Origin of the sequence: Pseudomonas paraveronii, assembly GCF_963681955.1 — a bacterium.
In the GTDB taxonomy this organism is placed as follows: domain Bacteria; phylum Pseudomonadota; class Gammaproteobacteria; order Pseudomonadales; family Pseudomonadaceae; genus Aquipseudomonas; species Aquipseudomonas paraveronii.
Genome location: NZ_OY817130.1, coordinates 3,198,903 through 3,313,443, shown reverse-complemented (window position 1 = coordinate 3,313,443; position 114,541 = coordinate 3,198,903). Strand labels below are relative to the sequence as shown.

The 114,541-nt window shown below is 60.2% G+C and carries 100 protein-coding genes, 1 tRNA gene and 4 pseudogenes (1 of these 105 running past the window's edge); 39 read left to right on the top strand and 66 right to left on the bottom strand.

The features are described 5' to 3' along the window. Nucleotides 1-1,543: 1,543 nt before the first annotated feature. A complete protein-coding gene (locus U5A08_RS15055) occupies nt 1,544-2,476 on the bottom strand; it encodes a cation diffusion facilitator family transporter (RefSeq protein WP_253396041.1) in 933 nt (310 codons plus the stop codon). Nucleotides 2,477-3,262: 786 nt separating this feature from the next. Here U5A08_RS15055 and U5A08_RS15050 point away from each other — a divergent pair. Together U5A08_RS15050 and U5A08_RS15045 are read left to right on the top strand one after the other, a co-directional pair. After that, entirely contained in the window at nt 3,263-3,454 is a 192-nt protein-coding gene (locus tag U5A08_RS15050) for a hypothetical protein (RefSeq protein ID WP_253396039.1), read from the top strand. 153 nt (nt 3,455-3,607) lie between these two features. Then, nucleotides 3,608-3,847: pseudogene (locus U5A08_RS15045) on the top strand (alpha/beta fold hydrolase); the annotation flags it as partial. A 110-nt stretch (nt 3,848-3,957) separates the two neighbouring features. Here the strand turns inward: U5A08_RS15045 and U5A08_RS15040 are convergent. Together U5A08_RS15040 and U5A08_RS15035 are read right to left on the bottom strand one after the other, a co-directional pair. After that, nucleotides 3,958-4,044, bottom strand: a tRNA-Leu gene (locus tag U5A08_RS15040). Nucleotides 4,045-4,356: 312 nt separating this feature from the next. Then, nucleotides 4,357-4,638, bottom strand: coding sequence for a hypothetical protein (locus U5A08_RS15035; RefSeq protein ID WP_253396036.1), 282 nt, complete (start codon nt 4,636-4,638; stop codon nt 4,357-4,359). Between the two features lie 199 nt (nt 4,639-4,837). On the opposite strand from U5A08_RS15035, the gene U5A08_RS15030 reads away from it, so the two are divergent. Beyond that, nucleotides 4,838-5,296: a GFA family protein gene (locus U5A08_RS15030; RefSeq protein ID WP_247400661.1), complete on the top strand. Its 459-nt coding sequence runs from the start codon at nt 4,838-4,840 to the stop codon at nt 5,294-5,296. Nucleotides 5,297-5,298: 2 nt separating this feature from the next. Here U5A08_RS15030 and U5A08_RS15025 read toward each other — a convergent pair whose 3' ends face one another. The 11 genes from U5A08_RS15025 to U5A08_RS14975 form a co-directional block, all read right to left on the bottom strand. Continuing rightward, nucleotides 5,299-5,826, bottom strand: coding sequence for a DinB family protein (locus U5A08_RS15025; RefSeq protein ID WP_253396035.1), 528 nt, complete (start codon nt 5,824-5,826; stop codon nt 5,299-5,301). 112 nt (nt 5,827-5,938) lie between these two features. Further along, nucleotides 5,939-6,730: a PA4824 family protein gene (locus tag U5A08_RS15020; protein ID WP_253396033.1), complete on the bottom strand. Its 792-nt coding sequence runs from the start codon at nt 6,728-6,730 to the stop codon at nt 5,939-5,941. An 18-nt stretch (nt 6,731-6,748) separates the two neighbouring features. Beyond that, the gene (locus tag U5A08_RS15015; RefSeq protein ID WP_253396031.1) at nt 6,749-7,096 is read right to left on the bottom strand and encodes a DUF2493 domain-containing protein; all 348 of its coding nucleotides are present in this window, start codon (nt 7,094-7,096) and stop codon (nt 6,749-6,751) included. Between the two features lie 65 nt (nt 7,097-7,161). After that, nucleotides 7,162-9,876: a magnesium-translocating P-type ATPase gene (mgtA, locus tag U5A08_RS15010; RefSeq protein WP_321847266.1), complete on the bottom strand. Its 2,715-nt coding sequence runs from the start codon at nt 9,874-9,876 to the stop codon at nt 7,162-7,164. Nucleotides 9,877-10,100: 224 nt separating this feature from the next. Further along, nucleotides 10,101-10,403: a hypothetical protein gene (locus U5A08_RS15005; protein ID WP_253396027.1), complete on the bottom strand. Its 303-nt coding sequence runs from the start codon at nt 10,401-10,403 to the stop codon at nt 10,101-10,103. Between the two features lie 320 nt (nt 10,404-10,723). Then, complete coding sequence (locus U5A08_RS15000) at nt 10,724-11,335, bottom strand: LysE family transporter (protein ID WP_321847265.1); 612 nt, start codon at nt 11,333-11,335, stop codon at nt 10,724-10,726. A gap of 74 nt (nt 11,336-11,409) precedes the next feature. Beyond that, nucleotides 11,410-12,201 (bottom strand): AraC family transcriptional regulator, encoded by a 792-nt coding sequence (locus tag U5A08_RS14995; RefSeq protein WP_321847264.1) that lies wholly within the window; start codon nt 12,199-12,201, stop codon nt 11,410-11,412. 50 nt (nt 12,202-12,251) lie between these two features. Next, nucleotides 12,252-12,938 carry an arsenical resistance protein ArsH gene (arsH, locus tag U5A08_RS14990; protein ID WP_321847263.1) on the bottom strand — a complete coding sequence of 229 codons (687 nt, stop codon included), beginning with the start codon at nt 12,936-12,938 and terminating at the stop codon, nt 12,252-12,254. Then, a complete protein-coding gene (locus U5A08_RS14985) occupies nt 12,935-13,420 on the bottom strand; it encodes an arsenate reductase ArsC (protein WP_321847262.1) in 486 nt (161 codons plus the stop codon). Before U5A08_RS14985 ends, arsH begins: the two co-directional genes overlap by 4 nt. Before the next feature lie 13 nt (nt 13,421-13,433). Further along, a complete protein-coding gene (locus tag U5A08_RS14980) occupies nt 13,434-14,717 on the bottom strand; it encodes an arsenic transporter (protein ID WP_321847261.1) in 1,284 nt (427 codons plus the stop codon). Between the two features lie 19 nt (nt 14,718-14,736). After that, on the bottom strand, nt 14,737-15,093 hold the full coding sequence (locus U5A08_RS14975) for a metalloregulator ArsR/SmtB family transcription factor (protein WP_247405356.1): 357 nt from the start codon (nt 15,091-15,093) through the stop codon (nt 14,737-14,739). Nucleotides 15,094-15,270: 177 nt separating this feature from the next. Here U5A08_RS14975 and U5A08_RS14970 point away from each other — a divergent pair, with 177 nt between their 5' ends. The 3 genes from U5A08_RS14970 (at nt 15,271) to U5A08_RS14960 (ending at nt 16,561) form a co-directional block, all read left to right on the top strand. Then, nucleotides 15,271-15,486 carry a hypothetical protein gene (locus U5A08_RS14970; RefSeq protein WP_003191339.1) on the top strand — a complete coding sequence of 72 codons (216 nt, stop codon included), beginning with the start codon at nt 15,271-15,273 and terminating at the stop codon, nt 15,484-15,486. 71 nt (nt 15,487-15,557) lie between these two features. Continuing rightward, nucleotides 15,558-16,253, top strand: coding sequence for an AzlC family ABC transporter permease (locus tag U5A08_RS14965; protein ID WP_253396016.1), 696 nt, complete (start codon nt 15,558-15,560; stop codon nt 16,251-16,253). Continuing rightward, nucleotides 16,250-16,561, top strand: coding sequence for an AzlD domain-containing protein (locus U5A08_RS14960; protein WP_247405361.1), 312 nt, complete (start codon nt 16,250-16,252; stop codon nt 16,559-16,561). The genes U5A08_RS14965 and U5A08_RS14960 overlap by 4 nt, the downstream gene beginning before the upstream one ends. Before the next feature lie 106 nt (nt 16,562-16,667). Here U5A08_RS14960 and U5A08_RS14955 read toward each other — a convergent pair whose 3' ends face one another. Further along, on the bottom strand, nt 16,668-16,925 hold the full coding sequence (locus tag U5A08_RS14955) for a hypothetical protein (RefSeq protein ID WP_253396014.1): 258 nt from the start codon (nt 16,923-16,925) through the stop codon (nt 16,668-16,670). Between the two features lie 109 nt (nt 16,926-17,034). On the opposite strand from U5A08_RS14955, the gene U5A08_RS14950 reads away from it, so the two are divergent. Further along, the gene (locus U5A08_RS14950) at nt 17,035-17,388 is read left to right on the top strand and encodes a hypothetical protein (protein ID WP_247405367.1); all 354 of its coding nucleotides are present in this window, start codon (nt 17,035-17,037) and stop codon (nt 17,386-17,388) included. Between the two features lie 143 nt (nt 17,389-17,531). Here U5A08_RS14950 and U5A08_RS14945 read toward each other — a convergent pair whose 3' ends face one another. The 10 genes from U5A08_RS14945 to U5A08_RS14900 form a co-directional block, all read right to left on the bottom strand. After that, nucleotides 17,532-18,236, bottom strand: coding sequence for a YoaK family protein (locus U5A08_RS14945; RefSeq protein WP_253396012.1), 705 nt, complete (start codon nt 18,234-18,236; stop codon nt 17,532-17,534). Nucleotides 18,237-18,305: 69 nt separating this feature from the next. Further along, on the bottom strand, nt 18,306-19,928 hold the full coding sequence (locus tag U5A08_RS14940; RefSeq protein WP_321847260.1) for an ABC-F family ATP-binding cassette domain-containing protein: 1,623 nt from the start codon (nt 19,926-19,928) through the stop codon (nt 18,306-18,308). Nucleotides 19,929-20,171: 243 nt separating this feature from the next. Further along, on the bottom strand, nt 20,172-21,251 hold the full coding sequence (gene modC / locus U5A08_RS14935; protein WP_253396007.1) for a molybdenum ABC transporter ATP-binding protein: 1,080 nt from the start codon (nt 21,249-21,251) through the stop codon (nt 20,172-20,174). A gap of 5 nt (nt 21,252-21,256) precedes the next feature. Continuing rightward, entirely contained in the window at nt 21,257-21,937 is a 681-nt protein-coding gene (gene modB, locus U5A08_RS14930; protein WP_017846319.1) for a molybdate ABC transporter permease subunit, read from the bottom strand. Continuing rightward, nucleotides 21,938-22,705, bottom strand: a complete 768-nt coding sequence (modA, locus tag U5A08_RS14925; RefSeq protein ID WP_321847259.1) for a molybdate ABC transporter substrate-binding protein — start codon at nt 22,703-22,705, stop codon at nt 21,938-21,940. Between the two features lie 119 nt (nt 22,706-22,824). After that, nucleotides 22,825-23,883 carry an NAD(P)H-dependent flavin oxidoreductase gene (locus tag U5A08_RS14920; RefSeq protein WP_321847258.1) on the bottom strand — a complete coding sequence of 353 codons (1,059 nt, stop codon included), beginning with the start codon at nt 23,881-23,883 and terminating at the stop codon, nt 22,825-22,827. A 118-nt stretch (nt 23,884-24,001) separates the two neighbouring features. After that, nucleotides 24,002-25,048, bottom strand: a complete 1,047-nt coding sequence (gene ada / locus U5A08_RS14915; RefSeq protein WP_321847257.1) for a bifunctional DNA-binding transcriptional regulator/O6-methylguanine-DNA methyltransferase Ada — start codon at nt 25,046-25,048, stop codon at nt 24,002-24,004. 75 nt (nt 25,049-25,123) lie between these two features. Further along, on the bottom strand, nt 25,124-25,789 hold the full coding sequence (alkB, locus tag U5A08_RS14910) for a DNA oxidative demethylase AlkB (RefSeq protein WP_321847256.1): 666 nt from the start codon (nt 25,787-25,789) through the stop codon (nt 25,124-25,126). A gap of 4 nt (nt 25,790-25,793) precedes the next feature. Next, on the bottom strand, nt 25,794-25,958 hold the full coding sequence (locus U5A08_RS14905; RefSeq protein WP_247402393.1) for a hypothetical protein: 165 nt from the start codon (nt 25,956-25,958) through the stop codon (nt 25,794-25,796). Nucleotides 25,959-25,984: 26 nt separating this feature from the next. Next, nucleotides 25,985-26,287 carry a DUF1883 domain-containing protein gene (locus U5A08_RS14900; protein ID WP_017846312.1) on the bottom strand — a complete coding sequence of 101 codons (303 nt, stop codon included), beginning with the start codon at nt 26,285-26,287 and terminating at the stop codon, nt 25,985-25,987. 213 nt (nt 26,288-26,500) lie between these two features. Here U5A08_RS14900 and U5A08_RS14895 point away from each other — a divergent pair, with 213 nt between their 5' ends. Further along, the gene (locus U5A08_RS14895; RefSeq protein ID WP_247402399.1) at nt 26,501-26,851 is read left to right on the top strand and encodes a hypothetical protein; all 351 of its coding nucleotides are present in this window, start codon (nt 26,501-26,503) and stop codon (nt 26,849-26,851) included. Between the two features lie 252 nt (nt 26,852-27,103). Beyond that, a complete protein-coding gene (locus U5A08_RS14890; protein WP_253395997.1) occupies nt 27,104-27,334 on the top strand; it encodes a hypothetical protein in 231 nt (76 codons plus the stop codon). 12 nt (nt 27,335-27,346) lie between these two features. On the opposite strand, the gene U5A08_RS14885 is transcribed toward U5A08_RS14890, so the two are convergent. Both U5A08_RS14885 and U5A08_RS14880 read right to left on the bottom strand, forming a co-directional pair. Beyond that, nucleotides 27,347-27,628 (bottom strand): YgdI/YgdR family lipoprotein, encoded by a 282-nt coding sequence (locus tag U5A08_RS14885; RefSeq protein ID WP_247402404.1) that lies wholly within the window; start codon nt 27,626-27,628, stop codon nt 27,347-27,349. Between the two features lie 145 nt (nt 27,629-27,773). Then, nucleotides 27,774-27,959 carry a hypothetical protein gene (locus U5A08_RS14880; RefSeq protein ID WP_253395995.1) on the bottom strand — a complete coding sequence of 62 codons (186 nt, stop codon included), beginning with the start codon at nt 27,957-27,959 and terminating at the stop codon, nt 27,774-27,776. Between the two features lie 310 nt (nt 27,960-28,269). Between U5A08_RS14880 and galU the strand changes: the two genes are divergently transcribed. Further along, on the top strand, nt 28,270-29,109 hold the full coding sequence (gene galU / locus U5A08_RS14875) for a UTP--glucose-1-phosphate uridylyltransferase GalU (protein ID WP_003212579.1): 840 nt from the start codon (nt 28,270-28,272) through the stop codon (nt 29,107-29,109). Between the two features lie 105 nt (nt 29,110-29,214). Beyond that, nucleotides 29,215-30,573, top strand: a complete 1,359-nt coding sequence (gorA, locus tag U5A08_RS14870; protein ID WP_321847255.1) for a glutathione-disulfide reductase — start codon at nt 29,215-29,217, stop codon at nt 30,571-30,573. Here gorA and U5A08_RS14865 read toward each other — a convergent pair whose 3' ends face one another. Beyond that, a complete protein-coding gene (locus tag U5A08_RS14865; RefSeq protein WP_321847254.1) occupies nt 30,574-31,581 on the bottom strand; it encodes a DNA-binding protein in 1,008 nt (335 codons plus the stop codon). 170 nt (nt 31,582-31,751) lie between these two features. Between U5A08_RS14865 and U5A08_RS14860 the strand changes: the two genes are divergently transcribed. From U5A08_RS14860 to ahpF, 3 genes are all read left to right on the top strand, one after another. Beyond that, nucleotides 31,752-32,684 carry a site-specific integrase gene (locus U5A08_RS14860; RefSeq protein WP_321847253.1) on the top strand — a complete coding sequence of 311 codons (933 nt, stop codon included), beginning with the start codon at nt 31,752-31,754 and terminating at the stop codon, nt 32,682-32,684. Nucleotides 32,685-32,817: 133 nt separating this feature from the next. Next, nucleotides 32,818-33,381 carry an alkyl hydroperoxide reductase subunit C gene (gene ahpC / locus U5A08_RS14855; protein ID WP_010210361.1) on the top strand — a complete coding sequence of 188 codons (564 nt, stop codon included), beginning with the start codon at nt 32,818-32,820 and terminating at the stop codon, nt 33,379-33,381. A gap of 118 nt (nt 33,382-33,499) precedes the next feature. Then, nucleotides 33,500-35,065: an alkyl hydroperoxide reductase subunit F gene (gene ahpF / locus U5A08_RS14850; protein ID WP_321847252.1), complete on the top strand. Its 1,566-nt coding sequence runs from the start codon at nt 33,500-33,502 to the stop codon at nt 35,063-35,065. 62 nt (nt 35,066-35,127) lie between these two features. On the opposite strand, the gene gloA is transcribed toward ahpF, so the two are convergent. Further along, a complete protein-coding gene (gene gloA / locus U5A08_RS14845; protein ID WP_253395990.1) occupies nt 35,128-35,649 on the bottom strand; it encodes a lactoylglutathione lyase in 522 nt (173 codons plus the stop codon). A 197-nt stretch (nt 35,650-35,846) separates the two neighbouring features. Here gloA and U5A08_RS14840 point away from each other — a divergent pair, with 197 nt between their 5' ends. Then, complete coding sequence (locus U5A08_RS14840) at nt 35,847-36,383, top strand: DUF4946 domain-containing protein (protein WP_321847251.1); 537 nt, start codon at nt 35,847-35,849, stop codon at nt 36,381-36,383. 111 nt (nt 36,384-36,494) lie between these two features. Here U5A08_RS14840 and U5A08_RS14835 read toward each other — a convergent pair whose 3' ends face one another. The 3 genes and pseudogenes from U5A08_RS14835 to U5A08_RS14825 form a co-directional block, all read right to left on the bottom strand. Continuing rightward, nucleotides 36,495-36,857 carry a histone-like nucleoid-structuring protein, MvaT/MvaU family gene (locus U5A08_RS14835; RefSeq protein WP_253395987.1) on the bottom strand — a complete coding sequence of 121 codons (363 nt, stop codon included), beginning with the start codon at nt 36,855-36,857 and terminating at the stop codon, nt 36,495-36,497. A 196-nt stretch (nt 36,858-37,053) separates the two neighbouring features. Then, nucleotides 37,054-38,595, bottom strand: a complete 1,542-nt coding sequence (locus tag U5A08_RS14830) for an EAL domain-containing protein (protein WP_321847250.1) — start codon at nt 38,593-38,595, stop codon at nt 37,054-37,056. Nucleotides 38,596-38,642: 47 nt separating this feature from the next. After that, nucleotides 38,643-39,557 (bottom strand): annotated as a pseudogene (locus U5A08_RS14825) (LysR family transcriptional regulator). Nucleotides 39,558-39,635: 78 nt separating this feature from the next. Between U5A08_RS14825 and U5A08_RS14820 the strand changes: the two are divergent. The 3 genes from U5A08_RS14820 (at nt 39,636) to U5A08_RS14810 (ending at nt 43,272) form a co-directional block, all read left to right on the top strand. Then, nucleotides 39,636-40,559: a DMT family transporter gene (locus U5A08_RS14820; protein WP_321847249.1), complete on the top strand. Its 924-nt coding sequence runs from the start codon at nt 39,636-39,638 to the stop codon at nt 40,557-40,559. Between the two features lie 245 nt (nt 40,560-40,804). Continuing rightward, nucleotides 40,805-41,881: a 4-hydroxyphenylpyruvate dioxygenase gene (gene hppD, locus U5A08_RS14815; protein ID WP_253395983.1), complete on the top strand. Its 1,077-nt coding sequence runs from the start codon at nt 40,805-40,807 to the stop codon at nt 41,879-41,881. Between the two features lie 140 nt (nt 41,882-42,021). Further along, a complete protein-coding gene (locus U5A08_RS14810) occupies nt 42,022-43,272 on the top strand; it encodes a dermonecrotic toxin domain-containing protein (protein WP_321847248.1) in 1,251 nt (416 codons plus the stop codon). Nucleotides 43,273-43,333: 61 nt separating this feature from the next. Here U5A08_RS14810 and rarD read toward each other — a convergent pair whose 3' ends face one another. From rarD to U5A08_RS14795, 3 genes and pseudogenes are all read right to left on the bottom strand, one after another. After that, the gene (gene rarD / locus U5A08_RS14805; protein WP_321847247.1) at nt 43,334-44,215 is read right to left on the bottom strand and encodes an EamA family transporter RarD; all 882 of its coding nucleotides are present in this window, start codon (nt 44,213-44,215) and stop codon (nt 43,334-43,336) included. Between the two features lie 164 nt (nt 44,216-44,379). Next, a pseudogene (locus U5A08_RS14800) lies at nt 44,380-45,384 on the bottom strand (aldo/keto reductase); the annotation flags it as partial. 81 nt (nt 45,385-45,465) lie between these two features. Beyond that, complete coding sequence (locus U5A08_RS14795; protein WP_321847246.1) at nt 45,466-46,368, bottom strand: LysR family transcriptional regulator; 903 nt, start codon at nt 46,366-46,368, stop codon at nt 45,466-45,468. 101 nt (nt 46,369-46,469) lie between these two features. Here U5A08_RS14795 and U5A08_RS14790 point away from each other — a divergent pair, with 101 nt between their 5' ends. After that, on the top strand, nt 46,470-47,174 hold the full coding sequence (locus U5A08_RS14790) for an SDR family oxidoreductase (protein ID WP_321847245.1): 705 nt from the start codon (nt 46,470-46,472) through the stop codon (nt 47,172-47,174). A 47-nt stretch (nt 47,175-47,221) separates the two neighbouring features. Here the strand turns inward: U5A08_RS14790 and U5A08_RS14785 are convergent, their stop codons facing one another. Continuing rightward, nucleotides 47,222-48,532: an MFS transporter gene (locus U5A08_RS14785; protein WP_253395976.1), complete on the bottom strand. Its 1,311-nt coding sequence runs from the start codon at nt 48,530-48,532 to the stop codon at nt 47,222-47,224. A gap of 161 nt (nt 48,533-48,693) precedes the next feature. Here U5A08_RS14785 and U5A08_RS14780 point away from each other — a divergent pair, with 161 nt between their 5' ends. Then, on the top strand, nt 48,694-49,800 hold the full coding sequence (locus tag U5A08_RS14780) for a sugar diacid recognition domain-containing protein (RefSeq protein ID WP_321847244.1): 1,107 nt from the start codon (nt 48,694-48,696) through the stop codon (nt 49,798-49,800). 91 nt (nt 49,801-49,891) lie between these two features. Further along, nucleotides 49,892-51,043 carry a glycerate kinase gene (locus U5A08_RS14775; RefSeq protein WP_321847243.1) on the top strand — a complete coding sequence of 384 codons (1,152 nt, stop codon included), beginning with the start codon at nt 49,892-49,894 and terminating at the stop codon, nt 51,041-51,043. On the opposite strand, the gene U5A08_RS14770 is transcribed toward U5A08_RS14775, so the two are convergent. From U5A08_RS14770 to ccoN, 3 genes are all read right to left on the bottom strand, one after another. After that, nucleotides 51,040-51,732 carry an aspartate/glutamate racemase family protein gene (locus U5A08_RS14770; protein WP_253395970.1) on the bottom strand — a complete coding sequence of 231 codons (693 nt, stop codon included), beginning with the start codon at nt 51,730-51,732 and terminating at the stop codon, nt 51,040-51,042. The two genes, U5A08_RS14775 and U5A08_RS14770, sit on opposite strands and share 4 nt — an antisense overlap. Nucleotides 51,733-51,822: 90 nt before the next feature. Beyond that, entirely contained in the window at nt 51,823-52,032 is a 210-nt protein-coding gene (locus U5A08_RS14765) for a cbb3-type cytochrome c oxidase subunit 3 (RefSeq protein WP_247403285.1), read from the bottom strand. After that, nucleotides 52,032-53,459, bottom strand: a complete 1,428-nt coding sequence (gene ccoN / locus U5A08_RS14760) for a cytochrome-c oxidase, cbb3-type subunit I (protein WP_253395968.1) — start codon at nt 53,457-53,459, stop codon at nt 52,032-52,034. The genes U5A08_RS14765 and ccoN overlap by 1 nt, the downstream gene beginning before the upstream one ends. A 240-nt stretch (nt 53,460-53,699) precedes the next feature. On the opposite strand from ccoN, the gene U5A08_RS14755 reads away from it, so the two are divergent. From U5A08_RS14755 to U5A08_RS14740, 4 genes are all read left to right on the top strand, one after another. Further along, complete coding sequence (locus U5A08_RS14755) at nt 53,700-55,364, top strand: nitrite reductase NirA (protein ID WP_276192924.1); 1,665 nt, start codon at nt 53,700-53,702, stop codon at nt 55,362-55,364. Then, complete coding sequence (locus U5A08_RS14750; protein WP_253395964.1) at nt 55,361-55,825, top strand: DUF934 domain-containing protein; 465 nt, start codon at nt 55,361-55,363, stop codon at nt 55,823-55,825. The genes U5A08_RS14755 and U5A08_RS14750 overlap by 4 nt, the downstream gene beginning before the upstream one ends. 68 nt (nt 55,826-55,893) lie before the next feature. Further along, entirely contained in the window at nt 55,894-56,388 is a 495-nt protein-coding gene (locus tag U5A08_RS14745; RefSeq protein WP_321847242.1) for a hypothetical protein, read from the top strand. A 77-nt stretch (nt 56,389-56,465) separates the two neighbouring features. After that, on the top strand, nt 56,466-57,137 hold the full coding sequence (locus U5A08_RS14740; protein ID WP_253395962.1) for a DUF3313 domain-containing protein: 672 nt from the start codon (nt 56,466-56,468) through the stop codon (nt 57,135-57,137). An 18-nt stretch (nt 57,138-57,155) separates the two neighbouring features. Here the strand turns inward: U5A08_RS14740 and U5A08_RS14735 are convergent, their stop codons facing one another. From U5A08_RS14735 to U5A08_RS14725, 3 genes are all read right to left on the bottom strand, one after another. Continuing rightward, nucleotides 57,156-58,556: a DUF1254 domain-containing protein gene (locus tag U5A08_RS14735; protein ID WP_253395960.1), complete on the bottom strand. Its 1,401-nt coding sequence runs from the start codon at nt 58,554-58,556 to the stop codon at nt 57,156-57,158. A 165-nt stretch (nt 58,557-58,721) separates the two neighbouring features. Then, complete coding sequence (locus tag U5A08_RS14730; protein WP_321847241.1) at nt 58,722-59,087, bottom strand: response regulator; 366 nt, start codon at nt 59,085-59,087, stop codon at nt 58,722-58,724. Between the two features lie 149 nt (nt 59,088-59,236). Continuing rightward, entirely contained in the window at nt 59,237-62,770 is a 3,534-nt protein-coding gene (locus tag U5A08_RS14725; RefSeq protein ID WP_321847240.1) for an Mcf1 protease effector domain-containing protein, read from the bottom strand. Between the two features lie 366 nt (nt 62,771-63,136). Between U5A08_RS14725 and U5A08_RS14720 the strand changes: the two genes are divergently transcribed. From U5A08_RS14720 to U5A08_RS14700, 5 genes are all read left to right on the top strand, one after another. Continuing rightward, nucleotides 63,137-66,634: a response regulator gene (locus U5A08_RS14720; protein ID WP_321847239.1), complete on the top strand. Its 3,498-nt coding sequence runs from the start codon at nt 63,137-63,139 to the stop codon at nt 66,632-66,634. Further along, on the top strand, nt 66,635-67,465 hold the full coding sequence (locus U5A08_RS14715) for a CheR family methyltransferase (RefSeq protein WP_373423750.1): 831 nt from the start codon (nt 66,635-66,637) through the stop codon (nt 67,463-67,465). Next, on the top strand, nt 67,462-68,061 hold the full coding sequence (locus U5A08_RS14710) for a chemotaxis protein CheB (protein ID WP_253395950.1): 600 nt from the start codon (nt 67,462-67,464) through the stop codon (nt 68,059-68,061). The genes U5A08_RS14715 and U5A08_RS14710 overlap by 4 nt, the downstream gene beginning before the upstream one ends. Then, nucleotides 68,055-69,248 carry a hybrid sensor histidine kinase/response regulator gene (locus U5A08_RS14705; protein ID WP_321847238.1) on the top strand — a complete coding sequence of 398 codons (1,194 nt, stop codon included), beginning with the start codon at nt 68,055-68,057 and terminating at the stop codon, nt 69,246-69,248. Before U5A08_RS14710 ends, U5A08_RS14705 begins: the two co-directional genes overlap by 7 nt. A gap of 78 nt (nt 69,249-69,326) precedes the next feature. Next, nucleotides 69,327-69,704 carry a response regulator gene (locus tag U5A08_RS14700; RefSeq protein ID WP_253395946.1) on the top strand — a complete coding sequence of 126 codons (378 nt, stop codon included), beginning with the start codon at nt 69,327-69,329 and terminating at the stop codon, nt 69,702-69,704. Between the two features lie 55 nt (nt 69,705-69,759). On the opposite strand, the gene U5A08_RS14695 is transcribed toward U5A08_RS14700, so the two are convergent. The 5 genes from U5A08_RS14695 to U5A08_RS14675 form a co-directional block, all read right to left on the bottom strand. Next, complete coding sequence (locus U5A08_RS14695; RefSeq protein ID WP_321847237.1) at nt 69,760-74,520, bottom strand: Mcf1 protease effector domain-containing protein; 4,761 nt, start codon at nt 74,518-74,520, stop codon at nt 69,760-69,762. Between the two features lie 113 nt (nt 74,521-74,633). Continuing rightward, on the bottom strand, nt 74,634-76,343 hold the full coding sequence (locus tag U5A08_RS14690) for an ATP-binding protein (protein WP_321847236.1): 1,710 nt from the start codon (nt 76,341-76,343) through the stop codon (nt 74,634-74,636). After that, nucleotides 76,343-77,842, bottom strand: coding sequence for an ATPase domain-containing protein (locus tag U5A08_RS14685; protein ID WP_253395942.1), 1,500 nt, complete (start codon nt 77,840-77,842; stop codon nt 76,343-76,345). Before U5A08_RS14685 ends, U5A08_RS14690 begins: the two co-directional genes overlap by 1 nt. Nucleotides 77,843-77,983: 141 nt before the next feature. Further along, entirely contained in the window at nt 77,984-79,042 is a 1,059-nt protein-coding gene (locus tag U5A08_RS14680) for a tetratricopeptide repeat protein (RefSeq protein ID WP_253395941.1), read from the bottom strand. A gap of 76 nt (nt 79,043-79,118) precedes the next feature. After that, nucleotides 79,119-80,012: a bestrophin family protein gene (locus U5A08_RS14675; protein WP_321847235.1), complete on the bottom strand. Its 894-nt coding sequence runs from the start codon at nt 80,010-80,012 to the stop codon at nt 79,119-79,121. 236 nt (nt 80,013-80,248) lie between these two features. On the opposite strand from U5A08_RS14675, the gene U5A08_RS14670 reads away from it, so the two are divergent. From U5A08_RS14670 to U5A08_RS14650, 5 genes are read left to right on the top strand one after another with little or no spacing between them, the layout of a single operon-like run. Further along, a complete protein-coding gene (locus U5A08_RS14670; RefSeq protein ID WP_321847234.1) occupies nt 80,249-81,898 on the top strand; it encodes an AMP-binding protein in 1,650 nt (549 codons plus the stop codon). Nucleotides 81,899-81,920: 22 nt separating this feature from the next. Next, a complete protein-coding gene (locus U5A08_RS14665) occupies nt 81,921-82,688 on the top strand; it encodes an SDR family NAD(P)-dependent oxidoreductase (RefSeq protein WP_253395936.1) in 768 nt (255 codons plus the stop codon). A 13-nt stretch (nt 82,689-82,701) separates the two neighbouring features. Continuing rightward, complete coding sequence (locus U5A08_RS14660; RefSeq protein ID WP_321847233.1) at nt 82,702-83,886, top strand: acetyl-CoA C-acyltransferase; 1,185 nt, start codon at nt 82,702-82,704, stop codon at nt 83,884-83,886. Nucleotides 83,887-83,895: 9 nt separating this feature from the next. Next, on the top strand, nt 83,896-85,023 hold the full coding sequence (locus U5A08_RS14655) for an acyl-CoA dehydrogenase (protein WP_321847232.1): 1,128 nt from the start codon (nt 83,896-83,898) through the stop codon (nt 85,021-85,023). A 14-nt stretch (nt 85,024-85,037) separates the two neighbouring features. Beyond that, the gene (locus tag U5A08_RS14650; protein WP_321847231.1) at nt 85,038-85,811 is read left to right on the top strand and encodes an enoyl-CoA hydratase; all 774 of its coding nucleotides are present in this window, start codon (nt 85,038-85,040) and stop codon (nt 85,809-85,811) included. A gap of 63 nt (nt 85,812-85,874) precedes the next feature. Here U5A08_RS14650 and U5A08_RS14645 read toward each other — a convergent pair whose 3' ends face one another. The 14 genes from U5A08_RS14645 to arnC form a co-directional block, all read right to left on the bottom strand. Then, entirely contained in the window at nt 85,875-87,026 is a 1,152-nt protein-coding gene (locus tag U5A08_RS14645) for an acyl-CoA dehydrogenase family protein (RefSeq protein ID WP_253395930.1), read from the bottom strand. A 3-nt stretch (nt 87,027-87,029) separates the two neighbouring features. After that, nucleotides 87,030-88,133, bottom strand: coding sequence for an enoyl-CoA hydratase/isomerase family protein (locus tag U5A08_RS14640; RefSeq protein ID WP_321847230.1), 1,104 nt, complete (start codon nt 88,131-88,133; stop codon nt 87,030-87,032). Between the two features lie 135 nt (nt 88,134-88,268). Then, a complete protein-coding gene (locus U5A08_RS14635; protein ID WP_321847229.1) occupies nt 88,269-89,114 on the bottom strand; it encodes an alpha/beta hydrolase in 846 nt (281 codons plus the stop codon). Further along, nucleotides 89,111-90,730, bottom strand: a complete 1,620-nt coding sequence (locus U5A08_RS14630) for a cytochrome P450 (protein WP_321847228.1) — start codon at nt 90,728-90,730, stop codon at nt 89,111-89,113. Before U5A08_RS14630 ends, U5A08_RS14635 begins: the two co-directional genes overlap by 4 nt. A 2-nt stretch (nt 90,731-90,732) precedes the next feature. Further along, the gene (locus U5A08_RS14625; RefSeq protein ID WP_321847227.1) at nt 90,733-92,250 is read right to left on the bottom strand and encodes an acyl-CoA dehydrogenase family protein; all 1,518 of its coding nucleotides are present in this window, start codon (nt 92,248-92,250) and stop codon (nt 90,733-90,735) included. Between the two features lie 354 nt (nt 92,251-92,604). Further along, entirely contained in the window at nt 92,605-93,315 is a 711-nt protein-coding gene (locus tag U5A08_RS14620) for an HPP family protein (protein ID WP_253395919.1), read from the bottom strand. A gap of 187 nt (nt 93,316-93,502) precedes the next feature. Beyond that, entirely contained in the window at nt 93,503-95,101 is a 1,599-nt protein-coding gene (locus tag U5A08_RS14615; RefSeq protein ID WP_321852226.1) for an ArnT family glycosyltransferase, read from the bottom strand. A 30-nt stretch (nt 95,102-95,131) separates the two neighbouring features. Continuing rightward, a complete protein-coding gene (locus tag U5A08_RS14610) occupies nt 95,132-96,511 on the bottom strand; it encodes a UDP-glucose dehydrogenase family protein (protein ID WP_247402738.1) in 1,380 nt (459 codons plus the stop codon). After that, nucleotides 96,508-96,921, bottom strand: a complete 414-nt coding sequence (gene arnF / locus U5A08_RS14605; RefSeq protein ID WP_253395917.1) for a 4-amino-4-deoxy-L-arabinose-phosphoundecaprenol flippase subunit ArnF — start codon at nt 96,919-96,921, stop codon at nt 96,508-96,510. Before arnF ends, U5A08_RS14610 begins: the two co-directional genes overlap by 4 nt. Continuing rightward, complete coding sequence (arnE, locus tag U5A08_RS14600; RefSeq protein WP_253395914.1) at nt 96,918-97,265, bottom strand: 4-amino-4-deoxy-L-arabinose-phosphoundecaprenol flippase subunit ArnE; 348 nt, start codon at nt 97,263-97,265, stop codon at nt 96,918-96,920. The genes arnF and arnE overlap by 4 nt, the downstream gene beginning before the upstream one ends. Next, nucleotides 97,262-98,917, bottom strand: coding sequence for a lipid IV(A) 4-amino-4-deoxy-L-arabinosyltransferase (gene arnT, locus U5A08_RS14595; RefSeq protein ID WP_253395911.1), 1,656 nt, complete (start codon nt 98,915-98,917; stop codon nt 97,262-97,264). Before arnT ends, arnE begins: the two co-directional genes overlap by 4 nt. Continuing rightward, nucleotides 98,914-99,798, bottom strand: coding sequence for a 4-deoxy-4-formamido-L-arabinose-phosphoundecaprenol deformylase (arnD, locus tag U5A08_RS14590; RefSeq protein ID WP_253395909.1), 885 nt, complete (start codon nt 99,796-99,798; stop codon nt 98,914-98,916). The genes arnT and arnD overlap by 4 nt, the downstream gene beginning before the upstream one ends. Then, nucleotides 99,798-101,789, bottom strand: coding sequence for a bifunctional UDP-4-amino-4-deoxy-L-arabinose formyltransferase/UDP-glucuronic acid oxidase ArnA (gene arnA, locus U5A08_RS14585; RefSeq protein ID WP_321847226.1), 1,992 nt, complete (start codon nt 101,787-101,789; stop codon nt 99,798-99,800). Before arnA ends, arnD begins: the two co-directional genes overlap by 1 nt. Continuing rightward, nucleotides 101,786-102,823, bottom strand: coding sequence for an undecaprenyl-phosphate 4-deoxy-4-formamido-L-arabinose transferase (gene arnC / locus U5A08_RS14580; RefSeq protein WP_247402749.1), 1,038 nt, complete (start codon nt 102,821-102,823; stop codon nt 101,786-101,788). Before arnC ends, arnA begins: the two co-directional genes overlap by 4 nt. 512 nt (nt 102,824-103,335) lie before the next feature. On the opposite strand from arnC, the gene U5A08_RS14575 reads away from it, so the two are divergent. Both U5A08_RS14575 and U5A08_RS14570 read left to right on the top strand, forming a co-directional pair. Continuing rightward, nucleotides 103,336-104,148 carry a M949_RS01915 family surface polysaccharide biosynthesis protein gene (locus U5A08_RS14575; RefSeq protein WP_321847225.1) on the top strand — a complete coding sequence of 271 codons (813 nt, stop codon included), beginning with the start codon at nt 103,336-103,338 and terminating at the stop codon, nt 104,146-104,148. Nucleotides 104,149-104,256: 108 nt separating this feature from the next. Beyond that, a complete protein-coding gene (locus U5A08_RS14570) occupies nt 104,257-105,171 on the top strand; it encodes a site-specific integrase (protein ID WP_253395903.1) in 915 nt (304 codons plus the stop codon). A 45-nt stretch (nt 105,172-105,216) separates the two neighbouring features. Here the strand turns inward: U5A08_RS14570 and U5A08_RS14565 are convergent, their stop codons facing one another. Continuing rightward, nucleotides 105,217-106,428: a multidrug effflux MFS transporter gene (locus U5A08_RS14565; RefSeq protein ID WP_321847224.1), complete on the bottom strand. Its 1,212-nt coding sequence runs from the start codon at nt 106,426-106,428 to the stop codon at nt 105,217-105,219. 184 nt (nt 106,429-106,612) lie between these two features. Between U5A08_RS14565 and U5A08_RS29925 the strand changes: the two are divergent. Together U5A08_RS29925 and U5A08_RS29920 are read left to right on the top strand one after the other, a co-directional pair. Then, nucleotides 106,613-107,383: pseudogene (locus tag U5A08_RS29925) on the top strand (MCP four helix bundle domain-containing protein); the annotation flags it as partial. Then, nucleotides 107,378-108,241 (top strand): methyl-accepting chemotaxis protein, encoded by an 864-nt coding sequence (locus tag U5A08_RS29920; protein ID WP_373423758.1) that lies wholly within the window; start codon nt 107,378-107,380, stop codon nt 108,239-108,241. The pseudogene U5A08_RS29925 and the gene U5A08_RS29920, both read left to right, overlap by 6 nt. A gap of 61 nt (nt 108,242-108,302) precedes the next feature. On the opposite strand, the gene U5A08_RS14555 is transcribed toward U5A08_RS29920, so the two are convergent. From U5A08_RS14555 to U5A08_RS14540, 4 genes are all read right to left on the bottom strand, one after another. Further along, nucleotides 108,303-108,920, bottom strand: a complete 618-nt coding sequence (locus U5A08_RS14555) for a CatB-related O-acetyltransferase (RefSeq protein ID WP_247397554.1) — start codon at nt 108,918-108,920, stop codon at nt 108,303-108,305. A gap of 355 nt (nt 108,921-109,275) precedes the next feature. Beyond that, on the bottom strand, nt 109,276-110,415 hold the full coding sequence (locus U5A08_RS14550; protein ID WP_321852149.1) for a hypothetical protein: 1,140 nt from the start codon (nt 110,413-110,415) through the stop codon (nt 109,276-109,278). Nucleotides 110,416-110,579: 164 nt separating this feature from the next. Continuing rightward, the gene (gene mgtA, locus U5A08_RS14545; protein ID WP_321852146.1) at nt 110,580-114,167 is read right to left on the bottom strand and encodes a magnesium-translocating P-type ATPase; all 3,588 of its coding nucleotides are present in this window, start codon (nt 114,165-114,167) and stop codon (nt 110,580-110,582) included. A 297-nt stretch (nt 114,168-114,464) separates the two neighbouring features. Further along, on the bottom strand, nt 114,465-114,541 hold the end of the coding sequence (locus U5A08_RS14540) for an NAD(P)H-hydrate epimerase (RefSeq protein ID WP_321852145.1). Its footprint extends 1,069 nt past the window's final position; the window shows 77 of its 1,146 coding nt (coding positions 1,070-1,146); the start codon falls outside the window, past its right edge; its stop codon occupies nt 114,465-114,467.

The window sequence follows — 114,541 nt, the reverse complement described above, 5'->3', positions numbered from 1 at the left end:
AAACAGTTTCATTTTTTCAGTGTCCCAACGATGCAAACGATTTACGTCTTCAGTCGGAGTACATATGGCCGAAGGCTCTACGAGGCGCGGGAGGGTGGTTTGCTTGGACCCTGTGGATTGGCGCTTCGTCGCTTTGTTTGGAAGCTGGGTCTAGTTTATGCCGTTGGCGATTTTGATAAATCCCAAAGCCTGGAAATCATTGTTGTCGAAAAGGTAATAATGCTGCGTGGCACCAGGGAAGCATCCCTGTCAAAGACGTTCGGGCTTTGCTTCTGCGGGCAGGTAACGCGAACTTGCGGTTGTTTAGTGCCGGGAGAAAAGCATGGGGTTGGTCGGCTGGATGCCGTGGCTGGGGCGGTGCGGAGCAAGGTTAGAAATGGTGGTCCAGAAAAGATAAGGGCTGCATCAGATTCTCCGGCAAGCTCTTGATCTCTACGGTGCGAATGGAGAGGGCTAGCTTTTTGATAGCAGACTCACTCCCGCAAGACTCACTTTGCAGGCATGACCAGGTAACGGCTTGCCGAGCCAACTCACGCAGAACTCATCCACTTCCACCCATGTGTCCGCAGGCGATTGTTGGCATCGAATGAGCTCTGAGCAGACGCCGTTTTGATCAACTCTGACGAAGCTGCGGAATTTAGAGGGCGTGACGAAAAATAGCTTAAGCCACAGCATGATGATCTCCTTATTGTTATTGGTAGCTATCTAGGTATCGCTTTATTTCAGGCCGAGGCCATTGGATTCTGGGGTTTTTGCTGCACATTTCGTTTTGATGTTCCTGGTATTTCGGGCGCTGTTAGGCGCGCCTTATGTTGGCCCGGTCACGTCGAATGTTGGTCTCAAAACTGTATTGCAGTTCCTTAAAAATGACAGGCTTTATGGGCAAACGACCCGATCGCAAGCTCGATGCACTCATGGCGAGTCACTGTGCCGGTCATTGCGGCGATCTGCTCGAATATGAGCAGCGAGGGGCCCGTGATTAGTCCAGCCATTAGGTCCATTTGAGGGTCTAGAAAGCGTAGCAGTGGCCAACTAAACGGCCCGCGCACGGGCCTAATGGACATCCTTCAAAGACGCAGAGGGGATTGGTTTCCCCCTCCTATCTCTGCTGAGCGTTACGCCGTCGTGTTGACTCGCGTGCCTATTGATCCTGAGGTTGCTTTGGTCTGTTCGACTTCGCCCGGAGTGCTACCGTCATGATCGCCGTCGCTGTCTGCCTGCACGGCTGGCCGGACTTGGGGTTTGAATGCTGCAGGTTGCGGTTGTGTGATGTGTGTCGAACCAGTAATTGCCGATGTCATGTGAATCCCCTCAAGAGCCGGTTGTTTGAGTTAATACTATCGGCATATTGTTTCAATGTTTAGACGCTTTAGTTAAGCGTCTCATGAATAAAAATAATTGAGAGTGTTTCCTAGTCTTAAGTTTGGTTCGGCACGTTAGTGCTCAAGTTGTACGTGAAAAATGTGTGATAATTTTGTGATGGTTTACACGTTGTTTTTGCACTATCTATCTTGGCGCGTCGTGTTACAGGCGCCGCGCCGGGTTAATGATCAAGGTCAGGTCGGTGCCAGGGATCTACGTGCGTCATAAGATTCAAAACGCGATGTATCCGCATCACTTCTTCCCTTGCTGAAACTGCAATAGCATGACCTTGCGCAACGGTAATTGAAGCATCTACTTCGATATGAGCATCGACGATGATCATGTCACCCATTTTTCGAGTTCGTAGATCATGCACACCTTTAACTCCAGGTATGTTTTGGAGCGTGTTGCGAATGGTTTGTACTTCCTGCTCATCGGCAGAGCGGTCCATCAGGTCATGTAATGAATCCCAAGTGAAGGTCCAACCCATCTTGGCGATCATGCCTCCGACAACAAGCGCAGCAATGGGGTCAAGAATCGGGTAGCCGGCCAGATTACCAACGATGCCTATACCGACAACCAAGGAGGACGCCGCGTCGGATCTTGCGTGCCAGGCATTGGCAACCAACAAACTAGACTTAACTTTTTTGGCGACCCTCAGCATAAAGCGAAACAACAGCTCCTTGGCTACCAGCGCCGCGATGGCAACCCACAAGGCAGCAACGTGTACCGTTGGAATCGACTCAGGGGTTTGAAGCTTGAACACCGCAGATCCGATCATGCCGACACCCACGATCAACAAGAGTATTCCCAATACCATGGATGCGGCGGTCTCGAAACGCAGATGCCCATAAGGATGACCTTCGTCAGCATCCTCTTTGCTTTTGTGGCTGGCGAATAGCACTACGAAATCAGCGATCAAGTCTGATAGCGAGTGAATACCATCGGCTACAAGCCCCTGGGATTTTGACATCACGCCTACTGCAATTTGTGTAAGTGAGAGCGCAATATTGACGATGACGCTCATCCATGTGCATCGGGAGGCTGCCGATGCGCGGGCGGCTTGACTATATCCCTCGTCTTCAGAGTCTTCAGCTATTTGTTCATGATTCATATTTGTTTCTCTAATTGAAATTGATACTCGTCTCGCGCTGCGAGCAAGGTCAGTACTCAGTAATAGCTGAGTTTTTTATCGGGCGTGAAGGGTAAGGGGTGTGCCTCAATTAAAGCAAGTAGTCGTGCATTCTAAAAGTGTGTAAGTGCCGATTTTAGGGTTGCCTGGAATGATGTAAATACTAATGTTTCGCGTAACTAAGATTTCAGGTTGGCTACAGAGTTAGTGAGTCAAAGCGGGATGCTTCTCAACTGGAATAAAGGAAAGGTCGACGGCCACAGAGGCATGGGGTCTATATCAAAGACTCAAACGGTCATGCGCAAATACATTCACAAAAATTAATGTTGCTGTACTTAAACATTGACGTGTGAGTACTGTATTTGTGGGCCAGTTATAAGCCTTGCGCTACAAACCCCAGGGGTAAACTGGTTAGCGTCGCTTTTGAGCGAGGGCATCAGGTCTGAGTTCCGCGTCGATGTTCTTCAGAGCGGACCACCGGCGTTCTCCCCGATCACCTCAAGGGCGCCTCGGACGTTTTGGCCGGTATCCGTATGGCCTTGGCATTCGACGAGCAGCGCCAACTCCATCAGCGCAGCCTCTGTAGATCACGACCGGTGGCGCACCCGAGATGAAAATTTTCTAAACGAGTGACGTCGCGCCTCTGAATGATCTCTAATTCGAATGGGTGATGGCATAATGCCACGTGTGCGCTGGTCGAACGTGACGTCGTTGAACGTTTTTTGAGACCTCAGGTTCCATTCCTCCGACATGATCAGGTGATCTGCAATGCGTCGTTCAGCTGTAAAAGCCTGGAGGGACCTTCTATACCAGGTTGTAAACGAACAGGACGTTGAGGACAAATATTTCAAGTTGCTTAGTGGGGCCGACCGCATGAAGAACGCCGGTCTCATCAACGAGGATGAATGGCGGAAGCTTGTTCGTAAGGCGGGCGAATTTCTTGCAAACAATGTTGAATAAGAAATACGGCTGCTGGCAGAAACAATATATCCGGCGCTGGGCCTGGTTATCTGTTGACTCGGGCGAGGGAGTATTTGGGGGAGGGTATTGAGTGGTCTCCGCTAACGCTAAAGAGTATCGAAAGCGTAGTGGCAGGCAAAATTACCGCGTTGGTTTCTCGACGATCGTACCGATCTGACACAGCGGCTGGATGAGATGCACATGCCTGTATTGCTTATCTGGGGGGATTCGGACCCGATTAGTCCACTCGGTGTTGGCCAGCGGCTTAACCAGCTCCTTCTGAATGCCGAAATACACGTGCTCTCCGGCGCTGGTCATGACCTGGGCTTTACCCACCCATTAGAAGTTGCCGGGTTGATTGATAAACACCTGGCTCATGGGCTGGGCAGTTGAAACGTTTTCGATGGCTTGTATTCGATCGGCAGGACGCCGGAGCAATGAAATTGCGGAGCAAAAACAATAAGGGCCTGCATGAAGTTCATCATGCAAGCCCTTGATATCTATGGTGCCCGAAGCCGGAATCGAACCGGCACGCCCTTACGAGCGGGGGATTTTAAGTCCCATGCGTCTACCAGTTTCGCCATTCGGGCGGTAGCGCGGTGCAGCAGGGTTGGGAATATATAGATCCGGGCGCTTGGGCGCAAGGTCGAAGGTGCCTTTGTTGTACAAAGAGGGGGATGAAAAAGCTCGATAGATCAGTGGTCTACATAGGTAGCCGGGGAGAAACCGAAGATTCCGAGGGCTGGGGAACAGGCCTCAAAAATGACAGGTACGCCGATACGCTGTCTCTGCACTTCAGAGTGGATGCTCAGTAGTAAGCAGGCTGGTGTCTGAGTGTAGGACACTCGCACTTGGTCCAGCAGAACAAAGCCCCGGCGCGACCGGGGCTTCTGCATCTTGGCCTATACGAAAGGCTGGCCACTGAAGCCGCGTGGCAGGCGTTGCAACCCGGGCAGGTCGGTCAGGCGTTGTGCCCAAGCGCTGCGCCAGTCGCTGGAGGTGTGGGTCCTGGCTTTGCGCGAAGCACGGCGTGCGGCGTTGCGTTGGGTGCGTCGCGCTTCCTTGTAGGCTTCGGTGTTGCGGCAGGTACGGCATTTGACGCGGTTCAGCTCAGTGCTGGAGGGGAGGTTGCCGCCGTGATGGCCGCAGGCTAAGTGCCCGGCGACCTTGAAGTGAATGACCATGTAAGCGTCTCCTTCTTGGGGGGGGGCGCGCATCGGTAGACCCACAATGCACGCGGGGAGCGCGGGCTGCGATTAATCCCGACACCTTCAATTACGACCCCACGCCGGTCGCAGCGTTCGGTTTGTGCCCTGCAGCCCTGTTCAACCCCTGGGCGCGACGTTACCCTGGCTCGAGCCTAATCATAAAAAGGAGTGAGTGATGAGCGTCGAAAACCTGCCCCATGAAGGCAGTTGCCGTTGTAACCGAGTGCGCTTCAGTGTGAGCCAGGCCCCGGTGATCACCATGGCCTGTCATTGCACCGGTTGTCAGAAGATGACCGCCAGCGCGTTCTCCCTCAGTGCGCTGATTCCCGCCAGTGCGTTCACCGTGACCCAGGGTTGCCCCGTGGTCGGCGGTATGCATGGCGTGGACCGCCATTACTTTTGCCCGCATTGCATGAGCTGGCTGTTTACCCGCCCCCATGGCATAGATGAGTTCGTCAATGTGCGTGCGACGTTGTTGGATAACGCCAAGGATTACCTGCCTTTCATGGAAACCTGGACCTGCGAGAAATTGCCCTGGGCCACGACGCCGGCAGTCGAGCGCTTTGCACAATTGCCCGCACCGGAGGATTTTCCGCGTTTGTTGCAGGCCTACGCCGAGTTCAGCGCCCGCTGAGTTCAGTCGATCAGCGCGAGCAGGTCGGTATCGCCCACATCGTGTCCCGCCTGGGTCAGCAGCGTTGTCACCTGGCCCCGGTGATGGGTCTGATGATTGAAAAAATGCATCAGCAAGCTGAAAAACGGCTTGTCCGCCGCGACGCCGCGCATGTTGCGGTATTGCAGGCGCAGGTCGAGGTCGGGATCGCGCAGGCTCTGCGCCCAGTCGATGATCAGTCGATCCAGCCAGGCGCGGTGCGTGGCCAACTCGCGCAGGTTGGCGAAGGCCAGGTGCTTGAGGTCGGTGGGGGTGGCAATGGCGCTTAACGGTGCCAGCGCCGAATGGCCGGCGGGATGCTGGGCAAAGCGCTTGAGCCACACGGTGTCACCCAGTGTCAGGTGGTTCAGCGTGCCGAGGATCGAACCGAAAAACGCACGGCGATCCATTCGTAATTCGGCGTCCGTCAGCTTGGCCGCCGCGTCATAGACTTTGCGGTTCATCCACTGGTTGTAGGTCGCCATCAGGGCAATCTGTTCGAGACGGTTCACATGCGTGCTCTCTGGCGGTGCGATGGCGCCATCATAAGACGTGTCCGCCCGGTGGTCATCGGGTTCCGGTAGGGGCGGCGCCGCAGGCGCCACCGATGCGAAGGGGGAATCCTTAGAAACGCAGCGTAGCGCCGGTGCTCAACCATTGCGTGCGCTCAGCCACCAGGCTGCGCCCGACCACCACGTCTACGTCGACCAACGGCCCAATGTGGAATCGCGGGCCCGCTTGCCAGGCCTGCTCACTGCCTTTCTGGCCGTAGCGCTCGACTATCAGTGTCAATGAATGCGCCACCTGGTATTCGACGCCGGTGCCCCATGTGAGGCGATGGTTTTGCTCGCCGTTGTCATACGCATGGGTCCATCCGGCATTCAGGTTCAGTCGCAGCGGCTCCAGCGGTTGCCACGTCAACGGTACGTTGAAATCCGCGCCGTCAAACGCGTGCCGCCGGTCGAGGGCAACGTGGGCACCGACGGATACGGCCATCTCCAGGCCCAAGTCCTGGCGTGACATCATCTGTGCCTTCACTTGCGGGCTTACTTGAGTCTCGCGGTTGGCCCGTGACAGTGTCGCGCCCCACTGTATTGCAGGCAGGGCGTTGAAGGTGCAGGCAGGCGACATCGTCTCGTTGTGCGCACTGCTGTTGTGTCGCTCGGCGCTGTACCAGGCGTCGACGTTGCATTCGCCCGGCGCATTGATTGCGCCGTCGTCGACCACGTAGGCGCCCCCCGCTGCGAAGGCCTTCGACAATAGGCTGATGACGAGGATGACGCTGAGCGTCAGCCCGATAAACATCAGGTTACGCCGCAGCGCGCGCCGTTTGGCGGGCGGTAGCAACAAGAGGGTATGGCGAGCGCCGCGATAGCGGGCAACCCTGTCCGAGTGTTGGCGGTGTTTCTTGTACATGGCGTACCTCGCTTGAATTCAGCTTTCTACGGTCAGCACCGAAATGCCGCTGGCTTTGGCCTGGCAGACCAGCTCGGATGTGTCGTCACCGCCTGGCAGGGCGATGACCACATTGGGTCGGCTGTCGGACAGCATGAATTCGTTGCGCTGGCGCTCCGCCTGCTTGCCGTGGCGCTGCCAATTGGGCGGGTAACGCACCACATCGATACCGATTTCCCGCGCCCATTCCTCGATGTCGCTGCCTAGGAATTGGTTGCCGCCGTGGATCAATACCTGCACCGGGCGCAGGCGGTGGTAGGCGTCCAGCACTTGGCGGGACATTTTCGTGTCGGCGTAATGACGACCTGCACAGATCAGCACGCGCATCGTTGAAATCCTTGTAGTACACGGTGGCCGCCGGGCGGCCGCCACCATTTAAACGGAGGGAGTGATCAGTACCACTGCTTGAAGCGGCGGATGTAGATCGTCTTCATCAGTTGGGCCACACAGCAGTAGCTGAGCAAGGTACCCACCAGCCACGGGAAGTACGCCAGCGGTAGCGGTTGCAAGCCCACCAGGGCGCCGAGCGGTGAAAACGGCACGTAGATCCCCAGGGCGATTACCACGCAGGTCATCAGCAATACGGGCCATGCGGCGGTGCTCTGGAAGAACGGGATCTTGCGGGTGCGCAGCATATGCACCACCAGGGTTTGCGAGAGCAGCCCCTCGATGAACCAGCCGGATTGGAACAGCGTCTGCATCTCTACGCTGTTGGCGGCGAACACGTACCACATCAGTGCGAAGGTGGTGATGTCGAAGATCGATGAGGTTGGCCCGATCCACAGCATGAAGCGGCCGATGTTCTTCGCGTCCCACTTGCGCGGCTTGGCCAGGTATTCCTTGTCCATCTTGTCCCACGGCAAGGCCAGTTGGGAGATGTCGTACATCAGGTTCTGCAGCAGCAGGTGGATCGCCAGCATCGGCATGAACGGAATAAACGCACTGGCCACCAGCACCGAGAACACGTTGCCGAAGTTGGAGCTGGCGGTCATGTTCAGGTACTTCATGATATTGCCGAAGGTTTCGCGGCCCTTGAGCACACCTTCCTCCAGCACCATCAGGCTCTTTTCCAGCAGGATAATGTCGGCCGATTCCTTGGCAATGTCGGTGCCGCTGTCCACCGAGATACCCACGTCGGCATCGCGCAGCGCCGGTGCATCGTTGATGCCGTCACCGAGGAAACCGACGGTGTGGCCGTTGGCTTGCAGGGCCTTGAGCACCCGCGACTTTTGCAGCGGTGTCAGCTTGGCGAACACCGTGCGTTCTTCCACGCGGCGCAGCAGGGTTGTGTCGTCCATTGTTTCGATGTCCACACCGAGCAGTGGCTGGCCTGGGTCAAGGCCGACCTGGCGGCAGATCTTGCTGGTGACCACGGCGTTGTCGCCGGTCAGCACTTTCACCGCGACGCCGATCTGTTGCAGCGCCGCAATCGCCGGGCCTGCGGTTTCCTTCGGTGGATCGAGGAAGGTCAGGAACCCCTGGATCACCAGGTTGCGCTCATCGGCGGTGGTGTACTGCCGGCGCGCCACGGCGTTCGGGATGTTGCGGGTGGCGACCACCAGCACGCGGAAGCCGTCCTCGTTGTAGTCATTGGCAATCGCCAGTAACTCCTGGCGACGCCGCTGATCCAGCGGCACGGCGGCGCCGGCTTCGAGCACATGCGTGGAAATGCTCAGCATCTCTTCCACGGCGCCTTTGCACACCAGCAGGTGGTCGTCGGCGGCGTCCTTGACCACAATCGACAGGCGACGGCGTACAAAGTCGAACGGCAATTCATCGATCTTGCTGTAGGCAAACGGCACCTGGAACTTGGGGTTCTGTGCCGAGAATTGCACCACGGCCTGGTCCATCAGGTTCTTCATGCCGCTCTGGTGATAGCTGTTGAGCCAGGCCAGGGACAGCACCGCATCATCACGCTGGCCAAAGGCGTTGACGTGGTGCTCAAGGATGATCTTGTCCTGGGTCAGGGTGCCGGTCTTGTCGGTACACAGCACATCCATCGAACCGAAGTTCTGGATCGCGTTGAGGCGCTTGACCACCACTTTGCACTTGGCCATGGCGGTGGCGCCCTTGGCCAGGTTGGCGCTGACAATCATCGGCAGCATTTCCGGGGTCAGGCCCACGGCGACCGCCAGGGCAAACAGGAAGGCATCGCCCCAGTCCCCCTTGGAGAAACCGTTGAGGAAGAACACGATCGGCACCATCACCAGCATGAAGCGGATCAGTAGCCAACTGACGCTGTTCACGCCGCGATCAAACGCGGTCTGCGCCCGGGAGCCGACAATCGCTTTGGCCAGAGAGCCGAAGTAGGTGCGCGGTCCGGTGGCCACCACCACGGCTTTCGCCCGGCCGCTGACCACATTGGTGCCCATGAAGCAGATGTTCGGCAGGTCCAGCAAGTTACCCTGGTCGGCGGCAAGGGGGCTGGCGGATTTTTGCGTTACGTCCCCCAGCGTGTCGTATTTCTCCACCGGTAAGGCTTCGCCGGTCAGCACTGCCTGGCTGATAAACAGGTCGCGGGATTCGATCAGGCGGATGTCGGCCGGGATCATATCGCCGGCCGATAGCTGCACGATATCGCCAGCCACCAGTTCACGCATCGGCACTTCGCGCAGTGTCGGTTGGCCGCCGACTTGTTCGCGGCGTAACACGGTGGCGGTGGTACGCACCATGGCTTTGAGCGCTTCGGCGGACTTGGCCGAGCGGTGCTCCTGCCAGAATCGCAGCAGGCTGCTGAGCAGAACCATGGTCATGATGATGATGACTTTGGTCAGGTCGACTTCTTCACCGGCCTGTAACGGCAGCCAGTAATCAGTGACGAAGCTGATCGCGCCCAGCGTCAGCAGCACGTAGATAAACGGATTGTTCAGTGCCTGCAGGAACTGGACGATGGCGTGAGGCGGCTTGTCATGGGCCACTTCGTTATGGCCTTGCCGTTGCAGGCGCGCGGCGGCGTCCATCTCGGTCAGGCCATCCTGGGTGGCCCGCACATTGGCCAGGGTGGCCGACAGACCGTTGTGGGCCTCGCGGGCGGCACGCATCGACAGGCGGGTGTCGGCGTCGGTGCGGTTTTTCTTGTGCTGTGGTGGTTTTTTTACGGCGCTCATGGTGTGTACTCCTGTCGCCAATTCTCGACAAAACATACCCGGTACTGACCTGATGACAGGCGAGCGAAAGCATGCCGAGCCGCGGACTTCGCGATCGGTTCAAATAAGGTGTTGAATAACTTTCAAGGGGCCCGCTAATAGCGCGTTAGTTACTACTCGCGCAGCGGGCTACTACTGGACAGGTTCATAAAGAACTCCAGGGTATTAGTCGGGAAGTTGCAGTTTCAGTCGATGTATGCGGCGCGAGTGCTCAGGGATAGATCGAGCATCCGGCGTGCTTCAGCCAGGCTGGAAACGATACGCCTCTGTGGGTCCTGAGGGTCGGTTTGAGCCCAATGCTGTTGCAGTCGGCCGGTCGTTGGGCAGACACGCCAATGCGCCAGCGGATGGGCCGGACGCACTTGAGGGGAGGGTGCGGCAAAGGCCGGGCGGGCAGCAGAAAAGCCTGCGGGCGCGCGGCACAGCTTGGCGCGCAGGGCGGCGGCCAGCATTCGTGGATCATTTACAACAAAGGTTTGGAAGGTCATAACAACACCTCGGGACCGGACGGGCGACCGGCGAGGCAGTTACGATGGAGCACAAGCTCTAGCGCAGCTTACCGGACCGGGGAGGCGAGTCCTGTCATATTCTGGATTTGGCGCCCGATGCCCGCCAACGCGGTGCTCGGACAGCGACTAGATACTGTGTCCATTGGCTTCTTTTGTGAGGTTTAAAAAAGGCCCCAGTTGCGGGCAGGGGCAATCTACTTAGCCCGTTACAGAATGTCAACGCATGATTAATCAAATGGCAAAGTGTTCAGAGTCTATTCAGATAGAACACACTCGCAAGTTGTCGGGCATATATAACTTCATATACCTTGCGCGGCGAGAACGGCGAGATAGATCAAGACCACACCGCACGCTCCATAACTGATGCGCTGCCAGGTCGGCGAGGCGTTCTTGCGCAACAGATTCACCAGTGCGGCAGTCAGAAAACACGACAACACCGAAGCCAGCATGAAACCGGCGAAAAACATCAGCGTCTGCGCATGGCTGGGCGTGGCCCCGACGATGCCCGATAGAGCACTGCCCAGCGCACCCCAGTACACAATGTTTTTCGGGTTGGCCAGCGAAATGGCCGCGCCCACGGCCAGCGCATTCTGACCGGAGCCGGCCGGTGCGCTGTCGGCTTCGGGCAAGCGCCAGGCGTCGCGCAGGCTGCGCACGCCGAGCCAGGCGAGGTACAGCGCGCAGACGAGGGTCAGCGGCACGCGCACGGCGTCATGTTGGATCAGCAGCGCGATGCCGGTCAGGCCGATCACGGCCCACACCGCATCGCCGACCAGCGAACCGACCTGCACCAGCAGCGCGGGAGTAAAACCGTGCAGCAAGCCACGGCGCAGGGTCTCCGCCAGCACAGCGCCGGGGGAGAGGCAAAACACAAAACCGAATACCAGTGCGTAGAAGAAGATCGCCAGCATGCCTGTGCTCCATCCAATGATGGCAGGCAGTGTGCTGGCGCACGCAGAGGTTGTCTTGGACCAGATTGTGCTGTTTAGCGTTTCGCCACACTTTGATATCGGCCGGGCGTGATGCCATAGGCCGCGCGAAAATGCCGGTTGAGGTGGCTTTGGTCGGCAAAACCGAGCTGATGGGCGACCTCGCCGGCCGCCATCCCATTGCGCAATAGGCCTTTGGCGCGGCGCGTGCGCAATTGCATGGCCCACTGACGAGGGCTGAGCCCGGTCTCTTTTTGAAAGGTGCGCAGCAGGTGGAACTTGGACAACCCCAGCTCCTCGCCGAGGTGGTCCAGGGGCAGCGATTGATGCAGTTGTTCGGCAAGCAACTCCTGGGCGCGACCGATCAGGCTTTTACCGGCTGCCGCGCTGGCGGGCACGCGCACGCCGCTGAGGCTGACCACTTCGCCCAGCAATACAACCAAGGCGTCTTCGTTCAACTCACGGACCAGCGCGTCGCCGCTTAAGGCACCCTTCGCCACAACCGCCAGGCGCCGTGCGACATCCGGCTGAAAACACAGCGATCGATCGAACTCTACATGCGCCAGCCCCAGGTCGCAGGCCAATTGGTTCGCGCTGACGTAGAGGCTGACAAACTGCCACGGCGCTCCGTCCGCCGCACCGCCGCCCTGAATCTGCCCTGGGTTATACAGGGTGATGGACCCTGGCCCGGCCTCGAACTCCTGGCGGTCCAGCCACACTTTTTCCTCGCCTACAAGGTTCACGCCGATCACGCATTCGTCATGGCTGTGGCGGGCAAAGGTCAGGCCGGTGCAATGGACGCTGTTGATTTCGTAGTTGCCCAGCCAGGTGTGTTGCAGGGTGCTCATGGGGTCGGCTCAGTCACGGGATGGACGTGAGCATACGCCGTCAGCAGGGCTCAGATCGACCGTTGATTGACCCGTTGCGACAGTTCATCCGCGCTTTCCTTGCGCTCCGAGTAGCGGTCGACCAAGTCCGGGCGATCACGCAGCAGTACGGTGAACTTCACCAGTTCTTCCATCACGTCGACAACGCGATCATAGAGTGCGGAGGGTTTCATGCGGTCCTGATCATCGAACTCCATGAACGCCTTGGGCACCGAGGATTGATTGGGGATGGTGAACATACGCATCCATCGGCCGAGTACGCGCAGTTGGTTGACCGTGTTGAACGACTGGGAACCACCGCACACTTGCATCACCGCCAGGGTCTTGCCCTGGGTCGGGCGGACCGCGCCCAAGGACAGTGGCACCCAGTCGATTTGTGCCTTGAACACCGCCGACATCGAACCGTGTCGTTCAGGGGAGCACCAGACCTGGCCTTCCGACCATTGCATCAGCTCCAACAGTTCCTGCACTTTGGGATGCTCACGCGGAGCAGCATCGGGTAATGGCAAACCGCTCGGGTTAAAGATGCGCGTTTGCGCGCCGAAGTGTTGCAAGAGGCGCGCGGACTCTTCCACCAGCAGGCGGCTGAACGACCGTTCGCGGGTCGATCCATAGAGCAGCAGAATGCGCGGGGGCTGACTCGGTTCGACAGGGTGTGAAGTGATCAACGACGCGTCCAGGTTGGGCAGGGTGGTCATGCTTGCTCCGCCTGCAACAGCGCAATGCGCTCGAGTTCTGCTTTCAGTTCGCCAGGGTCGAGATCGGCAAAGGGCAGGGCGAAAAACGCCCGGCAGCGCGTGGCGATGGTCCGCAACGTGGCGTCGAAGGCGGCTTGGATGCTTGCCTCGTCGCCGTCGACATCCGAAGGATCTTCCAACCCCCAATGCGCCTTCAGCGCCGGGCCGAAATACACGGGGCAGGACTCACCGGCAGCCTTGTCGCACACCGTGATCACCACATCCGGCGGGCTGCCTTCAAAGGCGTCGTTGCCCTTGCTGTACAGGCCCTCGGTGCGGATGCCCGCCGCCTGCAAGGTGCTCAGGCTGCGGGGCAGCACCTGACCCTTGGGGAAGCTGCCGGAGCTGACCGCCTGAAACCCTTCTGGCGCCAGGTGGTTGAACATCGCTTCGGACAAAATGCTCCGGCAGCTGTTGGCGGTACACATGAACAAGACTTTCATTGGCGGATGTCCTTTAGAGGCTAAGGCGCAAGGCGAGGGCGGCGAGCGTGATCAGCAGCACCGGCAAGGTCAATACAATCCCGACCTTGAAGTAGTAACCCCAGGTGATGGTGATGCCTTTGCGCGCCAGGATATGCAGCCATAGCAGGGTCGCCAGGCTGCCGATGGGGGTGATTTTCGGGCCGAGGTCGCTGCCGATCACGTTGGCGTAGATCATCGCGTCCTTGACCACGCCCGCGGCATGGCTGGATTCGATGGACAGCGCACCGATCAACACGGTCGGCAGGTTGTTCATTGCCGAAGACAACAATGCCGTCAGCACCCCGGTGCCCATCGCCGCGCCCCATACGCCATAGGTGGCGAAGGTGTCGAGCCAGGTCGCCAGGTAGGTGGTCAGCCCAGCGTTGCGCAGCCCGTAGACCACCAGGTACATACCCAGGGAAAAGATCACGATCTGCCAGGGCGCGTCCTTGAGCACTTTGCGCGTGGAAATCTTGTGGCCTTTGGCGGCGATCACCAGCAGCAACACCGCGCATGCGGCAGAGATGGCGCTGATGGGAATCCCCAACGGTTCGAGGGCAAAACACCCGACCAGCAGGATGCCCAGCACCCACCAACCGGCGCGAAAGGTGGCGCGGTCGTGAATGGCGCTGGCCGGGTCCGCCAGGTCGGCCGGGTCGTAGGTCTGCGGAATATCGCGGCGGAAAAACCACAACAGCACCGCCAGGGTGGCGGCGACGCTGACGAGGTTCACCGGCACCATCACCGCCGCGTATTCATTGAAGCCGATCTTGAAATAGTCCGCCGAGACAATGTTCACCAGGTTCGACACCACCAGCGGCAGGCTCGCCGTGTCGGCGATAAACCCTGCGCCCATGACGAACGCCAGGGTTGCCGCCGGGGAAAAACGCAGCGCCAGCAACATCGACATCACAATCGGCGTGAGGATCAGTGCCGCGCCGTCATTGGCAAACAGCGCCGACACCAGCGCGCCCAGCAGCACCATATAGGCAAACAACCGCCGGCCGCGCCCACGGCCCCAACGGGCCACATGCAACGCTGCCCAGGCAAAGAATCCGGCCTCATCCAGCAACAGGCTGATGACGATCAGCGCGACAAAGGTGCCGGTGGCATTCCAGATGATGTGCCACACCACCGGGATGTCCGCCAGGCTGATCACGCCACAGGCCAGTGCGAGGATCGCGCCCAGGGTCGCGCTCCAGCCGACGCCCAGGCCTTTGGGCTGCCAGATGACCAGGACGATGGTGAAGATAAAAATCGCAATTGCGACAAGCATGGATAAACGCTCCGGTGGCTCAACAGCAGGTGCTGGCTCGTTGTGGTCTGTCGCCCATTGCATCAAGACGCTGCGCGTCGTTTTGCAACCATGGCTGGTTGGCTTGCAGGGTGGTGTCCAGCACGTGAGTTACCCAGGCGGGCAGTGCCGGATTGATACGGTAGTAGATCCATTGCCCCTGGCGCCGATCCAGCAGTAACCCGCTGCTGCGCAGTTGCGCGAGGTGGCGGGAGATTTTCGGCTGGCTGTCGTCAAGTGCATGGATCAGTTCGCACACGCAAAGTTCGCCTTCGCGCAGGACCAACAGGGTCATTCGCAAACGCGTGGCATCGGCCAGGCATTTGAACAGAGCGGGAGGGGAGAAAGGGTCTGACATGGCCACGGCCTTTGCTTATATGTGTATTCGAATATACGTATTTCCATATATTACAGTCAAATCCTGTTTCAATTGATATGGATCAAATGTCTGGGAACACGCCACAAGTGATTGAAATTAAAATGAAACACAAATGTCCTAAAGTGCCTGCCCATAGCTGATGAAGGAATACCACGCGTGACCCGTGCCACTCGCAACCTGCGCAAGACCCTCGATTCCGTCGCGGAAAATAATGAAACCGCGGCGTTTGATCTGATGCGCGCCGTCGAAAAACTCGGCGATGAAGTGCTGCGCCAGCGCTTGCTCAATACCATCCACCGCCTCAACCAAGATGCCTATGAGCTGCGCGAAGCGCGAGACTCGGTGGAGCAGGTGTCCGTCAAACTGGCCTGAGCAAGATCGTTCAAGACAACCTGCACATGGCGCTGGCATGCTTGGCGACTGTCTGTCGATGAGCGGTTCCCATGCCTACTGCCTTACCTCATTACGCATTCGCCCGTGGCGCGATTGCTGTCATTCCGCTATCCCTGGCGTGCGCGCCCTGGGGCTTGCTGGCCGGGTCAATGGCCATTGATGCGCAGTTTTCCCCGCTCGAAGCCCAAGGCCTTTCCGCCATTGTCTTTGCCGGCGCCGCGCAACTGGTCGCCATCGGCATGGTCAAGAGCGGCGCCAGCCTGATCTCCATCTTGCTCACGACCCTGCTGCTGACCTCGCAACATTTGCTCTACGGCATGCATCTGCGTCCCACCTTGTCGACGTTCAAGCCGCGCTGGCGCATGAGCCTGGGCTTCCTGATGACCGATGAGTTCTTCGCCCTGGTCAGCCAATACGACCGCGAAACCTTCAACCGTTGGTACGCGCTGGGCGTTGGCCTGACGTTCTATATCGCCTGGAACCTGTTTACCCTCGCCGGCATCGTCCTGGGCAAGAGTATTCCAGGGCTCGAACACCTGGGTCTGGAGTTCTCGATCGCCGCGACCTTTATCGCGTTGATCACGCCCGTGGTGCGCGATGTGCCCACCGTGGTCTGCGTGGCGGTGGCGCTGTTGGGCTCGGTGGGCTTGAGCTTCTTGCAATGGGAGTCGGCCGTGGTGGTGTCGGGTGTGTTGGGCATGAGCGCAGGGTTTGCCTGCAAGCGACTGGGAGTAGGGCAGGCATGATCTTCGTGATGATTGTTGCAATGGGACTGATCGTGTTTCTTAACCGCTACCTGTTTATCGAACCGCGCCTGCCCGTGCGGCTCAATCGTGGTGCGCGGGAGTTTCTCGGGTTTGCGGTGCCGGGCATGCTCACGGCAATCTGCGGGCCGATCATTTTTTTCGCCGACCACCAGCTCAACCTGAGCCCGGCCAACCCCTACCTGCTGGCCGGGATCTGTGCGGTGGCGCTGATGTTCTGGACGCGCAATGTGCTGCTCACCGTGCTGTTGAGCATGGCGTTGTTCTACCTGTTTCGCTGGTGGCTTTAAACGCGCAGGCGAAAAAAAGCCCGCGGGAGGGCGGGCTGAAGGGAACTTCTAAAAGTGAGCCAGGCCATTATCCGTGGCGGGTTCTACTGTCACAGTGAAACTAAATTCATTCGGCGGCCGGCGCCGGCTTCTTTTTCGCCTTGGCCTCGGCCGCCAGGCACTCCAGCGCAAACTGCTCGGTGTAGGTCATCTGGATCGGCGTACTTTCGCCTTTCACCGTGCGCTCGCCGTCGAGAATGTAGCGAATCCGCTTATCCGTCACGCCAATGCGCTTGGCGATCCACGTGGGCGTCTGGCCGATGCGGCTGATCAGCTTGTCGGCATAGTCGGTGGATGGGTTGTAGCGTTCGGCATTGGGTGTCATCGGTTTTCCAGGTAGAAGCGAGCTCGCAAGTAGGCGACAGGGTGACGTAATAATCCGTGAGTGTCGCCTGCTAATGGTAGAGTCGCGTTTTTTTCCAAGGAGCGATGGCATGCGGAAACTGGTAATTGGCGCATTGGTACTGGCTGCACTGGGCGGTTGCGCGGGCTCGAAAATGAACGCGGCACGCTCCGGCACGCCCTACAAGACCTTGGCTTCGGACAAGGCTGCGCTGGTGGTTGCCCAATGTATCCAGTTCGGCTGGCAGGACGAGACGGTGTTTGGTGTCGACGCCGGCGGCTTCAAGGAGCCGATCGAGGCGGGTGGTTTCACGGTGTACACCACCGGCGGCGACTACTTTGTCGACGTGCGCAGCGCAGGGGCCGGTTCCTCCGTCCATTACTACGCCGCTGATGACTCTATGGTCGCCAAGCGTCGTTTGGCCGCACTCGCGACTTGTCTGTAATCCGTTGCCTTAGTGGTTTTAGGACATGCCTGGCGGGACAGACGCTGGACATTGTCTTATGATTCACTCGCTCGCTCGACGTGATGGCTCTTTACCAGTACACGGACGTCGAGGCCGTAACGTCGGGCGAGCACCTCTGGTTATCAGCGCGGCATGTACCCCAAGTGCCAGCGCCGGGGGATCTTCAGTGACACCACGCCCAACACTGCAGCCAGCGCCCCGCTGACCAGCAGCGCACTCAAGCCCATCCGATGCTCCAGCAGCGCACCGATCACCGCCCCGATAAACATCCCCGTCCATGGGACCAGTTGCACGCGCCACCCATTGCGACGTTCCCCCAGCAGCCAGCGGCCCAGCCCGCGACCAAAGCGTGATAGCGCTCCGGTGACATAGGTGAGCCCCACCGGCAATCCGTTCACTTCTTCGACGGCGGCATTGAGCATGCCCATCGCCACAATTGCCGCCAGCAAGGCCGGCAGCATATCGTCGAACGGCCACAGCGCGCCGGCGCAGAGCAGCGTCGCAATGCACAGCAGCAAGGGCAGGGCGTGGCGACGGCTGATACGGCTGACCATGACACCCAAGGCGTTGCCGACGATGAAGGTTGCGACCAGCAATAGCAGGCGCCCGGTCAGGCCCAGGTCGCCTTCGCTGATTGCCACCGCCAGGCGCGTGGTGTTGCCGCTCATGAATGAGACAAAGTCGCCGCTGGCCATGAAGCCTATGGCATCGGTCATGCCCGCCAGCACCGACAGGCTGGCCACCAGCAGCATACCGACACGGCCACGCCATCGCTGTTGATGGGCGAGTCCGGCGTTGGCGTAGGACTTTTGGGACGAAGGCAACATGGGGCCGGGTTCCTCGGTGAGATTATTCGGCCACCACCGTAAGGCGCTTTGATGTCCGGCGCAATGATCTCAGACAGCTACCAGCCGCCAACCGGTGCTTTGCCAGACTAAGGTATGAGTCGGCTCGATCGCCTGCACGAACCCCTCGTCATGTGACACCACCACCATTGCGCCGGTAAATCCCTTCAGCGCCTGTTCGAACGCGACGATCGACTCCAGATCCAGGTGATTGGTCGGCTCATCCAACAGCAGCAGTTGCGCCGGCGTCTCGCGCCACAAGGCGATGGCCATCGCGGCTTTCAAACGTTCGCCGCCGCTGAGCCGGCCCGCCGCTTGCGTGACCCGTGCGGCGTCCAACTGCAGCAAGGCCAACCGGGTACGCAACTCAGCCTCGGCCAGTGGCGTGTCGAGCAGGTTGAGCTGCTCGACGATCGAGCGTTGGTTGTCCAGCAGGGCCAGGTGTTGATCGATATAGGCGCTGGGCACGTGCACCGAGCATTCGCCACTGACGGCCTGCGATTGGCCCGCCAACAGCTTGAGCAAGGTCGACTTACCGCAACCATTCGGCCCCCGCACGGCGACGCGCACAGGGCCGATCAGGCTGAGTGTGAGGGTTTGAGCGCCCAGCCACGGTAGCTCGGCATCGATCAGGGTCAGGACCTGTCGACCATTGGGCAGCGCCGAGCCGGGCAAGGCCAGCAGCGTCGGCGTCTGATCCGCCACGCCTTCGTAGGCTTGACGCACTTGCGCATCCAGCCGGGCGTTGTGTTCGCGATGGGCACCGCGCACCGTGCCGACGATTTGCGTGGCGGCGCCTTTCCAGCGGGCCTTGGTGAAACGGTCGACATTCGCGGTTTCAGCGTGCTTGCGTGAACGGGCGGCGCTACGTTGCAGGCTGTCGTGGTCTTGTTGCAGGCGCCGACGCTCGCGGCTGCGCTCCAGGCGGGCGTGCTCCCAGGCGGCGATAGCGGCGTGCTGCTGCGTATCGCGCTGTTGTCGATAGGTTTCGTAGTTGCCGCCATACACCCGGGCGCCAAGGGGCGACAGTTCGATAATGCGCCCCATGGCATTGAGCAGTTGCCGATCATGGCTGACCACCACCAGGCCGCCGCGCCAGTCACCCAGCACCTGCAGCAGCCAATCACGCCCGGCGCTGTCGAGGTGATTGGTCGGCTCATCGAGAATCAGCAACTGAGGACAGGCCAGCAACGCACCTATCAGCGCAACCCTGGCCAACTGACCACCGCTGAGGTGATGGGCCGGGGTGTGCGCATGAAGGGGTTGCAGCCCTGCCACATCCAGCGCGGCGCGCAAGCGCTCGGCCAGGTCCCAGCGATCGTCGATCAGTTCCAGGTCGTCGGCCTGGGCGGCGCCGTGAGCCATACGCTCAAGCGCGGCCAATGCCTGGGCGGTGCCGGTGAGGTGGGCGACGCTGTCGCCAGGCTCGATAGTCAGGGTTTGCGGCACATACGCGACGCTGGCAGAACCCGCGCGGGTGCCGGAAGTGGGCGCCAGCCTCCCGGCAATCAACCGGGCCAGAATACTTTTGCCGCGCCCATTGCGGCCGACAATGCCAGTGGGCGTGTGGTCAATGGACAGGTTCAGGTCGTCCAGCAGGGTTTCGCCATCGGCGAACTGGAAGGACAGGTGTTGCAGGGAAACCAATACGGGTAGCCGGTTGACGTCAGTCATCAGCACCTCCAAAAAAATGTCGAACAGGCCAACAAGCACGCCAGGCGGCTCGTTGCGGATACATTTTGGAAGGCTTAGCGGTTCACGTCGGCGGTCGTCCGGTAAATCAGAAGGGGGGGCAGACGCTAACCCACCTGGTTTTGTTCAGCAAGTCGGCGGGCGATGCAGAATCGGGCATGGCGCGCATTCCTTGGCAACAAATCAGGCCAGCGGGGTGCGCTCGTGCCAAAAGGTTTTCGTGGCTTACGCCAGCACCGCGACTGCCTTGATTTGTGCCCATAGCGTCTGGCCGGGGTGCAGTTGCAATTGGTCACGGGAGAAGCGGGTGATCCGTGCCAGCAGCGGCGTGCCGCCGGCATCCAGGCGCACCAGCACGTGGGCGTTGTTGTCCGCCGCAATCTCCTGGATGACCGTCACCGGCAGGCGATTGAGGATGCTGCTGTGTTCTTCCGCCTGCACATTGAGGCTCACATCCCGCGCCTGCACCTTGATCCGCAAGGCTTTGCCCAAGGCCAGCGGCGCATGGGCGACACGCATGTGCAAGGCGCTGCCGGGCAGTTGCAGGCTGAGCAACTGATAGTGCGCGTCGTAAGCGCTTACCGTGCCACTGATGACCACGCCCGCGTCGTCGCCCAACGCCAAGGGCAAATCCAGCCGCGCCAGGGTTTCACCGATGGGGCCACTGGCGAGGGCCTTGCCCTCGCTGAGCAACACGATGTGATCGGCCAGGCGCGCCACCTCGTCCTGGGCATGGCTGACGTAGAGCACGGGGATGTCCAGTTCGTCGTGCAGGCGTTCCAGATACGGCAGGATTTCGCTCTTGCGTTTACTGTCGAGGGCGGCCAGCGGTTCGTCCATCAACAATAGGCGCGGGCTGGTCAGTAATGCGCGGGCGATGCCGATGCGCTGGCGCTCGCCGCCGGACAAGTGCTGCGGATGCCGCTCAAGCAGGTGACCGATGCCCAGCAGTTCGGTGGCCTGGGTCATGTCGACGCGACGTTGCGCACGCGGGATGCGCTTGAGGCCGAATTCCAGATTGGCCCGCACCGACAGATGGGGGAACAGGCTCGCCTCCTGGAACACATAGCCCAGCGCACGTTTATGCGGCGGCACGAACAGCCCGCTGCGGCTGTCTTGCCAGACTTCATCGTTGACCTGGACAAACCCGTCCGTGGCACGTTCCAGCCCGGCAATGCAGCGCAGGCAGGTGGTCTTGCCGGAGCCGGAATGCCCATACAGCGCGGTGACGCCACGCCCGGGCAGATGCAGGTCCACCTCCAGGGCAAAGGCGGAATACTTAAGGTGCAGGCGTACATCAATCATCGACATCAGCTCCAGCCCATCTTGGTTTTTCGGCTGGAATAGAGCGCCAGCAACACGAGAAACGCGAACACCACCATGGCGCCGGCCAACCAGTGCGCCTGGGCATACTCCATCGCTTCGACATGGTCGTAGATCTGCACCGAGACGACCCGGGTCTTGTCCGGGATATTACCGCCGATCATCAGCACCACGCCGAACTCGCCGACGGTATGCGCAAAACCGAGAATCGACGCGGTGATAAACCCCGGGCGGGCCAGGGGCAGGATCACGCTGAAGAACGTGTCCCAGGGATTGGCGCGCAAGGTCGCGGCCACTTCCAGCGGGCGTGTACCGATGGCGGAGAAGGCGTTTTGCAACGGCTGCACCACGAACGGCATGGAATAGATCACCGAGCCGATCACCAGCCCGGCGAAACTGAAGGTCAGGGTGCCCAGGCCCAGCCATTGGGTGAACTGGCCGAAGTAACCATGCGGCCCCATCGTCAGCAGCAGGTAGAAGCCGATGACCGTGGGCGGCAGCACCAACGGCAGGGCGACCACCGCGCCGATAGGCCCGCGCCACCACGAGCGGGTGCGCGACAGCCACAGGGCAATCGGAGTGCCGATGACCAGTAGGATCACCGTGGTCAGTGACGCCAGTTTGATGGTCAACCAGATCGCGGAAAAATCGGCACTCGATAGCGGCATTTAGAGCTCGTAACCGTAGGACTTGATAACGGCAGCGGCTTTCGGCCCTTTCAGGTACTCGACCAGCGCCTTGGCAGCGGCGTTGTCTTTGCCCTTGTTGAGGATCACCGCGTCCTGTTTGATCGGGTCATGCATGGCGGCCGGGACGATCCATGCCGAACCGCTGGTGACTTTGCCGTCTTTGTAGATCTGCGACAAGGCCACAAACCCCAGCTCGGCATTCCCGGTGGAGACAAACTGATAGGCCTGGGTGATGTTCTGGCCCTCGACGAGCTTGTCCTTGACCTTGTCGGTCAGACCTTCCTTGGCCAGCACCTGGGTGGCGGCCAGCCCGTAGGGCGCGGCTTTCGGGTTGGCGATGGACAGGTGTTTGAACGCGTTCTGCTTCAGCACCTCGCCCTTGGCATCGACATAACCTTCCTTGGCCGACCACAGCGCCAGGGTGCCGACCGCGTAGGTAAAGCGCGACCCCTTGACGGTATCGCCTTCGGTTTCGAGTTTTTGCGGGGTGGTGTCGTCGGCGCTGAGGAACACGTCGAACGGCGCGCCGTTCTTGATCTGGGTATAGAACTGCCCGGTGGCGCCATAGGCGGCGACCAGCATGTGCCCGGTGTCCTTCTGGAAATCGGCGGCAATCGCCTGGATCGGTGCGGTGAAGTTGGCGGCGACGGCCACCTGGACTTCATCGGCGTGGGCCGGACCCAAAGCGCAGGCAGCAATCAGGCTGGCCAGGGCGGTAGGGGCCAGGCGTGAGGCGCGAATCGTCATGAAGCAGCTCCTTAGGAAATGTACGGCTTGTTATAGGTAGAAGGCTCAACCGCTATGTAGGGGAATATATAGCGGTTGGCCATTGCCGGTACAGTGCAAAGTTGCCACAGCGGTTGGGTCTATTTGAGCTTCGCCAGTGCTTGTTTGGCCAGTTCGCGGGTCAGCTCATAGGTGCCTATCTCTTTACCCAGGCGCAACGCCTGGCCTGCCCATAAGTTGCTGAAGCCCGCTTCGTCCTTGGCCTTGAGTGGCAATAACGCACCGCCGGCCCTGGGGAATGCCGGGGCCAATGGGTTGATCGCGCCCAACTCACGCATCACCCGGTTGACGATGCCCCGCGCCGGTCGGCCGGTGAACAGGTTGGTCAGCGCGGTTTCGCTGGCCTGGGCATGGCGCAATGCATGGTGGTGCGAGGGGCTGACCGTGGCTTCGGGGGTGAACAGGTACGCCGTACCCATCTGTACGGCGCAGGCGCCCAAAGCGAAGGCGGCGGCGATCCCGCGCGCGTCAGCGATGCCGCCGGCGGCGATCACCGGCACGCTGACGGCGTCGACGATCTGCGGCACCAGCGCCATCAAGCCGATCTGGCTATTGAGGTCGTCGCTGAGAAACATGCCGCGGTGGCCGCCGGCTTCAAGGCCCATGGCGATGATCGCGTCGCAGCCATGCTGTTCCAGCCAAATCGCCTCTTCGACGGTCGTGGCCGATGACAGCACCTTGGCGCCGGTCGCTTTGACGCGGTCGAGCAGGGACTTTTCCGGCAAGCCAAAATGGAAACTGACCACCTCAGGGCGAAATGCTTCTACGACTTGGCAGGCGTCTTCGTTGAACGGTGCGCGGTTGGTTACTGGCGTTGGAGCATCAACGTCGGCGCCCAGTTCGCGGTAGTAGGGTTGCAGCAGGTCCTTCCAGCGCCGATCACGCGCTTCGTCCGCCTCGGGCGGTTGGTGGCAGAAGAAATTCACATTGATCGGCCGCGTGCTGGCCTTGCGGACAGTGGCCAAAGCCTCGCGCAATTGCTCGATACTCAGCGCCGCTGCCGGCATCGAACCCAGCGCGCCGGCCTCGTTGGCGGCGATGACCATTTGCGCAGAGGTTGCACCGGCCATGGGCGCCTGGATGATCGGCACATCGATGCCCAACAGGTCAAGAATGCGGGTGTCTGGCCAGGTGCTCATGGGATGCGTCTCCAGCGTTAGTAAGAATTTTCGCTGTTTTAGCAGGGCCCTTGGCGCCCGGCCAGTCTGTTTTATTCACTGGACGCAGCCTGAGTTTCGTGCAGTGGCGAGCCGTTGTTTAGATGTCGCGCTCGCGCTCCAGTAACAGGCGCTTGCGTTCCACGCCCCATCGGTAGCCCGACACGTCGCCGTTACTGCGCACTACCCGGTGGCACGGAATGGCGACCGCCAGGCGGTTAGCGCCACAGGCCTGGGCCACAGCACGAAAGGATGTAGGCGCGCCAATCCGTTCGGCGATCTGCGCATAGCTGGCGGTGCTGCCCACCGGGATGTCGCGCAAGGCCTGCCACACCCGTTCCTGAAAGGCCGTGCCGCGCAGATCCAGCGGTAAGTCCAGGCCCAGGGCGGGGGCTTCTATAAACCCCACCACCTGAGCGACCAACTGCTCGAAAGCCGGGTCGGCGCCGAGCAGTTCGGCCCTGGGGAATTGGTCCTGCAGGTCACGCACCAGCGCGTCCGGCTCGTCGCCCAGGAGGATCGCGCACACGCCGCGATGACTTTGCGCCACCAGAATCGCGCCGAGGGAACACTGGCCGACGGCAAAATGGATGTGAGTATTCGTGCCGCCGGCTTTGTAATCGCTTGGCTTCATGCCCAGCAGTTGATCCGCCGATTCATAGAAGCGGCTGTTGGAATTGAAGCCTGCGTCATACAGCGCGTCGGTCACCGTGTTGCGCCCCTTGAGCCCCTCGCGCACTTTGCGTGAGCGCTGGGCGCTGGCATAACCCTTGGGGGTGATACCGGTGACTGACTTGAACACCCGATGGAAATGGAACGGACTCAACCCGGCCTGCAGGGCCAGTTGGTCGAGGCTGGGCGGGGTTTTGGCGTGTTCGATCTGCCGACAGGCGTTGGCTACAAGCTCGGCGTGTCGCGCCGCGCGCTGCGTCTGGTCGCCGGTCGCGCGTTTGCTTGGGCGATAGCCTGCCGTCTCGGCCTCCTGGGGCGTATCAAAGAACTCGACGTTTTCCGGTCGCGGCAAGCGCGAGGCGCTGCTGGGACGGCAATACACGCCGGTGGTTTTCACCCCATAGACAAACAGCGCATCCGCCTGGGGATCGCGGGCGAGGATTGCCGCCCAACGGGGGTCATGTTCGTTATTCATTGCCTGTTCTCATGACGGGTCACGGCCAGATTAGTCGTGTCGCAGTGGCCTGGCACTCTGAAGCTTGCGGTCAAATCAGCCGGCGGTACGAAAGGTCAGGTTGATGCGTTGCGCGCCCATGACCGCATGCGTACCGTCCTTGACCGGCATGACGCCATGAAAGCGCAGGCGATCGACGCCGCCCCACACCACCACATCACCATGGAACAACGAGATTTTTTGCGGCTTGTCACTGCGTGCATGGCCGCCGAACAGGAAGACCGCTGGCAGCCCCAGCGATACGGAAACCACTGGCGCGGTGTAGCAGCGTTCGTTCTTGTCCTGGTGCAACGACATCTTCGCCCCCGGCACATAACGGTTGATCAGGCAGGCATCGGGCACAAAATCACTGAACCCGGCGTCGGCCGCCGCGTGTGCCGCCAGTTGGCGCAAGGTCTCGGGCATGGCTGGCCAGGGTTGACGACTGCGCGGGTCAAGCGCGCTGTAGCGATAGCCGCTGGGATCGGTGGTCCACCCCAGCTCACCGCAACTGCTCAGGGCCGCCGACATGGTGAAACCGCCGGGTGTGACCATTTGCCGAAACGGCGACTGAGCCAGCACGCGCCGCAACGCTGGCAGAAGATGCTCAATGTAGGGCAGGGCATAGCCCCTCAGAACGTGGGACTGTTCGCCAATCTGCTCACGCCCTGCGGGTTGTTGCAGGGCGTCTTCGGCAAACAGGTCGGCGGTCGGGTCGGGCATGGGCTTACAGCGCCTTGCTCACGTTGATGTCAGTGATTTCATCGCTGGTGTCGTGAATCTTCGCCAGGACTTGCTTGGCTTCTTCGACGCTGTTGCTTTGCAGTTGCGCAAACTCAAAGCGGCGTTCGCCGTTGAGTTTGTACTTGATGACGTATTTGGTCGTGGTCACAGCTTTTTTCCTGTCGAGTGTTCGGCTCAGCTCAATTTGCTGTTGGTGCGACGAACGATACGGATCTTGTGGGACAGCGCAGGTTTGCGGGTGACGCTGATGGCGCGGCGCGTCACAACGTCCAGGGTGATGTTCCAGAAACCGGTGCTGGGCGCGGTGATTTTTGCGGGGAACTTGTCGAATGCGCCGCCGTGGTAGGTGTGACGACCGCCATTCTTGAAGCTGCGAAAATTCGCATCGCTCATCAGACGAATATTACAAGTCTGCGAGCATTCGATGACAACAATGTCTCCCTCGTTGAGGTGCTCACGCTGGTGGATGAATTTCATGGGGGGTGTCTCCAGAAGGGCTTTTTCTGAAAAATCAGAACGATACGTAGGTTAAGATAGAGTTTATCAGCCCCAGCGCGTTTATTATCGGGCCGTCGTCGACGACGTCGACAATTTAAAACAGTTATTTGCCGAGTTATCAGAGATAAATCCTACGTGGGCGGGAGAAAATTACCATCCCCGCTGTCGTAGCGTCTTTATCGGAGGTTTTATATGAAGTGGAGTGTGTTGGTTCTGGCCTTGGCGATAGGTGGGTGTGCTTCGGTTGCAGATATCAAGCAGACCCCCCCGACCCTAGCGGTCATTTCAGGGAAAAAACCGCAGGAATATGCCGCCTGTGTGGTGCGTAAATTGTCGACTACCCGCCGGCCGCCGCAGATTGAGCCTCATAAAGACGGTGTGCAGGTGATTGTGCCGCAGAAATTCTCCACTGACCCGTCGGCTATTTTCGAGATTGAAGAACGCTCCAGTGGCAGCAGCATAAAGCTCTACGAGAGCATGTCCAATGTGCCGATCCGTCCTGGCGATGTGAAGAAGGCCGGGGAGGACTGCATTTCCGGCTGAGGCCACGCGTTTTATACAGCACGTTTGAATCCGATAAAGACGCCTGACTTGCCATTGCGGTGTCAGGCCTTTTTTTGTGTGTTGTCCCGTCCTGCATAAGTTCACGCCAATGACGGGGTCAATCTCTATGGTCAAACAGTAGACGGCGTGCTCATCGGGCAGGGTATCCGTTAAACTGTCGGCCATGCACTACAAAAAATGCCGCTCAAACCCTGGGTTTGCGCGGCATTTGTCTTTTTCTGGAACTCTGTCATGAAACGTGAACACGTCAAAGCCCGCCATGCCGAAGGTCAGATCTCGGCCACCCACATCATCCAGAATCCCGCTGATCTGGGGGAGTGGATCGTATTCTTCAAGAAAAGCGGCGGACGCAGCTTTTTCCTGGTGGATGATCAGGATGAAGTGGAGTCGTTCCAGTGCCTGGACGACCTGATCGAGACGGTTCGCGGCCTGGGTATCAAGTTCGCCGAAATCCACATGTAAGCGCAGCAGCGCCTACTTGCAGACCACCACCACGCTGCGGCTCTTGAAGTTGCCCACGTCTTTGCCCAGGGTCTTGTCATCTTCGCTCAGGGCGGGCGTGCCCTCGGTGCCGACGATGCGATAACCGGTGCCGGCGCAGGATGCATCGGCCTTTTCATAGCAACCGGCCCAGGAGTTGGCTTCACCCGAGCAGTCGATCGTCAGGCCCTGTTCACCGTTTTTCAGATAAACGTCAGAGGTGGTGGTGCAGCCGGTGAGCGCCAGTACCGCGGTCAGTGCTAGAATCTTGTTCATGTGGGGTCGTCGTCGAGGATGTTGGAGGGGCGCGCGGACATTGTCGTGGGGCGTTTGCAGAAGATTATAGCGAACGGCCATGTAGGTACATGACCCACACAAAAAAGCCCCGGTCACCGGGGCTTTGTGCGCAGGGCTTGCAGGCTTACTTGCTCTTTGGCCGCTTGCTCGACGCGTGACCCGCTTCATCCACAAACACTTCGGCTACCGCAACAGCTTCGCGTTCGGTCGCGAACGAGCCGGCAACGCTGTCTCCGTGGAAGTTGATCAAGTGCCAACCGTCCGCACGCTGCGTGATCAGGTAGCCGTTTACGCCTTTGGGTTCTGACATCTATTAACAATCTCGTGGTCTGGTTCAAGGGCGTAATGATAGCGCCAATTGTCGCGCCCCCGCCCAAGTTATTCCAGATCAATGTTTGAGGCGCCAAAGCGTGTTAAAAGGGTTGCAGCCCATTTTAAACCAGAGGGCAACGCTGTTTTTGTCGTGCCGTTTGTGCAGCTCTTCGTAGGATTAGCGGAACTTACGCCGACATTTTTTCTCTATGATGACATCGCAACGCCAGCAGGACCCATTGTAAGGTGCCTGCGGCCTGATTAGACTGCGCCGAATTCCGTACGCACAGCCCTTTGTAAGGACCCATATGATCAAGAAATGCTTGTTCCCAGCAGCCGGTTACGGCACTCGCTTCTTGCCAGCGACCAAGGCCATGCCCAAAGAGATGCTGCCGGTGGTGAACAAGCCACTGATTCAGTACGGCGTCGAAGAGGCACTGGATGCCGGCTTGAACGAAATCTCCATCGTCACCGGCCGTGGTAAGCGCGCGCTGGAAGACCACTTCGACATCAGCTACGAGCTGGAAAACCAGATCAAAGGCACCGACAAGGAAAAATACCTGGTCGGCATCCGCAAGCTGCTCGACGAGTGCTCGTTCTCCTACACCCGCCAAACCCAGATGAAAGGCCTCGGCCACGCCATCCTGACCGGCCGCCCGCTGATCGGTGACGAACCGTTCGCCGTAGTACTGGCGGATGACTTGTGTGTGAACCTGGAAGGCGACGGCGTGCTGACCCAGATGGTCAAGCTGTACCAGAAGTACCGTTGCACCATCGTCGCGGTTCAAGAGGTTGATCCTCAAGAAACCAACAAGTACGGCGTTATCGCCGGCGACGATATCGGCGATGGCCTGATCCGCGTGCGCGACATGGTCGAGAAGCCTGCGCCTGAAGATGCCCCGTCGAACCTGGCGATCATCGGTCGTTACATCCTGACCCCGGACATCTTCAAGCTGATCGAAGAAACCGAGCCGGGCAAGGGGGGCGAGATCCAGATTACCGACGCCCTGTTGAAGCAGGCCAAAGACGGTTGCGTGATCGCCTACAAGTTCAAAGGTCGTCGTTTTGACTGCGGTGGCGCCGAAGGCTACATCGAAGCGACCAACTTCTGCTACGAGCACTTCTACAAGACTGGCAAGGCTTACTGATTCACGGTTGCCCGCCTGTTGTAAGAGAAAGCCACCTTCGGGTGGCTTTTTCGTTTTTCGCCCCCAACTAAGTCGGTATGCTGATTGCCTGCCGAGGAGAGTGAAATGGCCTACGATTTTGACCTGTATGTGATTGGCGCCGGTTCCGGCGGTGTTCGTGCTGCGCGCTTTGCCGCCGGTTTTGGCGCCAAAGTGGGCGTGGCGGAAAGCCGCTATCTGGGCGGCACGTGCGTGAACGTCGGCTGCGTGCCGAAGAAGCTGCTGGTCTACGGCGCGCATTTTGCCGAAGACTTCGAGCAGGCCAGCGGTTTTGGCTGGTCTCTGGGTGAAGCGAACTTTGACTGGGCGACCCTGATCGCCAACAAGGACCGCGAGATCAACCGTCTCAACGGCATCTATCGCAACCTGCTGGTCAACAGTGGCGTGACCCTGCATGAAGGGCATGCGCGACTGGTCGATCCGCATCAGGTGGAAATCAATGGCGAGCGCTTTACGGCCAAGCACATCCTGATCGCCACCGGCGGCTGGCCGCAGATTCCGCAGATTCCGGGGCATGAGCACGCGATTGGTTCCAATGAAGCGTTCTTCCTCAAGGCATTGCCCAAGCGCGTGCTGGTGGTGGGCGGCGGCTATATCGCCGTTGAATTCGCCGGAATTTTCCATGGCTTGGGTGCGCAGACGTCTTTGCTGTATCGCGGCGACCTGTTCCTACGCGGTTTTGACGGTGCGGTGCGCAAGCATCTGCAGGAAGAATTGACCAAGCGCGGCCTGGATCTGCAGTTCAATGCCGATATCGAGCGTATCGACAAGCAAGCCGATGGCAGCCTCAAGGCCACCCTCAAAGATGGGCGCGTGCTGGACACGGACTGTGTGTTCTACGCCACCGGCCGGCGGCCGATGCTGGATAACCTGGGCCTGGAAAACACCGGGGTCAAGCTCGATAAGCGCGGTTTTGTCGAGGTGGATGACCTGTACCAGACCGCCGAATCGTCGATCCTGGCGATTGGCGATGTGATCGGTCGCGTGCAACTGACCCCGGTGGCCCTGGCCGAAGGCATGGCCGTGGCGCGTCGCTTGTTCAAGCCGGAGCAGTATCGCCCGGTGGACTACGCGATGATTCCGACGGCGGTGTTCAGCCTGCCGAACATCGGTACGGTCGGTCTGAGCGAGGAAGACGCGAAGATCAGCGGCCATAAGGTGAAGGTCTTCGAAAGCCGTTTCCGGCCGATGAAGCTGACATTGACCGACTGCCAGGAGAAAACCCTGATGAAACTGGTGGTCGATGCCGACACCGACAGGGTCCTGGGTTGCCATATGGTCGGCCCGGACGCCGGGGAAATCGTGCAGGGCTTGGCGATCGCGCTCAAGGCGGGCGCGACCAAGCAGCATTTTGATGAAACCATTGGCGTACACCCGACGGCGGCCGAAGAGTTCGTCACCATGCGCACGCCCGTGGCCGACTGATCAGGTGCTGGGCGTTGCCTCAGCGGTTGCTGCAACGGCGGCCGTCAGACGCAACGTCTCGATGCTGGCCTGGGCCTTGATCAGGTCCAGTTCCAGTGCCTTGTTGGCCTGCTGAAATTCGCTCAGCGCGGCTTGGCGTGACTGACTGTCTTGCACCGCGACCCGCAGGCGCTCCTGGAGCAGGGTGCGTTCGCTGTCGATCTGCTTCAACTGTTCGCTCAGTTTGAGTTGCTGCGCTTGGTCCTTGCGCACTTGCTCGTGCAATGCCGCCAGCTCCTTCACGGTTACTCGATGTTCGATCAGCAAGCGCTCGTTGTCGCGGTGCAACTGGGTGATCTCGTCCTGGCGCACCATTGCGCTCTGCTGGGCCTGGCGCAGTTCCGCCTGGACTTGCTGCACCTGACCTTCGTGGCGGCGCTGTTCCTGTTCGCGCTGCTCTTTGATTGCGTTGCGGTAATGCTCCAGGGCATCCCGAGCGTGCAGGTGCTTGTCTTCCAGCGAGCGAATTTGTTCGTCCTTGTCGCTGATGCGTAGCTCGTAGTCACTGCACGCCTGGCTCAGCCCGGCGTTACGGGTTTGCTCGGTTTGCAGGCTGGTGCTGGCGGTTTGCAGGGCTGCGCTTTCGTCGGCTAGGGCTGCGGCCTGGATATCGAATTGCTGCTGCAGCTGGTTATGGGCTGTTTGCAGCGTTTCGAGTTGGGCGAGCAGGGCGGTTTTCTGTTGCTCAAATTTCGCCACGGCCAGGTCAATCGGTTCTTGGGCTTTCTCTTTCAGGCGTTGGGCAAGCCGCGCCACCAGTTCGCCCAATTCGTCGTCGATGGGCGCTTCGGTGATGGTCTGCCGCGTTTCACTCTCGTCCAGTTCCTTCAAGTAGCGATGAATCGTGGTTTTCGAACCGGTATTACCCATTTCGATGCGTACCGCATCGATGCTGGGGTTTTCGCCGCGGGCGAGAATCGCCAGGCGTGCCGTTTGAACGACTGCTTTGTTTATGCCGCCACGAGCCATGGGGTCTCCGTCGATTTAGTACTGTGGTACATGGTATGTATATACATACTATATCATCAATAATTGTCGGTTAAAATTCATGATTTAACAGATGGGATATTGGCGTATTATCCCGTGTCAGCACGGTTTTCACCGTGAGTGCGCCCTATCAGCAGTACGAAAAGGCTTTCATGAGCGATCTGGATCGTTACCTCAACGCCGCTACCCGCGATAACACGCGCCGCAGTTATCGCGCAGCCATCGAGCACTTCGAGGTGAGCTGGGGCGGATTCCTGCCCGCCACCAGCGACAGCGTGGCGCGTTACCTCGTGGCGCATGCCGGGGTGTTGGCGGTGAATACCCTGAAGCTGCGGCTTTCAGCGTTGGCGCAGTGGCACACGAGCCAGGGCTTTCCCGACCCGACCAAGGCGCCAGTCGTGCGCAAGGTGCTCAAGGGGATTCGCGCCGTGCACCCTGCGCGCGAGAAGCAGGCAGAGCCGTTACAGCTCAAGCACCTGGAGCAGGTGGTGGCATGCCTGGAAGGAGAGGCGCGAGCGGCAAGCGAAGCCCAGGACCCCGCCGGACTGCTGCGCGCCAAACGTGACAGCGCATTGATCCTGCTGGGGTTCTGGCGAGGCTTTCGCAGTGATGAGTTGTGCCGATTGAGCATCGAGCATGTTCAGGCCGTGCCCGGGGCTGGCATCAGCCTGTACCTGCCGCGCAGCAAGAGCGACCGCGACAACGTCGGCAAGACCTACCAAACCCCAGCATTGCTGCGGCTATGCCCGGTGCAGGCCTACAGCGAATGGCTCAGCGCCTCGGCGCTGGTCCGCGGCCCGGTGTTTCGCGGGATTGACCGCTGGGGCAACGTGGGCGAGGCGGGGTTGCACCCCAACAGCGTGATCCCGCTGTTGCGCCAGGCCCTGGAGCGTGCGGGCATCCCGGCCGAGCAATACACCAGCCACTCCCTGCGCCGGGGCTTTGCGACTTGGGCCCAGCGCAGCGGTTGGGATTTGAAGTCGTTGATGAGTTACGTCGGCTGGAGCGACATGAAATCCGCCATGCGCTATGTTGAAGCGACGCCCTTTCTTGGCATGACCCTGGCCACCCAGCCGCTGATTTGAGATTTCTTCTATTAATACTGTCAGTTGATAGGGAAAACCAATCGCGAGCATCAGGTTTGCCAATGAGCCATCGGCCGCAAGAGTGGGTAGGATTCATCTCATCAACTTACTAACCCCTGACGGAGAGTCAACGATGCCTATCATCAACAGCCAAGTAAAACCGTTCAAAGCGACCGCCTACAAAAACGGCAACTTCGTAGACGTGTCTGACGCTGACCTGAAAGGCAAATGGTCCGTAGTGTTCTTCTACCCGGCCGACTTCACCTTCGTTTGCCCAACCGAGCTGGAAGACCTGGCTGACAACTACGCCGAATTCCAGAAGCTGGGCGTCGAAATCTACAGCGTTTCCACCGACACCCACTTTGCCCACGCTGCCTGGCACAACACCTCGCCAGCCATCGGCAAGATCCAGTACACCATGATCGGCGACCCAACCCTGACCATCTCCCGCAACTTCGACGTGCTGATCGAAGAAGCCGGCCTGGCAGATCGCGGTACTTTCGTGATCAACCCGGAAGGTCAGATCAAGATCGTTGAACTGAACGACGGCGGTGTTGGCCGTGACGCTTCCGAGCTGCTGCGCAAAATCAAAGCCGCTCAATACGTTGCTGCCCACCCAGGCGAAGTGTGCCCAGCCAAGTGGAAAGAAGGCGAGGCCACCCTGGCTCCGTCTCTGGACCTGGTCGGCAAGATCTAAGTCTGTGACACATCAAGGGCGGGATTCCGCACCTAAGTAAGCTGCAACCGCCCTCAAAAACGCCCGGGCGAGATTCGCTCGGGCGTTTTTTTTTACCGAATCAAAAGGAATCGCCCGTATGTTGGACGCCAATCTTAAAGCTCAGTTGAAGTCATACCTGGAACGGGTCACCCAGCCGATCGAGATCGTCGCCTCCCTCGATGACGGCGCGAAGTCCCAGGAAATGCTGGCTCTTTTGCAGGACGTAACCAGCCTCACCACGCTGATTACCCTGAAAACCGAGGGTGACGATGCGCGCAAGCCCTCGTTCTCCATCAACCGCCCGGGTGCCGATATCAGCCTGCGTTTTGCCGGCATCCCCATGGGCCATGAATTCACTTCGCTGGTGTTGGCCCTGCTGCAAGTCGGTGGCCACCCGTCGAAGGCCAGTGTCGAAGTGATTGAACAGATTCGTGCCCTCAAAGGCGAGTTCAGCTTCGAGACGTACTTCTCGCTGTCCTGCCAGAACTGCCCGGACGTGGTCCAGGCGCTGAACCTGATGGCCGTGCTGAACCCGAACATCCGCCACGTGGCCATCGATGGCGCGCTGTTCCAGGCCGAAGTCGATGAGCGCCAGGTCATGGCCGTGCCAAGTGTCTACCTCAATGGTGTGAACTTCGGCCAGGGCCGCATGGGCCTGGAAGAAATCCTCGCCAAGCTCGACACCAGCGGCATCGAAAAAGCCGCCGAGAAGATCAGCGCCAAAGCGGCATTCGACGTGCTGGTGGTCGGCGGTGGCCCGGCCGGTTCGGCGGCGGCTATTTATGCTGCGCGCAAAGGTATCCGTACCGGTGTGGCGGCGGAGCGTTTTGGCGGCCAGGTGCTGGACACCATGTCCATCGAGAACTTTATCTCGGTGCAGGAAACCGAAGGGCCGAAGCTGGCCAGCGCGCTTGAAGCCCATGTGCGTCAGTACGACGTGGACATCATGAACCTGCAGCGTGCCAGCAGCCTGGTGCCGGCGAAGAATGCCGGTGACTTGCACGAAATCCGCTTTGAAAGCGGTGCGACGCTTAAGTCGAAAACTGTGATCCTGGCCACCGGCGCCCGCTGGCGTGAAATGGGTGTACCGGGTGAGCAGGAATACAAAGCCAAGGGCGTGTGCTTCTGCCCGCACTGCGACGGCCCGCTGTTCAAGGGCAAACGCGTGGCGGTGATCGGCGGCGGTAACTCCGGCGTTGAAGCCGCTATCGACCTGGCTGGTATCGTCAGCCACGTCACCTTGCTTGAGTTCGACAGCAAGCTGCGCGCCGACGCTGTGTTGCAGCGCAAGCTGTTCAGCCTGCCGAACGTCAACGTGATCACCAGCGCGCTGACCAGTGAGGTTAAAGGCGATGGCCAGAAAGTCACCGGCCTGGTGTACAAGAATCGTGACAGCGGCGAGTTCACGACCATCGACCTGGAAGGCATCTTTGTGCAGATCGGTTTGTTGCCGAACACCGACTGGCTCAAAGGCACGGTCGAACTGTCGCCCCGTGGCGAGATCATTGTCGACGCACGTGGCGAAACCTCACTGCCAGGCGTCTTCGCTGCCGGTGACGTGACCACTGTGCCGTACAAGCAGATCGTGATTGCGGTGGGCGAGGGCGCCAAGGCTTCCCTGAGCGCGTTTGATCACCTGATCCGTAGCTCGGCGCCGGCATAAAATCCAGCCCGGAAATGAAAAACCCCATGTGTAAGCATGGGGTTTTTTATTGCGTGGGATGTTTACAGCGGCGCTGGCTGAATGATCTCAACCCAGTAAGCGTCCGGGTCCTTGATGAACGCCAGGCTTTTCATGCGGCCATCGTTCAGGCGCTTCTGGAAGTCGCAGCCCAGGGCTTCGAAGCGCTCGCACGCAGCCACGATATCCGGCACCGAAATGCAGATATGGCCAAAGCCGCGTGGGTCGGTATTGCCATTGTGATAGGCGAAGTCGGCGTCGTTTTCGGTGCCGTGGTTGTGGGTCAGTTCCAGGATGCCAGGGATCGACTTCATCCACTGGGTACGCTCGGCGGCGTCCGCCGGAATCCGGGCCTTGTCCACCAGCGCCAGGAAGTACAGGCTGAATTCGGCTTCCGGGAAGTCGCGCTTTTCTACCAGCGAGAAACCCAGCACACGGGTGTAGAAATCCAGGGACTTGGTGATGTCCTTGACCCGCAGCATGGTGTGATTGAACACGAAGTTCGACGTGGCGGTGTCAGGTTGGGCGGTGACGCCCGGGAAAGTGTTCAGATCGTGCAGGCTCATGGACCCTCCAGAAAAAATGGGGCAAACGCGGCGTGAGATGAGCGGTGCGTTCCCTTGGCTTGCGGCAAGCATTCGTGCAGCTGGGCCATGATACGCAAGGCCCGCTCACTGCGCCAAATGAAAAAGGTCACGCAGGCCTTGCGACCCGCGGGGGCTGGGCCGCAAACTTTGGCGCTTGAACCTGGGGTGTTTTTGCAATGATCGAATGTCGTACACCGCTGTTGAGCGCGTTGTGTTTGCTGTTGAGTAGCCCCTTGGCGCTCGCGGCCGAACCGGAAATCCACTGGCCCAGTGGCTGGCAAATCGAAGAAGTGGTCACTGATAAAGAGACGCCAGCCAGCACTCTAAACGTGTCTCGGCAGCGGGCAATCAAGAATGATGAAAATGGCGCGACAGTGATGGTCATGGAGTTGACGGGCACGCCGATCGAGGCCGGGCATGCCGTCAATCTTGAGGGCGTGTTACTGGAAATGCGCAAGTCCATCCAGAAAGATTTTGCCCAGGGTGGCTATCAAAGTGTGTGCAGCAAGATGCACCCTACAACATTGAGCCGTCTTGAAGCGCTGGAAACTACTTGCGTGATTACCGAGAACGGCCGGCACGTACTCTCGCAAACATTGGTTGGCGCTGTTGATACCGATAAGGCCTTTGTTTTTTCATACGCGGGCCAGGCGCAAGCATACGAAGCGAGCAAGGATGAAGTCCGTTCGGTGCGCGACAGCCTGAAACTTTGAAAGGCGCTGTCCCCCACATTTTTGAACGAAGTGAAATGTTATTTAAGTTCGCATTCGAACCGTTAAAAAAAAGCCCCGCTATTGCGGGGCTCTTTGTAAGTGCATTTTCGATCAGCCACGAAGCCAGGAATCTACAGTGGCGGCGCCGTACTGTTCTTTCCAGGCTTTCAGGCCGCGGTGGTTGCCGCCTTTAGTCTCGATCAGTTCGCCGGTGTGCGGGTTGTGGTAAACCTTGACCACGCGCGCACGGCGCTGTTTTGGTGCGGTCGCGACCGCTGCGGCCTTGCCTGGGTTGGGATCAAGGATGGAAATGATGTCGCGCAGGCCCTTGCCGTAGCTCTTCATCAACGCTTGCAGTTTTTCTTCGAATTCGATTTCTTTCTTCAGGCCAGCGTCGTTCTTCAGGGATTCCAGCTGGGCAAGCTGCTCTTGAAGGGCTTTTTCTGCTGCGCGAAATTCGGCGAGTCTGGACAAAATATTTACTCCAATAGTGTATTTGGCTGATATCAACTGCAGATAACGCTACAAGCCAAGAGCTTTAAGGCGACTCAAGAAAGAAGCCTTCCTGCGAGTTCTGCACAGGTATGAAAAATTGTAGTAGTTAATCCGCCACGAGTAAATCATGTCTTTAGCTAATTAACACTCTTTCATCGGCGCGGTAGATGGCTATTCAATGGCTGGTCAGGGATTTAATGAACTCGTCGCAGGGTAGCGGGCGCCCGAACAGGTAACCCTGCAGGAAATCCACGCCTTGTGCTGCCAGGTATTCACATTGCTCGATTGTTTCCACGCCTTCGGCAACGATACCCAAGTCGAGCTTGCCGGAGAGCTCTATGATGCTGTCCAGAATATGCCGCGAGAGTGCATCTACCCCGATCATGGCGACAAAGCTCTGGTCGATCTTCAAGTAGTCGACATTGAAGTTACGCAAGTAGGTCAGGCTGGAGTGACCGGTGCCAAAGTCATCAATTGCAATCATCACCCCCAATTCGTGCAGCGCATCGAACAGGCGGCGGGTGGTGTCGGTAGGCTTGATCAGTTCGCGTTCGGTCAACTCCAGCACCAGGATCACCTGGCCAGGCGTGAAGGCGGCGAGAAACTCCCGGCAGTCCTCCACCAAGGCCAGGTCCTGACAATGACGGGCGGTGATATTCACGCCGATATGGAAACCGCGGGTGAAACGCTCGGCATGCGGCGCCAATTGCGCCGCCGTCTGGCGTAGCAGCGCGCGAGTCATGGGCACGATCAGGCCACAGTCCTCAGCCAGTGGAATAAACAGGTCCGGCCGCACCAGGCCTTCCTTGGGGTGGTTCCAGCGCATCAGCACCTCGCAGCCGGCCCACTCGCGCGTATCGCCGCGTACCACCGGCTGGAAATAGGCGATGAACTCATTGGCGCTCAAGGCCCGGTGCAGTTCGTGGGTCGGGGCTGACGAGCGTTTTTGCAACCAATGAGCCGACGCACCCGCCAGTGCGCCAAAGAATCCCACCAGGATGAACAGCGCCGGGTAACGATCCTGCATATAGCGCCAGACTTCCCCGGCCGGCATGCCGGCGTCGACGCTGTAGCCATAGCGCGTGGATGCCAGGTGGTGGTGGGCCACGGCAAACACCGGCTGCGCACTGTCGCGCACCTTGCCGTCAGCGCTCATCCAGTGAGGCCCGACCTGTAGGACGAGCTCTGCGTTGTGGCGGATCAGGCGCAGGGCGTTGCTCAGGTGATAGCCGTCAATCGATGCAAATGCGCCTTTATCGCCGTCGACCAGGCGGTATACCAACAGCGCGGTATCCGGTGTGACCGGGTTGCCATTCATCAACCATAAGCGCCCATTGACATAATCGTCCGGGTTGACCGGTGATTCGTAACCACCGCCGAACAGTGAGCTGCAATAGATGTTTTTCTGCCAGGACAAGGTGGTCGCCCTTACAAACGGCCGGCGCGTGACCTGTTCACGCAGTGCCAGCTTTACCGTGTTGTCACAGGGCTGACCGGCCAGCGGCAGTAACGCCTGGGCGGCGAGGGCGGTGTTGTCGAGCATCAGGTCGAACTGGCGCACCGCTTCCTGGGCCGTCTGCGCGGTACTTTGTTGCAGGGTGTGTTCAGCCTGCCAATGCAGGATGACCACGCCCGCCCCGATCGGCAGCAGCGCGCTGAGCGCGGTGATCAGATAGCGCGTGGCGCGCTTTCGCGGGGCGTTGACGGTCAGGGGCATGGGGCGGACGGTCTGTCGTGGGATGGGGCGTGCCGGGCGGCACACGATTAACTCGATGATAGATGGCCGGGCCCGATTAAGCTCGCCGCCGGTGAGAAATCTACGTTCTGCGCTACATGAATGAAGGCCAGGGTCGCAGGCGTCGACTGGCGTTGATCCAGCACCGCCAGGCCAATTTCGCGGCTGACCGGCGGGGACAGCGGACGCACGGTGTAGCGCGCATCCGGCGTTTCGGGCAACGACGCCTGCGCCACCACGCTGACGCCGTCACCACGGCTTACCGCCTCCAGGGTGCTGAGCAGTTGCGAGCAGCGATAACGCACATTTGGGGTCAGCCGAGCCGTGTCGAACAGTCGCGAGACCAGCTCCAGCGAACCGGCTTCAGTGAGGATGAACGGGTCAGCGCACAGCGCCTTCAACGCCACGCATGAGCGTTCGGCCAAGGGGTGGGCTGCAGGCAAAAGGGCGACCATCTGGTCTTTGAACAGCGCAAACGTATCGAATCGTTCGTGCTCCAACACTACAAACCCTATATCGATACGCCGCTCGTCCAGCCATTGGATCACCTGGCGATCCGGGCCTTCGTCGACATGCACTTCAATGCCCGGATACTGCATCCGGTAGCGCTTTAGAATGCGCGGCAGCAGGCGATTGGATGAGGTGGGGCCGAAAGAGCCGATGCGCAGGGTGCCGCGTTTCATCCCGCGCGCGTCGCAGGCTTCCTGCTGCAAGGTGTCGGCCACGCCGAGCAGTGTGCGGGCGCGCATCAGCAGTTGCCGGCCGATGTCGCTGAGTTCAACTTGGGACTGATGGCGTCGAAATAGCTCGACGCCCAGCTCTTGCTCCAGGGCTTTGATGGCGTGGGACACAGCGGACTAGCTGATCCCCAGGCGATGGGCCGCGCTGGTGAAGCCCTGCAGTTCGGCGACCCGGGAGAATATTTCCAATTGCGTGAGTGTCATGAGTATTTACTCATTTTACGATGATTGATCATTAGTTGGAGGATACGCCAATCCTGCAAGCCACAGAGCAACCCGCCAATGACATCTGCTCCGGACCACTCGACCTACCTGAAGCTCGCCGCTGTGACCATGATCTGGGGCGGGACTTTCGTGGCCGGCCGCTATCTGGCCGCCGACCTAGAACCGCTGCTGGCAGCGACACTGCGTTTTCTATTGGCGAGTGTTGCGCTATTGGCCTTTATGGCCTGCGCACGCGTGCGCCTGAGTCGCCCAGACGCCAGGCAGTTCGTGCGTCTGGCCGTGCTGGGTTGTTTCGGCATCTTTTTCTACAACCTGTGTTTCTTTTACGGGCTGCATTACATCAATGCATCGCGAGCCTCCTTGATTGTCGCCTTGAACCCCGCGGTGATCGGCGTGGCTTCATGGTTGCTGTTCAAGGAGCGCCTGGGTGCAGCCAGGTGGCTGGGGATTGCCTTGTGCCTGGCCGGCGCGGGCACGGTGATTGTCAGTCGCAACCCCCAACTGTTGCAGGCGGTAGACAACGCCTGGCGCGGCGATTTGCTGATCTTCGGCTGCGTGGTGGGGTGGGGCGTGTACTCGTTGTATTCCCGTGAGCTCAACCAACGCCTGGGTCCCTTGCAAACGGTCACCTGGTCGATTCTGCTGGGTACGGGGATGCTGATGATCACCACCCTCATCAGTGGCAGGCTCACTCTGAATGCGCTGGCCGCCGTCCATCTGCCGCAACTGCTCGGCCTGTTGTATCTCGGGGTGGTGGGCTCGGCGGTGGCCTATATCGGCTGGTATGACGGTATTCGCCGAATCGGCGCGACCCGCGCCGGTGTGTTTATCGCCCTGAATCCGCTGACCGCAGTCATTTGCGGCGCGGTGTTGCTGGATGAGCAACTGACCCCACCCATGTTGTTGGGCGGCGCGGTGATCCTGCTTGGCATCTACCTGTGCAACAAACCCCTTGCTCCGGCCGGGCCAATGGGGATTTGATAAGGGAGCGGACAAATACTGTTACGCTGTGTAGAATCGATTTACGCATACAAGAATATGGACTTGCGCTCACGCAAGCCTCAGCCGTCAGAGACTGATGTAACCATGAAGCTACTCGGCTCCCCCCTGATCTTTGGTGACTTCCTCGCCCGTAGCGTGCGAGGTCTTTCGTGTGCGCCTCCCTCCTGCTTCATCCTTGCTGGCAATTGACATCCGTTCATCACAAGAATGAAGAGGCGCCGAACATGGCTGACCAATACGAAAACCCAATGGGCCTGATGGGCTTTGAATTCATCGAGTTCGCATCGCCCACACCCGGCACCCTGGAGCCGATCTTCGAGATCATGGGCTTCAGCAAAGTCGCGACCCACCGCTCCAAGAACGTCGACTTGTATCGCCAGGGTGAGATCAACCTGATTCTCAACAACGAGCCCAACAGCATCGCCTCCTACTTTGCGGCCGAGCACGGCCCATCGGTGTGCGGTATGGCGTTTCGCGTGAAGGATTCGCAAAAGGCCTACAACCGCGCCCTGGAACTGGGCGCCCAGCCGATCCATATCGAAACCGGGCCGATGGAGCTGAACCTGCCGGCGATCAAAGGCATTGGCGGTGCGCCGCTGTACCTGATCGACCGCTTCGGCGAAGGCAGCTCGCTCTACGACATCGATTTCGTCTACCTCGAAGGCGTGGAGCGCAACCCGGTCGGCGCCGGCCTCAAGGTCATCGATCACCTGACCCACAACGTGTATCGCGGGCGCATGGCCTACTGGGCCAACTTCTACGAGAAGCTGTTCAACTTCCGTGAAGCGCGTTATTTCGACATCAAGGGCGAGTACACCGGCCTGACCTCCAAAGCCATGAGCGCCCCGGACGGCATGATCCGCATCCCGCTCAACGAAGAGTCGTCCAAGGGCGCCGGGCAGATCGAAGAGTTCCTGATGCAGTTCAACGGTGAAGGCATCCAGCACGTGGCGTTCCTCACCGACGACCTGATCAAGACCTGGGACGCGTTGAAGAAGATCGGCATGCGCTTCATGACTGCGCCGCCGGATACCTACTATGAAATGCTCGAAGGCCGCCTGCCGAACCATGGCGAGCCGGTGGACCAGTTGCAAGCGCGCGGCATCCTGCTCGACGGCTCGTCCATTGAAGGCGACAAACGCCTGCTGTTGCAGATTTTCTCGGAAACCCTGATGGGCCCGGTGTTCTTCGAGTTCATCCAGCGCAAGGGCGATGATGGCTTTGGCGAGGGCAACTTCAAGGCACTGTTTGAGTCCATCGAGCGTGACCAGGTGCGTCGCGGTGTATTGACCGCCGACTGATTACGTTATCGCCACAACGAGCCCGGTCGAGGTTGCCTCCGCCGGGTTTTTTTGCGCCACAAGATGTGCGGAACCGTATGCCGAGCAGCGGTCACAAAGGTGACAGGGCAGCAGGAAACCTCCTGTGCCTGGATGCAGGGATGCCGAACTTCAGTATTCATGCCGACGAGGTACGCTTTATGATCGATACGTCCTACGCAAACCAACATGCGCTGACACCTTACACGCACAGTGCGCCTGCCACCGCCACTCGCAGCATCCGTTCAATCGACGACTCGGACCCCGTCGAGCTGGCGTTTCACACATACATGGACCGCATGCAGTCCGAGTTCCGGGACGGTTCGCTGAGTGCCGGGGGGCGAGAGTTGGCGAATGCCGCCGTAAGGCCCGGCAAGGCAGGAACCCTTGGGGTACAGGTTTCGACCTTTGCCGTCGATAGTGCGCAAGCCAAAGACATCGTCATGGTCAAGCGCACCCCGGAGACCGCCGAAGGTCCGAATTTTCTAATGTATGTGCCAGAGCAGGAAGGTCATTCGTTTCACGAGTTCAATACCCGTGAAGAAATGACAGCCTCGCTCAAGGCGTCGCTCAGCGATCCGAAGGCGCGGGACAAGTTTGCCGCACATTTCTCCAGTGACGCGGCGCCAAAGCAAGAGGAGCGGGTCCAGCAGGTGCTGGAAAAGTTTGCCGCTGGCGATCAGGCAGTGCTCGGCAGTTACGGGTATGAGAAGGGGGACATCTTTGCGCGTCTGAACCAAGACGTGAGCACCCCGCCGGTGCCGGTCAATGGCCTGACCAATACGCGTCTCAACAGCCTGTCGCCGGATGGCAGGGCCACTTACATCGGGACGCGCGAGGACGGAAATAAGGTAATTTACGCTTACGACGGTTACGGCAACCTGCTAGGCGGAGCTTCGGACGGGTTGTACTTGGTGCGCAACGGGCTGAACAATAACGAACCGCTCGAGCTGAGGACGCCTGAGGAACACGCCAAGTATCACGCCAGTACTCTTTTGGACAATACCGAAGCCAATGATCTGAATGGGCTCTACGACGAATTCCTCAAGCAACTCAGAAATCCCGGCCATGGTCTGGGGACCGTGCTGAAAGAGTTGGGCGTTTCTGAAGACGCGGCTAACTCGATCGAAGAAATCCTCAAGAACCCGGTCACGGGGACGTTGCTCGAGCTGAACCAGGAAAATCGGCTGGGCAATCTGTTTGGCGTCAAGAAAGAAGTAATGGATGAGGCCTTGGAAAAGATCGGCAATGAGGCGCAGAGCCGCATCCCGATTTATGGCTCCAAGAGGCAGCAGCTGGAGGGCGTGGCCGACTTATTGGAAAACCAATTCGGCACGCCCAAGCCACCAACGGTTCAGGTACACGTCGGTTAAGTCGCTACGCAGCCCCAACCCGAAGGGAATGGATGCCCTCACCTAAATCCAGCGCGCGCGCTCATGCCCTGCGCTGACGCACCAGGTGCTTGAAGCCCTCATACACCAGCACCATCACCGCCAGCCAGATCGGAATATACGTCAGCCATTCGCCCGCCTTGATACCTTCCCCCAACAGCAATGCCACCCCCAGCAGCAGGACCGGCTCCACATAACTGAGTAGCCCGAACAGGCTGAATGCGAGCAGGCGGCTGGCAATGATATAGCTCACCAGCGCCGAGGCACTGATGACGCCCAGCATCGGAATCAATACGTACAACTTCGGATGGGCCTGCATCACCGCAAAGCCCTGTTCGCCACTCTGTACAAACCACCACGCCACCGGCAGCATCAGCGCCATGTCCAGCCACAGCCCGCCCAAGTGGTCGGTGGTCAGGTATTTGCGCACCACGAAATAGACCGGGTAGCCGATGATCACCACCAGCGTGGCCCAGGAAAAACCACCGGCCTGGTACAGTTCGTTAAGCACCCCAAGGGCTGCAAAAAACACCGCGATCTGTTGCAGGCGCGACAAGCGTTCGCCATACACCAGGCGCCCGGTCAGCACCATAGTCAGCGGCAGCAGGAAATAACCCACTGACACATCCAGGCTGCGCCCATTCAGCGGCGCCCACATGAACAACCACAATTGCACGCCGAGCAGCGCCGAGGACACCACGATGCCGCCGATCAGTCGCGGCTTGGCCGCCAGCATCCGCAGCACGTCCCATACCCGTCGCCACTCGCCGCTGACGAGCATGAACACCGTCATGCACGGCATGGTGAGTAACATGCGCCAGCCGAAAATCTCCAGGCCACTCAAGGGCGTCAGCAGCGACGTGAAGTAATACATCACGGCAAACAACACCGAAGCCAAGACCGATAACACAACACCTTTAGACACGCTGTCCTCGCGAAAACCGTTGGATACAAAAGAGGGGGGTATTTCAGCAGGGGAATATAGTGCTTTTGGCGTCAGAGGGTGGCTCTGTTTTGGGGCGTTTCATCCAGGTTTGCTCGCTGCCCTCGGCAGGAGGGCAGTGAACTGGGGTTTTCCGGGGGGTACGTGCGTGCCATGCGGCCCGATACAAAGTGACCGACATCATTGAAGCCCGGGGTGGACGAGTGCCCCGGCGTCACCAGCGAGTCGATAAAGGCCTCGTCCTCAGCCGTGAGCTTCACATCCAATGCGCCGGTGTACGCATCCCACTGCGCTTCGGTGCGCGGGCCGACAATCGCAGAGCTGACGGCTGCGTTGTTCAGGACCCAGGCGATTGCGAATTCGACAATCCCCACGCCACGCTCTTGGGCGTATTGCTGGATCTGCTGGGCAATGCGCAGCGACTCCACCCGCCATTCGGTTTCCAGAATGCGCTTGTCCTGCCGCGCGGCACGGCTGCCGGCCTCGGGTGTCACATCGGGTGCGTATTTGCCGCTGAGTACGCCACGGGCCAGTGGGCTGTAAGGCACCACGCCCAAGCCATAGGCGGCTGCGGCAGTGATCTGTTCGACCTCGGCCTGGCGATTGACGATGTTGTACAGCGGCTGGCTGATCACCGGCTTGTCCACGCCCAGGCGCTCGGCCACGCGAATCACTTCGGCAATGCGCCAGCCGCGGTAGTTGGACAGACCCCAGTAACGGATCTTGCCCTGGCGAATCAAGTCGCCGATCGCCGACACGCTGACCTCCAGCGGGGTGTTGTGGTCTTCGCGGTGCAGGTAGTAGATATCCAGGTAATCCGTGTCGAGACGGGTAAGGCTGGCTTCCAGTGCGTTGAAAATACGCTTGCGGCTCAAACCGCTGCGGTTGGGCAAACCGTCTGGCGGGCCAAAGCCGACCTTGGACGCCACTACCCAGTCCTGGCGCTGACGGGCGATGGCTTCACCGACCAGCTCTTCCGAGCGTCCGCCCGTATAAACGTCGGCGGTGTCGATGAAGTTGATGCCCTGGTCCCAGGCCTTGTCGATGATGCGCAGCGAGTCTTCGGCGTTGGTCTGTTCGCCAAACATCATGGTGCCCAAGGTCAAGGCACTGACCTTCAAACCGGACTGGCCCAATGTGCGGTAAATCATGCAAAGCTCCTCAAGGCAGGAAAACGTGTGCCATGCAATACCAGACTCGCAGGCTCTGGGACAAGCCCTGGGCGTGTTTCTTCATACGTTCAGCAGCGCCCTGCAACGAGCCTGGAGGAAGCGATGCAGCACTTTCACCCGTTCCGACACTTGCAGGCGATGGGGGCACATCAGGTTGAAGGGCGTGGGTTCGCCCTGCCAGTCGGTCAACAGCGGCACCAGGCGTCCGGCCTGGATGTCGCTGGCGATATCGAGGTTGGCTTTATAGGCAATGCCATGCCCGGCCAATGCCCAGCGCCGCACGATTTCGCCGTCATCGCTCAAATAGTCGCCCGTCACCTCGACTTCCTGCAGCTCGGCGCCTTGGCGGAAGTACCAGGTGTTGTTGGCCCGTCCCTGGCGCATGTAGCGCAGCGTGTTGTGTTGCGCCAGTTGTGCCGGCGTGCTCGGTGCGCCATGGCGCGCCAGATAGGCGGGGCTGGCGCAGGCGATGCGGCGGTGGCCTGGCACCACCGGCAACGCCACCAGGCTGGAGTCTCGGGGTACGCCGAAGCGCAGGGCGATGTCGACGGTTTCGCGGAACAGGTCGGCGTTACTGTCGTTAAGCAACAATTGAACGCGGATGTTCGGGTGTTCCAGCTTGAACTCATCCAGCCAACCCAACAGCACGTTGCGCCCGAAATCCGAAGGCGCGGCCAATTGCAGCCAACCACTCAGGCTTTGGCCTTGTTGCTTGATCGCCTGCTCACCCTCAGACAAGGCTTCCAGCGCCACGCGCACACTGTCCAGGTAGCGCCGGCCTTCCTCGGTCAGGCGCATGCTGCGGGTGGAGCGGGCCAGCAGCCGTATGCCCAGGCGGGTTTCCAGGCGTTTGAGCGCAATGCTCGCGGCGGCTGGCGTGAGGCTGAGGCTGCGCGCGGCCGCCGACAGGCTGCCGGTGTCGGCGGTGCGCACGAAGACTTCCAGGTCGAGAATCGAGCTCATTTGTAAAAATCCTTTAAATATCTTGTCGTTTTACCGGGATTTTTCGCCGATTGCCAAGCTGGGAAGATGAACCTTCACTTTCTGACCCAGGACATTTTTTCATGACCCATTCTCTCAGCGGCAAAACTGTCGTCGTTATCGGCGGCAGCAGCGGCATTGGCGCAGCGGTGGCCAAGGCGGCAGCCGCGCATGGCGCACAGGTGGTGCTGGCCGGACGGCGTGTGTCCTCCGGCGTCGAGAACGGCGTGCGCAGCGAACCGGTGGATGTCACCGACAGCGCCTCTCTGCAACGCCTGTTCGAAGCCGTGGGGCACTTTGATCATCTGGTCTATACCGCCGGCCCGTCAGTGCGCGCCAAAAACCTGATCGACACCGACCTGGACGAAGCCCAAGACAATTTCAACGTCAAACTCTGGGGCTCATTGCGCGCGATCCAACTGGCGCTGCCGTTCCTCGACGAGCACGGCAGCATCAGCCTGACCTCCGGTCAACTGGGGCGCAAATTGGCGCCCGGTCAGTTCATCAAGACCGGCATCAATGCCGCGACCGAAGCCCTGGGCAAGCAATTGGCCAAGGAGTTGGCACCGCGTCGGGTCAATGTGATCTGCCCTGGCGTGATCGACACGCCGGCGTATGCCGGGTTGGACGAAGCGCAGCGCCTGGCGATGTTTGCCAAGGTGGGGGGCACATTGCCGGTAGGGCGCGTCGGGCAGGCCGACGAAGTGGCGGAGGGGTATGTATTGGCCATGGAAAATGGCTTTATGACCGGCGCCGTGATTGATATCAACGGCGGCGGGCTGTTGTAAACACCGCAGACAGGTGGGAGCAGGCGTGCCCCACCTGTACGCCCGCGTCAGACCTTGAGGGTCCGGGTCATACGCAATGCCAACACACTGCCGCCGACGATCACCGCCGCCAGCAGGTACAGCGCACTATCCGTGGACCCGGTGGCATCTTTCACAAAACCGACGATATACGGGCTGAGGAAGCCGGCCATCTGGCCCATCGAGTTGATCAACGCCAGGCCACCTGCCGCCGCGCCCGCACTGAGCATGGCGGTGGGCACCGGCCAGAACATCGGCAGGCCGGTGAGGGCGCCCATGGTGGCGATGGTCAGGCCGAGAATCGCGATAGCCGGGGTGGTGGCGAAATTCACCGCGATCACCAGGCCCAGAGCGCCCATCAACATCGGCACCACCAAATGCCAGCGCCGCTCCTTGCGCAAGTCAGCCGAGCGGCCCACCAGCAACATGAACACGGCGGCCAGCAGGTAGGGAATCGCGCTGAGCCAGCCGATCACCAGGTTATCGCTGAAACCCAGGTTCTTGATGATCGACGGCAGCCAGAAGTTGATCGCGTAGACGCCGCTCTGGATGCAGAAATAGATCAGGCCGAACGCCCAGATCGCCGGGTTCTTGAACACTTCGGCGAGGGAGTCGGTGGTGGTTTTCGGCTTGTTTGCCAAGTCAGTGGCGTGGTCGGCTTCCAGCACCGCACGTTCATGCGGCTTGAGCCACTTGGCGTTGGCAAAGCTGTCGCTGAGCAGGAAGTAGGCGAGGGCGCCCAGAATCACGGTCGGGATGCCTTGCAACAGGAACATCCACTGCCAGCCGGCGAGGCCGCCTTGGCCGGTGCCGAAATGGTTGAGAATCCAGCCGGAAAACGGGCTGCCCAGCAGGCCGGACACCGGAATCGCCGACATGAACAACGCCATGATCCGCCCACGGCGGAACGTCGGGAACCACTGCGAGAGATACAGCACCACACCGGGGAAGAAGCCAGCTTCGGCGGCACCGGTCAACAGGCGCAACGTATAGAAATGCGTCGGCGTGGTGACGAACAGCAGGCAGGTGGACAGCGCGCCCCAGACGATCATCATCAAGGCAATCCAGCGTCGCGGACCGAACTTGGTCAGCGCCAGGTTGCTCGGTACGCCACACAGCACGTAGCCAATAAAGAAGATCCCGGCACCCAGGCCGTATACGGTTTCGCTGAATTTCAGCGCATCGAGCATCTGCAACTTGGCAAAGCCAACGTTAACCCGGTCAAGGTAGTTGAACAGGTAGCAGATAAAAATGAAGGGGATCAGGCGCAGGGTAATGCGCTTGTAGATGGCGTTTTTATCGTCATCGGTGGCCAGTGGGGCAGCGGCGCTCTGTGACATGGGAGTCTCTCTTTATTATGATTTTTCGCGATGCGCGGGTAACGTTGATCGCCCAATGAGTCTCGGCCACCTGGCGGGGTGCTGTCTTTGTGCTCGCGCACAGTGAAGCATCCTTTGCGCTGTGCCGATGAACAACCTTCGCTTTCAAGGAAATTAGCCCCATGTTCGAGCTGGATCATGACCTGGCGCAGGATATCGTCGATCGCACCATGGCGATCCTGCCGCATAACGTCAACGTCATGGACAGCCAGGGCCTGATCCTTGGTAGCGGCGAGCCGGAGCGCATCAACACGCGGCATGAAGGCGCGCAACTGGTGTTGGCCAATGGCCGGGTGGTGGAGATCGACGGGCAGACCGCCAAACACCTCAAGGGCGTGCAACCCGGCATCAACCTGCCGCTGATGCACGACCAGCGCCTGATCGGCGTGCTCGGTATTACTGGCGAACCGGAGGGGCTGCGCACTTACGCCGAACTGGTGCGCATGACCGCAGAAATGCTGGTCAGTCACCGTCATCAGCAAGCCGAGCAACAATGGCGACGCCAGCGCTGCGACGATTTGCTGGCATTGCTGCTGGCCGAGACCGGCGACTCGCCGCGTCTGGTGGATGAGGCGCAGCAACTGGGGCTCAAGCCGCAGATGGCGCGCACACCGTATCTATTCGAGTTGGGTCCAGGGCAGACGGCGGAGGCGTTGAGTGCCTGGTTGACGTCGCGCTATCCAGACAGTTGGTGCGTCAGCTCCGCGCAGTATTCCTTGCTCTGGTGCCGGCCGGCGGCGGTACAGGTGGACAATCCGCGCCTGCTGGAAAAGCTCCAGGGCCTGGGCTGGAATATCCAGCGGGTGGCGGTCGGCGGGCAAGCCGATGGTTTGGCGGGGTTGCGTCGTTGTTATCGGCGTGTGGGCGATTTGCTGGCCTACGGTCGTGACGTACTTCCGCACTCGCGCCTGCTGACCCTCAACCGCTATCGCCTGCCGGTGATGCTCTGGCGGCATCGCAACGACGATGCCCTGGACGAATTGCTCAACCCGCTGCGAAAAGTGCTGGCCAAGGACAACAACGGCCAACTGCAGGCCACCTTGCGCAGTTGGTGCGAACACGATGGGCAAAGCCAGGCGTGTGCCGATGCGCTGGGCATTCACCGCAACAGCCTGCGCTACCGCATGGAGCGGATTGCCGAACTCAGCGGGGTCGACCCGCTGACTCTGGACGGCATGCTCGCGCTGTACCTCGGCGTCCAGTTGCTGCCCCAGGCTTTGTCGGAATGACCAACAAGCCAGGTTCGTACTTGTGCATCGGACCAGCGTCATTGCCGCTGGCAACTGGCAGCATGGGCGTCATAAAAACCGGAGAAAGCCCATGAAAATCATCATCGCCCCCGATTCGTTCAAGGACAGCCTGAGTGCCGAAGGCGTCGCCCAGGCCATTGCCGAAGGCTTGGCGCAGGTCTGGCCGGAGGCGCAATTGGTCCAATGCCCGATGGCGGACGGCGGTGAAGGTACGGTGGAGTCGGTACTCGCCGCCTGCCAGGGCGAGCTGCGGCGCCAATCGGTGAAAGGCCCCTTGGGCGCCACAGTGGATGCGCATTGGGGCTGGCTGGCCGACAGCCACACCGCACTCATTGAAATGGCCGAAGCCAGCGGTCTGCAATTGGTCCCGCCGGGGCAGCGCGACGCGTGCTCCACGACTACCTTTGGCACCGGCGAACTGATCCGCGCAGCCCTGGACGCCGGTGCGCAGCGCATCATCCTGGCGATTGGCGGCAGTGCCACCAACGATGGCGGCGCCGGTGCGATGCAGGCGCTCGGCGTGCAGTTGTTCGATGCCGAGGATAACGCTCTGGCCCCGGGTGGCCTGGCCTTGGCCCATCTGGCGCGGATCAGCCTGGAACACCTCGACCCGCGCCTGGCCCAGGTGCGCTTTGAAATCGCCGCCGACGTGAATAACCCGCTGTGCGGTGCCCATGGTGCCTCCGCGATTTTCGGCCCGCAAAAAGGCGCCAGTGCGCAGCAGGTTGAACAACTCGACGCGGCCCTCGGCCACTTTGCCGACCACTGCGCCAAGGTATTGCCCAATGACGTGCGCGACGAACCCGGCAGTGGCGCTGCCGGCGGCCTGGGGTTTGCTGCCAAGGCCTTCCTCGGTGCGCAGTTCCGTGCGGGGGTAGAGGTCGTCGCCGAACTGGTCGGCCTCGACGAAGCGGTACGCGGCGCCGATCTGGTGATCACCGGCGAAGGCCGTTTCGATGCCCAGACGCTGCGCGGTAAAACGCCTTTCGGTGTGGCGCGTATTGCCCAGCGCCACCATGTCCCGGTGATCGTAATCGCCGGCACGCTGGGTGAAGGCTACGAGCAGATGTACGCCCACGGCGTGGATGCGGCTTTCGCCTTGCCGTCCGGGCCGATGAGCCTGGAGCAGGCCTGCAGCGAGGCACCGCGCTTGTTGCGCGAGCGAGCGGCGGATGTTGCGCGGCTGTGGCGCCGCGCAGCGGGGTCAAGAACCTCGGCTTAGTCCCGTAACGCGAACGCCACCGCTGCCTGCGCATGCAGCGCGGTAGTGTCCAGCAGCGGCAGGTCGCAGTGTTCGGGTTTGATCAGCAGGCCGATTTCCGTGCAGCCCAGGATGACTGCCTGGGCGCCGCGTGCGGCCAGGGACGCAATCACGCGCTGATAGACCTGGCGTGACGCCTCGCTGATCACGCCGACACACAACTCCTCATAGATGATCCGGTGCACGGCCTGGCGCTCGTCCGCGTTTGGCACCAGTACGTTCAGGCCGTGGGCGGCGAGGCGTGACGTGAGGAAGTCCTGTTCCATGGTGAACGCCGTACCGAGTAAACCGACGGTCAGTGTGCCAGCGGCCACGGCCGCCGAACCTGCGGCGTCGGCAATATGCAGAAAGGGAATCGACACCGCCGCTTCGATCCGCGGCGCCACCAAGTGCATGGTGTTGGTACACAACACCACACACTCGGCACCCCCGGCTTGCAGGCGGCGTGCGGCATCTTCCAGGATCAGCGCGGCGTCGTCCCAGCGTCCGGCATGCTGGGCCTGCTCCACCGGACCGAAGTCCACGCTGTACATCAGCAATTGCGCCGAACGCAGCGGGCCGAGTTGGTCGCGCACGCGCTGGTTGATGATGCGGTAGTACTCGGCGCTGGACTCCCAGCTCATGCCGCCGATCAGGCCGATGGTGCGCATGCGATGCTCCTGACAAGAAATATCGCATCACCTTACCCATCGGCCACCGATTAGTCATACGCAGTTGTGCGCCAAATCACCGGAGCAGTTTCACATATCCCGATTGCCCCAGCCCGGCCTGGCTTGCTCCGGTGCCACCGCGTGGATCTGTTTGCCGGTGGCCAACTCCACCCGGCGCGCCACCTCCGGGTCGTCGGCGAACGGAATCAGGCTGGCCTCATCCAGCGTCTCCTCGGATTGACCGCGCAAACAGTACTCCACCGCGCCATACAGGCACGCGACCATCAACAGGCCCCACATCAGGCGATCCGCGCGTCAAGTTGCGCGACCTGCAAGTCCGCGACCCGCACGGTGCGCCAGGTGTTGTAGGCCATCAGCAGCATGCCGCTGAGGAACAACACGCCACCGGCAAAGCGCACCACAAACCCCGGGTGGCTGGCCTGCAAGGCCTCGACAAACGAGTAGGTGAGGGTGCCGTCATCGTTGATCGCACGCCACATCAGGCCCTGGGTAATGCCGTTGACCCACATCGAGGCGATGTACAGCACGGTGCCGATGGTCGCCAGCCAGAAGTGCAGGTTGATCAGCGTCACGCTGTGCATCTGCTGGCGGCCGAAGACTTTCGGGATCATGTGGTACAGCGAGCCGAAGGTGATCATCGCCACCCAGCCCAATGCGCCGGCATGCACGTGGCCGATGGTCCAGTCGGTGTAGTGGGAGAGGGCGTTGACGGTCTTGATCGCCATCATCGGCCCCTCGAAGGTCGACATGCCGTAGAACGCCAGCGACAACACCAAAAAGCGCAGGATCGGGTCGCTGCGCAGCTTATGCCAGGCGCCCGACAAGGTCATCATGCCGTTGATCATGCCGCCCCAGCTCGGTGCCAGCAGGATCAGCGACATCGCCATGCCCAGTGACTGCGCCCAATCCGGCAGCGCCGTGTAATGCAAGTGGTGCGGCCCGGCCCAGATGTACAGGGTGATCAGCGCCCAGAAGTGCACGATGGACAGCCGATAGGAATACACCGGCCGCCCGACTTGTTTCGGCACGAAGTAGTACATCATCCCAAGGAAGCCGGTGGTGAGGAAAAAGCCTACGGCGTTATGCCCGTACCACCATTGCACCATCGCATCGGTGGCGCCGGAATACACGGGGTAGGACTTGAACCAGTCCACTGGAATCGCCAGGTGGTTGACCACATGCAGCATGGCGATCACCAGGATAAACGCGCCGAAAAACCAGTTGCCCACATAGATGTGCCGGGTCTGGCGCCGCACCACCGTGGTGAAAAACACAATGGCGTAGGCCACCCACACGACCGTCATCCACACCGCGCCGGAGAATTCGATCTCGGCATACTCCTTGGTGGTGGTGTAGCCCAGCGGCAGGCTGATCAACATGATCACGATGACCGATTGCCAACCCCAGAACGTAAACGCGGCGAGGCTGTCGGAAAACAGCCGCACCTGGCAGGTGCGCTGTACCGCGTAATAACTGGCGGCGAATTGCGCGCTGCCGGCGAACCCGAAGATCACTAGGCTGGTGTGCAACGGTCGCAGTCGGCCAAAGGTCGTCCAGGGCAAATCAAGGTTCATTTGCGGCCAGACCAGTTGCGAAGCGATCCACACGCCCATGGCCATGCCCACAACGCCCCATACGATGGTGGCGATCACGAATTGGCGGACGACTTTATAGTTATAAGCCTGTCCGATTGTTGCTGTGCTCATGCTCAGTCCTCCCACGGTTCCAAGTGGCGGGCACTGTAGGAAGTGTGGACAAAACAAAACAGGCTCAGAAAAAGCTCATTACTACGGATCAGTTTATTCGGCGTGAAAGCATGACTTACAGTCCATCTGATCTGCTTTTTATGCCTGCACCTGAATCTTTTACGCCCTGCGCCGCAGGTGCATAGTCGCCCCCCTAGAAGTCGCGCCCTGGGACGCGGCCAACCCTGATGAGGCGGTGATATGTACCAGTACGACGCATACGACCGGGCGCTGGTGTTCGAGCGCGTGGCGCAATTTCGTGATCAGGTCGAGCGTTATATCGCCGGCGACTTGAGCGAAGAAGAGTTTCTGCCCTTGCGCCTGCAGAACGGCCTGTACCTGCAAAAGCATGCCTACATGCTGCGGGTGGCGATTCCCTATGGCACTTTGAGCGCCGAACAGATGCGCACCCTGGCCAGCATCGCCCGCGACTACGACCGTGGCTACGGCCACTTCACCACCCGCCAGAACCTGCAGTTCAACTGGATCGAGCTGCACCAGGTGCCCGACATCCTTGAACGCCTGGCCCAGGTCGACATGCATGCGATCCAGACCTCCGGCAACTGCGTGCGCAATATCACCACCGAAGCCTTTGCCGGGGTGGCCGCCGATGAACTGCTGGACCCGCGCCCCTTGGCGGAGATCCTGCGCCAATGGTCAACCATCAACCCGGAATTCCTGTTCCTGCCGCGCAAGTTCAAGATCGCCATCTGCTCGGCCCGCGAAGACCGCGCGGCGATCATGATGCACGACATCGGCCTGTACCTTTACCGCGACGACCAAGGCGACATGCTGTTGCGCGTGATGGTGGGCGGTGGCCTGGGACGCACGCCGATCCTGGGCTTGCAGATCCGCGAGGGTTTGCCGTGGCGGCACCTGCTGTCCTACGTCGAGGCGGTGTTGCGCGTGTACAACCGGCATGGTCGGCGGGACAACAAGTACAAGGCGCGCATCAAAATCCTGGTCAAGGCGCTGGGGATCGAGGCGTTCTCCCGCGAGGTTGAGGAAGAGTGGCAGTACCTGCGCGATGGCCCGGCGCAGTTGACCGATGCCGAGTACGACCGTGTGGCATCGGCCTTCGTGCCGCCGGCTTACGCGTCGCTCAGCGATACCAGCCTGGCCTACGGCACCGAACTGGCCGACAACCCGGGCTTTGCGCGCTGGGTCAGCCGCAACGTCATGCCGCATAAAGTCGCGGGCTACACCAGCGTGGTGCTGTCCACCAAACCTGGCATCAGCGCGCCGCCCGGCGATGTCACAGCCCAGCAAATGGAGGCCGTGGCCCAGTGGGCGGAGCGGTTTGGCTTTGGTGAAATCCGCATCGCCCATGAACAGAACATCGTGTTGCCGGATGTGCCCAAGGATCAGTTGCACGCCTTGTGGCGCCTGGCCTGCGAACACGGCCTGGGCGCGGCGAATATCGGCCTGCTGACCGACATCATTGCCTGCCCCGGCGGCGACTTCTGCGCCCTGGCCAATGCCAAGTCGATCCCCATCGCCCAGGCGATCCAACAGCGCTTCGATAACCTCGACTACCTGCACGACCTGGGTGATATCAGTCTGAATATTTCCGGCTGCATCAATGCCTGCGGCCATCACCACATCGGCAATATCGGCATCCTGGGCGTCGATAAGAATGGCAGTGAGTGGTATCAGATCACCCTTGGCGGGGCCCAGGGCAAACACAGTTCACTGGGCAAAGTGATCGGCCCCTCGTTCAGTGCCGCTGAGATTCCCGATGTGATCGAGCGTGTGATCAGCACCTTTGTGCGCTACCGCGAAAGCGAAGAACGCTTTGTCGATACCGTGCAGCGCATTGGCCTGGAGCCGTTCAAGGAGCGGGTGTACGCGGAGCAGCCGGCATGAACAATCTGTTGAGGCTTGAGCAGGGTGAAGCGCGTCTGGTTGCGGATGACCCGTGGATATTGGTGCGTGATGAAGTACCGGCGGGCGGTGCGCTGATCCTGCCGCTGGCGTCCTATGCGCCGGGGCATGGCGTGTGGCTGGGCCCGGATGATGAGGTCGAGCAGGTGCTGCCCTGGCTCGCCACGCTGCCGCTGATTGCCCTGGATTTTCCCAGTTTTCGCGATGGGCGCGCCTACAGCCAGGCCTATCTGTTGCGCACGCGTATGGGCTGGCGAGGCGAGTTGCGGGCGATCGGCGATGTGCTGCGCGATCAGCTCAGTCACATGCGCCAGTGCGGGTTCGATGCATTTGCGGTGCGCGCGGACAAATCGGCTGAAGACGCCCTGAAGGGGCTGGCGGGGATGAGCGTGCAGTATGGGCGCAGCGTGATCGAGCCACGCCCGCTGTTCCGTCGGCGTTAATCATACGGTGAGTCGCCGCATCTGCCATGATCGTGGTTCGCACTATGGCTCACCCAAGGAAAACCGCAATGGATGATGTACAGCAACTGGGCGAGATGCTTCGTCATTACGCCGATAGCGAAGCCCATAAAAAACAGCAGTTCGAGGTGCAGTCGGCGCGCTGGGCGCTAAAGCTCGGCGAGTTGTTCCAGCAGATCGAACAATGGCTGCAACCGGTCAACACCGCGGGCTTGCTTGAAGTCCACCGCGAAGCGTATGTCGCCAGCGGCCCGAGCGTTCCGGTTGAGGCGTCGCCCTTCAAGAGCGAAAAGCTCACCGTGCAGATCACTGGCAAAAACGTCGAGTTCGTGCCGGACGTGATGGGCGTCGGCGGCTTGATTTCGGTGTCGGTCATGGGCCTGACGGCGGCACGGCACGGCAGTGTTTCACTGGTGCTGCCGGCGGACAAAAACGACTGGTTGTGGAAGAAAACCAACGGTTTGAAAGACCCGGACACCTTCGCCTTCAACGCGAACTTCCTGGCCGCACAGTTGCAGAGCCTGATTCCGCGCGAGCGCGGCTGAGCTTTTCAGCGCTTTTTCCCAGGATTGGCTATACCTACAGCTCAACGTTCTGATGATGACTGCCAAGGAGTTCGAGGATGAAACTAAGGCTAATGATCAGCACGCTCTGCATCGCCACGATCGGGATGGTGGGCTGTGCCAGCCAAGTCACGCAACCGGATGAGTATTCAGGATTCCTCTCCGATTACAGCCGCCTCAAGCCGGCCACGTCGCCTTCGGGCGTCAAGGTGGTGCGCTGGGTCGATCCGACACTGGATCTGGGCCGCTACAACGCGGTGTATATCGAACCGACCCAGTTTTACCCCAGGCCCCAAGCCACCGCGAAAATCCCTGAGAGCACGTTGCGCGGCATCAACGACTACTTCAATCAGGCCCTCAAGCGCGAAATCGGCAAGTCATTGCCCCTTGCACAAGGGCCAGGCAACGGGGTGTTAGTGGTGCGCGCAGCGATCACGGCGGTCAGCAGTAAAACCCAGGGCCTGAAACCTTATGAGTTCGTGCCGGTCGCCCTGGTGGCTGCGGCGGTGAGTACCGGCACCGGCATCCGCGACCAGGACACTGTGCTGGGCACCGAGGCGCAGTTTCTCGACGGCGCCAACGGCAAGGTGATCGCTGAGGTCGTACGCAAGGGCACCGGCAAGCCGCTGGAAAACGACTCGCAGGTGATGACGCCCAATGACGTAAAAAGCGTGGTCGACGGTTGGGCGTCGGACTTGCACCAGTCGTATGTGAAACTGAAAAAGCAGTAAATCGCGCAGTGCCTGGGACTATTTCAGTGGCGTCAGCGGCGGCAGTTTCCACTGACCGTTATTCGCCTCGGGCTTTGGCAGGTACATCCGCAACACGGCGTAGAACGGGCCGGGCGGTGCCGGCAACCAGTTGCTCTGCTCGGCTTTTGGCGGTTCGTGGTGCTGCAGCGCCAGGGTCAGGCCGCCATCGGCGTCCAGCTTGAGGTGGGGCAGCATCCGCGAGTTGATCACGTAGCGTTTCTTGTGGTTGGGCACCAGCAACTTGGTCTTCGTGTCGTACAGGGTCAGTGACCAGAACGCATCGGCCGGCGGCAGTTGGTCCTTGGCGAAGTGCACGGTGTAGCTGTGGCGTGCGCCGTTGGCGGGTTTGCCTTCACTGTCGACAACGTAATTGAAGTAGGTGGCTTCATCGGCGGAGTTGCCGAAAAGCCCCACGTCGGCACCGGCATAGCGGTACAGGTAGTTGTTGTTCAGGTGATCGCGGTTGCCGAACAAGTCGCCTACGGCAACCTGCTGGGTGTCGAGTTTGTCTTTTTTGAACGCTGCAAACTCGGCCTTGGCGTCGGCGATTCCGTCTTCCAGCGCTTTACGCTGTTCGGTGCTCAACTGGTTGACCTTGAATGGCGCGCCCGGTGCGATGCCGATGGTGGCAAAGCGTGCGAGCAGGTCTTTCTCACTGTCCTGGGGCGCAGCGAAGGCGAGCATGAAGTTCAAGTAGCGAAACAGTTGGGGGCCTTCGCTCATGCTGGCCATCGGCTTGGGCCAATCGATCTTCGGCGCCTTGGCCGGGGCGGCCTGTTTCACGTAGCTGCTGAGAGACTGCACTTTGTAGCCATTCTGGATCTGCTTGACCTTGTTCAGGTCCTTTTCATCAAACAACTGCGTGCGGTACAGGGCGTAGGCGATATTGCTTTCGCTGTACACCACGCGATCCACGTCGACCGGCTGCTGACCTTTCCAGTTGGGCCCGGCGATCATGTAGTGGCCGCCATTGTTGCCGGTGCTGCGCGTGCCCAGGTACGCGAAGTTCTGCGTATAGAGGTCGATCAGTTGCACCGAGTAATAGCGGTTGTCTTCAATCTTGGGCAACGTCAGCACCAGCGGCTCGCTGCGCAGGTCCATCCAGACGAAGGAGTAGGGCGTATCTGGGTTCGGCGTGGCGAGCGCGGTGTCCTTGGGGGTGAAGACCTGGGCGGTATTGCCGATACGGTTGAAGGGTGCCTTGTAGTTGACGCCGCCTTTGTCGACCGCCTGGGTGTAGAGCGTCTTGTACATTTCCACGACCGGGTAGCCATACAAATAAGCTTCCTTGGCAATCGCCCGAGCCTCAGAGGGGGTGGCCGTGAAGTCGGCCCAGGCGCCAGTGCTCATGAGTATCGAGAGGCTCGCCAACAGCAGGCGCGTCGGTTTTCCAATCATGTTGTTGCGTCCTTCCAGAAGTCTTGTGAGGAGTGCTATTGAGTGGCGTGGCAAAGCGTCGAGTTTCCAACTTTATTGGTCGAACGTCACGTTAATCCCGGCATGACGCACTGCTTGACGCAAAAATGCCGCCCAACTGGGCGGCATTGGAGGGGCGCGCTAACGTCAGGCCGCGCCAAGCATGGCTTTGACCTTATCGCGCAGTTGATCGATGGAGAACGGCTTGGCGATCGATTGCATACCGGGCGGAACCTCGACGCTCTCGGCATAACCACTGGCAAACAGGACCGGCAGTTGCGGGCGCTGTTCGCGTACCAGGATGGCCAAGTCCCGGCCATTCATGTCCGGCAGGCCGACATCGGTCATCATCAGGTCAATGACATTGCTCGTCTCTTTCACGAATTTGAGCGCCGATTGGGCGTCTTCAGCCTCAAATACACGAAACCCCAGCTCTTCGAGTACGTCGACGATCAGCATGCGCACGATGGTGTCGTCTTCGACTACGAGAATGGTTGAGGTGAGCGCCGACATAATGAACATTCCTAAAAAAGTGAAGGTGCTGGGCGTGACAGGTTTAAACGCAACCCGGTAGTGAGTGGCGGCAATGCCAGCAAGTTCCGAAAAGCTGCTGGCATTGTGAACTTAGCGCCGGAGAATGTCGCGTCAGGGCGTGCAAATACCTACAACGGGACCGATGCGATGCGGCTGATGTGTGCGGCATCGCCGTAAGCGCGCATATCGCTGGCATCGAAATAACTCACCTTATACTCAGGCGCGCCCGGATTCGTGCCGTATGCCCGATGCTGAAACGGGCTGGTGCCGCGGTTCAAGGTGCGTTCCAGACCATTTTTCATGGCCTCGGCCGAGTCGAACTTGGCCAGCCCGAAATTCGGGTCAAAGTAGAACCAGACAGGCCTGTTGTTGTGCATCGTGACGCCGGCCAGCAGTGCGTGATCCCGCGTTGCGATCCGCATGCTCCTTGGCGGCGTCGCGCTGGTCAGCTCGGTAGCGATCTCGTCATAGGGGATTTGCCTGGACTGCTTGCCCATATGGAAGGTTTCCACGTGGCTGACCGCGCGATGAAAAGACTTGAGGGTGCGGATGAACTGGGCAGCGTTGGGGTCGCCCGGGTTGGCGGCGGCTTTGAACATATTTCCCAGGTAGGTCGTCTCGTCGCCCGAATGGATTGCCAGCGCCAGGGTATTGGCGATACCCGCACACTCGCCCTGTGAGGCCAGGTTGGTTTGGCTGAGGTAAAACTCCTGGGGCATGGGGGTCACGGTGCCGCCAACTGCATGGATATCTTGCTGGAACAGCAAAAAGCCGTCCTGGATCAGTTTGACTTTCTGGCGCTCGATCTGTTTGACCAGCGTGCCGATGTCTTGCGCGCTCATCCATCCTTGGGAGGCCAGGGTCTGAAGCTCGATCACATTCATATCTGACGAGTAGCCAGGCACCCTGTGCGGGTTGCCATGCGCGTAGCCGGCGTTGAAGTCGGAAATCTGCGCGGGGGCTTGGGCGCGTCGCAATGCGTCGTCGAACGCCCTGGGTACATATTGACCGAGTACGCTGGGAGCGCCCGCCGTCGGCACTGTTTCGCCCGCCAGCTTCTTGTAGAGCCAATCGGTAAAACTCTGGTTGATCTGCCCCCTCACCGAGACAGTGGCCGGTGTGAAGCCCTGGAGCGGGCCGCCGTATGCGCGCATTTTTTCGGCGTCGAAGGCATGCCATTGACCATTTTTCAGCACGGCGGCGCCGTCGATACTGTGCTCGCCGATTTTTACGGTGCCGGTGGCGAGGACACCCTGGTCGTTGCTGGCGGCTTTCAACAGGTCGTAACGGCCCGCCGCGCCACGTAATGCGTTCACCCCCTGGACGCCCTTGGTCCCGAGGGATTTGAGCCCGTTACCGAGCAGGCGCGCACCGCCAACCGCCAAGTCGCCTGCGCCGCCCAGCGGGTTGAGCGCGCCGAAAGTTGCCATGCCGATGGTTTTGGCCGCCCGCGCCACGCGGGTTGCAGCCGAAGCCGCGGTCCCCGCGATCTTGACCACCTTGCCCGCTGTCGCCGCGCCCGCCGTCAGAAAACCGAACGCGTCCAGGCTCAGATCGATCACGCCGTCACCAATATTGCCATTACGAAAGTGGTTGATCGCGGAGCGCAAAGGGATCAGGTCCAGCAGGAAGTTTTCAACCTTTTCGGACCTGTTCCGATTTTTGTCGTCAGTGGTGAGGCCGCGCGCCTGTTGTTTGATCGCAGGATCATCGAGATTGAGATGTTCAACGAAGGCGTCGGCGATCAGTTGGACGCGGGGCGAGGCAAAGGTATCGCCGGGGGACTCGCCGGACGCTGGCGGTGGAGTGTTCCGCAGGGATTGACCCGCGCGGGGGCTGAACTCTTTTGTTTCGTGGCCGATACTCGCCGACCTTGAGGCGCGGGGCGTTGCCTGGCTCTCGGGAATGCTACGGATAGCGCCGGCGTTGAAGTTGATTGCATACGCACTGGCCATGCCGTCGCGTTCGATCCTGACCAGCAACTCTTCGCCTTTGGGACGCTCCGTTTTGTCACCGAACAAACCCAATCCGATTTTGTGGGAGTGTTTCTGAAAAAAAGTGACATTGCCCTGTTCAAAGTTTTTTCGGTCCTGCTCCGGCAATTGGCTGATCAAGTGCTTGATATACGTGCCGATCGCGGCTTTTTTTTCTTCGATAACATCTTTGAACTGTGATTCGAACGCGTCGGCTACCCCAAAGCCGGGGTTGGCGTTCAACGCCGCCAGGGGGACGCGGCGGTCGCGGGAGCTGTAAACCGCGTCAGGCCCGATGTCCATCATCGCGACATCCAGCAGCGAGTGTGGGCCCACCACCTGGTTGCTACGGCGGATATCCCCACCCGGCACATGGCTTACGTGAATCAGCTTCTCTTCAAACAGCGCCTCGTGCTTGGGAAAACGCTTTCTCAGTTCCGCCAACGCCAACTCTTTACGTGACGGGATGTCCTTGTCGAAAGCCTCTGATGCGGTCGACATCAACGCTCGACGGGCATTGAAGCTTGTCACCAGGCTGTTCAATTCATCGGCGGTGTACAGGTGATCGGCTTTTTTTTCCAGTACGCCATTGGCCGCGCCCCAATCAATCAACGCATTACGCTGAGCGGCGTCCGTCACGTCCTGGTCTGCGCCGCTGGCGTGTTCGGCTTCCAGCATCACCTGGGAGAAACTCATGTTGGCAACTCGGCCTGGTGTCAGGGCATCGATGGTGGTTGCGGCCACCGCGAGATTGACCCAGGCCGGGCTGCCATAGGTGACGCTGTCTGGAATGTCCTTGATCAGGAAGACTGGCGCACGACCGGCGAGTAGCAGGTGGGCGGCTGCGCCTGCCAGTTCAGGGCTGGTCTTGCCTCGTGCCACCAGGTGTTGACTCAGCGCATCGCGTATCTGGGTGGCCGACTTGCCCTTGAGTGTTGCGTCGGCCAGGTCAAAACCGGCAACGCGATTGCGTTGGGGGGCGGTGATGGACGCTGGGTCCAATTGCAATGTAACGGCCGCGAGGAGGTAGTCGAGCGTGCTGCTATCGGTGGCAATACCCTGCATCTGTTCCTGCAGCGCAGCGCCCAATGATTGCGCCTCTGGCGAACTGATGAGGGCGTTCAACGTCGCGGCCGGGCTCGTCAGCGCTTCAGCGGGCAGCGGGGTTCGATGGCGCAGGAACTCCAGTACACCGCCCGCGGTTTGCTTGAGCGACTGTTTTTGCCCAAGCGGGTCGGTGTAATTCAGCGTGTTGGCATGCAAGCGTTGTTGCTCGTCGGCGCTCAAGGGCATCGGCCAACTGAGGGCGCCGCCCAGGTTGCCCAACGGGTGTGCCTGGGATCGGGCGGCCATGGCGTCCGACAGACCGATCAGGGATAAATGGCTATAGGGTAAAAGCAATCCTCCCTGGCGATTGATAAAGCTATCCACGCTGGTGCTGCCGCCGACTTCGCTGTGATAAACCGAGTCTGGGTGAACGTCCATCGGTGTTGTCTTGAGGGCCGCCAGCACCGCCGGAGCGGAGGCATCAGGCCCTAGCCGCTGGGCGATTTCGTTGAGTTTGTCTCCGAGTGTTTTGAAGTTGTGATGATGCCCCAGCTTCGCCTTGAGGCTGGAGCTTGGCTCGACGGTGACGCTGGCTGGCGGCGGCGTTGGCACCGGTGAGTCGTGGCCGGATGTGAGCGTCATGGCCGGCCGAGTATCGACGGGTTCTGGCGTTTGCGCGGAAAGGGATATCAATGAAGCGCTGGGTCGGGTTTGCAAAGAAGAAATAGTCATGCGAGCACCGTTTTTTGAAAAGAAGGTGAACGTCTTTTTCGCGGAGCTTCCCTTTTCCCAAGACGCTTTCTTCTGTGTGAAACCTGATCACCCAGGTTCCGGATCAGGGCGCGCGGAGTGTGAGCAACTGAAACTACGACGGAAGGTGAACGGTGCCCTGGGCGCTTGTGCTCGATTTTCCGCGTTGGATTGCGCCCGTTCATGGCAGAAAAATAGCGTTCAACGACAACTTTGGGGCAAACTCCGGGTTTTTCCGTACTTGGCCAAGGCATGCCCATGACCCCCTCGTCGTCCGTCGATGAAAAGAGCTTTCGTGCACTGTTGAGCCGCAACGTGGCACTGCCCCTCGGTGTGGGTGTACTCAGCGCGGTGTTTTTCGTGTGCCTGATCACTTATTTGTTGTCGGTGATCCAATGGGTAGAGCACACCGACCGGGTCATCAATAACCTCAATGAAACGTCCAAGCTGACGGTTGACCTGGAAACCGGCATGCGCGGCTTTCTGATCACGGGCGACGAGCATTTTCTCGACCCGTATGAAGTGGCCAAGCCGCGGATCATTGCCGATTTGCGCAATTTGCAGGAACTGGTAGCGGACAACCCCCAGCAGGTATACCGCCTCAGGCGCCTGGAAGCCCTGCAAATCGAGTGGAACAAATACGCCCAGTCGATGATTGATATGCAGCGCGAGAGCGGTGATTACCGCAGCGCAGTGAAGGCTGGCCGGGGCAAACGCCTGACCGATGAGATTCGTAAGGAATACGACGACGCGGTGGCGATGGAGCAACAGTTCCGGATCGCCCGCAACGAAGAAGTCACCCGTACTACCGTCATCAGCGTCGCCCTGTACTTGGTGTTCGTGCTGGGGTTGAGTGGCTTCCTGGCCTACATTGGCCGTAAAAATTTACTTTCTCTATCAAATAGTTATAGCGAAAACCTCACGTCACAAGAGAAGATTGCGCGACGCCTGGAACAGCAAGCCTGGCTGCGCAATGGCCAGACTGAATTGGCTGAGCAGGTGCTCGGTCAACTGACCCTGAACCTGTTGGGGCGCAATATCCTGCAGTTCTTTGCCCAGTACATGGGCTCGGCGGTCGCGGCGCTGTATGTGCGTGAAGAACACGGCGGCCTCAAGCGCGTGGCCACCTATGGTTTCTCCCGCGAACAGGAGCAGCAGGAGCAGGCGATCTACAGCGACGAAGGCATCGTTGGGCAGGCCGCCCAGCTCGATCGCCTGATTCGCCTGGACGATGTGCCTGTCGACTACTTCAAGGTCAGTTCCGGCCTGGGTGAGGGGCCGACGCGAAGCGTACTGGTGATGCCCACCAGTGATGATGACCGGGTCAACGGCGTGGTCGAACTGGGCTTCCTGCGCCCGTTGGAAGACCGTGATGTCGAGTTGCTGGAACTCATCGGCGGCAATATCGGCACCTCCATCGAAGCCGCCCGCTATCGCCAGCGCCTGCAGGAAGTGCTGGCCGAGACCCAACAGCTCAACGAAGAGCTGCAAGTGCAACAGGAAGAGCTCAAGACCGCCAACGAAGAGCTGGAAGAGCAATCGCGCATCCTCAAGGAGTCGCAGACCCACCTGGAAACGCAACAGGCAGAACTCGAACAGACGAACGAGCAATTGGCCGAGCAGGCCCAGACCCTGTCCGAGCAGCGCGATGCCATGGACCGCAAGAACGTCGAACTCAACCAGGCTCAGTTCGAACTGCAAGACCGCGCCGAAGAGTTGCAGCGCTCCAGCAAATACAAATCCGAATTCCTCGCCAACATGTCCCACGAACTGCGCACGCCGCTGAACAGTTCGCTGATCCTGGCCAAGTTGCTGGCGGAGAACCCGCAGGAAAACCTCAGCGCCGAGCAAGTCAAGTTTGCCGAGTCGATCTATTCCGCCGGCAATGACCTGCTCAACCTGATCAACGACATCCTGGATATCTCCAAGGTCGAAGCCGGCAAGCTGGAAATGCGCCCGGAAAACGCCAGCGTGGTGCGGCTGGTCGACGGCCTGCGCGGAATGTTCGAGCCGCTGGCGGCCGATCGCAAGCTGGGGTTCCAGGTGGAGGTGCAGGAAGGTACGCCGACCCTGATCTTTACCGACCGCCAGCGCCTGGAGCAGATTCTCAAGAACCTGCTGTCCAACGCGGTCAAGTTCACTGAGCAGGGCCAGGTCAGCCTGTCGGTGTCCCGCGCACCGGGTGAGGGCATTGCCTTTACCGTGCGCGATTCCGGGATCGGTATCGCCCCGGATCAGCAGGAAAGCATCTTTGAAGCCTTCCGCCAGGCCGACGGCACCACCAATCGCCGTTACGGCGGCACCGGCCTGGGGCTGTCGATCTCTCGTGACCTGGCCGCGTTGCTTGGCGGCTATATCAGCGTCACCAGCGAACCCGGCCAGGGCAGTATTTTCACCCTGGTCATCCCGGAGCAGTACGTCGAACGCGATGAAGACGCTGCGCCTGCCGAACAACCGCGCCAGGTCGTTGCCGCCCCGGCGCCCAAGCCCATCGCGGTCTCGCCGCTGCCGGTGGCCGATGCCACACAGATCCCGCGCTTTGCCGACGACCGCGAAAAAGCGCCGTTCACCACACGTTGCATCCTGGTGGTGGAAGACGAACCGAACTTTGCGCGCATTCTGTTCGACCTCGCCCATGAGCTGGGCTACCACTGCCTGGTGGCCCATGGCGCGGATGAGGGTTACAGCCTGGCCGAGGAATACATCCCCGACGCCATTTTGCTCGACATGCGCCTGCCGGACCATTCCGGGCTGACGGTGCTGCAACGCCTCAAGGAACACGCCAATACCCGCCACATCCCCGTGCATGTGATCTCCGTGGAAGACCGCGTCGAAGCCGCCATGCACATGGGCGCCATCGGTTACGCGGTGAAACCCACCACCCGCGAAGAGCTCAAAGACGTGTTCGCGCGCCTGGAAGCCAAACTGACCCAGAAGGTCAAGCGCATCCTGCTGGTAGAAGACGATGACCTGCAGCGTGAAAGCATTGCCCGCCTGATCGGCGACGATGACATCGAGATCACCGCCGTCGGCTTTGCCCAGGAAGCCCTCGATCTGCTGCGCACCAACATCTATGACTGCATGATCATCGACCTCAAGTTACCGGACATGCTCGGCAACGAGCTGCTCAAGCGCATGGCCTCCGAGGATATCTGCTCGTTCCCGCCGGTGATCGTCTACACCGGGCGCAACCTGACCCGCGACGAAGAGGCCGAGCTGCGCAAGTATTCGCGCTCGATCATCATCAAGGGCGCCCGTTCGCCGGAGCGCCTGCTCGACGAAGTCACACTCTTTTTGCACAAAATCGAATCGCAGCTGTCCCATGAGCGCCAGAAGATGCTCAAGACCGCGCGCAGCCGCGACAAGGTCTTCGAAGGGCGCAAGATCCTGTTGGTGGACGACGATGTGCGCAACATCTTCGCCCTGACCAGCGCCCTGGAGCACAAAGGCGCCGTGGTGGTGATCGGGCGTAACGGCCATGAAGCCATCGCCAGACTCAATGAAATCGAGGATATCGACCTGGTGCTGATGGACGTGATGATGCCGGAAATGGACGGTTACGAGGCCACCGCCTTGATCCGCCAGGACCCACGCTGGAAGAAGCTGCCGATCATCGCCGTGACGGCCAAGGCGATGAAGGACGATCAGGAGCGTTGCCTCGCGGCCGGCTCCAACGATTACCTGGCCAAGCCGATTGATCTGGATCGTCTGTTCTCGCTGATTCGCGTATGGCTACCGAAGATGGAACGCATTTAAGTGGAGCGCGGTTTTTTGGATAAAAGCAGTGATATTGAACTGCGCTTGCTGATTGAGGCGATCTACCTCAAGTACAGCTATGACTTTCGCGATTACTCCGGCGCGTCGGTCAAACGCCGTGTGGCCCACGCCCTGCGCCAGTTTGATTGCGCGACGATTTCGGCGCTGCAGGAGCGCGTGTTGCACGACCCGGCGGCGTTCATGCAGTTGCTGCAGTTTTTGACGATCCCGGTCAGCGAGATGTTTCGCGACCCGTCGCACTTCCTCGCGATCCGCCAGGAAGTGGTGCCGCTGCTCAAGACTTACCCGTCGATCAAGATCTGGATCGCCGGTTGCAGCACGGGGGAGGAGGTGTACTCCATGGCGATTCTGCTGCGCGAAGAAGGGCTGCTGGAGCGCACCATCATCTACGCCACCGACATCAACCCGGCGTCGCTGGATAAAGCCAAGCAGGGGATCTTCTCCCTGGAGAATGTGCGAGCCTATACCGCCAACTACCAGCAGGCCGGCGGGCAGCGTTCATTTGCCGACTACTACACGGCGGCATACGATTACGCAATCTTCGACAAGACGTTGCGCGAGAATGTCACGTTCGCCGACCACAGCCTGGCAACCGACAGTGTATTCTCAGAAACTCAATTAATTTCGTGTCGCAATGTACTGATTTACTTCAATAAAAAATTGCAGGATCGGGCCTTTGGATTGTTTCATGAGTCGTTGTGTCATCGCGGCTTTCTTGTGCTGGGCAGCAAGGAAACCCTGGATTTTTCCGCCTACAGCACGCAATTCGAGCCCTTGGTCAAACAGGAACGGATCTACCGAAAATCATGAACGACGCTGCCGCCAACCCGATTTGTGGGATTGAAGCCATCGTCGTCGGCGCGTCCGCCGGCGGCGTTGAGGCGTTGCTGAGTATTTTTGGCGATCTGCCGGAGACCTTTAGCCTACCGATCATTGCCGTGCTGCACCTGCCGGATCAGCGCCGTAGCCAGTTGGCAGAAGTGTTTGCGCGGCGTTTGCGGATTCCGGTACGCGAAGGGCAGGACAAGGAAGTGATCCAACCGGGCACCTTGTACTTCGCCAGCCCCGGTTATCACCTGTCGGTGGAGCATGACCGCAGCCTGTCTTTGAGCCAGGAAGACCGGGTACACCACTCCCGGCCCGCCATCGATTACCTGTTCGCTTCGGCCGCCGATGCCTATGGTCAGGGCTTGCTGGCGATTTTGCTGACCGGCGCCAACCAGGATGGCGCTCAAGGACTGGCCCACGCCAAGCAATCCGGCGCCACCACCGTGGTCCAGGACCCCAAGGACGCCCGGATTGCCGTGATGCCCCTGGCGGCCCTGGCCTTACACACGCCTGATCATATTCTGAGCTTGAGCCGGATTGGCTCATTGCTGGCTTCCCTGGAATCTTCCCCATGTTAAGTACTGTCCAGGCCAAACTGCTGATCGTCGATGATCTGCCGGAAAACCTGCTGGCCCTCGAAGCGCTGATCAAGCGCGAGGACCGTCAAGTCTTCAAGGCCTTGAGCGCCGACGAGGCCTTGTCCCTGTTGCTGGAGCACGAGTTCGCCATGGCGATTCTCGATGTGCAGATGCCCGGCATGAACGGTTTCGAGCTGGCCGAGTTGATGCGCGGCACCGAAAAAACCAAGAACATCCCGATCGTGTTCGTCAGCGCCGCCGGCCGCGAACTCAACTATGCCTTCAAGGGCTACGAAAGCGGCGCCGTGGACTTCCTGCACAAGCCGCTGGATATCCATGCGGTGAAGAGCAAGGTCAATGTGTTCGTCGACCTGTACCGCCAAAGCAAGGCGATGAAACTGCAGGTGCAAGCGCTGGAGCACAGCCGTCGCGAACAGGAGTTGCTGCTGGCTCGCCTGCAGGCCACTCAGGCTGAGCTGGAGCAGGCGGTGCGCATGCGCGATGACTTCATGTCGATCGTCGCCCACGAAGTGCGCACGCCGCTCAATGGGCTGATCCTCGAAACCCAGTTGCGCAAAATGCACCTGGCCCGGGACAACGCCGCAGCGTTCACCCTGGACAAGATGCACGCCATGGTCGACCGTGACGAGCGGCAGATCCAGAGCCTGATCCGCCTGATCGAAGACATGCTCGACGTGTCGCGCATCCGCACCGGTAAGCTGTCGATTCGTCCGGCGCGCTTCGACCTCACGCAACTGGTGCGCAACCTGCTGGAAAACTTCGCACCGCAAGTGGCCGCCGCCGAATCGTCCGTGCAACTGGAGGCAGAAGGCCCGGTGGAAGGCAGCTGGGATGAGTTCCGCATCGAGCAGGTGGTGTCCAACCTGCTGACCAACGCCCTGCGTTATGGGGCCAAGAGCCCGGTGGAAGTGCGGGTGTACAGCGAACACGGCGAAGCACGGCTGGAGGTGCGAGATCACGGCATCGGCATCAGCGCCGACAATCAGAAGCGGATTTTCCAGCAGTTCGAGCGCGTCTCCGCCAGCCATGTGGCCGCCGGTCTGGGCTTGGGGTTGTTTATTTCCGAACAGATCGTCGCGGCCCATGGCGGCTCCATCGAGGTGCAGAGCCAGATAGGCGAGGGCGCCCTGTTCCGGGTGTGCCTGCCCCTGGACGCATCGGCGTGAAAACAATCGTCACTTCGACGCAACCTCTGCGTGACTGCATGGTCGTAAGTGCAGCAATTGACCGGACAAAGGCTTCCCATGAGTGAAGATGCACAAGACGTTGTTCTGATCGTCGAGGACGACGAATCGATTATGTTTGTCCTGGACGAATACCTCAAAGGCCTGGGCTTTCGGGTATTGAAGGCGATCAATGGCGAAGAGGCTTTTGAAATCCTCGCCAGTAAACCGCACCTGGACCTCATGGTGACTGACTATCGCCTGCCGGGCGGTATTTCCGGGGTGCAGATCGCCGAGCCGGCGATCAAGTTGCGCCCGGAGCTTAAAGTGATTTTTATCAGTGGCTATCCGCAGGAAATTCTTGACTGCAACAGCCCGATCACACGCAAGGCGCCGATCCTGGCCAAGCCGTTTGACCTGGATACGTTGCAAATGCGTATCCAGGAGTTGTTGGCGTGACACGTCCGTGTGTCAGTCAACGCTCGAATAGTCTCTGACCGGCGAGAAGTCAGGGTTACCAGGCAAGCACCTCGGCCTTTGCATGCGGATCAAGTACCCGTGCAGGGTTAGTCCCCTCGAAGAGCTCAAATGATCCATCGGGTTTTATGTCAATGCGGTTAGCCGTTGCGATCGTAGTGGAGGCCGGGTATTTGTTTGCGATGTTGAACACCACTTGTTCACTGGTGTGACTTTGCTTCAGTGCGATGCCTAATCCAGGGATGCTCCGGACATTATCACCGCCCACATAAATCACTTTGCTTCCCTGATCCAATTCCCCCTCCAGTTGTTTAAGTACCCTATGTTGTTCAGTCGTCGGCGTGCCGCCAGGGAAGTGCAGCAACGTTCGTTTCCGGTAGACACCGTCTTTCAAGTCGGTTAGCACTGCCAGTGCCGAACAGTCACCAATACCTCGGGTGCTGATGATTGACGTCGGGTCAGTGACGGTGACGTCCGTATAGTCCGACATATGGACGTAGTGGGTCTGAGCGGGGGGCTCCACGTTAGTGATAGTCGTAGGGATAGGGTCTTCATAAAGCCGTTTGATAGGTCTGTCATGAAGACTCGCAGTGCCTATCCACGACTCATTATGGTCGCTGATCTTGAATTCAAGTTTTTTGGGGTCATTGCTATAGGTCTTGTATTGGACGGGGAGATTCTTGCTATTGAATATTTTTTCGAGACCTCGCTTCATCATGGCCTCGCTTGAGAACTCGGCCACCCCAAAATTAGGGTCGTAAAAAAAGAACTTCTTACCGTCGCCGTCCGGCACGGACCCGGCCAGCATTGCATGGCCGGGGGAGTCGATCATCACGGTCTTGCCCTCGGGCGCGTTGGCCAGTTCCGTAATCATGTCCTGATACGTTACCTGGTGCTGCGGATTACCGGCGTGAAACATTGTCGGTGTGCTGATGCTCTTTTGCACGTCGCCTAAGGTGCGAGTAAATACTCGCGCCTCCTCGCTCCGCGGATCAGCGGCGGCGACGTACAGGTTGTCAATGAACACTCGCTCTTTTCCGTGAGCCTTGGCTGACGCAAATGTACGAGTAAGAGCGGCGCACTGACCCTCGGAAAGACGGTTGACCTGACTAAGGTAGAAGGCCTGAGGTACGGGGGTGAACGTCCCTCCGACGGCATTTACGTGGGCGTTGAAATGTTGTGTGCCGTTGAGCCCGTGCTGGACAGCCAGCCGTTCCTGCTGCCGGACTAATGTGCCCACTTCTTGTGCGGTGCGGTCTGGATGCAGTGCCAGTTTCATCACGTCTTCTGATTTCATCCCCTTGACGTAGCCTTTGATCAGTTCCGGCGCGCCGTCCTCATAGCCACTCTCAAAGGCTGCGCTGGGCGTCCCGTCGCCGTGGTGGCGATCGAGCAGTATTTCCCAATCTTTTCGGATCTGAATCGACGCCGGTGAGGGAGAGCGCTGCATGTTTTGCCACGCATGAAGCTCCGGACTGCCACCTCGTATCGACGGCTGGAAATCATCCAGTACTTTGCCGAACGGGCGCTGGGTCACTGTATCAAAGGCATACCATTTACCGTCTTGGAGTACAGCGCTACCTTGCAGGGTCTCACCGGACGTCTTGAACGTGCCCATCGCGGCGGCGTCGTATTGTTTGCTGGCGGCGACCAGGTCATAACGGGTGTGCGTGCCTCGCAGTTTCCGCAGGTCTTGAATCGTGTCAGTGATGACGCGTTTGCCGGCACTTGCCAACCCGCGCCCGGTCACGCGCAGTAAATCTGTCGCGCCGTCCAACGGGTTGACCAGGCTGATCGCCCCAAGCCCCAGGGTCTTGGCGGTACGCAAGGCCTTGCCACCCGCCGACAGCGTGCTGGTTGCAATTTTTGCGGCTTTGCCCACAGTCGCCGTCCCGGCCGTCAAGACGCCAAATATGTCGAGTGACAAGTCAACGATCCCTTCGCCGATATTGCCATCTATAAAGTTATTGATCGCCGAGCGGAATGGGATCAAGTCAAGAAGAAACGTGCTCAACTTCCTGTAGAAGGGAACCTCGGACTCAACCGTCGTAACCCCTCGAGCCTCGGCCTCCAGCGCTCCCCATACACTGCTGACCTTGGCCACCGTGGCACCGATGGCTGCGCTTCTAGGGCTGGCGAAACTATTCAGCGGGCCTCCGGTGTCGGTTTTTTCTTGTAGGAGCTGTTGGCGTTCAACAGCGCTGCTTTCATCGCGAATTGACAGGGTGACGGGGACCATGTCCGTGTAAGGCGTCCTGTTATCCCGTGGTTTTCCGTCTTCTATATGAGGCCCGGGCTGATAACCGGGCTGAAAATCCCCGAGATCCCGACGTTTGGTGAGGGTGTTTTTTTGGACATTGAGTTCATAGGTATGGGCCACCCCGTCGCGCATCACTTTCAACAGCACCGGATTGCCCTCGGCAGCCGGCACCCGGACGATACCGCTGGCCTGATGCTCACCGTGGAACTCCTTGAAGATCGACAGGCCCCCGTATTCGATATTCTGTCGGTCTTCCAGCGGTAACTGGGCGATCAGATGCTTGACCTGAGTGGCGACGCTGCTATCCAGGGCCTGACCAAACCGTTTGAACTCACTGACGAATTCCCTGCTGATATTCTTCAGGTTTTGCGTCTTGCTCAAGACCTCTTCAAGGGTGAAGTTGGGGGTGTTGGCGGCTGAGCGGCCGGGCCCCCTGCGCGGTGGCGTGTAGGGCTCAATCACCCATTGGTTGGGGCGTGGCCTATTGTCGCGCCTGGCCGGGTGGTAGGGCACCTTGGGCGGGTTGTGCAGCATGTTCTCCATGTACAAGTCCAATATCGAATAGGGCCCGGGTCGATCTTTATCGTAAGTGCCCAGTACGATGCACTTCAGCTCCAGGTGTACGTCATCACCCAGCGCCTTGCGCAATTCGGCCAGGGCCAACTCCTTGCGCGACGCAGGCACAGGCGTGCGCTGTGCTTTGGATGCGGCGCGCAGTTCGCCAACCTGTTGGTTAAAGGCGTCGGTAATGGTTTGCATATCCGCGGGCGACGTCACGCTCGTGACGATGCGGTTGGTCAGGCCCCACTCCTTGAGTGCTTCATGCTGGGCGACATATTCGATCTGACGCTGAGCCTGGGACACCGGGGCGATATCGGCGTACAACATGACCTCCCCGTAACTCATGGTTGATGCCCGGCCCGGCGTCTCAGCCTCTATGCGGGCCACCGCGGTACTGAAGCTGACGTGGGCGGGGGAGCCGTGAGTGACCGTGGCCGGGATATCCTTGACCAGCAACTCCGGCGCCTTGGAGGCCAGCTTCAGGTTGGCCTGGATAAGGGCTTTTTCCGGTGACGAAGCCTCTTTTGTGATGTAGTACAAATGGTCGGCCACGCGCTGGGCCGTCTCTGACAAAGGTTTGCCTTTAAGCTGCTGGCCGGCCAGGTCAAAGCCTGAAATGTGCTTCTGGGGCAAGTTTGCCTGGGTGAATGCATCGGTGTAATTCAGGTTCAAGGCCGCCATTAGCCAGTCATTGACGCTGCCTTTGACTGATAGGGTGTTGAACTTGGCCTGGATGGCCGCCCCTAGCGCCTGGCCCTTGGGCGACTGGATGATGCGGTCGAGCAGTTGTCGTGGGTTGCGAAGCTCGTGGGCTTCGACTGCCACACCTTGCATCAACGCTTCCAACACATTGCGATTGCTTCCCAGGTTCAGGTCGCCAACATTGCCATGCTGCAAGAATGCTAACAGTTGGCGCTGGGTGTCCGTACCGATCGGTTGCGGCCAGGACAGCGCGCCACCATAGTTGCCATGGGCGGGACTTCGCGGTGTGGGCGCGAGGAGGAATAGCTTGAGGTTCTCCACTTCCTGTGCAGTGCGGGGTTTTTCAAAGCCGTGGTATTCAAGAAAATCAGCCAGGCTGACCAGGCCTCCGTCCTGCGCGCCGCGGTCCTGTTCGTATGAGGAATGGGGGTTCAATTCGAAGGTGGTTTCACGCAGATACGCGGGAACCTGCGACAGCTCAAGGGCGCCGGAGGCAAGCACTGTCCCCAGGTACTTCAACAATACAGCGGCTTGGTGCCGGTTGTTGATATTCCCCAGCAGCGTCTGCTGCTGCTTGAGTGCATCCTCGCTGCGCTTTTCCTGGAGCCCAGGGAACACAGCGGGGTCAAGCGGAGCAAAGGTTTTATCGCGCTCCAGCTCGGCGGCACGTTGCTGGAAGTCGGAAGGGGCGATTCGCGTCGGCTCTTGGTAGAACTGCCCAACCAGCCAGGCCGGCGCACGGTTGGTGCTCCCGGACAACGGAAGGGGGAACGGCCGGTTCCTGTCGGAGATGATCCCTCCGGCATCCATTAACGGCCCTCGCACCGCCGACCAGTGCTTGTCGTCGCTCGCACGCAGCTGTAAGGGCGTATTGGGCGAAACGTCTGGGGTGACACGGTAGGTGACTTGACCGCTTTGCGGCACGATCTTGATCGAGCTGGGCAGGGCTCTGACCTGGCGCCGCCAGTCGAGGAACTCCGGAGATCGAGCGGCATCGCCCAGCAGGTTCCACCACTGACCGAAGGTTGAATCCGGCGGAATATCCACCATGATCGCGTTGTCGTGGACGGGAACGCCGCTGAAGCCCAGCAATGCCTTGCCGTAGTTCTGCGCCAATTCACTGTCGCCCCTGGCGCGGGGGGAATTGCCAGGGGCAGAGAGGTGAGGGCTTTTGCGGTCGGGCGCTACAGCTACCTGCGCAGCTGGCTCCAGCGTGTCGTTGGCGGTGGAAGGATGCGGGGACAAAGCGTGCGCAAGGCTGCTGGAAATCGTCATTGGTGGCGGCTCTATCATCAGGATTGGAAAATCCACTGGGTATAAATTCCGAGTCCCAGTGTTAATCCTTCGTACCGAAGCCCCTCGACCGATTCCATTTTTGAACCGTGGCTTTATTGCACTCTGTTGCTAGCCGCCTCCGGTTGGCTGGCGGCTGTGCGGATCATCTCCCTGACTTTCGCCGTCAACAGATCAAAGGTGAACGGCTTGGTAATCAACTGCATCCCAGGCTCCAGAAAACCACCGCGCACCGTCGCGTGTTCGGCATAACCGGTGATAAACAGCACCTTGAGTTCCGGTCGGATCTGCCGGCCGACTTCCGCCAGTTGCCGGCCGTTCATACCCGGCAGACCGACGTCGCTGATCATCAGGTCGATGCGCTGGTCGGACTCGATGATCGGCACGGCCGTGTTGGCATCGCCGGCTTCGATAAATGCGTAGCCGAGCTCTTTCAGCACGGCGCAGACCAGGACCCTGACCGCAGGGTCGTCCTCCACGATCAACACCGTTTCACCGGCATTGGCAAAGGGCAGACGCGCGGGGTTTGCCGCTTCGGCCACCACCATTTCACCGACGCAGCGTGGCAGGAACAGGCTGACCGTGGTGCCTTTTCCGACTTCGCTGTGGATCGTCACATGACCACCGGATTGCCGGGCAAAACCGTAAATCATCGACAGGCCGAGGCCGGTGCCCTGGCCGATGGGTTTGGTGGTGAAGAAAGGGTCGAAGACGCGCCCCATCACGCTTTCCGGGATACCGCAGCCGGTGTCGCTGACGCTCAATTCCACGTAGTCACCGGGTTGCAAGGTGCCGTAGGCCGCGGTGAACACACTGTCGAGATGACGGTTGCTGGTTTCCACGGTGAGATTGCCGCCGTTGGGCATGGCATCGCGTGCGTTGATCACCAGGTTGAGCAGTGCGCTTTCCAACTGGTTGGGGTCGGCCTCGGCGGTCCAGAGCGAGGCGCTGAGGCGCATGTCCAGGGCAATGCTTTCATTGATGCTGCGTTGCAACAGTTCGCCCATGAAGGTCACCAGTTGGTTGATCTCGACGGGTTTTGAATCCAGCGATTGCCGGCGGGAGAACGCCAGCAGGCGGTGGGTAAGGCCGGCGGCCCGGTTGGCGGAGGTGACGCCCAGATCGATCAGGCTGTCCAGGTCGTCCAATTTGCCGCGGGAGACGCGCCTGCGCAGTAACTCCAGGCTGCCGATGATGCCGGTGAGCATGTTGTTGAAGTCGTGGGCGATGCCGCCGGTCAATTGGCCAACGGCCTCCATTTTCTGCGATTGACGCAGCGCTTCTTCATTGCTGCGCAACTGCGCGGTGCGTTCTTCTACTTGCTGCTCAAGCGTCTCCAGCGTGCGTTGCAAGCGCAGTTCGCTTTCGCTGAGGTCGATCAGCCGGTCGCGCGCCTCGTATTGCCGCCGCCGACCGCGCAGTGCGGCGCTGACCAGGCTGATCAACGTCACAGGGTGGAAAGGCCGTTCGAGGAAGGTGACGTTGCCCAACAACCCGCTCAGGTGCGAGGAGCCGTTCTGCTCGGCGCCGCCGTGATGGGTCATCAATACGATGGGCAGATCCGACCACGCAGGCTGCTGGTGCAAATACTCGAGCAGCGGCTCCAGGTCAACGCCGTGCAAGGCTTCGGCCGCAATAATCAGCAGGCCGGCACCTTCTTCCAGTGCGCCGCACAAGGCCATCAGGCTAGTGGCGATCATGCCGCTGTAACCGGCCTCGTTGAGCATCATCAACGCCAACGCGCCGTCCCGCCCCATCGGCGCAAGAACGATTGCACGCTCGGAGACTGGAGATAAACCCGTCACTAGCCCTCATCCTTGAGCAGAGGCGAGCCGGCGCCCATGTACGTCGGGATACCGCGCAGTACGCCCTGAAAGTTATCGAGCGGCTCGCCCACGGTCATGCCCTGGCTGCTGATCCGGTATTCGCGAATGGTCGACTCATGGGGGCCGGTGCGTTTCTTGATGATGGAAATGGCGCGGCGCACCTTGCCCAGCGCTTCGAAATAGCGCAGCAGAATGACCGTGTCGGCAAGGTAGGTAATGTCGACGGGCGCCTGCATGTCACCGACCAGGCCGTGCTGGGCGACAGTCATGAAAGTGGCGGCGCCACGGCGGTTGAGGTACAGCAGCAGTTCGTGCATGTGCAGGATCAGTGCATTTTCTTCCGGCATGGCGGCCTGATAACCGTTGATGCTGTCGATGACCACGGTCTTGATCCCGCCCTCATCCACACAGCGCCGCACACGGTGGGAGAACTCGCCAGGGGACAACTCGGCCGCGTCGACTTGTTCGATCAGCAGGTTGCCGGTGGCTTGCAGCGCGGCAAGGTCGATGCCCATGTTTTTCATGCGCTCGAACAACAGGCCCAGTTCTTCGTCAAAGATGAACAGTGCGGCGTTTTCCCCCCGTGCCACGGCGGCGGCGGCAAACACCATCGAGATCAGCGACTTGCCGGTGCCCGCCGGGCCGAGGATCAGGCTGCTGGAACCGGTCTCGACCCCGCCGCCCATCAAGGCGTCCATTTCGCGAATGCCGCTGCTCAGGGTCTTTCGGGCGTAGCCGCCGCGATGCTCGGCCGCCACCAGGCGCGGGAACACATGCACGCCATCGCCCATGATGGTGAAATCGTGGAAGCCGCCCCGGTACTTTTGGCCACGGTACTTCACCACCCGCACACGGCGGCGTTCGGCACCGTAATTGGGCGTCAGTTCTTCCAGGCGAATCACCCCGTGGGCCACGCTGTGTACGGTTTTGTCGAGGGATTCGGTGGTCAGGTCATCGAGCAGCAATACCGTGGCGTCGTAGCGCACGAAGTAGTGCTTGATCGCCAGGATCTGCCGGCGATAACGCAGGGAGCTTTGCGCCAGCAGGCGGATCTCGGAGAGGCTGTCGACCACCACGCGGGTTGGCTTGACCCGTTCCACCACTTCAAAGATCTGCCGCGTGGCCTCGCCCAACTCGAGGTCGGAAGAGTACAGCAGGCTTTGCTGATGCTCGGCATTGAGCAGGCTTTCCGGCGGGGTCAGCTCGAAAATATGGATATTGTCATCCAGATCCCACCCGTGGGATCTCGCACCTTCGCGCAATTCACGCTCGGTTTCGGACAAGGTGATATAGAGCGAGCGTTCACCGTTCTTTGCCCCCGCCTGCAGGAAGTGCAGGGCGACGGTGGTTTTGCCGGTCCCTGGCTCGCCTTCGAGCAGAAACAGGTGGCTGCGGGACAGACCGCCGGAAAGAATGTCATCAAGACCTTCGATGCCAGTGGCCGCTTTTTCGGTTAATCGCGCGTTGGATGTAGACAAGAAGTGCCCTCAGGTCACATACGAGTAGAGGTGCGCGTTCGTTTGAGCGCGCCATAGCTTCTTGACCATGGCGTATCAGCGGGGTTCCACCTTATCGGGTTTTGTATGTGTGTCGGCGCTGGGGCCAGCGCTGCAGTTGGCCTACAGCCCCTGCTGCAGCGCCGGATCATCCGGGTTTTGCTGTTCCAACTGCGCCAGCAGCACTTGGACGTTCTGCAATTGGCCGCTTTCTGTCCAGTAGCTGACTAGCAGCACCCGCGCCTTGCGATTGGCCGGGTGGCGCTGGATGATTTCTTCCAACTGGCGCTGGGCCGCTTCGAGTTCCTCCTGGGCGTGCAGGGTGGTGGCCAGGTCGTACCGGTAATCCTGATTACTCGGTTCCAGCTCCACCGCCTTCGACAGGCCGAGCAACGCGTAAGCGCGCTCACCGTGGTGCAGCAACCACATGCCCAGGGCGTGTTGCAGGTACGCGGATTCGGGATGCGCCGCCAACTGGCGGGCCAGCAGTTGGCGCGACTCGTCGGTCTTGCCCTGTTTATCCAACAGTTCGATTTGCGCAACCACGGCCTGCAGGTTGTCCGGCTGCAGGCGCATTGCTTGCTCCAGGGCGTTTTGTGCCTGCGGCAACAGCGCGCTGTGGATATACAGGCGCGCCAGTTGGAGCCAACCTTCGGCGGTTTCAGGTTGCGCCTTGAGCTTCTTCACAAACTCATCGAGCACTTGCTGCAACGGCCCGAAATACAGGCCAAGGGTGTCGGGCGAGAGACCGAGCAACGCATTGGCGGCGGCAAAGCGCACGTCTTGTTGCGGATCGTCGAGTAATGGTCCGAGCAACAGGGTGCGCTGGCCCGTAGGCACCAGGCCGACGATGCTGTGAATCGCCGCTTCACGCACTTGCGGTGAGTCATCGGCCAGGTCCTTGTCGGCGAGCTTCAGTGCCTGGGGGCTGGGATAATTGGGCAGTTCGGCATGCAAGGCGACGCGGCGCTCGTCGGAAAGGTCCGGCCGGGCCAGTTGCTGATACAGCACGCGGGCGGCACCCGGTTCGCCGTTACGCGCTTGTTTCAAGGCTTTCGCGTAGCCATGGGCAATCGCGGGCGGCACGGCCACCGGGGTGGAATGGGAGAAATACCAGGTGATCAGCACAATCAACAACAGGGCGCACAGGCCGATGATGGAGTAACGGCGTGACTTTGACATGCAGGCGTCCGAGAGCTTAGGCAGCTAGGGCAAAGCCCTCAGCTTCGGTCAGACCACGGCGAGTGTCAAACCCGCATCAGGTCAGCACGTATTCCACCGGTTCCAGAGCCGGCGGCAACACCGTTTCGCCGAGGGCTGCCAGGATCTCGCGTTCCAGAGTCCGCACGATCGCATTGCAGGGCAGGTCGTTCTCATCGAAGCCGAAGGGATCTTCCAGATCGTCGCCGATTTCGTCGAGACCAAAGAAGGTGTAGCTGACGATCGCGGTGAACACCGGCGTGAGCCAGCCCAACGGTTCGGCCATGGCAAACGGCAGCAGGATGCAGAACAGGTAAATGGTGCGGTGCAGCAGCAGGGTGTAGGGGAAGGGCAGCGGTGTGCTTTTGATCCGCTCACACGCCGCCTGCACCTGGCTCAGGCTGACCAGCCGGGTCTCCAGTTGGGTGTAGCGCCATTCGCTGAGCACGCCCCGTTCGGCCAGCCCGGAAAACCGCGCGCCGAGCTGTTGCAGTACCTGGTCCGGGAGGTTGGGGTGGCCTGAGTCGACTGCGATCCAGGGCTTTAGCGCTTGGGCTTCATCTTCCAGGCGCAGACGCGCGATCAACCCATGGGCAAAACCGCAGAGGCCGCGCAGTAGGCTGGCCCGTTCCAGCGGGTCGCTGAGCACCTGGGTTTCACGGATCAGTGAGCGCACTTCGATGATCATCTGCCCGAGTTGCTTGCGGCCTTCCCACCAGCGGTCGTAGCAGGCGTTGTTGCGAAAACTCATGAAGATCGATAGCGACAGCCCGAGCAGGGTGAACGGCGTGGCATTGACCTTGGAGAAATACGCCGGGTGCAGGGTTTCCACCAGCACGATGACCGAGGCCAACAACGTGACCAGCAAGCTGCGCAGGGCGATGCGCTTGGCGATCGAGCCCTTGAGCGAGAACAGAATGCCCAGCAGGTTGGGTTTGGGGCGAACAATCATCGGGAGGGGCTTCTTCGGTGGCGCAGGCCATCAGGTTAGAAGCTGGCGTGCGGGGCGTCCAATCGCTTGGGCCGACCGCTTGATCGGCGGGGTCTATGATCAAGCGGCATTGGCCAAACCAGTCAGGCATGTTGGTGGCTTTGACCATTGCTGCTACAGCGCTCTAGAGCCACTATTTCCGCGGTTCTTGTCCGAAAAAACGTCCTGAAAATAAAAATACTGAAGGATCTGAAGCGATGCGTGACTATTTGGCTGCCACTACCGAGTTCGATTACCAACACACCGTCGACAGCACCTTGGCCGGAAACCTGCAGGGCCTCAATGCCTGCGTGGAATGCTGCGACCGGCATGCATTGCCAGGGCGCATTGCGCTGTTCTGGGAAGGCAAGGATGGGCGCAGTGCCACGTCCACCTTCAGCGACTTGCAGGACCAGGCTTCGCGCTTCGCCAATTTCCTGCTGGCCCAGGGCGTCAAACGCGGCGACAAGGTGGCCGGCCTGTTGCCACGCACCGCCGAATTGCTGGTGGTGGTCCTCGCGACCTGGCGCATCGGCGCCGTCTATCAACCGCTGTTTACGGCCTTCGGCCCCAAGGCCATTGAACACCGCCTGAGCAGCTCCGGCGCAGCCGTGGTGGTCACCGATGCGGTGAACCGACCCAAACTCGCCGAAGTGGAAGGCTGCCCGACGATCGTGACGGTCACTGGCGCCAACGGCGAAGGCCTGGTGCGCGGTGATTTCAGTTTCTGGGCCGAGCTGGCCAATTACTCCAACCACTGCGAGCCGGTGCTGCTGGGCGCAGACGAGCCGTTCCTGCTGATGTTCACCTCGGGCACCACCGGCCCGTCGAAAGCGCTGTCGGTGCCGCTCAAGGCCATTGTTGCGTTCCAGAGCTACACCCGCGACGCCATCGACCTGCGCCCTGAAGACGCGTTCTGGAACGTCGCCGACCCGGGTTGGGCCTACGGCATCTATTTCGGCGTGACCGGGCCTTTGTCCATGGGCCATCCGATTACCTTCTACGATGGCCCGTTCACCCTGGAAAGCACCTGCCGGGTCATCAATAAATACGCGATCACCAACCTGGCCGGCTCGCCGACTGCGTATCGCCTGTTGATTGCCGGCGGCGAGCAATTCGCCCGCTCGATCAAGGGCAAGCTGCGTATCGTCAGCAGCGCCGGCGAGCCGCTGAACCCGGAAGTGATCCGCTGGTTTGCCGACAACCTGGGGGTGACCATCCATGACCACTACGGCCAGACCGAGCTGGGCATGGTGCTGTGCAACCACCACGGCCTGGAACATCCGGTGCATGTCGGGTCGGCGGGTTTTGCCTCGCCGGGGCATCGCATCGTGGTGCTGGACGACGATCACCAGGAGTTGCCTGCTGGCCAGCCGGGGATTCTCGCCATCGACCGCGAGCAATCGCCGATGTGCTGGTTCGCCGGCTATGACGGCGCGCGGACCAAGGCCTTTGTCGGCAAGTACTACCTCAGCGGCGATACCGTCGAACTGAACCCGGACGGCAGCATCAGCTTCGTCGGACGCAGTGACGATGTGATCACCACCTCTGGCTACCGCGTCGGCCCGTTCGACGTGGAAAGTGCGCTGGTCGAACACCCGGCGGTGGTGGAAGCGGCGGTCGTCGGCAAACCCGACCCGGAACGCACCGAGCTGGTCAAAGCCTTCGTGGTGATCAACGAGCAGTTCCGCGCAACCCCCGAGCTGGCCGAGGAACTGCGCCTGCATGTACGCCAGCGCCTCGCCGCGCATGCCTACCCGCGGGAAATCGAATTTGTCAGCGACTTGCCCAAGACCCCGAGCGGCAAGCTGCAACGCTTTATTTTGCGTAATCAGGAAATCGCCAAGGCGCAAGCCGCGTTGGCCTGATCCACTTTTCAAGGAAACAATGATGCAGATTGAAAACAAGGTTTTTCTGGTCAGCGGCGGCGCGTCGGGCCTCGGTGCCGCCACCGCTGAAATGCTGGTCGCTGCCGGTGCCAAAGTGATGCTGGTGGACATGAATGCCGACGCGGTCGCGGCCAAAGCCAAACAGCTGGGCGACAACGCCCGTAGCGCCGTGGCGGACATCAGCCAGGAAGCCGCTGCCGAAGCCGCCGTGCAGGCCACCGTTGCCGCCTTTGGTGGCTTGCACGGGCTGGTGAATTGCGCCGGTGTGGTGCGCGGCGAGAAGATCCTCGGCAAGAACGGCCCCCATGGGCTGGCCAGCTTTGCCCAGGTGATCAACGTCAACCTGATCGGCAGCTTCAACCTGCTGCGCCTGGCCGCTGCGGCCATTGCAGAAACCCAGGCGGATGCCGACGGTGAGCGCGGCGTGATCATCAATACCGCGTCGGTGGCGGCGTTTGACGGGCAGGTCGGCCAGGCGGCATATGCCGCGTCCAAAGGTGCGATCGCCAGCCTGACACTGCCCGCCGCGCGGGAGCTGGCGCGCTTCGGCATTCGGGTGATGACCATCGCCCCCGGCATTTTCGAAACCCCGATGATGGCGGGCATGACCCCGGAAGTCCGCGACTCCCTGGCCGCCGGGGTGCCGTTCCCGCCGCGCCTGGGCAAACCGAGCGAATATGCCGCGCTGGTCCGGCACATCATTGAAAACAGCATGCTCAATGGCGAGGTGATCCGTCTCGACGGTGCCTTGCGCATGGCAGCCAAGTAAGAGAGGAAGCGTCATGAGCGATCCCATCGTAATTGTCAGCGCCGCGCGCACCCCCATGGGCGCGTTCCAGGGCGATCTCAAAGGCCTGACCGCGCCGCAACTCGGCTCCGCGGCGATTCGCGCCGCCGTCGAGCGTGCCGGTATCGCCAGCGATGCCGTGGATGAAGTGCTGTTTGGCTGTGTATTGCCGGCCGGTCTCGGCCAAGCCCCCGCACGCCAGGCCGCCCTTGGCGCCGGGCTGGACAAGGCCACCCGCTGCACCACCCTCAATAAAATGTGCGGCTCGGGCATGGAGGCGACGATGCTTGCCCATGACTCGCTGCTGGCCGGCAGCGTTGACGTGGTGATTGCTGGCGGTATGGAAAGCATGTCCAACGCCCCATATCTGCTGGACCGCGCACGCAGCGGCTACCGCATGGGCCACGGCCGCGTGTTGGATCATATGTTCCTCGACGGCCTGGAAGATGCCTACGACAAAGGCCGCCTGATGGGCACCTTTGCCGAGGACTGCGCACAACATAACGGCTTTACCCGCGAGGCCCAGGATGCGTTTGCCATTGCGTCCCTGAGCCGTGCGCAAGCGGCGATCAGCAATGGCAGCTTCGCGGCCGAGATCGTCCCGGTGCAGGTTACGGTAGGTAAAGAGCAAAAAACCGTCCTGCATGATGAGCAACCGCCCAAAGCCAAGCCGGACAAGATCGCCAGCCTGAAACCGGCGTTCCGTGAAGGCGGGACAGTGACGGCGGCCAACTCCAGTTCAATTTCCGACGGCGCGGCGGCTTTGCTCTTGATGCGCCAGTCCGAGGCGCACAAGCGCGGGCTGCAACCCTTGGCGGTGATCCGTGGGCATGCGGCGTTTGCCGATGAACCGGGCCTGTTTCCGGTAGCGCCGGTGGGGGCGATCCGCAAGCTGATGAGCAAGACCGGCTGGAACCTGAACGAAGTGGACCTGTTCGAAATCAACGAAGCCTTTGCCGTGGTCAGCCTGGTGACCATGAGCAAGCTGGATATCCCCCACGACAAGGTCAACATTCATGGCGGCGCCTGTGCCTTGGGTCACCCGATCGGCGCGTCCGGTGCGCGGATTCTGGTGACGCTGCTGTCGGCCCTGCGCCAGAAAGGCCTCAAGCGTGGCGTCGCCGCTATCTGCATCGGCGGTGGTGAAGCCACAGCCATGGCCGTCGAATGCCTGTATTAAGGATTGACCATGCTACCCAATGACGAACAACTGCAAATCAGCGACGCGGCCCGACAATTCGCCCAGGAACGCCTGAAACCGTTCGCGGCCGAGTGGGACCGCGAGCACCGCTTTCCCAAGGAGGCCATCGGTGAAATGGCCGAACTGGGCTTCTTCGGCATGCTGGTGCCGGAACAGTGGGGTGGTTGCGACACCGGCTACCTGGCCTACGCCATGGCTCTGGAAGAAATTGCTGCCGGCGACGGGGCTTGCTCGACCATCATGAGCGTACACAACTCGGTGGGGTGCGTGCCGATCCTCACGTTCGGCAACGACCAGCAGAAAGAGCACTTTCTCAAGCCGCTGGCCAGTGGCGCGATGCTTGGCGCCTTCGCATTGACCGAGCCCCAGGCCGGTTCCGATGCCAGCAGCCTGAAAACCCGTGCACGCCTCGAAGGCGACCACTACGTGTTGAACGGCTGCAAACAATTCATCACCTCCGGGCAAAACGCCGGCATCGTGATTGTGTTTGCTGTCACTGACCCGGCGGCGGGCAAGCGCGGCATCAGCGCGTTTATCGTGCCGACGGATTCGCCGGGCTACACGGTGGCGCGGGTTGAGGACAAGCTGGGCCAGCATGCGTCGGACACTTGCCAGATCCTGTTCGAAGACGTCAAGGTGCCGCTCGCCAATCGTCTGGGGGAGGAGGGCGAAGGCTACCGCATTGCCCTAGCCAACCTCGAAGGCGGGCGGGTCGGCATTGCCTCGCAATCGGTGGGCATGGCCCGCGCTGCCTTTGAAGCGGCGCGCGACTATGCCCGCGAGCGCGAAAGTTTTGGCAAAACCTTGATCGAACACCAGGCCGTGGCCTTCCGCCTGGCGGACATGGCCACGCAAATCGCCGTCGCACGGCAAATGGTGCATTACGCCGCCGCCCTGCGTGACAGCGGCAAGCCGGCGCTGGTCGAGGCGTCCATGGCCAAGCTGTTCGCCTCGGAAATGGCCGAGAAAGTCTGCTCCGCCGCCTTGCAAACCTTGGGCGGTTACGGTTACCTGAGCGACTTTCCCTTGGAGCGGATCTACCGCGATGTGCGGGTCTGCCAGATTTACGAAGGCACCAGCGATATTCAGCGCATGGTCATCTCACGCAATCTTTAAGAAGGAGCCACTACATGAGTTATGAAACTATTTTGCTCGACGTGCAGGGCCGTGTCGGGTTGATCACCCTTAACCGTCCGCAAGCCCTGAACGCGTTGAACGCACAATTGATCAACGAGTTGAATCAGGCGCTGGATGACCTGGAACGCAACCCTGAAATCGGCTGCATCGTGCTGACCGGCTCGAAAAAAGCCTTCGCCGCTGGCGCCGACATCAAGGAAATGGCCGAGCTGACCTACCCGCAGATCTATATCGACGACCTGTTCAGCGCCGCCGATCGCGTGGCCAACCGTCGCAAGCCGATCATCGCTGCCGTCAACGGCTTCGCCCTGGGCGGCGGCTGTGAGTTGGCGCTGATGTGCGATTTCATCCTCGCCGGCGACAGCGCCAAGTTTGGCCAGCCGGAAATCAACCTGGGCGTGCTGCCGGGCATGGGCGGCACCCAGCGCCTGACCCGCGCCGTGGGCAAGGCCAAAGCCATGGAAATGTGCCTGACCGGGCGCTTTATCGATGCGGTGGAAGCCGAGCGTTGCGGGGTTGTAGCGCGCATTGTCCCGGCCGATGAACTGCTCGAAGAAGCGCTGAAAGTCGCCACGCTGATTGCCGGCAAGTCGGTGCCGATCAGCATGATGGTCAAGGAAAGTGTGAACCGGGCGTTTGAAGTGAGCCTGTCGGAAGGCGTGCGCTTTGAGCGTCGGGTATTCCATGCGGCGTTTGCGACGCAGGATCAGAAGGAAGGCATGGCGGCATTCGTGGCCAAGCGCGCGCCCGAGTTCAAAGACCAATAACCTGCCTATAAACACTGTGGGAGCGGGAAAGCCCGCTCCCACAGAAGGTTTGTGGTGTGTCAGTCAGAGTTGGTAGTTCTTCAGCTCCCGCGCAATCACCATCCGCTGAATCTCGCTGGTGCCTTCGTAGATCTGCGTGATCCGCGCATCGCGGTAGTACCGCTCCACCGGATAATCCTCCAGATACCCATACCCGCCATGAATCTGCATCGCCGAGGAGCAGACCTTCTCGGCCATTTCCGAAGCGAACAGCTTGGCTTGGGACGCTTCCGACAGGCACGGCTTGCCCGCACTGCGCAGGCGTGCGGCGTGCAGGATCAGCAAGCGTGCAGCATTCAGCCGGGTTTGCATGTCGGCCAGCAGGTTGGCCACGCTCTGGTGCTCGATGATGGCCTTGTCGAACTGCACCCGGTCACGGGCATACGCCAGCGCCGCTTCAAACGCAGCACGGGCGATGCCCAGGGCTTGAGCGGCAATGCCGATGCGGCCGCCTTCCAGGTTGGACAGCGCAATCGCCAGGCCTTTGCCGCGCTCACCCAGCAGGTTGGCCTCAGGCACGCTGCACTGGTTGAGGGTAACGGCGCAGGTGTCCGAGGCGCGGATGCCCATCTTGTGTTCGGTACGATCAACCACGAAGCCCGGCGTGTCCGTCGGCACCAGGAAGGCAGAAATGCCGCGCTTGCCCAGTTCCGGATCGGTCACCGCAAACACAATCGCCAACTTGGCGCGCTTGCCGTTGCTGACAAACTGCTTGGCGCCATTGATCACCCACTGGCCATCGCGCAGTTCGGCACGGGTGCGCAGGTTGTGGGCCTCAGAGCCGGCCTGGGGTTCGGTCAGGCAGAAGCAGCCGATGGCCTGGCCGCTGGCGAGTTCCGCCAGCCAGGTTTGTTTCTGCTCTGTTGTGCCGTAGTTGAGGATCGGCCCGCAACCCACTGAATTATGGATACTCATCAGCGCGCCCGTGGCACCGTCACCGGCGGAAATCTCCTCCACAGCCAAGGCATACGCCACGTAATCGACATAGGTACCGCCCCATTCTTCCGGTACCACCATGCCCAGCAATCCCAGCTCACCCATCTTCGCCACCAGGGCGTCATCGATCCAGCCAGCTTTTTCCCAGGCCTGGGCGTGAGGAGCGATTTCGCCACGGGCAAAGTCACGCGCCATGTCGCGAATCATGATTTGTTCTTCAGTGTATTCAATATCTTGCATGGCTTATCTCGCAACCTGCGTGAAGTTGTGGAAGAAGCTTTCCACGTGGCTCGTGTCCAGCTCATAGAGCGTCGCTGGGTTCCAGCGCGGGCTTTTGTCCTTGTCGATGATCAGCGCGCGGACGCCTTCAATCAGGTCGCCACGCTCGAACCACTGGCGGTCCAGGTGCAGTTCCAGGGCGAAACACCGCTCCAGCGGCAAACGGCGCCCGCGCCGCAGCATTTCCAGGGTCACGGCCATGGCCAGCGGCGAACGGGTTTGCATCAGGTTGGCCGTGGTCAAGGCCCATTCATGGCTGTTGGCGACGGTCACTTGCTGCAGTTGCTCGACAATGCTCGGCACGTCCGGCAAGGCAAAGAAATGGTCGATGGCGGGGCGCAAGGCGGCGAGCGGGGCGTCGGGCAGTTGTTGCACGGCCAGCTTGGCCAGCACGCCTTGCAGGTCCTTTAGAGGGGAGTCTTGCCATTGCAGTTGATCGAGTTTCTGGTCGAGGTCGGCCAGTTTGGTGCTGTCCAGGTACCAGTCCGCCAGCCCGCAATACAACGCATCGGCCGCACGAATCTGCACGCCGGTGACGCCCAGGTAAATGCCCAGCTCGCCAGGAATGCGCGGCAGGAAATAACTGCCGCCCACGTCGGGGAAGTAACCGATCGCCACTTCCGGCATCGCCAGGCGGCTGCGTTCGGTGACCACACGCAGATCCGCGCCCTGTACCAGGCCCATGCCGCCGCCGAGGACGAAGCCGTCCATCAGGGCCAGTACCGGTTTGCGGTAATGGTGGATGGCCAGGTCGAGGGCGTATTCCTCGACGAAGAAATCCTCGTGCAGGGTGTCGCCGTTCTTGAAACTGTCGTAGAGCGAGCGAATATCGCCGCCCGCACAGAAGGCCTTTTCACCGGCACCGCGCAGGACCACGGCATATACCTGGGGATCATCTGCCCAGGCCTGTAGCTGTTGGGCCAGGCCGCGAACCATGTTCAGGTTGATGGCGTTCAAGCCGGCGGGGCGATTGAGGGTGAGGTGGCCAACATGGTTGCGGACGTCGGCCAGTACCTCTTCCTGAAGAATGTCGGCGTGGCTTGCCTCGGATGAAACCTGAGCAGTCATCTGTAACTCCCTGCTTTTATTGTTCTTTAAACAAGATGTTCGCGGACGAACCATCTCGCGATCGTACCAGTGCAAATTTGCCCAGTACAACCTTGAATCATGCAGGTCGTTTTTGCATTTATGCAGAACCGGTGGTCAGCCGGCGGGAAGGTGAAAATAGCCGGCCAGGGCCTCGCTACAGAGCAGTACGGCACGCCTGGCCGCAGGCTCAGAAGCGGGGTAGTTGATAAAGCCGTGGCGCATGCCCGGGTACTCTTTGTGCCGCACCGGCACTCCGGCTTTCTTTAGGCGCCGCGCAAATGCGCGCCCTTCATCCCGCAGCAGGTCGCAGCCAGCCGTGATGATCAAGGCCGCAGGCAAGCCTTGCAGGCAGGGATCGCGGGCTGGGGAAAGCCAGGGGTGCTGTCGCGGAATATCGGGGGGGACGTATTGGCTCAAATACCACTCCAACACGTCGGCCGTCAGCCCGAAGCCTGTGGCGAATTCATCTCGGGAGCGATTGCGCGCCAGGCAGTCGAGTACCGGGTACAGCAGCAACTGGAAACCGATGCGAGCCTCGCCGAGGTCCCTGGCCATTTGGCAGATCACCGCCGCAAGCCCGCCTCCCGAGCCACCGCCTGCCACGGCGATACGCTGAGTGTCCAACCCCAGGCCGGTGCCGTGGCGGGCAATCCAGAGCGTGGCGGCATAGCAACTTTTCACTGCGGCGGGGAAGCGTTGTTCCGGCGGCCTGGGGTAATCCACCGCGACCACTGCGCAGCCGGCCCACTCTGCAATCACCCGGCAAAAACTGTCGTGGGTATCGAGGTCGCCGGCGACCCAGCCACCGCCGTGGAAATACATCAGTACCGGTGCCGGCACAGGGCGGGCGGGGCGGTACAGCCTCACGGCCACAGGTAGCCCTTGTGTGGTTAGGGTCAGGTTGCTGACATCCATCACCACCGCATCACGCACCTCCTTGCGTGCTTGCTCGGGGCTCATCGCGGGGCCGCCTGCGCCTGGGCTTCGATTTCCACCAGGTAGTCCGGGGTGATCAGCGCCTTGACGCCTAACAACATGGTGGTCGGTTCGCAGCCCTCGAAAAACTCCTTATGCGCCTTGGCAATTTCCGGCCACCAGTTCACGTTGGTGGTGTACATGCGCGTGGCAATCACTCGGCGGCGGTCTGTGCCAAGCCGCTTAAGCGCCGCTTCGATGATTTCCAGGCAGCGACGGGTCTGTAGATAGACATTGTCGGTGGCATACGGCTTGCCATCCTCGTCGAAGGCTACCGTGCCACTGGTGACAATGGTTTCGCCCACGCGCAAGGCACGGCAGTAACCGCCGTTTTTTTCCCAGGGGGCAGCAGAAAAGCAGCGCTGGATCGGGTCGTCCCTGAAAATGGGTTCAAGTTCGACGTGGAGGGTTTTCAACCCACGAAACTGCAGGTTACTGGTACGCCACACGGGTGGCTTTTTCTCAAGCAAACGCAGCGTGGGGAACCGCTTGAGCAGGCGGGTGAACACAATCTCGGCCTCCAGCCGGAACAATGCCGGCCCCAAACAGAAATGCACGCCGCGACCAAAGGCCAAATGGTCATTTTTTGCACGTTGAATGTTGAAACGGTCTGGGTCGGTGAAGTGCTCCGGGTCCCGGTTGGCCGCGGCACGTATCAAGTACACCAGGTCGCCTTTGCGCAGGGTCTGGCCTCTGAGCTCGATATCTTGCGTCAATACGCGATGACTGAACTGCCCCGAGGGATCAATGCGCAGCATTTCTTCAACCGCCGGTTTTATCAACGACACATCGGCCGACAGCGCGTTCAACTGGGCAGGGTTGGTCAACAAGTACCACAGGCCGATACCCAGCATATCGGCGCTGGTGGTGTAGCCGGCCACCAGCACAAAGGCCACCTGGGCCAGCAGGTCGTCTTTGCTCGTGTCGGGGCCGGCGGCGGCGATGACACGGCTGACCAAGTCGTCACGCGGAGCCTGCCGGCGTCGATCAATCAAGTCGCCGAAGTAGGTGTACATGTCCTCCAGGCCTTTCACGGCGGCGCCAGGCGTATTGGCCGGATCAAGGTTGCCCACCAGAAACATCAGGATCACATCGGTCCAGCGCCGCAGTTTAAGCGCGTCTTTCTTGGGGATGCCGTAGAGCATGGCCAGCACTCTGGCCGGCACCTGGTTGAATAGGCGGCTCATCAGTTCGGGGGTGGGGCCCAATGTCGACAGGATTTCATCGGTAACCGCCTGAATGTCGGCCCGCAGCGCTTCAATCGAGCGCGGCGTGAACGCGCGACCCAGCAGATGGCGGCTGGCCTCGTGGGCTTTGCCATCCTGGGCGTACATCCAGCGGGAGGCTTTTTCAATAAAGGGCTCGTACATCGCGCGTTTGTCGGGCGGCAGTTGCGCGTTTACCAGTTGGCGTATCCGGTCCGAGGAGTAGCGCGTGGCGTCGCTTTGCGCCGTGAAGACATCGTCGTAGCGGGTAAGCATCCATGCTTTGTGTTGGGGGCTCCAATACACGGGATGATGCTCGCGTAGAAATGCGTAGGCCGGATAAGGGTCACGAACGGTATCGGGGTTGCAGAAGTCAGGTTTGACGTGAGGGTTCATGGTTATGTGTCCTCATACAATGCGCGGGTGAATTGCTGGATGTAGTCAGCTTTCGCGATAGGCGCGTTGATCAGCTCGTCAGGCGGTTTCAGCCATGCAGCCAGCGATGAGATGCGCGCAACGCTGGCGCACGGTTCTGCATCGTGAGCGAGCCCCCAGCGGTGCAAGTAGGGAACAAACACCCCGATCAGGTCGCGCTGCATGCCCGCTTCGAGCGGTTGGCCTTCGAGCGCCTGAATGACCAGATCGAGTGCGCGGGCGTATGTCAGGCCCACCGCTTGCGAATGGGAAAAATCACCGGCGTGTCGGCACTGCCGGACGATGCTCTGCTCGATTGTCTGGCCGGGGTTGCATGGCTCAACGTGGTCAAATCGCGGACGGGACAGCGCATCCTTGATCACTTGGTAGGCCATCACGCTGTTGTCGCCAGCGAACGTGGGGCTTATCTCGAAGTCCATGCGCAGGGTGACGATCTGGTTGTAGTGGTGAAACCCCTGGGAACCACACAATTCGCGGCACTGGGCGATCACCTCAAGACCCGTCCAGGTGCCGACGCATTTGCTTAGTGCCGCGAGAATATGCAGGTCCTTGCGCCGGTCGGCCTGGGCCCATTGCGCTTCGAAGCGCTCAAGGATGGCCTGTTCGACGAACTTGAGGGCCAATGCCTTGAGCTGGACGTTGTACAGTCGCTGGCGAAACAGCGGGTTGCCCAGCAGCGGGCCGGTCTGTAGCAGGCGGTGGCGGGCAAATTGATAGGTCAGGTGCGCGCTTAGCCCTGCACCAACGCGAGAGGCGGCCATCAACAGCAGGCGCTCCTGGAGAAACGTCTCCAGTGCGTTGATAAAGCGCTCACTTTTGGGCAAGTCGCTGAGGAACTGCCCACGCCGGGTAAACCTGGCGTGGCGCTGCAACAAGGCGTCGGTGCCCAGCTGCATTCGGCAAAAGCGTAAACCGCCGACCTGATTGGCGTGAATGCCGCCCTTGGGGTCGCAGGCCATGACCTTGACACCCGGTCGCAACGGGCCGTTCTCCCGGTCGCGAATCACCACGCGAAACCAGTGGTGACCCTGGTCTTCGCCGTTCACCTGCAATCGCGCGAGCACCATCGCCACTTGGGCGGCGTGCAAGCTGTTGCCGATCCAGTACTTGCAGGCATCGGCGCACGGTGAGTCGAGCACCAGGCAGTGCTGGCCTGCGTCATAGGTGACGGTGGTCTTGAGGTTGCGCACGTCGGTGCCGCTGGCGATTTCGGTGCAGCCAAAGGCATACACCGCGCGCATCTGAATGACCTCATCGCGGTAGCGCGCCACTTGCTCCGGGCTGCCCTGGGTCAATAAGGCATTGGCGGCGATCATGTGGTCGACTAACGAGGAATACAGTGCGTAATCGTAGGCGCCGATCAAGCCGATCCGTTCGCACAGCGCTCTGAAATGCGATTCGCGCGGTTGGCCGAGCCACATGTCATTGTTGATCACTCCAGCGTTGGAAATGGCATGCATGCGCTCGATCGTCAGGTCCATGTAGGCCCTGAGGGGGAGGTGATGGCGCTGTCGAGCATCAAATAGCCGGTCGCGCAGCAACCTCTGCAAACGGTCGTCCATGGCGGACCCTCACCCGGTTTGAACGGAACATTCAAAGCACTTGAGCAGGAGGGCCAGCGTGCAGAACTACGAAGAGAGCGACAGAGGGGCAACCCTTTGCGTGCATCGCCGCTCAGTGAGCACCAATCTTTAGCCAGACTATCCAATGTCTTCGCTACTGGTTTACGGCAATCCAGACGTCAGGGGAAAAGCAGACAACCACAAGTGGTTTGTACAACTTTAGCTGCCACCCACCTCGGCGCAAGGAGCGTGATGTGCCACTCGTCGTTTCCGCTATTCGACGCGACTTGCCAGCACTTGCCCGATACTTCGGCGACGGGCATGACTCTCGGCGGCGTGGATCAACTGTTCCAGCTCTGTGGGCTCGATATCGTAGAACTGCTCCATGTCGGCCAACGCCAGCTTCAGGTCCGCCGCGGTGATTGCTGGGTCTCTTGCTGCCTGCGCCTTGCTCACGAAGGTGTTCGGTGCCTCGGTCGCGCCCTTGGGATAGCGCGTGCGGGTGGCATTGTTATAGGCCAGAGCACAGGTCACCAACGCTCCCGCGCCGAGCATCACCGCGGGCAGTTCCTGCCAGCCGAGAGCCGTCGAGGCCGGATCGGCCAGTACCAGCGTCATCGCCAGACCTCCCGCCGGCGGGTGCAGGCAGCGCAGCCAGCAGATCAGGACCACGGTCATGCCCGCCGCCAGGCAGGCGCTGCCCAGGGTACGCCCCAGGACCCGTGCGACGAGCAGCGCGACTACGCCGGCACACAGGTAGCTGCCAATGATCGACCACGGCTGGGCCAGCGCGCCGGATGAAACGGCAAACAGCAACACTGCCGACGCGCCCAGAGGGCCGAGCAGGTGCAGGGCGACCTCCATGCCAAACACTTGGGCGCAGACCCACACGCTGAGCAGGGTGCCCAAGGCCATGCCGATCGCGGCGCGGCTCCATTCGGCAGGGCGGGTATTGATGGCGGCGGGTAACCAGCGAGCGAGCATTCACAATTTCCATAAACAGCGGGCAAAAAAAGGCTTGTCTGGTTTCCCGGACAAGCCCTTGAACGTTCCTGCATTTGGGGGAGGAACCCGCGTAGTGTGCCGACCGCGATGCAAGGTCGCCAATGCACATTAATGCAGGTTAAATACAAAAATAATGGACTCAACTGGCCGGCCGCCGCCGGCGCGGTCAAGGTTGAAGGGTTTTGTCCAAGTGCAGCAGCACGTAGGGATTCTTGTCGAACGTGCCAGTGAGCGTCGGAGTGATTGCGCGCAATCGCGGGTCCTGCAACCCTTCAAAGTCATCTTGGCTCATCACCAGCCACGCCGGGCCTTGCAATGTTGCCAGGTCGGCGGGCTGCTGGGTGAACACCGGCACCCGGTCGTAATCGAGGTTGACCATGAACTTGATGGCTTTGGCATCCTTACCCAGCGCATGCAGCACGATGGGCGCCGGTTGCTGGCGGACCTGCGCCTGGACTTGCAGGCTGAAGGTGCGAGTGTCATAGAGGCTGCGCTCCACTGGCTCGACCACCACAATATACGCCGTCCACACCGCCAGCACGGCGGTCAGCGCCGGTACCAGCGTGCGCAGGCGTGCCTGGAACACCGCCACCAGCGCCAGCACTTGAAGCGCGCCCAGCACACCCAGCACCCAGCCGATGTGCGCCATCTGCTCCGGGTAACGCCGGCGCGCCAGCCATAGCCCGACGATCAGCAGCGCGGGCAACACGGTCCACAGGCTCAGCATCAAACCGCGCAGCCAGCCATACAACCGGCCGTGGGCGACTTGAAACGGATACGCCGCAATAATGGCCGCCATCGGCAACATTGGCAGCACATAACGCGCTTTCTTTGCCTGGGGGATCGACAAGCCGAGCATCACCAACAAGCCTGCCGCTGCGCAGTACAGCACCAACTGCAACGCCGGATCAGGTGCGCGTCGCCCGCCAATCGCGATCACCAGCAGCACCAGCAGCGCCAGCGGGTAAGCCAGCGCGTAATTGCCCAGGGAACTGGTGAAGTAATACAGCGCACCGCTGGAGCCTTCGCTGCCATCCATACGCCCGAGGAACTGCATGCGGATCACGTCCTGCATGAACGCTGCGCCGCCACTGAGCTTGGCCAGCAGCAACAGCAGGCCGACGCACGCCCCCAGCAGTGCCAGGGCCAACAGGCCGAAGCTGAACAGTTGGCGCCATTGGCGGTTGAGCAGGAAGTAGCTGCACAGCACGCCCGTGGGGATCACCAGGCCAATCGGCCCGCGAATCGCAAAGCCCACGATCAACAGCAGGTACACCCAGTGCAGGCGCTTGGCGGCGCCGAAGTGATCATGCGCATAACCCAGGTAGAACACCGCCAGGGCCACGGCGGCGAGCATTTGGTCGAGGGACACGGCGCGGGTTTCGCTGATAAACGTGCTGCTGAGCAACAGCAGCGCAACACTCAGCAGGCCCCAGCGCTGGGAGTAGGGCGCCGTCAGGCGGTACACCAGCATGACGATCAGCGCCGAAGCGAGAGACGTCGGCAACCAGGCCGTAAAACTGTTGACCTCGCCCAGGGGCAAGGACAGCAGCCACGTCATCAGCGTCGAGGTTGCCAGGTAATCGGCATAAGGTTGCCCGTAGGTCGTGGGGAAAAAGCTTGGCCCATGGCGCAACATCTCCTGGGCAAAGACCACGAAGCGCGAGTCGAAACCGATGATTGCCTGGTGCCAGTTGCCAGCAATGAATAACAGCAACGCCAGCAGCGCCAGCCCCAACGACTGGCGCCGGATCGCTGCGTTCATCAATTGGGGCAGTTGGTCTTTGTTCACCGGTCAGGCTTCCACAACGTGCGGCACCCACTGTTGTTGGGGAATCGGCAACTGGCAGGAGTCGCCCCGGCCCATCGGGAAATACTGGAAGCCTTTGCGCGCCAGGCGCTCGCCGTCATACAGGTTGCGACCGTCGAAGATCACCGGGGTGTTCAGGCGTTGGTGGATCAGGTCGAAATCCGGTGCCTTGAACTGCTGCCATTCCGTGCAGACGATCAACGCATCGGCGCCGCTCAGGGTGGATTCCGGAGTCCCCATCAACATCAGCCGTGGGGCGTCACCGTAAATCCGCTGGGTTTCCTGCATGGCTTCCGGGTCAAATGCGCGCACGGTGGCGCCGGCAGCCCACAGCGCTTCCATCAGCACGCGGCTCGGGGCATCGCGCATGTCGTCGGTGTTAGGTTTGAAGGCCAGGCCCCACAGGGCGAAGGTCTTACCGCGCAGGTTGCCCTTGAAGAAGGCGTTGATGCGTTCATACAGCTTGCTCTTCTGGCGCTGGTTGATCGCTTCGACGGCTTCGAGCAGGTCGCTCGAGCAATGGGCCTGCTTGGCGCTGTGGATCAGGGCGCGCATGTCCTTGGGGAAGCACGAGCCGCCGTAGCCGCAGCCTGGGTAGATGAAGTGATAGCCGATGCGCGAGTCGGCGCCGATCCCCAGGCGCACCGCTTCGATGTCCGCCCCCAGGTGTTCGGCCAGCTCGGCGATCTGGTTGATAAAGCTGATCTTGGTGGCCAGCATGCAGTTGGCGGCGTACTTGGTCAGTTCGGCGCTGCGCAGGTCCATAAAGATGATGCGATCGTGGTTGCGGTTGAAGGGCGCGTACAGGTCGCGCATGACCTCACGCACTTCTTCACGCTCGCAGCCGATGATGATGCGGTCCGGGCGGCGGCAGTCGGCAACCGCCGAGCCTTCCTTGAGGAATTCCGGGTTGGAGACGATATCGAACTCCAAGTGCCGGCCGGCCAGATGCAGGGCCTTTTCGATATGGGCTCGCAAGGTGTCGCCGGTGCCGACGGGGACGGTGGATTTTTCCACCAGGATCACCGGCTCGATCCGATGGCGGGCGACCGCATCGCCTACCGACAGCACGTATTTCAAGTCGGCCGAACCGTCTTCATCCGACGGCGTACCCACCGCGATAAACAGCACCTCGCCATGTTCGACGGCGAGCTTTTCATCAAAGGTGAAGCTCAGCCGTCCGCTTTCCAGGTTCTCCTTGACCATCGCCGCCAACCCTGGCTCGAAAATGCTCACATGGCCCTGCTGCAGCAGCCGGACCTTGTTTTGATCAACGTCCATGCAGATGACATCGTGACCGACTTCGGCTAATACGGTGGCCTGTACCAGACCGACGTAACCACTACCAAATACACTGATTTTCATGGGGCATTCCTAGGGCTTGCTGCGCTAGCACGACGAGAGTTAATAACCAGTACACCGAGGATGACCAAGGCCACCCCCAGGGTTTTTGAAAGCGAAAAATGTTCGTTGAACACCGGCAGGCTGGCGGCCAACAGGTAGACCAGCGCGTAGCTGATACTGAGCAGCGAATAGGCGCGGCCCAGGGGCAAATCCTTGAGCGCACAGAGCCAGCACAGCATCGACAGCGCATAAGCGAGGATCGCCAGGCTCACCACGCCGAGGGCGCCCAGATCGATGGCGTTGCTGCTGAACGCGCCGAGCCATTCGTCAGGCAGGGGCAGGCGCGTCATGCTCCAGCGCATCCCCAACTGGGCGGCGCTGACCAGGCCGACACTGCCCAGGGCGAAGGCAAACCCGCGTCCCCGGCTCATACTTGGCGCCCCAGCAGCACGACGCCGGCAATCACCAGCACCACGCCCAGCCAATGCCGAGTGTCGATGTGTTCCTTGAATACGAAGCGCGCCATTAGCGTGACCAATACGAAATTGAGGCTGAGCATGGGGTAGGCAATCCCGACTTCGAGGCGCTGCAGCACCAGCAGCCAGACCAGCAGGCCACAACCCAGGCACAGCAGCGCTGCCCATAACCAGGGTGAGCGCAGTTTCAGCGCCCAACCGTCAGGCTGTTCGCGCCAGCTTTCCACGGCAAACTTCTGCGCGACCTGGCCCATGCAGGTGAGCAGGCAGGCGGCTAACAACAAGAACAGGGTGATCATGGCGCTGCCTGCGGGAAAATCAGAATCATGAGATTGCCTTGCTCATAGCGCTTGCCGTCCTGGGGCAGCAGGTTCACTTCGGCGATCTCGTCGTCACCTTTGACGCGCATCACCACCCCCACCGCGCCTTTTTGGCGGGCTTGGCTCATCCATTGCTGGACCTGGGTCATGTCGACCTTACGCTGGGCGGCGTCCGGGTAGGCGAGGCCGTATTTCACTTCGCCAGCGGTGTTATAGAGGGTGACGTCAGCACGTTGCAGGCGCCATGCCAGGGCCGATGCCGCGCCCAGGTCATTGCTGAGCAGCGCGGACGTCGGCTGCAGGTCCGGCAGGTGGTCAATGATGAATTGATCCGGGGTCTTGTTGTACACCACCGAATGGGGCAGCGAGGCCGGCGCCAACGCCACCAGCAACCAACTGCCCAGCGCCGGCGCGGCCCACAATTTCAATGGGCGTGCAGCCTGCAGCAGGTTGACGATGATCCAGCCGAACAGGCAGGCGAACACCAGCACCAGGCCGAGAGTTTCCTGGCCGTGCTCGTACAGCGGTTTTTTCAGTTGGAACCACGTCAGCGCGAGCAAAGCCACAACCCCGAGGATCAGGTTCAGCCAGCCGTTGATGCGCAATGTGCGGCCTTGGGCCTGGGCCAGCTTGTCGGTCAGCGCGTTACCCATGAGCAACGCCAGCGGCAGCAGGCACGGCATGATGTAGGACGGCAGCTTGCCCTTGGCCAGGCTGAACAGTGCCAGGGGCATCAGCAGCCACAGCAGCAGGAAGGCGATGTTTGGCGTGCGCTTGTGCTGCCACGCTTGCTTGACGGTGGACGGCAACAGCGCCACCCACGGCAGGGTGAATGCGACCAGCAGCGGCAGGTAGTACCAGAGTGGCTCGGCGTGTTGCGCATCTTCGCCGGCAAAGCGCTGGATATGCTCGTGCCAGAAGAAGAAGTTCCAGTAATCCGGCTCCTGGCTATGCACCGCAAGTGCCCAGGGCAAGCTGATGGCAATCGCCACGGCGACGGCAATCAGTCCATAACCCAGCAGGTCGCGCAGGCGCTTCTGCCAGATCGCGTAGGGCAGGGCGATCAGCACCGGCAGCAGCCACGCGAGGAAGCCTTTGGTCATGAAGCCCATGGCACAGGCAACCCCGAGCAACGCCCAGGACCCGACGCGAGCGCTGCGCGTGCGGCTGTCGAAGCAAAACCACAGCGCCACGCCGGTCAGGTTGACCCAGAAGGTGAACTGCGGGTCCAGGTTGGCATAACCGCCCAGCGCCGCGACGCTGACAAAGCTCATGTACAGCAGCGTGCTGACCAGGCTCTTGTGCGGGTCATTCCACAACCGGCGCGACACCAGGTACACCAGCAGCACGCTGAGCCCGGTACTCAAGGCCGACACAAACCGCACGCCGAACAGGTTTTGCCCGAAGATCGCCTGGCCCAGCGCGATCATCCAGTAACCGGCAGCCGGTTTTTCGAAATAGCGAATGCCCATAAAGTGCGGCGACGCCCATTTGCCGGTCAGCAGCATTTCCTGGCTGATCTGTGCATAGCGGGTTTCATCCGGAATCCACAGGCCATGGGTGGCCAGGGGTAACAGATAAAATGCGCCGAATGCCAACAGCAGCAGGGGCAGCGCCCAACGGCGGATCATGCCTGCTGCACTCCGAGCCAACCCTCACGGCCGCTCAGGGCGCCGCGCACCAGTTGTTGCTGGGGCAGGGTTGAGACGTCCGCCGGCAACAAGTCGCCCAGCGGTTTGAAATGGATGCCGCGCTGCCCTGCCTGGGCCAGCAACTGGCGAAAATCATTGGCCATCAGAATCCCTTCTACTTCTGCGTGGATCGTGTACACGTTCAGCTTTGACTGTGCAAAGCGGTCGAGGATGAACCCGTTGAAATCCTTGGCAGCCACCACCGGCCCGACGACTTCGTCGAAGGTCGGCAGGTCTACCGGAATCTGTGGGGTGCCTGCGCTGCCATCGGCCAGGGTCGGACGAAACAGACTGGTGCCCCGGCAATCGCTGTTGTAGCGAAAGTTGAAGCCTTGCTTGGCTTGCACCACGCGTTCATCGGCGCGCCAACCGGCGGCCGCTGAACAGTCGATACGTTCACCGAGGATGTCGCTCAAGGTGTCCACACCGCGTCGAATCTGCTCGATCAACTGTGCGTCGCTCCAACGCCCGGCGTTGGCCTGCCAACCATGGTGATCCCAGGCGTGCAGGCCGACTTCATGCCCGGCGGCCTTGGCCTGGCGCATCAAGTGCCCCAGGTCACGGCCGATCGGCTTGCCCGGCCAGGCGGTGCCGGCCAGCAAGATATCCCAGCCATACAGGCCGACAGCGTTGGAACGCAGCATCTTCCACAGAAATTGCGGGCGGATCAGGCGCCACAAGTGGCGCCCCATATTGTCCGGCCCGACACTGAAGAAAAACGTCGCTTTCACCCCGGCTTCATCCAGGGATTCGAGCAACCGTGGCACGCCTTCGCGAGTGCCACGGTAAGTGTCGACGTCGATGCGAAGACCTGCGTGCATCAGCGCTTGTCCGCGATTTCGAGCATGGCTTCACGCAGGAAGAAGTCCAGGGTGTTACCGATGGTTTCGCTCATCTCCACGGTGGGTTCCCAGTTCAGCAGGCGCTTGGCGTTTTCGATGCTTGGTTTGCGGTGGGCCACGTCCTGGTAACCGGTGCCGTAGAATGCCTTGCTTTCGACGTCCCGGAAACCGGCGAACGGCGGGAAGTTGCTGCGCAGTGGGTGAGCTTCGAACTGACGCAGCAGTTCTTCGCCCAACTGGCGGATGCTCGCTTCGTTTTCCGGGTTACCGATGTTGATGATCTGACCGTTGCACGCATCGTTGTCGTTATCAATGATGCGCGCCAGGGCTTCGATGCCGTCGGCAATGTCGGTGAAGCAGCGTTTCTGCTCGCCACCGTCGAACAGGCGGATCGGCGTACCTTCCACCAGGTTCAGGATCAACTGGGTGATCGCACGGGAGCTGCCGATACGGGCCGAGTCCAGGCGGTCCAGGCGTGGGCCCATCCAGTTGAATGGACGGAACAGGGTGAACTTCAGGCCCTTGGCGCCGTAGGCCCAGATCACGCGGTCCAGCAGTTGCTTGGAGACCGAGTAGATCCAGCGTTGCTTGTTGACCGGGCCGACCACCAGGTTGGAGGTGTCTTCATCGAAGTACTGGTCCTGGCACATGCCATAGACTTCGGAAGTCGACGGGAAAATCACGCGCTTGTTGTACTTGACGCAGTAGCGAACCAGCTTGAGGTTCTCTTCGAAGTCCAGCTCGAACACACGCAGCGGGTTGCGGGTGTATTCGATCGGCGTGGCGATGGCCACCAGCGGCAGGACCACGTCGCATTTCTTGATGTGGTACTCGATCCACTCGGTGTGGATGCTGATATCGCCTTCCACGTAATGGAAGTTCGGGTGGCTGCGCAGGCGCTCGATGGCGTCGGAGCCGATGTCCAGGCCGTAGACTTCGTAACGGTCGTCACGCAGCAGGCGCTCGGACAGGTGGTTACCGATAAAGCCGTTCACGCCCAGGATCAGCACGCGGGTGCGACGTGGCTTGCGGCCAGACTCGGCGCCGCGCAGGACCGAACCGTCCACCAGGCCCAATTCGTTGGCCAGGGACGGACCGGCCAGGTACAGGCCGTTGTCGTTGCGCTGGCCGAACTTGATCACCAGCGAGTCTTCAGCGCACGCGATGCGCAGCGGGTTGACGCTGATCACACGGCCAGGCGCCAGGCCTTCGTTGCCCTGGACCACTTCGGCTTGCCACACGATCAGCTTGTGCTCGCCCACGGCGCAGAAAGCGCCCGGGTACGGTTGAGTCACTGCGCGCACCAGGTTGAACAGCTCTTCAGCCGGTTTTTGCCACTCCAACTTGCCATCCGCTGGGGTGCGGCGGCCGAAATAAGTGGCCTGGCTTTCGTCCTGGGCGGTTTCGGTCAGTTTGCCTGCGGCCAGTTGCGGCAAGGCATCGCGCAGCAGGCTGCTGGCGGCGTCACGCAGTTTGGCGTGCAGGGTCAGGCCGGTGTCGGAGCGCTCGATCGCGACTTTCTGCTGGGCCAGGATCGCGCCGGCATCGGCACGCGTGACCATGCGGTGCAGGGTCACGCCGGTTTCGGTTTCGCCTTTGACCAGGACCCAGTTGGCGGGTGCGCGGCCACGGTATTTCGGCAGCAGCGAGCCGTGCAGGTTGAACGCGCCTTTGCGGGCGGTGGCCAGCAGGGGTTCGCTCAGCAGGTTGCGGTAGTAGAAGGAGAAGATGAAGTCCGGGTTGAGCTTGGCGATGCGCTCGATCCACAGCGGGTGGTTGGCGTCCTCCGGTGCATGCACCGGGATGCCTTTGCGGGCGCACAGTTGCGCGACGGAACCGTAGAAATTGTTTTCCTTGGGGTCATCGGCATGGGTGAACACGGCAGCAATGTCGTAACCGGCATTCAGCAGGGCTTCAATGCCAGCACAGCCAATATCGTGGTAAGCGAAGACAACAGCTTTTGAATTCATGACGAAACCTGATCGGAAGGGGAAGTAGTGGTGGTATGGGAGGACGCCAAGCCGTCAAGGACGACCACGGGTGCCGGTGCTGCCGGTTGGTTGCGCAGCACTTTTTCAATAAAGAACCGTGGGCGGGCGCGCACATCGCTGTACATGCGGCCCAGGTACTCACCCAAGAGGCCCATGCCGATGAACTGGCCGCCGGTGAACACGAACAGCACTGCGAACAGCACGAACATGCCATCGCCGGCCCATTGGGCGCCAAAGGCCAGGCGCAGGACGATCAGCGCAAAGGCGAACAAAACGCCCAGGCCCGCCAGGCTGAAACCGACGATGGACAGCAGGCGCAGCGGGGTGGTGGTCATGCAGGTCAGCAGGTCGAACATCAGGCTGATCAGGCGCATGGCGCTGTATTTGGATTCGCCGTGTTCGCGCTCGGCATGGTGTACGAGAATTTCCGTGGTGTGACGGGCAAAGCCGTTGGCCAGGATCGGGATAAACGTGCTGCGTTCGCGGCAGGCGAGCATGGCGTCGACGATGGTGCGGCGGTACGCGCGCAGCATGCAGCCGTAGTCAGTCATGGCGACGCCGGTCGAGCGCTGCACGGCCAGGTTGATCAGGCGCGACGGCCAGCGGCGAAAGGCCGAGTCCTGGCGGTTGTTGCGCACGGTGGCAACCACGTCGTAGCCCAGGGCGGCTTGTTCTACCAGGCGCGGGATTTCTTCCGGCGGGTTCTGCAGGTCGGCGTCGAGCGTAATCACCACGTCGCCCCGACACTGCTCGAAACCGGCCATGATCGCCGCATGCTGACCGTAGTTGCGGTTGAGGATCACCGCGACCACGTTGCTGCCGTCTTCGGCGGCAGCGTCTTCGAGCAATTGGGCGGATTTGTCGCGGCTACCGTCATCCACCAGGATGATTTCGTATTCGTAGGCCAGTTGCTTGCAGGCTGCCGTCGTGCGACGCAGCAATTCAGGCAGGCTTTCTTGTTCGTTGTAGACCGGGATAACGATCGACACACAATGAATAGGGTAGGGTTTCAAAGATTCATGACCTCGGGGTTTGAGCAACTTGGAGCGTAGAGACAACAATCACGGGCCGAAAAGGCAGGTGCTTGGTTAAACCTGGAGTGGAATTGGGGTATTCATCCGACCATCCTGATGGGCTATTGAAGTCTTCCATGTGCATCAGGGAGTAAAGACCATAATTCACAAAGATCAAGCGGAATCAATAAGTTAGTCGGCATAACGCGGTTCGTTCTCAAGTCCTGCGACCAAGATTAAGCGTAAAAATGTTTAACGAATATGAAAGCCAGATGAAAAACTCGTTTATTTGACAGGTAGACAGCTAGGGTTCAGCTAAACAACTAAGGCTCTGAAGGCGTTGTTTATTTAGCGTAATAGGAACGTTTTGCATGGCGCTGGGCGCAACTGGGTGGACGTGGATCGGCGCTGCGCGTCACGGCACGCTCTGCCGCTTGTGTTTATTGAAGAATCTTCTCTGCATTGCCCCTCAAGTGCCGGTAAAGTAAGCCATCTCTTGCCAGGGTACTCGGATGAATAGCGTGCAGCGTTTAGGCGGCCAATGGCGGCCCGTGTTGATGGGATTGTTGATGAACGCAGCCTGCGTCACCACCGTATGCGCGGATGAGGGCGTGGCGCTGACCACGCTCGCTCAAGTGCCAGAGGGGGTTGAAGTGCAAGGCAAGCAGGTCGCCGCCTATACCTGGGACGACCGCCAGGGCAAGAACCTGCTGGTGCTGGCCGAGCAAATCAACCAACGCGAGGATGACGGCACCCAGTCGGCGCTTGTCTACGCGGCCCAGTACTTGCTCGACGGTGACCGCCCCAAACGCATATGGATGCTCTACGACGACGTGCAGCGCTGCGAATTCGATGCCGCGCTGCGCTTTGACATGGCGGCGACCAAGGTCACCGACCTTTCCGGCGACGGCATCACCCAGGCCACCGTGGGTTACACGCGCAGCTGCACCAGTGATGTCAGCCCCAATGAATTCAAGCTGATCATGCATGTCGGCAAGTCGCAGAAGTACCGCCTGCGTGGCGTCGACCGGGTCGGCGCGGCCTGGTGGGACGAAGAAGCCGGGGCATTGCGTGGCATGCCATTGCCCAAGGATTGCAGCGTCGCCGGGCAACAGGCGCTGGTCAGCCAGTACAAGGAGCAGGGCACTGAATTGCCTTTGCCGGGTTGCTACAGCGACGAGAAGGATTTTGCCAAGGCACCGCAGGCCTACCTGACATTCATGCGTCAGCACTGGTTCGCGCTGATGCAGAAACAGGATGCTGAATGGAGTCAGGCGCAGACCCCGCCCCAGGAATCGAGCGGGGATGAAGAAACCGCCCCGTGATTGGGTACCAGGGCCGATGGTGCGTTAGACTCGGCCCTCGCCAATTCAATGAATATCTCGAATAAACAAAGACTTGTTCGAGGTATTTAATCCAAAGGCCGATCTACCTTGACTGAGTCAATCCGCAACCCGCTGACCCTCTACCTCACCCGCCTGGCGCCCTCCAGCCAACTGACCATGCGCTACGTGCTGCAGGACGCCGCCGACCGCCTCGGCTTCGAGGACATCAACCTTGAAGACATCGACTGGCACCTGCTGCAACCCGAACAGGTGATCGCGCTGGTTGCGGCCTTGCGCGAGGACGGCTACGCGCCCAATACCTCGTCGCTGTATGTAAACGCCGTGCGCGGGGTGATGAACGAAGCCTGGCGCATGAGCCTGATCAGCCAGGAACACCTGCTGAAAATGCGCACGGTCAAGGCCGCGTCCGGCACGCGCCTGAGCCAGGGGCGCAACCTGCGTCGCACGCTGATCCGCGAAATGATGGATGTATGCGCCGCCGACCCGCGGCCCCAGGGCCTGCGCGATGCTGCAGTGATCGGTATTTTGTACGGCTCGGGCATGCGTAAGTCGGAGTCGGTCAACCTCGACCTCGCACAGATCAACTTTGACGAGCGCAGCCTGCGCGTGATTGGCAAGGGCAACAAGGAACTGATCAAATACGCGCCGGGCTGGGCCTTCGCCAAATTGCAGGCCTGGCTCGAATTCCGGCGCGAACAACTCAAGGAAGGCGAGCAGGACGATTCCTTCCTGTTCAACCGCATCCGCAGGGGCAGCCATATCACCCGCGAACGCATCACCAAGCATGCGATTTACTACATCGCCCGCCAGCGTGGTCAGCAGGTGGGGGTGAAGATCATGCCGCATGATTTCCGGCGCTCCTTCATCACGCGGGTGATTGAGGAGCATGACCTGTCCATCGCGCAGAAACTGGCGCACCACACCAATATCCAGACCACCGCGAACTACGACGTGCGTGACGACAATGAGCGACGGCGAGCGGTGGAGCGGTTTGATCTTTAGCCGACGGCGACCGGCGAAAAACGCGCGGTCCGCGTCAGGCTCGGCTCAGGAGGAGGGCGGGGCACCGGGCAGCAAGTGCGCCGGCAGGCGGCGCAAGGTCCACAGCGTGGTCAGCAGCGCCGCAACGGCACACAGCGCGATGCCGATCAGCATCGGCGCCGGGGTGTGATCGGCAAAGACGCCCACCAGGGTCATGGAAACGGCCGCCGTGATCATCTGGATCGCGCCGAGCAACGCCGATGCGGAACCGGCCACCGCGCCGTGGTCTTCCAGGGACAACACGCCGGCCGCTGGCAACAGCAAGCCGAGGAAACCGAAGCCGATAAACAACAGCGACATCATCAAGCCTAGGTGGCTGCCCCATAGCGTCGTAGCGGCGAGCAATACCATGACCGCGGCCACGCCCACCACCGACCAGCGAATCAGCGGCGCCAGGCCGAAGCGTGCGCCCAGGCGTGCGGTGAGCTGGCTCATGGCAAAAAATGACGCGGCGTTCAGCGCAAAGCACAGGCTGAATTGGGTGGGGGTCAGCCCGAAATACTCGATGTATACGAACGGCGCGCTGCCAATAAATACAAAGAACGTCGCCAGGCCAAACCCGCACACCACCGACAAACCGATGAACACCGGGTCGCGCAGCAACGCCCCATAACTGCTGAAGGCATTCCCCAGGGTCTTGCCCAACCGACGCTCGGCGGGGTGGGTTTCAGGCAGTTGTACGACGGTCATGACCAGGCACAACACGGCCACTACCGCCAACACGGCAAACACCTCGCGCCAACTCCAGAGCGCAATCACCAGGCTACCGGCCAACGGTGCCAGGATCGGCGACACACTCATCACCAGCATCAGCAACGCCATCAGCCGCGCAGCTTCATGGCCGGTATACAGGTCGCGCACAATCGCCCGGGGAATCACCATCCCCGCACACGCGCCAAACGCCTGCACCGCACGAAAACCAATCAGCACTTCAATACTCGGCGCCAGGGCGCAGCCGATACTGCCCACGGCGAAGATAAGCAACCCGGCGTAGATCGGCGGCTTGCGCCCGAACACATCGCTGATCGGGCCATAAAACAACTGGCAGACGCCGATGATCATGAAGAACACTGTGAGGCTCATCTGCACCGCTGCCGGTGAGGCCTGCAGGCTGGCGCCCAGAGTCGGCAGCGCCGGTAGGTAGATGTCGATGGCGAAGGGGCCGACGGCAGTGATCAGACCAAGCAGCAAAGCAAGGTGGGCGATACGTTTGGACATGAGCAGTTCCGGGTGAAGCAAAGGTCGGCCAGCTTAAAGAACCCCCCCTGCGCAAACAAGATGGGGAAGACGTTGAGTTTAACTGCGCAGATCTGAGCAATTGAGCTTCAATAACAGGGAGTCTCTGCCGATAACAGTATCAGCGACGCTCAAGCGGTTGGGTTCCCAACCAGCTATCCAGGCTATGGGAATGACCAGCATGACGATCAAATTACGCTTATGGCTATTGATTGCGACCGGGTTGCTCACCGCTTTGATCATGAGCCTGGCCGGTTACCTGGGAAACGGCCGGATGGCCGATGCCGTGCAGGATAACGAGACCAGTATGACGGTGCTGCGCAACCACATGGAAGCCGACATGATGCACGATGCCCTGCGCGCCGACGTGTTGTCGGCGATGTTGGTCGGGTTGGGTAAAAGCACCAGCACCAAAGCCGAAGTCAGCAGTTCACTCAAAGAGCATGCCGAGCATTTCCGCCAGGTGCTGGAGGACAATCTAAAGCTGCCGCTGGGCGACACGCTCAAGACCAGCCTGGAAAAAATCAAACCCAGCCTGGATACCTATATCAACGCCGGTGAACGCATTGTGGCACTCGCGCTGGACAACCCGGAGGCCGCTCGCGGCGAACTGGAGACCTTCAATACTGCCTTCAGCCAGTTGGAAGGTCAGCTAGCGAGCCTCAGCGAGCTGATCGAAAACAATACGCAGCAAACCAGCGTCGGTACCCGACAAACCATCAGCAACGCCAACGTCACCTTGGGCGTGGTGTTGATTGCGAGCCTGCTGCTGCTCCTTGCGCAGGGCCGCTGGGTTACCCGGAGCATCATGGATCCGTTGCAGGCCGCGAGCCGAATTGCTGACAGTATCGCCCGTGGCAATTTGAGCGAGCCGATTGTCGTGCCCGACCGCAAGGACGAGGCCAGCGCGCTGATACGCAGCCTCTCCACCATGCAGGCGTATTTGCGCGGCATGATCGAAGTGGTGCGCAGCAATGCCCACGGCGTCAATGACATGAGCGAGCAACTGAGCCAGGGTTGCCATGAGGTGGCGGGCAGCAGTCAGCAGCAAAGCGCCGCCGCCAGCACCATGGCGGCGGCCGCCAGTGAAATGACCGCCAGCATCGAGGAAATCACCCAACACGCCGCACGCGCACTGAATATGGCCAACCAGGCAGAAGCCTTGGCCAAGGACGGCGGTCGGGTGATCCACCAGGTGGTCAGTGACATGGACGGCATTGCCCGTTCGGCGCAACAGTCGGCCCAAGTCATCCGCACGCTGGACAAGGAGTCCGAGGCAATCTTCAGCATTATCCAGGTTATCAAGGGCATTGCCGATCAAACCAACCTGCTGGCCCTGAATGCCGCGATCGAAGCCGCCCGCGCCGGTGAACAGGGGCGCGGTTTTGCGGTGGTCGCCGATGAGGTGCGCAGCCTGGCCGGACGCACCAGCGCGTCGACCCAGGAGATTGCCAGCATGGTCGGTCGCATCCAGCAAAACACCCGGGAAGCGGTGACCAGCATGGAGGAGGGCGTCACTCAAGTGGACAAGGGCATGGCGGTGACTGCTGAAGTCGAGCGCGCCATCCGCGAGATTCTCCAGGCCACCCTCAACACCACCGAGTTGGTCAACGACATCTCCCGCACCATCAGCGAGCAAAGCCTGGCCAGCAACGAAATTGCCCATCAAGTGGAGATGATTGCCAGTATGTCGGAGCGCAATAGCCAGGTGATCGGCAAGACGGCCTCGACGACGGACGAGTTGTCCGCGTTGGCGGGGAAGTTGTCGCAGTCGGTGGATCGATTTCGGCTTTGAGCATCACAGCTGATATATAACTCAACTAAACATCTATTTAGTTGAGTTATATTTTTCCACCTTACTGGCGTTGTTTTAAGTACTCGATAAACGGCTCGATATCAGACGAGCACAGCAGATGCGCGACACTGCGTACCTCGGTCTCAGGCCAATACCACCAAGCGGATTGTTCCAAGACCTGGCGAACAGGCTCATCAAAACGCCAACGGATAAACTTGGCCGGGTTTCCGCCGACTATGGAATAGGGCGCCACATCTTTGGTCACCAACGCACCGGCCGCCACTACGGCGCCATCGCCAATGGTGATACCCGAAAGAATTTTTGCATGGGAACTGATCCAGCAATCATTGCCGATCACTACGTCGCCATTGCTGCCGCCGAAGTCAGTGATATAGGCAACTTCTTCGACCTTGGCGGGAAACGGATAACAGCTTAGCCAGTCGATGCGATGATGACCGCCCAGATACACTTCCACGTTGCCGGCAATCGACGTATAAGCGCCTACGCGTAATGTCGTTCCTTCATGCCAGTCATGTACCTTGAGATCGCCATAGGTGCCAATACCAAAGCTGAATTGCGGATAACGGTTACGCAGTTTTTGTGTTGCACGCTCAAGCTTCGGCAGTGCACGCAGCGCTTTGCGTTCCTGACGCTCACGCCAGATGCGCAGTAGCTTCATGGGAAGAACCTTATTCAAACGTTGGAATGGGACGTTATCCTGAAGAATGAAAACCAGGGTTGCAAGCTGGCAAGTGAAATGGAGGGTTTGTTTTTTCGGCCTGAGGTGGCGAGAGTCAGTGCCAGGCTTAAAATCTTACCCAAGAGCCCCCCAGCTCTACACACGACGGTTCGCATAATGTATATTATGTTAAATCATGTGCTATGCTGGATAGGTGTCCAATTAGCCGCTTTCACCAACCTATAGCCTCCCTTTCACGGACCCCGAGCCTCGACCTCGTGTTATTCACGACGGCGCGGTTTTGCTTTTGGTATTTGCGCGCCACTGCTCCTTCCTGGCGTGACCCCAATACACATCAATCTGGAACAATACTCGATATAAATCTCAAACCAAATGCGGGACAGTCATATTTCGTAGTACCCCCATCAGATTTATACTCCTCCAGAAGTGCTTCCTCATGAAGATCTGCCAAAACCCCCCACGCCCTGAAAGAAATAAGCTCGCTATGGTCAAGCATAAATTTCCTTAGCGTCCGCCAAGGCGATGGAGCTTCAGGCACGGGGCCTGCTATATTCTTGAGAAAGTAGTCACCCTTCGAAATTGTATTAATTGTCGAGTAGGTAACTCCGGAGGTCTCCCACTCTGTAATAACGTCATGTAGAGATTCAGATATCTTGTTCGGGACACTGACTTCGTAGCGCTGAAACTTCTCACACGGATTGATATCAAGGTACGTAATACTGTATCTGGCTACAGTATGCGCTCTCAAATCTCGCCACAGGAAGGCGAATCCATGTGAATTGATTTCATTAGACTTTCTAACAATCCGCTCAAACGCAGACTTTATTTGCTCCAGATATTTGTCCAAATCCTCAATATCACCCCCGCTGTATATGTTATTTGCGTATATGCAATTCTGAAGACCAGAAAAGGTATTCTTATTGAATTTCAATGATGTACTGGCATTGAGGAGCTTTTCCGGCGGAAGATGTTCAAGCTGCAATGGAGAGGTGGATTTTGGCTGCAGGCATAGAATGTTTCTCTTGTGCCAAAATATCTCACTAAACAAATAATTTCTTAAAAGCGTCGGCCAGTGACTTGAGACTATCACGCAAATCACATCACCGTTTGAAATGAGTGGGAAATGCGCCTTAATGGCGTTTGTATATGCGCCCAACTCTGTCCCCGCTTCTCTTGTGGGATTTGAAGAGTTCTTGAGCTCGACCACTACGAATGTTTCCATCCCAGGGTCGTACAACAGAAAGTCAGGCTTTATTATTTCCGACGCGAATAGAGAAATATTTTTATCTTCACTAACAAGCACCGTCTCACGCACACACTTCCAGCAATACTCATACGACTCGATGATGCGGTTACGCCGTGCATCACCGTCTTTTTCGTACTCACACGGAATAATTATATCGCCTAGACCGCTAAATTCTCGAAGATGAACCCCCATCGCCTCCTGCATTTCTTTTTCATCCCTAAACATCATTCACCCTCGCGGTCATTGTCTTTATGTCCATTCGACGTTTATTGAGTACGGCCCATTCCTTAAGTGCACACTCGGTTCACCTCCTATGATTGCACGCCATACTGCCACCTGCTTGCCATGAAGCTAGTACATCGCGTAGGTGCGCGGTTGATGGCAGTCTGGAATCAAGAAAGTGTGGTAGCGCGAGCGCGGTTCAACCGCTGGCGACGGTAAAAGAGCCGCTTGACCCATTCCGCCGCGCCCATGTAGACCAGGCTGATTGCCAGCACCGTCAGCAGGATCGGCAGTGGCAAGGGCACTAGGCCGAACCAAGACGCGATCGGGCTGTAAGGCAGCCCGACGGCCAGCAGGCCGATGGCCGCGGCGCTGAGCAACAGCAGTGTCGCCGGACGGCTTTGGTAGAACGGGCGGTAGGTGCGCACGATGAAGATCGTCAGCAGTTGGGTCAGCAGCGACTCGACGAACCAGCCGCTGCGAAATACTTCGGCGCCCTTCTCTGCCAGCAGGTACAGCGCGGCGAACGTGAGCACATCGAACAGGGAACTGACCAGCCCGAACACCACCATGAAGTTGCGGATTTCGCTGATGTTCCAGCGGTGCGGGGTGTTTTCCCATTCGCGGTCGACGTTGTCACTGGCAATCCCCATGGAGGGGATGTCAGACAGGAAGTTGTTGAGCAGTATTTGCTTGGCCAGCATCGGCAGGAACGGCAATACCAACGAAGCCAGGGCCATGCTGATCATGTTGCCGAAATTGGCACTGGAGACGATGGAAATGTACTTCAAGGTATTGGCAAAGGTATGCCGGCCCTCTTCGATGCCTTCGCGCAACACGTCGAGGTTGTGCTCCAGCAACACGAAGTCGGCGGCCTGCTTGGCCACGTCGGCGGCGTTGTCCACCGAGATCCCGATATCGGCGACTTGAAGCGCCGGGGCATCGTTGATGCCATCGCCCATGTAGCCGACGACGTGCCCGGTCTTCTGCAGGGCGCGGATGATGCGTTCCTTCTGGTTGGGGTCGACCTCGGCAAACAGCGTGGTCAGCGGCGCCAGGTGCATCAACGCTTCGTCTTTCATGGCCGCCAGCTCTGCACCGGTGATGATCCGCTCCACGGGCAGGCCCACTGCCCTGCCCACGTGACGGGCGACCAGATGGCTGTCGCCACTGATGATCTTTACTTGCACACCCAGGCGCTCAAGCGTGGCAAGGGTGTCTTTCACGCCCGGCTCCGGCGGGTCGAAGAACAACAGAAAGCCGCGGAAGGTCATGTCCTTTTCTTCATCCCGGCCGTAATGCGGCTGCTCCGGCAAAACCCGCGTGGCCAGGCCCAGGACCCTGAAGCCCTGCTCGCTCCAGTCGGCGAAACGCTGCGCAATCGTGGCGCGCTCGGTATCGCTCAGCGCCAGCAGTTGTTCGCCGCTGCGCACCTGCGTGCAGACCTCGAGCACGTTGTCCAACGCCCCCTTGGTCACCATCAGCCGGGCGGCCTCTGGCGCATTCGCGACCACCACGCTCAGGCGCTTGCGCACGAAGTCATACGGCACTTCATCGAGTTTGCTCGCGCCGGGGCATGGCGCCAGGGTTTTGCCGGCCAGGGTAATTGCATCGTCCATGGCGTTGCGCATGCCGGTCTGCAGGCTGGCGTTGAACACCGCCAGTTGCAGGATATTGGCATCGACATTGCCCTCGACATTCATCGCGCCGTCCAGCACCACGACACCGCGGGTTAGCGTCCCGGTCTTGTCGGTACACAGGATGTCCATCGCCCCGAGGTTTTCAATCGCATTGAGGTGACGCACGATGACCCCTTTGGCCGCCATGCGTTGCGCGCCTTTGGCCAGCGTGATGCTCAGGATCGCCGGTAACAGTTCCGGCGACAGCCCGATGGACAAAGCGATGGCGAACAACAGAGTGTCGAGGGCGGGACGGTGCAGCAGGATATTGATGCCGAACACCACGATCGTGATCACCAGCATCACCCGCAACAGCAAGCCGCCGAACCGGCGCAGGCCGCGCTCGAACTCCGTCTCGGGTGGGCGTAGGGTCAGCGTCTTGGCGATGCGCCCGATTTCGCTCTCCGGGGCGTAGCGCGTGACCAGCACCTCGGCGGTGCCGCTGCGCACCGAGGTGCCCATGAACACGCAATTATGCCGCTGCCCGAGTGTGGCATCGGCGGTGCAGTCGCCGGGCAACTTTTCCACCGGGAAGGTTTCACCGGTGAGCAGGCCTTCACCGATGAAGCAATCGAGCGCCTGCAGGATTCGGCCATCGGCTGCGATCAGGCTGCCGGCGCTGAGCAACAGGATATCCCCCGGCACCACCGCGCTGGCGGCGATGTCCACGGGCTTGCCATCGCGACGCACCGTGGCGCGCTGCGCGATCTTGCTGCGCAGTTGCTCCACCGCCGTACTGGCGCGATTTTCATACCAGGCGCTGAGAACCGCGCTGATCAGCACGATGCAGCCGATAATCGCCGCATCCAGCCAGTCCCCCACCACCACGGCGACCAGCGCGCCCACGATCAGGATCAGCACCAGGGGCGTGCGCATTTGCTCCAGCACCAGCCGGGCCAGGCCTCGCGGTCGGTCCTTGGCCGCGGCCGGCGCGCTGCGCACCCGCGCGCTGGCTTCGGCCTCGCTCAAGCCCTGCGGCGTGCTCTGGACGTTACTGAACACCTGGCACAGCGGTGGGCTCCAATAGTCGCCGGTTGCCAAGAATGCGGGTGGCTTGGCGGTGGATCGCCATTCACGATGGGCCAACCAAAGGCCAGGCAGCATCGGCAACCAGAACGTCAGCCCGCGGAATAACAACGTGGCCGATAGCGCCACCGCGATGTTTACCCCGACCCAATGCAGCGTGACCACCGCCGCCGCCTCAAAGGCCCCGAGCCCGCCCGGCACAATGCCGATACTGCGCAGCACGCTGGCCAGCATAAAGCCGGCAAACAGCCCCAACGGCGGCGCGGACACCCCCAGCGCACGCACCAGCACCCACAACGTGGCGCTGTCGAGCACGATGATCAGCAGTTCCAGCAAGGTAATGCGCCAGAGTAACCCTCGGCTGCGAACCAGTTGTTTGTCCGCCCCCGTGAGCAATGAAGCGATTCTGGCGACAATCGAAAAATGCTGCCCCGGCAAATGCGCTACCAGGTGTCGATTGCCGGCCAGCCTGGGCGTGATCATTGCCAGAAGCAGGCTGACGGCGACGAACACCAGGCACGCGGTGATGACCGCCGGCGTGGCATGGCCCTGTAAGATCACCACCGGTAACGCCACGCCGACCGACACCGCATACGCCAGGAAATACCCGGACAAATCCAGCACCAGGCTGGCCAGCACCAGCGGTTTGGCGAAGCCAAGGCGGACGAACGAGGCCACGACCGCAAAGGCGCCGCTGATGCCGGAGGACGGCAGGGCCTGATCGACAAACAGCTTCATCACACTCAGTTTGCCCGCCTCCCAGAGTGAAAGCGGCTGTGCCCCGGCCTTGAGCACCACCCGAAAGACCTGCCCTTGCGCCATATAGGTCAAGACTTGCAACGCCAGGGCGCCGACCAGCCACAGCGGCTCTGCCTGGGTCAGCAAGCGCGTGAAGGATTCGACGTCGGTGAATTGCAGTGCCACGCCGACCACTGTCACAAACATCGCGGCTCCCAGCAGCCACGTCAGCCACAGCGCGGAACGGCTGTAATGCTGTTCCTCTTCAGGTACAGGCGGATCGATGAAACCCGGAGTGGGCGGTTTGACAGGCATACCATGCCCCTGAGCGAGTCAGCAGAGAGTCCGATTCTGGCGCGTTCTGGGCGGGGCCGTTTGATCCAAGTCAACCTGCCCCCGGGCGGTGTTGGCGGAGCGCAGTGCATGCTCGCTCCGCAACGGTGTGGGTTGGGTTGTACGGGCCCGCTCTAAGAAGATGAATACCTTCGTGTGCGGGTTAAACTGCTCTTTTCCGGCAAACCGTACTTGATAAATATCAAACGCACGCCCATCCAGGTTTCAAATCAGACATTGGACGTGGAATACACCGCTCACCGACACGTCCACGGACAATCAACCGTACAGTCGACGTAATAGCCCTGGTAAAAGATTCGGTACCTCTTTTGCCCGTAACCCTGGGCCGAATTCGG

What these genes read in the sequence shown, in the direction of transcription:
- U5A08_RS15055 (WP_253396041.1), bottom strand. Translation starts at nt 2,476, where the DNA reads ATGAATCATGAACAAATAGCTGAAGACTCTGAAGACGAGGGATATAGT.
- U5A08_RS15050 (WP_253396039.1), top strand. Translation starts at nt 3,263, where the DNA reads ATGCGTCGTTCAGCTGTAAAAGCCTGGAGGGACCTTCTATACCAGGTT.
- U5A08_RS15035 (WP_253396036.1), bottom strand. Translation starts at nt 4,638, where the DNA reads ATGGTCATTCACTTCAAGGTCGCCGGGCACTTAGCCTGCGGCCATCAC.
- U5A08_RS15030 (WP_247400661.1), top strand. Translation starts at nt 4,838, where the DNA reads ATGAGCGTCGAAAACCTGCCCCATGAAGGCAGTTGCCGTTGTAACCGA.
- U5A08_RS15020 (WP_253396033.1), bottom strand. Translation starts at nt 6,730, where the DNA reads ATGTACAAGAAACACCGCCAACACTCGGACAGGGTTGCCCGCTATCGC.
- U5A08_RS15015 (WP_253396031.1), bottom strand. Translation starts at nt 7,096, where the DNA reads ATGCGCGTGCTGATCTGTGCAGGTCGTCATTACGCCGACACGAAAATG.
- mgtA (WP_321847266.1), bottom strand. Translation starts at nt 9,876, where the DNA reads ATGAGCGCCGTAAAAAAACCACCACAGCACAAGAAAAACCGCACCGAC.
- U5A08_RS15005 (WP_253396027.1), bottom strand. Translation starts at nt 10,403, where the DNA reads ATGACCTTCCAAACCTTTGTTGTAAATGATCCACGAATGCTGGCCGCC.
- U5A08_RS15000 (WP_321847265.1), bottom strand. Translation starts at nt 11,335, where the DNA reads ATGCTGGCGATCTTCTTCTACGCACTGGTATTCGGTTTTGTGTTTTGC.
- U5A08_RS14995 (WP_321847264.1), bottom strand. Translation starts at nt 12,201, where the DNA reads ATGAGCACCCTGCAACACACCTGGCTGGGCAACTACGAAATCAACAGC.
- arsH (WP_321847263.1), bottom strand. Translation starts at nt 12,938, where the DNA reads ATGACCACCCTGCCCAACCTGGACGCGTCGTTGATCACTTCACACCCT.
- U5A08_RS14985 (WP_321847262.1), bottom strand. Translation starts at nt 13,420, where the DNA reads ATGAAAGTCTTGTTCATGTGTACCGCCAACAGCTGCCGGAGCATTTTG.
- U5A08_RS14980 (WP_321847261.1), bottom strand. Translation starts at nt 14,717, where the DNA reads ATGCTTGTCGCAATTGCGATTTTTATCTTCACCATCGTCCTGGTCATC.
- U5A08_RS14975 (WP_247405356.1), bottom strand. Translation starts at nt 15,093, where the DNA reads ATGTCAGACCCTTTCTCCCCTCCCGCTCTGTTCAAATGCCTGGCCGAT.
- U5A08_RS14965 (WP_253396016.1), top strand. Translation starts at nt 15,558, where the DNA reads ATGCCTACTGCCTTACCTCATTACGCATTCGCCCGTGGCGCGATTGCT.
- U5A08_RS14960 (WP_247405361.1), top strand. Translation starts at nt 16,250, where the DNA reads ATGATCTTCGTGATGATTGTTGCAATGGGACTGATCGTGTTTCTTAAC.
- U5A08_RS14955 (WP_253396014.1), bottom strand. Translation starts at nt 16,925, where the DNA reads ATGACACCCAATGCCGAACGCTACAACCCATCCACCGACTATGCCGAC.
- U5A08_RS14950 (WP_247405367.1), top strand. Translation starts at nt 17,035, where the DNA reads ATGCGGAAACTGGTAATTGGCGCATTGGTACTGGCTGCACTGGGCGGT.
- U5A08_RS14945 (WP_253396012.1), bottom strand. Translation starts at nt 18,236, where the DNA reads ATGTTGCCTTCGTCCCAAAAGTCCTACGCCAACGCCGGACTCGCCCAT.
- U5A08_RS14940 (WP_321847260.1), bottom strand. Translation starts at nt 19,928, where the DNA reads ATGACTGACGTCAACCGGCTACCCGTATTGGTTTCCCTGCAACACCTG.
- modC (WP_253396007.1), bottom strand. Translation starts at nt 21,251, where the DNA reads ATGATTGATGTACGCCTGCACCTTAAGTATTCCGCCTTTGCCCTGGAG.
- modB (WP_017846319.1), bottom strand. Translation starts at nt 21,937, where the DNA reads ATGCCGCTATCGAGTGCCGATTTTTCCGCGATCTGGTTGACCATCAAA.
- modA (WP_321847259.1), bottom strand. Translation starts at nt 22,705, where the DNA reads ATGACGATTCGCGCCTCACGCCTGGCCCCTACCGCCCTGGCCAGCCTG.
- U5A08_RS14920 (WP_321847258.1), bottom strand. Translation starts at nt 23,883, where the DNA reads ATGAGCACCTGGCCAGACACCCGCATTCTTGACCTGTTGGGCATCGAT.
- ada (WP_321847257.1), bottom strand. Translation starts at nt 25,048, where the DNA reads ATGAATAACGAACATGACCCCCGTTGGGCGGCAATCCTCGCCCGCGAT.
- alkB (WP_321847256.1), bottom strand. Translation starts at nt 25,789, where the DNA reads ATGCCCGACCCGACCGCCGACCTGTTTGCCGAAGACGCCCTGCAACAA.
- U5A08_RS14900 (WP_017846312.1), bottom strand. Translation starts at nt 26,287, where the DNA reads ATGAAATTCATCCACCAGCGTGAGCACCTCAACGAGGGAGACATTGTT.
- U5A08_RS14895 (WP_247402399.1), top strand. Translation starts at nt 26,501, where the DNA reads ATGAAGTGGAGTGTGTTGGTTCTGGCCTTGGCGATAGGTGGGTGTGCT.
- U5A08_RS14890 (WP_253395997.1), top strand. Translation starts at nt 27,104, where the DNA reads ATGAAACGTGAACACGTCAAAGCCCGCCATGCCGAAGGTCAGATCTCG.
- U5A08_RS14885 (WP_247402404.1), bottom strand. Translation starts at nt 27,628, where the DNA reads ATGAACAAGATTCTAGCACTGACCGCGGTACTGGCGCTCACCGGCTGC.
- U5A08_RS14880 (WP_253395995.1), bottom strand. Translation starts at nt 27,959, where the DNA reads ATGTCAGAACCCAAAGGCGTAAACGGCTACCTGATCACGCAGCGTGCG.
- galU (WP_003212579.1), top strand. Translation starts at nt 28,270, where the DNA reads ATGATCAAGAAATGCTTGTTCCCAGCAGCCGGTTACGGCACTCGCTTC.
- gorA (WP_321847255.1), top strand. Translation starts at nt 29,215, where the DNA reads ATGGCCTACGATTTTGACCTGTATGTGATTGGCGCCGGTTCCGGCGGT.
- U5A08_RS14865 (WP_321847254.1), bottom strand. Translation starts at nt 31,581, where the DNA reads ATGGCTCGTGGCGGCATAAACAAAGCAGTCGTTCAAACGGCACGCCTG.
- U5A08_RS14860 (WP_321847253.1), top strand. Translation starts at nt 31,752, where the DNA reads ATGAGCGATCTGGATCGTTACCTCAACGCCGCTACCCGCGATAACACG.
- ahpC (WP_010210361.1), top strand. Translation starts at nt 32,818, where the DNA reads ATGCCTATCATCAACAGCCAAGTAAAACCGTTCAAAGCGACCGCCTAC.
- ahpF (WP_321847252.1), top strand. Translation starts at nt 33,500, where the DNA reads ATGTTGGACGCCAATCTTAAAGCTCAGTTGAAGTCATACCTGGAACGG.
- gloA (WP_253395990.1), bottom strand. Translation starts at nt 35,649, where the DNA reads ATGAGCCTGCACGATCTGAACACTTTCCCGGGCGTCACCGCCCAACCT.
- U5A08_RS14840 (WP_321847251.1), top strand. Translation starts at nt 35,847, where the DNA reads ATGATCGAATGTCGTACACCGCTGTTGAGCGCGTTGTGTTTGCTGTTG.
- U5A08_RS14830 (WP_321847250.1), bottom strand. Translation starts at nt 38,595, where the DNA reads ATGCCCCTGACCGTCAACGCCCCGCGAAAGCGCGCCACGCGCTATCTG.
- U5A08_RS14820 (WP_321847249.1), top strand. Translation starts at nt 39,636, where the DNA reads ATGACATCTGCTCCGGACCACTCGACCTACCTGAAGCTCGCCGCTGTG.
- hppD (WP_253395983.1), top strand. Translation starts at nt 40,805, where the DNA reads ATGGCTGACCAATACGAAAACCCAATGGGCCTGATGGGCTTTGAATTC.
- U5A08_RS14810 (WP_321847248.1), top strand. Translation starts at nt 42,022, where the DNA reads ATGCCGAACTTCAGTATTCATGCCGACGAGGTACGCTTTATGATCGAT.
- U5A08_RS14795 (WP_321847246.1), bottom strand. Translation starts at nt 46,368, where the DNA reads ATGAGCTCGATTCTCGACCTGGAAGTCTTCGTGCGCACCGCCGACACC.
- U5A08_RS14790 (WP_321847245.1), top strand. Translation starts at nt 46,470, where the DNA reads ATGACCCATTCTCTCAGCGGCAAAACTGTCGTCGTTATCGGCGGCAGC.
- U5A08_RS14785 (WP_253395976.1), bottom strand. Translation starts at nt 48,532, where the DNA reads ATGTCACAGAGCGCCGCTGCCCCACTGGCCACCGATGACGATAAAAAC.
- U5A08_RS14780 (WP_321847244.1), top strand. Translation starts at nt 48,694, where the DNA reads ATGTTCGAGCTGGATCATGACCTGGCGCAGGATATCGTCGATCGCACC.
- U5A08_RS14775 (WP_321847243.1), top strand. Translation starts at nt 49,892, where the DNA reads ATGAAAATCATCATCGCCCCCGATTCGTTCAAGGACAGCCTGAGTGCC.
- U5A08_RS14770 (WP_253395970.1), bottom strand. Translation starts at nt 51,732, where the DNA reads ATGCGCACCATCGGCCTGATCGGCGGCATGAGCTGGGAGTCCAGCGCC.
- U5A08_RS14765 (WP_247403285.1), bottom strand. Translation starts at nt 52,032, where the DNA reads ATGTGGGGCCTGTTGATGGTCGCGTGCCTGTATGGCGCGGTGGAGTAC.
- ccoN (WP_253395968.1), bottom strand. Translation starts at nt 53,459, where the DNA reads ATGAGCACAGCAACAATCGGACAGGCTTATAACTATAAAGTCGTCCGC.
- U5A08_RS14755 (WP_276192924.1), top strand. Translation starts at nt 53,700, where the DNA reads ATGTACCAGTACGACGCATACGACCGGGCGCTGGTGTTCGAGCGCGTG.
- U5A08_RS14750 (WP_253395964.1), top strand. Translation starts at nt 55,361, where the DNA reads ATGAACAATCTGTTGAGGCTTGAGCAGGGTGAAGCGCGTCTGGTTGCG.
- U5A08_RS14745 (WP_321847242.1), top strand. Translation starts at nt 55,894, where the DNA reads ATGGATGATGTACAGCAACTGGGCGAGATGCTTCGTCATTACGCCGAT.
- U5A08_RS14740 (WP_253395962.1), top strand. Translation starts at nt 56,466, where the DNA reads ATGAAACTAAGGCTAATGATCAGCACGCTCTGCATCGCCACGATCGGG.
- U5A08_RS14735 (WP_253395960.1), bottom strand. Translation starts at nt 58,556, where the DNA reads ATGATTGGAAAACCGACGCGCCTGCTGTTGGCGAGCCTCTCGATACTC.
- U5A08_RS14730 (WP_321847241.1), bottom strand. Translation starts at nt 59,087, where the DNA reads ATGTCGGCGCTCACCTCAACCATTCTCGTAGTCGAAGACGACACCATC.
- U5A08_RS14725 (WP_321847240.1), bottom strand. Translation starts at nt 62,770, where the DNA reads ATGACGCTCACATCCGGCCACGACTCACCGGTGCCAACGCCGCCGCCA.
- U5A08_RS14720 (WP_321847239.1), top strand. Translation starts at nt 63,137, where the DNA reads ATGACCCCCTCGTCGTCCGTCGATGAAAAGAGCTTTCGTGCACTGTTG.
- U5A08_RS14710 (WP_253395950.1), top strand. Translation starts at nt 67,462, where the DNA reads ATGAACGACGCTGCCGCCAACCCGATTTGTGGGATTGAAGCCATCGTC.
- U5A08_RS14705 (WP_321847238.1), top strand. Translation starts at nt 68,055, where the DNA reads ATGTTAAGTACTGTCCAGGCCAAACTGCTGATCGTCGATGATCTGCCG.
- U5A08_RS14700 (WP_253395946.1), top strand. Translation starts at nt 69,327, where the DNA reads ATGAGTGAAGATGCACAAGACGTTGTTCTGATCGTCGAGGACGACGAA.
- U5A08_RS14695 (WP_321847237.1), bottom strand. Translation starts at nt 74,520, where the DNA reads ATGACGATTTCCAGCAGCCTTGCGCACGCTTTGTCCCCGCATCCTTCC.
- U5A08_RS14680 (WP_253395941.1), bottom strand. Translation starts at nt 79,042, where the DNA reads ATGTCAAAGTCACGCCGTTACTCCATCATCGGCCTGTGCGCCCTGTTG.
- U5A08_RS14675 (WP_321847235.1), bottom strand. Translation starts at nt 80,012, where the DNA reads ATGATTGTTCGCCCCAAACCCAACCTGCTGGGCATTCTGTTCTCGCTC.
- U5A08_RS14670 (WP_321847234.1), top strand. Translation starts at nt 80,249, where the DNA reads ATGCGTGACTATTTGGCTGCCACTACCGAGTTCGATTACCAACACACC.
- U5A08_RS14665 (WP_253395936.1), top strand. Translation starts at nt 81,921, where the DNA reads ATGCAGATTGAAAACAAGGTTTTTCTGGTCAGCGGCGGCGCGTCGGGC.
- U5A08_RS14660 (WP_321847233.1), top strand. Translation starts at nt 82,702, where the DNA reads ATGAGCGATCCCATCGTAATTGTCAGCGCCGCGCGCACCCCCATGGGC.
- U5A08_RS14655 (WP_321847232.1), top strand. Translation starts at nt 83,896, where the DNA reads ATGCTACCCAATGACGAACAACTGCAAATCAGCGACGCGGCCCGACAA.
- U5A08_RS14650 (WP_321847231.1), top strand. Translation starts at nt 85,038, where the DNA reads ATGAGTTATGAAACTATTTTGCTCGACGTGCAGGGCCGTGTCGGGTTG.
- U5A08_RS14645 (WP_253395930.1), bottom strand. Translation starts at nt 87,026, where the DNA reads ATGCAAGATATTGAATACACTGAAGAACAAATCATGATTCGCGACATG.
- U5A08_RS14640 (WP_321847230.1), bottom strand. Translation starts at nt 88,133, where the DNA reads ATGACTGCTCAGGTTTCATCCGAGGCAAGCCACGCCGACATTCTTCAG.
- U5A08_RS14635 (WP_321847229.1), bottom strand. Translation starts at nt 89,114, where the DNA reads ATGAGCCCCGAGCAAGCACGCAAGGAGGTGCGTGATGCGGTGGTGATG.
- U5A08_RS14630 (WP_321847228.1), bottom strand. Translation starts at nt 90,730, where the DNA reads ATGAACCCTCACGTCAAACCTGACTTCTGCAACCCCGATACCGTTCGT.
- U5A08_RS14625 (WP_321847227.1), bottom strand. Translation starts at nt 92,250, where the DNA reads ATGGACCTGACGATCGAGCGCATGCATGCCATTTCCAACGCTGGAGTG.
- U5A08_RS14620 (WP_253395919.1), bottom strand. Translation starts at nt 93,315, where the DNA reads ATGCTCGCTCGCTGGTTACCCGCCGCCATCAATACCCGCCCTGCCGAA.
- U5A08_RS14615 (WP_321852226.1), bottom strand. Translation starts at nt 95,101, where the DNA reads ATGAACGCAGCGATCCGGCGCCAGTCGTTGGGGCTGGCGCTGCTGGCG.
- U5A08_RS14610 (WP_247402738.1), bottom strand. Translation starts at nt 96,511, where the DNA reads ATGAAAATCAGTGTATTTGGTAGTGGTTACGTCGGTCTGGTACAGGCC.
- arnF (WP_253395917.1), bottom strand. Translation starts at nt 96,921, where the DNA reads ATGAGCCGGGGACGCGGGTTTGCCTTCGCCCTGGGCAGTGTCGGCCTG.
- arnE (WP_253395914.1), bottom strand. Translation starts at nt 97,265, where the DNA reads ATGATCACCCTGTTCTTGTTGTTAGCCGCCTGCCTGCTCACCTGCATG.
- arnT (WP_253395911.1), bottom strand. Translation starts at nt 98,917, where the DNA reads ATGATCCGCCGTTGGGCGCTGCCCCTGCTGCTGTTGGCATTCGGCGCA.
- arnD (WP_253395909.1), bottom strand. Translation starts at nt 99,798, where the DNA reads ATGCACGCAGGTCTTCGCATCGACGTCGACACTTACCGTGGCACTCGC.
- arnA (WP_321847226.1), bottom strand. Translation starts at nt 101,789, where the DNA reads ATGAATTCAAAAGCTGTTGTCTTCGCTTACCACGATATTGGCTGTGCT.
- U5A08_RS14575 (WP_321847225.1), top strand. Translation starts at nt 103,336, where the DNA reads ATGAATAGCGTGCAGCGTTTAGGCGGCCAATGGCGGCCCGTGTTGATG.
- U5A08_RS14565 (WP_321847224.1), bottom strand. Translation starts at nt 106,428, where the DNA reads ATGTCCAAACGTATCGCCCACCTTGCTTTGCTGCTTGGTCTGATCACT.
- U5A08_RS29920 (WP_373423758.1), top strand. Translation starts at nt 107,378, where the DNA reads ATGCAGGCGTATTTGCGCGGCATGATCGAAGTGGTGCGCAGCAATGCC.
- U5A08_RS14555 (WP_247397554.1), bottom strand. Translation starts at nt 108,920, where the DNA reads ATGAAGCTACTGCGCATCTGGCGTGAGCGTCAGGAACGCAAAGCGCTG.
- U5A08_RS14550 (WP_321852149.1), bottom strand. Translation starts at nt 110,415, where the DNA reads ATGATGTTTAGGGATGAAAAAGAAATGCAGGAGGCGATGGGGGTTCAT.
- mgtA (WP_321852146.1), bottom strand. Translation starts at nt 114,167, where the DNA reads ATGCCTGTCAAACCGCCCACTCCGGGTTTCATCGATCCGCCTGTACCT.